Below are 113,915 nucleotides of genomic sequence, written 5' to 3'. Positions count from 1 at the left end.
GTAGTTGGCAAGGCCGACGAATTCAGATCCGCCACCGGGCAGGCGTTCGCTGACAGAAAGGCGCAGCGTCTCGACCACCGGATAGGCCAGATAAAGCCCCAGCGCCAGCAAGGCGGGCAACAGGAACAGCCAGGGTCGGATCATGTTGGCGCGGCGGATATTGCGGGCGATATGCGCACCGCGTGCCGGAAAGATCACCCGGTCCAGCACCAGATTGGAGAAGTAGAAATAGCCGACACACCCTCCGACGCCAAAGGCGATTGTGAGCAGGCCCTGAATGGCTGGGTGCATGAGAAACTCCCTTCGCGGTGGGGTGGAGTGGGCAGATCAGCCCCCGGCAGCAACGCAGGCGGGCAGATCGGCGCGGATCTTCGATGGGAAAACTGCAAATGGTGCGGGCCGACCGGGTAGAGGCAGCCCGCACCTGTGACTTATTTCAAAGCATCCCAGGAGGACTGGATCTCGGCCGCGACCTCTTCTGCCGGGGTGCCGCCAGCGTAGCCGACCATGCCTGTCCAGAAGGAACCCGCGCCGACCGCGCCGGGCATCAGATCCGATGCGTCAAAGCGGAAGGTGTCTGCGGACAACAGGATATCGCCCATCTTTTTCAGCGTATCAGTGGCATAAAGGTCGGTGTTGACGCCCTTGTGCGGGGTCAGGAAGCCCTGCTGCGCCATCCAGACCTCATGTCCGATAGGGGATTTCAGGAATTCCATCAAGGCGCGCGCGCCCTTGCTGTCGTTGGTGATCGACCACAGGGTGCCTGCCCCCAGAACCGGGCTGCCCAGATCCTTTTCCTCATAGGCCGGGAAGTAGAAGAAATCCGCATCCAGCCCCACCTCGGTGCCTTCGGGGAAGAAGGCAGGGATGAAGGACGCCTGACGGTGCATCAGACATTGCGGCGGGCTGGCGAAAAGGCCCTTGGGGCTGTCGCGGAAATCTGTGGAGGCCACCGCCCCTGCCCCGCCCGAAACATAGGCGTCATTGCGGGCGAAATGCCCAAATTCCTCAATCGCACCGATGACGCGGGGATCGGTGAAGGGGATTTCGTTGCTGACCCATTGGTCATAGACGGACGGGTCCTGGGTGCGCAGCATCATATCCTCGACCCAGTCAGTCGCAGGCCAGCCCGTGGCGCCACCGGACCCCAGACCAATACACCAGGGCGTATTGCCATCCTCGACCATCTGATCGGTCAGCGCCTTCAGCTCTTCCATCGACTGCGGCACGTCGTAGCCGAAATCCTCAAAGGTCTCAGGCACGTACCAGACAAGGGATTTCACATCGACCTTGTAGAACAGGCCAAAGAGATCCTCGTTGCCATCCGGCCCCTTGAAGGTGCTGAGATCGACCCAGGAGTCGCCAGCGGCGTAGTTTTCACGCACCCAGTCGGCGGTGTCGCTGCCCAGAGGCGAGATAAAGCCGCGCCGCGCCATGTCCGCCACCAGTCCCGGCTGCGGGAAGACGGCGATGTTGGGTGCGGAGCCGGCCTCGGCGTCCACGACGATCTGCTGTTCGAAACTGTCGGAGCCGGTGTAACGCACATCGGCGCCGGTAGCCTCGGCAAAATAGGCCAGCACTTTCTCGACCAGTGCCTGATCGGGGCCAAGCCAGGGTCCGAAGACGGTGACCTGTTCACCGGCAAGATCGGTCGCCTTTAGCGCCTCGAAGCTGTCCCAGTTGAACTCTCCCTCACCGACCGGAAAGGTCAGCGCCCCGTCGGCCTGCGCAAGTCCGGCTGTCAATGCCAACACGCCCGCAGCGGCAGTAAGCCTGCGTTTCATGATATTTCCTCCCGATAATCACAACGCCCTGCCAGATCCTGTTTGATCCGGTTATCCAAAGCGCTTTGGATTTCGCTACACTTCTAGATTCGCGCGGCGCTGTCAACAAATTACCAAGAAACACCTCTTATCTCTTAATTCAAACGGCCCTTGCCAGCCTCACCTCACCCCTGCCATAACTACCTGAGCATGAGCACTGCGTTGCGATATGCGCCCGAAATATCAAAGCGCTTTGGAGACTTTCCGTATGAATCTGAAGGAACTGGCCGCCCATCTGAACCTGTCACAGACAACGGTCAGCCGTGCGTTGAATGGGTTTCCCGAAGTAAGCGAAGCCACCCGCAGGCGGGTTGCGGCGGCGGCGGAGCAGCACAACTACCGCCCCAACACCCGCGCCAAGGCGCTGGCAACCGGGCGGGCAATGGCCATCGGCCATGTGATTCCGCTGTCATCGCAGCATGAGATGGTGAACCCGATCTTTGGCGATTTCATCGCCGGAGCGGGCGAGAGCTACGCCAAGGCCGGCTATGACATGGTGCTGTCGCTGGTCGAGGACAGCAAACAGGAAAAGGCCTATCGCGAGATGGCGGCGAAGCGGAACGTCGATGGCATCGTGCTGCATGCGCCGCGCATGTCGGACCCGCGGATTGCACTGTTGCGCGATATTGGCCTGCCTTTTGCGGTGCATGGCCGGGCCTCCGATCTGGAGGGGCCGTACAGCTGGCTGGATGTGAACAACAAAAGCGCCTTTGAACGGGCGACACAATTCCTGCTCGATCTCGGGCATCGGCGGATCTGTCTGGTCAATGGTCTGGAGAGCATGGATTTCGCATGGCGCCGTCGCGCAGGCTACGAATGCGCGCTGACCGCAGCGGGCATCCCCCTGGATCCCGCGCTGATGTTTGCCGAGGAAATGACCGAGAGCTACGGTCACCGCACCGTCGTACACACTCAGGCCATGGCCGATCCGCCCACCGCCTATCTGGTGTCGTCGATCATCCCGGCGATGGGTGTGCGCCGCGCAATCGAGGATTCGGGGCGCCAGATGGGGCGCGATATTTCGGTGATCACCCATGACGATGATCTCTCCTATCTGCGCAATGGCGATGAGCTGCCGCAATTCACCGCGACGCTTTCTTCTGTGCAGGAGGCCGGCCGACAGCTGGCCGACCTGCTGCTGGCGCAGATCCGCGATCCGGGTGACGCCCCTTTGACACGCCTGCTGGAAGCGCAGCTGACGGTTGGCCGCTCCACCGGGCCTGCGCCGTCGCGCTAGACTCACCGCTGCCCGCACCATCCAATCAGGAGAGCCGCCATGTTACGCAACAGCCGCCAGGACTTCCCCGAGGGTTTTCTCTTTGGCGCGGCAACCTCAGCCTATCAGATCGAAGGACACGGGTTTGGCGGCGCCGGGGCGACCCATTGGGACAGTTTCGCCGCCACCCCCGGCAATGTAGTGCGAGCCGAGCACGGCCAGCGCGCCTGCGATCATTACCACCGCTACGCTGAGGATCTGGATCTGGCGGCGGCTGCCGGGTTTGACTGCTACCGGTTCTCCACCAGCTGGGCGCGGGTTCTGCCCGAGGGGCGTGGCACACCCAACCCCGACGGGCTGGATTTCTACGACCGGCTGACGGATGCGATGCTGGAGCGGGGGCTGAAACCCTGCGTGACGCTCTACCACTGGGAATTGCCTCAGGCGCTGGCCGATATGGGAGGCTGGCGCAACGCCGATATCGCCAAATGGTTTGGCGACTTTACCGCGGTCATCATGGGCCGCATTGGCGACCGGATGTATTCCGCGGCGCCGATCAATGAACCATGGTGCGTAGGCTGGCTGTCGCATTTCCTTGGCCATCATGCGCCCGGCCTGCGTGATATCCGGGCAACGGCGCGGGCGATGCACCATGTGATGGTAGCCCATGGCACCGCCATCGAAACGATGCGCGGCCTTGGCATGGAGAACCTTGGCGCCGTGTTCAATCTGGAATGGGCAGCCCCCGCCGACAACAGCGAGGCCGCCCGGCAGGCCGCTGCGCGCTATGATGCGATCTACAATGGCTTTTTCCTTGGCGGTGCCTTTCACGGGCGCTACCCGGATCTGGCGCTGGAAGGGCTGGAACCGCATCTGCCGCACGGCTGGCAGGATGATTTTGCAACCATCTCAGCCCCCGTCGACTGGTGCGGCCTCAACTACTATACCCGCAAGCTGATTGCGCCGGGCAGCGGCGCCTGGCCCCATTACGCCGAGGTCGATGGCCCGCTGCCCAAGACCCAGATGGGATGGGAGATCTATCCGCAGGGGCTTTATGATTTTTTGACCCGGACGGCGCGCGACTATACAGGCGATCTGCCGCTGATCGTGACCGAAAACGGCATGGCCAACGCGGATATGGTGACAGATGGCACCGTGCCGGACGACGCCCGGATTGCCTTTGTCGATGACCATCTGGACGCGGTGCGCCGTGCCATTGCGGATGGCGTGCCGGTGCAGGGCTATTTCCTGTGGTCGCTTCTGGACAATTACGAATGGGCGCTGGGGTATGAGAAACGGTTCGGGCTGATACATGTGGATTTCGACACGCTGACCCGCACCCCCAAGGCATCATACCGCGCGCTGCAATCGGCGTTGGCACCCCGGCCATGATGCCGGTGCTTCGATCGCGGGCTAGCGTCAGTCCGCCAGCCGCGCTGCCAGCTGGTCCAGCACGCTGAGGCATTGCCCGAGCTGGTCAATGGCGAGGTATTCATCCGCCTTATGCGCCTGCGCGATGGACCCTGGCCCGCAGACGACCACATCCATACCCAGCGCCTGAAACAAGCCCGCCTCGGTGCCGAAGGGCACCAGATCCGCGCTCTTGCTGCCCAGCAGCTCCGCCATGATGTCGCGGGCCTCATTCCGCGTGGTGGGGACCAGCCCTGCCACCTCTCCCACCACCTCGGTGTCGATGCTGGCCTCGGGGTAGACCGCGCGCATGGCAGGCAGCAGAACATCGTGGCAATAGCGTGCCATCGTGTCCTTCACATGGTCGGCGTCGGCCTGCTGGACCGGACGCATCTCCCAATCGACCTGCGCCTTTGATGCGATGACATTATGCGCGCTGCCACCGTTGAGCGCACCGATGTTCAGCGTGGTCCAGGGCGGATCAAATCGACTGTCCGGCGGGGTACGCTGCTGCAAATCCAGGCGCAGATCGAGCAGGCGGCTGACATAGCGCACCGCGTATTCCACCGCATTGACCCCTCGTGACGGATCCGACCCGTGACCCTCAAGTCCCTGAAAACGTGTGGTGTATTCGTGGCAGCCTTTGTGGCCCTCAATGATGCGCATACTTGTCGGTTCACCGATCAGGGCCAGTCGTGGCCTGATCTCGCGGTCGCGCAGCGTCTGAACCAGATGACCGGCACCGACGCAGCCCACCTCCTCGTCGTAGGTAAAGGCGAAATGCAGGGGACGCTTGCCGATCTGCCCGGCGAACTGCGGCGCTATGGCGAGGGTCGCCGCGATGAAACCTTTCATGTCGCAGGTGCCGCGTCCGTAGAGCCGCCCGTCGCGCTCCACCATCGTGAAGGGGTCACTGATCCAGTCCTGATCGGTCACCGGCACCACATCGCTATGGCCTGACAGCACGATCCCGCCATCGGCGTCCGGGCCAAGCGTGGCGAAGAGATTTGCCTTCTGACCGCTGGCATCAAACAGCACATCAACACTGGCGCCGCAGTCCTCAAGCCGGTTGGCAAGATAGGCAATCATCTCCAGATTGCTGTCAGCCGAGACCGTTGGAAAGGCAATGAGATCCGACAGGATCCGGGTGGTCTCATCAATCACCGGCTCATCCTTTTATGAACAGTTTCCGCTCCACTGTGCAGAGCGGTTCGGCGGCGCCGGTGTCGCGGATCAGCAGGGTTTCGGTGGTCTCAAGCCCCCAGCTGTCCATCCAAAGCGCCGGCATAAAGTGGAACACCATGCCCGGTTGCAGCACGGTGGTGTCTTCGCTGCGGATCGACGCCGTTCGTTCGCCCCAGTCCGGCGGGTAGGACAGGCCAACCGGGTAGCCCATGCGGCCAGAACGTTCGATGCCGTGTCTGGCCATCACCGCCATAAAGGCATCGGCAATGTCGCAGGTGCGATTGCCTGCGCGCGCCGCCTCGATACCGGCGGCGATGCCTTCGATCTGGGCAGCCTCGGTTCGCAGCATCTCCGCCGGAGGAGTGCCGAGGAAGACCGTGCGCGACAGTGGCGCATGATAGCGGCGATAGCAGCCGGAGAGTTCAAAGAACGTTGCCTCGCCCGCGCGCATCGGGGTGCCGTCCCATGTCAGATGCGCCGCGGTGGCATCCAGCCCCGAAGGGGTCAGCGGCACGATGGCGGGATAATCCCCCCAGTCGTCGCCCACGCCGGTGATGCCCGCATAAATAATATCCGCGACCAGATCATTTTTGCGCACCCCGGGTTCGGCGCGGTCGATGGCGGTCTGGATCACCCGATCGGTGATCCGCGCGGCCTTGCGCATGAAGGTCAGCTCAGCCTCGGTTTTGATCAGCCGTTGCCAGTTGACCACTCCGGTTGCGTCCTGAAGGTCGGCCTGAGGCAGCTCTGCCGCCAGTACCGCATGTGCCTTGGCTGAATAGTAGTAATTCTCCATCTCGACACCGATGCGGGCGCCCTCAAGCCCCTGCGCGCGCAGCCGCTCGGCCAGATCCTGCATCGGATGGCGGTCGATTGATTGAACATAGTGATCGCCGTAGCCGAGAAGCCTGTCCTGAGCCATCCAGCAGGTGCGGCGGGCCCCCATCATGTCCATATGCCGCCCCCACCAGATCGGGTCATCGTCATGGGTGACGATCACCCCCTGATGGACATAGAAGGACCAGCCGTCATAGCCGGTGAGCCAGGCCTGATTGGAGGGATCGGTGACAAAGAGCGCATCCAGACCGGCGGCAGCCATGGCGGCCCGGGTCTTGGCCAGCCGCTGCTGGTATTCGGATTGCTCAAACGGGGTATTTGGCTTGACCATTTTGTATCTCCCTTCCTGCCCTCAGCCCAGAACCGCAGTGACGGCCCGGTGCGTTGCCGCGACCACCTGATCTGCCTCCTGCCGGGTCAGGCAGAACGGCGGCGCAAAGCCGAGGATATCCCCCTGCGGCATCGCCCGCGCAATCACGCTGTCCTGCTCTAACAGTTTGGCCGCGATCTGCGGTCCGATCTTGTCACTGGCGTCGAAGAAACGGAGATCATCGCGGTCGGCCACGAATTCCACCGCGCAGAGCATCCCCTCGCCGCGCACGTCGCCCACATTGGGATGGTCTCCCAGCGCCTTGCGCATCTCATCATTGAGGTAGGCGCCGATGGCACCGGCGTTTTCGACAAGTCCGAGCTGGTCGATCAGATTGAGGTTGGCCACGCCAGCGGCGGCGCCGATGGGATGCGCCGAATACGTCCAGCCATGACCAATCGGGCCGTTCTCATCTGTGCCGCGCTCCAGAACCTGCCACATCTTGTCTGACACGATAGAGCCCGACAGCGGCGCATAGGCTGAGGTCAACCCCTTGGCGATGGTGATAAGATCGGGTCGCATGCCGTAGTGATCAGAGCCGAACATCGTGCCCAACCGGCCAAAACCGGTCACCACCTCATCCGCGACCAACAGGATATCGTGGCGCTCCAGTACCGCCTGAATGGCGGGCCAGTACCCGGCAGGCGGCGGCACGATGCCCCCGGTGCCCAGCACCGGCTCACCGATAAAGGCCGCGATGGTGTCGGCCCCCTCCCGCTCGATCAGCGCCTCAAGCTCAGCTACGCAATGGGCGACAAAATCGGCCTCGCTCTGGCTGCGATCCGCACGGCGGAAGTAATATGGCGCCTCGGTATGCACCACCTGCGCCAGCGGCAGATCGAATTTGTTGTGAAACAGCTCCAACCCGGTCAGCGACCCCGTCATCAGCCCGGATCCGTGATAGCCCCGCCAGCGGGAGACGATCTTTTTCTTTTCCGGGCGGCCGAGGATGTTGTTGTAATACCAGATCAGCTTGATGTTGGTTTCATTCGCGTCGGACCCGGAAAGGCCGAAATAGACTTTCGACATGTGATTGGGCGCCCGGTCCATGATCATCTTGGCGAGGGTGATCGAGGCCTCGGTGCCATGGCCGACATAGGAGTGGTAATAGGCCAGATCGCGGGCCTGGGTGGCGATGGCCTCGGCAATCTCAGGGCGACCATAACCGACGTTGACGCAGTAAAGCCCGGCAAAGGCGTCCAGCATCCGATTGCCGCCGCGATCCTCAATATGGCAGCCACTGCCGCCGATCACCACCCGCTGCGGCAGGTTTCCACGGGCAAATTCGGCAAGATGCGTGGAAGGGTGGAAAAAACTGTCGCGGTCCCATTGGTCCAGTTGATCGTTGTGCAGCATGGCTCTGTCCTTGGCTATGGCGGCGCGCCGCCTTTGGTCACATGAAGGGAGCCAGTTGCACGCGACAGGCCAGCGGGGCGGCCTGTTTTTGAGCAGAAGAAGGCTCCGCTCACCCGGACAGCAGCGCGCAATGCCTTTATTGCCAGGGTCGTGCAGCAGTTGGACCATGAGAGACCGGCCGATGGCAACAGATTTTTTTTGCGCCGTGGCTAGGACCGGTGGTCGCCGGCCCCTGCCCCGATGGTCGACGCCGCAGATCTGTTTCCAAACCGCGCGGTATCACAGATTCGACGGCAGCCCTATCCGGCAGGCGGCGGCGCCAGGGAGTTCCGTCTGACAACAGCTGTGTTGATGCAGATCGACTGACCGTCGGAGCGGCCTTCAACCATGGCGATCAGCTGTTGAGCCGCCTTGCGCCCCATTTCACGGTGCGGAACATGCACCGTCGTCAGCGGTGGGCTGACGATCTCCGCCAGTTCAATATCATCAAAGCCGGTTATCGAGACATCCTGCGGCACCGCGATGCCAAGGCGATGCGCCTCGCCCAGCGCACCGGCTGCAAGGACGTCATTGCCACACATGATCACGGTCGGACGAGGATCACGGGCCATCAACTCAGCAAATGCCCTGGCGCCTTTTTCAATTTCGTAGGGGGTTTCGATCAATGTCAGCGCCTGCGGATCGCAGCCCTGCGCCTGGAGGGCATCGCGGACCCCGCTGACGCGGTTCTGTGCCCGGTCATTGCCTTGCCGGATACCCGAGATCATGGCGATGCGACGGTGACCCGCCGTTAGCACCGCCTGCGCCAGCTCATACATGGCCCCGGTATTGCTGAAGCCGACGGAGATCTGAGGCAGGTCGGGCGCATATGACCAGGCCACCAGAACCGGCACCTGATGTTTCGCAAGATACTGGTAGATCTTCTCGTCCCGTTCATGGCCAATCAGCAGCAGACCGTCGGCCCCGCGCGCAACCAAAGCCCGGATCTGCTCCTCCTCCACGTCTGGGCTGTAGGCGGAGCTGGAGACGAGAAGCGTATAGCCATCCTCGCGCAGCTGGTCCTGAAAGGCCTGCAGGCCGCGGGCAAAGATCGCGTTGTCCATGGTGGGAATGATCGCCCCGATGGTGAAGCTGCGTTTGGCAGCCATCACCCGCGCGGCGAAATTTGGCGTGTACCCCAGCGATTCGACCGCTTCCATCACCCGGTCGCGGGTTGCCTTGATCACCCGATCAGGTGAATTCAGGCAGCGCGACACCGTCGCGGTGGAAACGCCCGCCGCCTTGGCAACATCGTTAAGTGTTGGAGCTGAGGGGATTTTTCCCATGTCTTACCTGCCATGTCTTTGGCGTATGTTAGCATAAATCGGGGCAGCTGCCAGCTACCAATGTAAGCGCTTGCATTATTGATGTAAGCGCTTACAAATGATGTTGAGATACAAACCGGGATCTTGCGATGTTTTTGATGGCGTCTGTTTGCGTATTTGTCGTGTTCTTTGCCAATGTTGCCCTCGGCGCGTTTGGCGGCGGCGGCTTCCTGGGCGATGTCGGCGAAATGGTGGTCCTGTTTGCTGCTTCCATTCTGTTTGTGGCGGCAATTCTCAAACGAGAGGCTGACCAGAAAAATCAAAACGGCAGCTGACGGATTTCCAAGGGAGGAAGACAATGACCAATGGCAAGGATGGCCTCAAATCTGCGGAGCGCCGCAATTTTCTGAAACTGGCCTCGACCGGTTCTTTTACTGCGGCGATGGTCGCAGGGGCTGGCGGTGTGCTCTGGTCCACTGAGGCGGTTGCGCAAACCGCCAAGGAGGAAAAGGAACGTGAGGGTGCTGCCGAGCATATCATGACCGTGGCAACCGCCTATGTGCTGGGCGCTTCGCGCAGCTATCCGATCATGCAGCTGGATCTGAAGGAAAACATCCAGAACGCCACCAACGGCAAGGTCTACGTGAAGCTAGCCCCCGGTGGCCAGCTCGGCGCGGGCGGCGCATTGGTGCAGAAGGTACAGGGCGGCACCATCCAGGCAGCGCAGCATTCGCTGTCAAATTTCGCGCCCTTTGCCTCTACCGTAGACCTGATCAACATGCCCTATCTCTGCGGTTCCAACCAGCGGTTCACCAATCTGGTGACCTCAGATTTCTGGAACTCGGAGGTGCATCCGAAAGTGGAGGCCGCAGGGTTCAAGGCGCTGTTCTATGTGAACATCGACCCCCGTGTGGTGGCGGTGCGCAAGGGTGGCAACGCGGTAATGTCACCCGGTGACATGGCCGGGGTGAAATTCCGGGTGCCAGGCTCGAAGATGCTTCAGCAGTATTACCGCATGGTCGGCGCCAATCCGACGCCGGTGGCCTGGGGCGAGACGCCATCGGCCATCAAACAGGGTGTGGCGGATGCGCTCGATCCATCGGTCGGGGCGCTCTATGTCTTTGGCTTCAAGGATATTCTCAGCCATGTGACCTTTACCCAGGCGGTGCCGGACAGCCAAGTTTATTCCTGTAATCTGGAATGGTTCAATTCACTGTCCGCCGATGTGCAGGAGGGCGTGATGTGGGGGTCTGAAATGACCGCGCATCAGAACCTGTCCAAAGTGCCCTCCGCCCGCGCCTATGCGATGGCGGAACTGACCAAGGCAGGCGTTGAATTCCATAGCCTCAGCGACGATCAGCTGGGCGAATGGCAAGAGGCCGGCGGCTATCAGCGCAGCGAATGGGATTCCTTCAAGACCGAGCTGGCAGGCTCAATGGACAATTTCGCCAAGCTGGAGGAGGCCGCAGGCACCCAGGGCAAATACTTCGTCCACGACGCCTGAGCCGGACCGGGCGGGCATCGCGAAGCCCCCCGCCCGTCCTTATTCCAACAGCCGCCGCCGCAACAGTCTCCCGGGCTGGTTGCGGGGGTGCGCCTGAACCACGGGAACGGCAATGCAGATCCTGCGAACGATCGACAAGAACGCGGAGCGCTGGCTGCTTCTGGTGTTCTACGTGATGCTGGTCATCACCATGGCAATCGAGGTGATCCGGCGCGAGCTGTTTGCCTTCTCCTCGATCTGGGGCGAGGAGATCGTCCGCTATTCCTTCATCTATCTGGCCTGGATCGGTGCCGCCGCCGCGGTCAAGGAACGTGCGCATATCCGCATTGATGTGCTGATGCACTACCTCGGCCCACGGCCCAAGGCGCTGCTCTATATCTTTGGCGATCTGGTGATGTTCATCGTGGCGCTGGTGGCGCTCTACTGGTCATTCGAGACGGTTCTGGTCTCCGCCAAATTCGGATCGGTCAGCCACGGGCTGCGGATTTCGATGGTCTGGTTCCTGATGGCGGTGCCTGTGGGCTTTGCGCTGATGGTCTGGCGGCTCTTGCAATCCTTCCTGCGCGACTGGCGCAGCCTTCGCGACGGCACCCCCGTCTTCGAAGGCGACAAGCTGTTTGATTGAGGGGCGTTAAGCGATGCTGTGGAATTCACTCAATCAAACGGTCGAACTGGGATGGGACTTCTACCTGCCGGTGATCATGTTCGTGGCGCTGATTGCGCTGGCGGTACCGGTCTGGGCCGCCATCGGCGCGGCGGCGATCACCATGCTGGTGATGTCGGGCGACCTGCCGCTGAGCGCCATCGGCGAAAGCCTGTTCACCGGCATTGATGCCTTTGCGCTGACCGCGGTGCCTTTGTTCATCCTGACCGGCGACGTGCTGGTGCGCACCGGCCTCAGCAAGAAATTTCTGGATGTGGCAGAGGCGCTGACCTGCTGGACGCGGGGCGGCTTTGGTTCTGCCACGGTGTTGGTCTGCGGCATGTTCGCGGCGATCTCCGGCTCTGACGCTGCCGGTGCTGCCGCCGTTGGACGGATGACCATCAACCGGCTGGTCGAAAGCGGCTACCCCCGCCCCTATGCCTGCGCGCTGGTGGCTGCGGGCGCCTGTACCGGCATCCTGATCCCGCCCTCCATCGCCTATATCATCATCGGTCTGGTGCTGGGCATTTCCGCCTCGACCCTATTCTTGGCGGCGCTGATCCCGGGGATTGCCATTCTGGTGTCGATCCTGGTCACCAATATCATCATGAACCGGCTTTACACTTATGAGACCGGCGGCAACATGGGGTTCGGTGAATGGCTGGGCAATCTGGGCCAGTCGCTGAAATCCGGCTGGTATGCCTTCATCGTGCCGGGGATCATCTTCTATGGCATCTTCTCAGGCCGCCTGACCCCGACAGAGGCCGGCGCCACGGCAGTGGTCGTCACCATCCTGATGGGCTTTGTCCTCGGCACCCTGAAACTGGCGGATTTCCCCGCGATGCTGGTCAGCTCAGCCAAGGTGAACGGGGTGATCCTGCCGATCATCGCCTTCTCCGCGCCGCTGGCAGAGGCGCTGGCGATCATGGGTGTGCCGCAGGGGTTTGTGACGGCTGTGACCGGGCTGACCGATGACCCCTCTGTGCTGATCCTGCTGATGATCTGCATCCTGATTGCGGCCGGCTGCGTGATGGAAACGACGCCCAACATCGTGATCCTGGCGCCGATCCTGAAGCCGCTCGCCGACAACATCGGCATGAACGAAATCCAGTTCTGCATCATGATGATCACCGCGCTGGGGGTCGGCTTTATCACCCCGCCCCTGGGCCTGAACCTCTTTGTCGTCTCCGGCATCACCGGCGAGTCCATCCTCAAGATCGCCGCCCGTGCCATCCCCTTTGTGCTGACCATGCTGATCGTGGTGCTGCTGATCGCCTATATCCCCGCGATTTCGACCACGCTGCTTCCTGATATTTACAAGTAGGACCCTCTGAAAATGACCCGTGAATACCTGAAAAAGGCGGCCCTGACCCCCAAGTCGGACGCGTCCGAGACCCATAAGATCGTGCAAGGCATCCTGGACGACATTGAGGCCGGCGGCGATGCCAAGGCGCTGGAGTATGCCGCGAAGTTCGACAAATACGAGGGTAACGTCCTGCTGACGGCAGAGGAGATCGAAGCCGCCTGCGCGCAGGTACCGGAGAAGCTCAAGGCCGACATCCGGTTTTCCCACGACAACGTGCGCCGCTTTGCCGAGCTGCAGAAAAGCACGATGCAGAACGTGGAGACCGAAATCTCCCCCGGCTTCGTCACCGGGCAAAAGGTGATCCCGGTGGATGCGGCGGGCTGCTATGTGCCGGGCGGGCGCTACAGCCATATCGCCAGCGCCATCATGACCGTGACCACCGCCAAGGTGGCGGGCTGCAAGCACATCACCGCCTGCTCGCCGCCGCGCCCGGGCGTCGGCGTGGCCCCCGCCATCGTCTATGCCGCCTATATCTGCGGCGCCGACAAGATCATGGCGATGGGCGGCGTGCAGGGGGTTGCGGCGATGACCTTTGGCCTCTTTGGCCTGCCCAAGGCGAATATCCTGGTCGGTCCCGGCAACCAGTTCGTCGCGGAGGCCAAGCGCATCCTGTTCGGCCGCGTCGGCATCGACATGATCGCAGGCCCCACCGACAGCCTGATCCTGGCCGACCGCACCGCCGACGCCCATATCGTCGCCACCGATCTGGTGAGTCAGGCCGAGCATGGCTACAACTCTCCGGTCTGGCTGGTGACCGACGATCGCGCCCTGGCCGAGGACGTCATGCGGCTGGTGCCGGGGCTGATCGACGACCTGCCGGAGGTGAACCGCGAGAACGCCGCCGCCGCCTGGCGCGACTATGCCGAGGTGATCCTGTGCAAAGACCGCGAGGATATGGCGGCCTGCTCCGACGAATACGCGCCCGAGCATCTGACCGTGCAGGCAGAGGATCTGGACTGGTGGCTGGAGCAGCTGACCTGCTACGGCTCGCTGTTTCTGGGCGAGGAGACCACGGTCTCTTACGGGGACAAGGCGGCGGGCACCAACCACGTGCTGCCGACCTCGCGCGCGGCCAGCTATACCGGCGGCCTCAGCGTTCACAAATACATGAAGATCGTCACCTGGCAGCGCGCCACCCGCGAAGGCTCGAAACCGGTGGCGGAGGCCACAGCGCGCATTGCCCGGCTGGAAGGGATGGAAGGCCACGCCCGCGCTGCTGATGTGCGGCTGGCCAAGTATTTCCCGGACGAAACCTTTGACCTGACCGCCAATGGCTGACCCGCGCGCCCTGTTCGATCTGACGGGCCGGACCGCCTGCATCACCGGCGCCAGCTCCGGGCTGGGGCGGCGCGCGGCCATCGCGCTGGCCGCCGCCGGAGCGCAGGTGGTGGCGGTGGCGCGCCGGGCGGAGGCGCTGGCAAGCCTTTGTGCAGAGATCGGACCAAGCGCGGCTTACGCGGTCGCGGATGTGGCGGACCGCAGCGCAATGGAGGCGCTGCGGGACACCGTCACCGACCCTTTTGGCGCGCCGGACATCCTGATCCACGCGGCCGGCGTCAACACGCGGCAGCCTGCGGATGAGGTGACCACGGAAGGCTGGGACCGCACCCTGGCGCTGAACCTCTCGGCGCCCTTCTTCCTTAGCCAAACGTTTGTGCCTGCGATGAAGGACCGGGGCTGGGGGCGGATCGTCAATTTCGCCTCGCTCCAGACAACCCGCGCCTTTCCCGGCGGCATCGCCTATGGCGCCAGCAAGGGCGGGATCGGCCAGCTGACCCGCGCCATGGCAGAGGCCTGGTCGCCCCATGGCATCACCGCCAACGCGATCGGCCCGGGCTTCTTCCCGACGGAGCTGACCCAGGCGGTGTTCGAGGATGACGCCCGCGCCGCCCGCAACGCCGCGCAGACCTGCATCGGCCGCAACGGGCGGCTGGACGATCTCGACGGGCCGCTCTTGTTCCTGTGCTCGGAGGCTTCGGCCTATGTCACCGGGCAAATCCTGATGGTTGACGGGGGGTTCACCGCGAAATGAAAGCCTTGGTTTATGAAGGGGTTGAGACGCTTGCCGTCCGCGATATGCCGATGGCCGCGGGCCAGCCGGGCGAGCATCTGATCCGCATCCATGCCTCCGGCATCTGCGGGTCGGACATGCACGCCTATCTAGGCCACGACAGCCGCCGGCCCGCACCGCTGATCCTCGGGCACGAAGCCGCCGGGGTGATCGAGGACGGGGCGGATGCGGGCAGACGGGTGACAATCAACCCGCTGGTGACCTGCGGCAGTTGTGCGGCCTGCGCATCGGGGCGCGAAAACCTCTGCGCCAGCCGCCAGATCATCTCCATGCCCCCGCGCGAGGGCGCCTTTGCCCAGTTCGTGGCGATGCCGGAACGCAATCTGGTGACCGTGCCGGACGCGGTCCCGCTCGCAAAGGCCGCGCTGGCGGAGCCGCTGGCAGTGAGCTGGCACGCCGCCCGGCTGGCGCTGGAGGCGCTGCACCCGGACACCGAACGCCGCGCGCTGGTGATCGGCGGCGGTGCCATCGGGCTGGCGGCGGCGCTGGCGCTCAGCGCGATGGGGGTGGAGGACGTCACGATCCAGGAACCAAACGAAGCGCGACGTGCCTTTCTGACAGATCGCTGCGGCCAACAGGCGGTGGCGGAGTTTCAGGGCATGGTGCCGCTGGTGGTGGACGCGGTGGGCTATGCCGCCACCCGCGCCGCCGCCTCTGCCACTGCCGCGCCCGGCGGGGTGATAGCCCATGTCGGCCTCGGCGAAGACACCGGCGGCTTGGATATCCGCCGCATGACCCTGCAGGAAATCACCTTCATCGGCACCTACACCTATACCGCGCAAGACTTCCGCGACACCGCGCAGGCGATCTTTGACGGCCGCCTCGGGCCGCTGGACTGGTCTGAGCTGCGTCCGCTGTCAGAGGGCGCCGCCGCCTTCCGCGACCTGCGCAGCGGCGCGGTGGCGGCGCCCAAGATCATCCTCGACCCCTGGGCCTGAGCCCGCGCCCCTAACAAACGGAGAGCAACGATGTATGACAAAATCCTGGTTCCCATGGCTCTGGATCACGGGGTGTCGGGGACAACGCTGAAGGCCGCCGCCACCCTATGTAATCCCGGCGGGCAGATCACGGCGCTGCATGTCTATGAGGCACCACAGGGATCCGTCAGCACCTACCTCGACGAGGACACCCTGCGCGAAGGCCTGGCCAACGCCCGTCTGCAGCTGACAAAGAAAACCGCAGATCATGGCGATGTATCGACAGAAATCGTCAAGGGCCGGTCCTACCGCGCCATTGTCGAATACGCGCAGCAGCACGGCATGGACTGCATCGTCGTCGGCTCCCACAAACCGGGTCTCAGCGATTTTTTCCTCGGCTCGACGGCTGCCCGCGTGGTCCGCCACGCGCCCTGCGCCGTGCATGTCTGCCGCACCACCTGACCCCGAGAAACAAGACACCCGAAGCAAAGGCAACCAACCATGACCATAGACAAGAGGATCGCTGACGATCTGGCGGCCAACGGCGTCTCCTTCGTCACCACCGTGCCCTGCAAGCAGCTGGCCGGTGTGATCGAGGAGATCGACCAGCGCGACGACATCTTCCATATCCCCTCCAACAAGGAGGATGAGGGCATGGGGCTGTGCGCCGGCGCCTGGATGGGCGGCAAGCGCCCAGCCATCATCATGCAGAACACTGCCATCGGGGTGACCATCAATACGCTGGCGACGCTGATCCAGTACTACCGGATGCCGCTGCCGATGCTGATCTCCTACCGCGGCGAGCTGCGCGAGCCGGTGGCCTGCCAGGTCGAAATGGCGGTGCATACCAAGGCGCTCCTGGCGCAGCTCAACATCCCCGCCTACCACTTTCACTGGCAGAAAGATGTCGAGGAGCTGGACAACATCCTGAAATACACCTTCATGTGCAACAAACCCGTTGCCATCCTGACCGACGCCAACTTCTGGGGAGGCTATGGCGACCAATGATCCGTTCCGAAATCCTGAAAGAGATCGCGCCGATCCTGCGCAACGAACTGGTGGTCTGCAATATCGGCATTCCGTCGCAAGAGCTGCACGCCATCGACGACCAGCCCAGCAATTTCTACATGCTGGGCACCATGGGGCTTGCCTCCTCCATCGGGCTGGGGCTGGCGCTGGCGCAGCCGAAGCCGGTCATCGTGATCGACGGGGACGGCTCGATCCTGACCAACCTCGGCACCCTGCCCACCATCGGCAACAATGCGCCCGGCAACTACATCCTGATGATCATCGACAACGGCTCCTATGGCTCCACCGGCGATCAGCCGACCTACACCAGCCAGCGCACCGATCTGGCCGGCATGGCCCGCGCCGCCGGCTGCGCCCGGGTTGTGGAGGTGCAGGACAAGGACACCGGCCCTGCGCTGGAGGAGGCTTTGGCCAGCGGCGAGGCGACGGTTCTGGTGGTCAAATGCGACAGCGGCAACGCCAAGATGCCGGTGATCACGATGGACCCGGTGGTGATCCGCGACCGCTTCATGAAGGCCGTGGCCGGCTGATGGGTGCAGGCGCCATCCATTCGGCCGAGGACGCCCGCCGCCTGGCCCGGCGGCGGCTGCCCTGGATGGTGTTTGACTATATCGACGGTGCCGCCGGACAGGAGACCGGGGCGGCTCGCAACCGCGCTGCCCTGGACGCCATCACCCTGCGGCCCCGTATCCTGCGCGATGTCAGCCAGCGGTCGCTGGCGGTTCGGATTTTTGGTGCCGAGGCGGACCGGCCCTTCGGGATTGCCCCCATGGGCATGTGCAACCTCGCCGCCCCCGGCGCCGACCTGATGCTAGCCCGGCTGGCGGCGCGCTACCGGGTACCGCATGGGGTTTCCACCGTTGCCTCGACACCGCTGGAAACCATCCTGGAAGCGGCAGAAGGCTATGCCTGGTTCCAGCTCTATTTCAGCGGCGACGGCACTGGCACCTTCAAGCTGGCTGAACGGGCCCGTGCAGCCGGGTACCAGACGCTGGTGCTGACGGTGGATGTGCCCGAGGTGGGCCGCCGCCCGCGCGAGTTGCGCCATGGCTTCAAAATGCCGTTCCGCATCGGCCCGCGGCAGTTCGTCGATTTTGCCCTGCACCCGCGCTGGTCGCTGACCACCCTGCTGAAGGGCAAGCCGGTGATGGCGAATTTCCAGATGGAGGGCTATGACTTCGACCGCACCGAAAGCCGGGCGCGCGCCACTTGGGACACGCTGGCACGGCTGCGCGACCTCTGGCCCGGTAAGCTGGTGATCAAGGGCGTGCTGGACGTTGAAGACGCCCGCGCGCTGGTGGCGGCGGGCGTCGATGCCATTCAAGTCTCCAGCCACGGCGCCCGGCAGCTTGAGGCAGCCCCTACCCCGATCGAGATGCTCGCGAAGATCCGGGCCGCGCTGGGGCCGGAATTCCCGGTGTTCTACGACAGCGGCCTCCGGTCGGGTGAAGACATCCTTAAAGCCTTGTCCATGGGGGCTGATTTTGTATTTCTGGGCCGCATTTTGCAGTTTGCGATTGCTGCAAAAGGAGAATCCGGGCTGACCCAGCTTTGGCAGGCAATCAGCGACGAGTTGAGTATTGCCATGGCACAGACCGGGCGCCACTCACTGGATCGCCATAACCATCAGATCTGCTAAGATAACGAAATACCCGCGCGTGCCGCCCTGCGCATTCACGCCGCATCGCTGCGCTGGCTTTTTGCAACGACGCTAAGGTGGTAGGCTTGGCAGATTTCTCCACCCGCTTCGAACCGGGGGCCTGCCGAGCTTATCGAGAGGCTGGCCCTGCGCATGAGCAGCGCCGCCGTCACCGAGGTGATACACAAGAACGTATCAATATTCCAATCCCGGGCGAAACGGGCAAACCCCTGTTCCAGCAGCCGCCGCACCCGCATTCTGTCACGGGCTCCCAGAGTGTCTTCGACAAAGAACCGGCTGACCTCCCAGATCCCCGGATCCTGTGGCGCGGCGTCATCCAGCACATTGGAGGGCAGCCCCGGCAGCAGGCCCAGCTGCGCATCCCGCAACATATAGCTGGTGTTCATACATTGCGCTGTTGTGGGGGTCAGCCTAAAGCCGCCGAGAACAGCCATCCCGTCGTGAACTGCACAGTAGATACTCTCGGGCGTGTCATATTGGTCGAACTCCAATCCACGCACATTGGGCAGATCCCAGCGCCGTAGCTTGACGAAATGACGGTAGCGCGCGCGCAAAAGTTCGGTAAAGAGCGCGCCGGTCTCCCCAAAATTATCAAATGTAATATCTGTCGACTGCATCCGCGATCCGGCCAGCTGTTCCTGCCGCCCGCGGGCGTGCATTCTGCAAATTTATCGAAAATTTGACTCAACCTATCCGGCAATCGTAAATTTTGAATTAATTCCTGTGGGTTGAACTTCTTTTTACGAACGGTTCTTGTCGGTGTGAGAGCCGATCAGACCGTGCGAGTTAACGACGGCATCGCTATCTTGCGAATTTCCGACAGTAGAACCGATTTCTTGACAGGTTTGGCAAGGTAACTGGCCGCACCCAGCTGCAAAAACAGCTCCTGCTCCTCAGGGGCTGCATTCGCTGTCAGCATGATCACCGGAGTGGCCCCGATCCGTCCACCACGCCGCAGCATTTCGGTCAGTGTTTCGCGACCGTCCATGACCGGCATCTTCATGTCCAACAGCACAAGATCAACCGGGTTCTGCTCAAGCCAGGCAAGCGCCTCGACGCCATTTTCGGCATCTGTGATCTGGACGTTGCTGTTTTTGAGGAAGGCGCGAACGACCATTCTATTGGAGGCAGTATCATCCACCACGAGGATCGACAGCCCCCCGAGATCGCTGATCTCGCTACCGGCTGCCGGCTGTTGAAGGGTCTCAACCTCCGCAGGGTCGAGGCTTTTTATCGGACAGACAAAGGTAAAGCAGCTGCCCCAGTCGGGGCTGGTCCGAACGGTGATATCGCCCCCCATGATGCGTGCCAGATGGCGGGCGATCGCCAGGCCCAGACCGGTGCCCGGCACATTTGGTGCAGCCTTGTCGATGGCACGATAGAAATCCGTGAACAGCTTGGCGCTCTGTTCGGGTGTCATGCCACGTCCGGTATCCGACACCGCGACACGCAGCATCGCACGCCCCTCGAACTCTTCGATATCGGCGACGACCTCGACATGGCCGACCTCGGTGTATTTCACGGCATTCGAAACAAGGTTTCCGATCACCTGACGCAGGCGCAGCGCATCACATTCGGCATAGTCGGGAATACCCGGCTCCAATCTGATATGAAGCCTGAGCCCCTTCTCATCCGCCCGTGCGCGATACATTTCAACGGCACTGGAGATTTCTTCGCTCGGGACCACTGTCGCGAGGTTCAGATCGAACTGACCGGACTCGATCTTGGCGTGATCCAATACGTCATCAAGAATGCCGGTCAGCGCCTGAGACGATTTGCGCAGAAGCTGCGTCTGCTCCCTCAGCGTTTCAGAGCCGGAGTTTTCCTCCTCGATCAGCTCGGACATGCCGCAGATCGCATTCAAAGGTGTGCGGATCTCATGGCTCATCGCTGCGAGGAAACGGCTCTTCGCGCGGCTTGCAGCTTCTGCCGCACGCAGGGCCTCTTGCAGGCGGGCGGTCAGCCGGTGCTGCACCCACATGGCATGAAGCATGTAGGCGGCCCCCAGCAGGGCGACCACCGCTGCTATGACCATCTCTCCCGCACTGGCAAACCGGGACAGCGTCGCGCTGATCATATAACCGACCGTGCAGATGATCGGCACCGCCGTGATGATACCGAAATGAAGCCAGGCTGACCGCGCAACAACACAGTGGTTGAGCGCGATGATCAGCAGCATTGCACCCATCAGTTTCGGAAAGGGTTCCGGGTGCAGAAACAACAGCAATGACAGCGAGTTAAAGACGCAGACGCCGACGAATGCGGAGCCGGCAAACAGCAGCGTGTTGCGGACGGTCACCTCAGATATCAGCCTGCGATAGACCCGCAGCCCAACAACTTCGACAAGGACATAGGCGCCATAAACCACCGCGACGGCCTGAAACGACAGGAAGTAGAGCGACAACAGCGAGACCAGGCTGATGGAGGCAAACCGCGACGGAAGATCCGAGCGCACAAGCTGGTTTTGACTGGACACGGAGTTCACGAGGTCTGGCGATAAAGAAAACAAACGCATCCTCCTTCCCGTGTTTCTTTGGCGCTGTCCCTTCGGTTACGCCCAAGCGTGAAAACAAGCCTCACCTGACTGCATCACTGCTAACCGATTCGTCCCTACCGTTAAATTGCAGTCAAATAATGACGGATGACTTAATACAGTCACGCTGGCCTCTTGACACAGTCAGGTCGATTACCCTGCGCGGTGGCGGTGGATCGGATAGGTCCTGTACCAAAAAGGCCAGCCCGCAGTGCAAGGGCCGGAAAGACCCACGTCATGACCGAAGGTCGCCTGAGAGCACCCCATCAGCTGATTGCGACTGCAAAGAGCGCAAATCAATCGATCATACCAGCGATGTCAGGTAAATGGTGCCCCCACACGGCATTGAACAGTCGTTCCGCGTAGATCCCGGACATTCCGCCACAATATGTATATATTTTATTTTCAGTACCTTACATGATTTTCATAGTTCCCACTTGTTCCGCAACATTCCCGCATATACAAGATATAGAGATGGGGCTGGAAATGGGGCTGTAAAAAGGGCGTTCAGGACCAATGAGGGAAACGAACAAACTCAGCGCGGCCAAGGTCAAGGCTGCCGAAGCCGGGAAGCATGGCGACGGCGGCAATCTCTGGCTTCACAAGCGTAGCCCTGAGCACGGCAAGTGGCTATTGCTTGTCACCGTGCATGGACGCCGCCGGGAAATGGGGCTGGGCACCTATCCTGAGGTATCGCTAAAAGAGGCCCGCGAGGAAGCCGGGAAATGGCGCGCTGTGGTCCGGCAAGGGCTGGACCCTATCAAGGAACGCCAGAGGGAGCGCAGGCAGGCAGAACGCAACATGCACCTTCTGCGGGACATTGCTGCTGATGCCTTCGAGGCACGCAAGGCCGAATTGAAAGGCGACGGCAAGGCAGGCCGCTGGTTTTCCCCTTTGGAAATTCACGTCCTGCCCCGACTGGGCGCTGTGCCCGTGGCCGATATTGACCAGATCGACATTCGGGACACGCTGGCCCCCATCTGGCATGACAAAGCCGAAACCGCCCGCAAGGCGATGAACCGGCTGGGCATCTGCCTGAAACACGCCGCTGCGCTTGGCTTAGATGCAGATCTGCAAGCGGTAGAAAAGGCCCGCGCACTGCTGGGAAAGCAGCGCCACAGGTCGAAGCACATTCCAGCGCTGGCCTGGGCCGATGTGCCGACCTTCTACGCCAGCCTAGATGAAGGCACCGTAACCCACCTTGCCCTGCGCCTGCTTATTTTAACGGCAGTCCGATCCGCTCCGCTGCGCTTCATGCGCGTGGATCAGATCGACGGCGACGTTTGGACGATACCAGCGGAGACCGTGAAAGGCCGCAAGGATGCCACATCGGATTTCCGCGTGCCCCTCAGCTCGGAGGCGCTGGCGGTCATTGAGGCTGCAAGAGAGCATCAGCGCGACGGCTTCCTTTTCCCCAGCGTACGCAAAGGGGTCATCAGCGATGCGACGATGGCGCGGCTGATGGAACGCAGAGAAATGGAAGCCCGCCCGCACGGGTTCCGGTCCAGCTTCCGGGATTGGGTGGCAGAGACCACAAACACGCCCTTTGAGGTTTCCGAAACCGCCCTGGGCCACATTGTTGGCGGCAGCGTTGAACGCGCCTACCGCCGCACGGACCACCTGGAACAGCGCGGGATTCTCATGGCGCGCTGGGCGGATTTCGTGACCAAGAAGCAAGCAGAGATTGTGAGGATTGGCTGATGTATTCCCCCGTTGGCTTCGTGCCTTTCTCGATGGTTCTGGACGCGGCGGCCGACGTTGCACGCCAGCATGTGGGTGAATCCTACTCCGGGCACCAGATCGAGTTGGGAAAGGCGATACCATGGAAGGCTACGAAAGAACGCTTTGAGCGCAGAGAGGCTGAGGAGAGTCTTTTGACTGCCTGGCTCATCAGTAAAGCCATGACTGAAGTCGGAGCTTATGTTTGCAGCCCCTCAGGGACGATCCTCCGTAGCGCTCACTTGCTCCACTTCCACAACGATATGCTGGATTGGTACGAATGGCCATCTGACGTGAGCAGCCATGATGAGTTGAGCGGTCCATTCAATCGGGCCATTGGTGACGGTAGCAACCATCCGCTATGTCGGTTTAGGTTTATCAATGCGCTTACTGGCACAATTTCCGTTGCAGAGCGGGAGGCTGAAATATTGGCGAATTTCTATCAGCAAGACGAATATGGCCTAACTCAAATAGCAGTAGCCAAGCAGTTCGAGCTTTGGGCTGTTTGCTTTCAGGCAGAAGACATGCAGCCCAACGCGATCGAAACCTTGCAGGCATTGCTCGAAAGGAACACCGAGCAAGAGTATTCTTCGTCGGTCGCAGGTAAGCCGCTCAGAGGGCGACGCCGAAAAGTAGACAAAGCGATGCTTGCCTATGACACTATCTACCCCCATGGGCATGGGGCGAAGACCTGGCCGGAGGTTGCTGGGGAGGTCTCAGAAATGACTGAAGAGACCATTCACCACGAAACCCTTATGAAGGCATTAAACAAGAGAAAACGCCTGTTGGCGCAGGATTAAAGGCTGTCTAAATTCAGAAAAAAAGCCGCTTCGGTTTCTAGCCTTTTTGACTTAGTGATGTTCCCCCTGTGCTCCCCCATCATTCCTGCATCGTCCACCCGATGCAGGAGTAAGCCCAAATGGCTGAGAAGCATTACCGCCGCCCCGAAGTTGAAGCACTCACCGGCCTAAGCCGCACGACGATTTACGCGATGATGAGCCGGGGGGAATTTCCCCGCCCCGTGCGTAGACACGCAAGGCCGTGGCGTGGCCGGAGAGCGCAATCACCGAATGGCTAAGCAGCCGCGAGGCCGCATAAGAATACCCGCCCCCGGAGGCATCGGGGCGCGGGCTGTAGTGGTCATCGTTGCAGATTGGCTATCACAGATTACGCCCTTTGCCGCCGAGTTTCAACGAAACAAGAGGCAGAGCATGGCAACGAATAGATGGGCAAAGGCCCCTTACGAAATCACGACATCGACCGGCAGCAAACACATCGTCCATATTGGCGGGCGTGTACGCTGGGCAATCGAAGAACTGCGCAAGGCAGGCGGAGCTGGTCGCACGGGGCGTGAAGCCCTAGGCCCACGTTGGGCGGCCTACATGTTCGACGCGAAAGAGGGTCATGGCATCCCAATCCGCGACGAATGGGAAGCCCACGGCGGCGAACACCCTGGGCGTCACAAGCGCTGGTTTCTGGATTGCCAGATCCGACCAATCCCCCCGCAAGAGGGAGGGCGTGCGACTTGAACCGGCTCCGTGTCCTCTACCTCCGCCGCCTTCACGGCCTTTCTGAAAGCAGCGCGCAGGCGATGGCCTCGCTTATCTGGGGAGGCCATTGATGGACGCAGAAACCCTAACCCGCAATCTCGGTGGGTACTGGCGCAACGGTCGTGGCCTAGCGCCCTGCCCCGTGTGCCAACCCGAACGCCGCCGCGACCAGAATGCACTATCGGTCACGACTGGCAGCGGCAAACTGCTGTTGCATTGCTTCAAATCCCACTGCTCTTTCGTGGAGATTGCCGAGGCCGCAGGCGCTCCGCTCAGCCATGTGCAGATTGATTTTGATGCCCAACGGGAACACGAACGCAAGCAGGCAGAATATCGGGCGGCAAAGTTGACCAAGGCGCGCAGCCTTTGGGACCACGCAAAACCAATCGAAGGGACCAAGGCAGAGGCATATCTTCGCGAGCGCGGTATCATTATACCTCTGCCTGAGACGCTGCGTTTCGTGCCCGACCTCTACCATGCTCCTAGCGCGTCATGGGCTTGCGCCATGGTTGCCGATGTGCAGCCCACTGGTGGCATCCACAGAACGTTTTTCACAAAGAAAGGGGAGCGGGTCACCAGATCCGCAAAGATGATGCTGGGGCCGTGCTGTGGTGGCGCTGTGCCGCTCTCTGCTGGTGCTGGCCCCCTCTACATCACAGAAGGCATAGAGACCGGCCTAAGCGTGGCACAAATGACGACTGGCTACGCGACTTCCGTTTGGGCTGCCCTGTCCACCAGCGGCATCAAGGGGCTGCGCCTACCGGATCGACCGGGAAAGCTGGTCATCGCGTCCGATGGCGATGATGCCGGCACAGAGGCCGCGCAGGTTCTCGCAAACCGCGCTGCAAGCCTTGGCTGGAATGTCGGCCTTATGACCGCGCCCGATGGCAAGGACTGGAACGACGCACTTCAGGAAGGCGGTTCGATATGAACACAATCGTTCCCTTCGACGCAAAGGCAGACTGGCCCGAACCTGATATGGCCATCGGCCAACCTGTAAGGCCACCGGCACCCATCATGGGGGGCTATGAGTTTGCGCAGGTATTCGGCCCCTGGGCTGACTGGATGAGGCGCGGGCGATTGGTGCCATCAAGGCACTTAGGGGGCTTTCGTATGCAACTGATGAGCAAGGCAACCGCCGCCCGTTCTTTGTCCATTTCACGGATGAGGCCGCTATCGCACTTCAAGCGTTCCGTGAGCAGTGCAGGACATGGGAAGCCGATGCCTCTGGCCTGTTCAAAACCCACATCAGCAAGATGCCGGGACTGGTGGTGCGCGTGGCGAACGTTCTGGCCCACCTTGACTGGGCAGCTAATCCAGATGGGGAACCCGTGACCAGCATCAATGCCGACCACGTTGGGCGCGCCTGCCACTTTGTCGGGGAGCATCTGCGCCCACACGCGCACCGGGCATATGGGGCGGCAAAGACGCCGCCAGAGGTGCGCGGCGCAAAGGTGATTGCAGAGATAATTCAGCGCGAAGGCCTGCGGCTTTTCAAGGTGCGTGACATTCAGCACCGAGAGCGAGGCGGATTGGCTACGGCTGGCGAAGTAAAGGCCGCCCTCAATGTGCTTATGGATGCCGACTGGCTGCGCGAAATCAAAGACGGGACCGGTGGTCGGCCATCGGTTTCCTACACGGTCAATCCACGTTTGGAGGGTCAATCATGAGCCGTTGGTTGGAGATAGCTGCAAGGGCTGGCGGAGACTTAACCTCTCTACCGGCAAACCGGCAAGAACCGGCAAAAAGGTCTGGGAAGGCTCAAGGTGAGGACTTTCTGCCGGTTTCTGCCGGTTTGCCGGTTACGAAACAAGAACAAGAGGCCCGACCCGTGATAGCCGCTCAAAGCAACGTCATCAGCCTTGATGAATGGCGGTCCCGGCCCTCATTCGATGAGCCTCAATCGGACGGGGGTGCAGCATGACTATAGGCGCGTCCAAATTGGACACAGGCAAGCTGCGCAAGGTTCGGGAACTGATGGACCGAGGCGCAACCGATGGCGAACAGGCGGCGGCACGGGCCAAGGCCGAACGGCTGGCCTCAGATGCGGGAATGACATTGGCGCAAGCCCTGTCCACATTGGACACTGCGCCCAGTGGGCCGACTGTCCGGGATTTGTTCGCCGGTTTCGATGACTGGATGGAGAGCCGGGAACCGGGCTACAAGGCCCGCGCAGCCGCAGAGCGCGCCGAGAAAGAGCGAAAGCGGCTGACCCGATGCCAGGAACTGCTGCGCCAATATGGCAGCGAGGACGCCGTTTTCGCGCCCACCGCGATTGAGGAAGCCCTCCGGGTGGCCTTGGAGCCTCTGAGCGACCCTGCAAACAACCTGTGGGGCTATCAAGGGTATTCCCGTGGCAAACTCACCCCGGATATGTGGGAGGCCGTGCGCGGCGCTGTGCGCGTCCCTGAGACCGTGCAAGAGGCATGGGCGGCATATCAGACGTGGGAGACCTTGCAGGATGACCGCTGCGCCTTCTGCCCCGACTTCACGCCTGAACAATGGGCTGAGGTCTGGCACGATGCCCTAGAACACCTTCTAGACAACCTGCGCACGCCCAGCACCGAAGGCATCAAAGCCCGACTTGCATGGATGAGAGAGGTGGCAAATCTGGGACATGCCCGCGACATGGAGCGAGATATCCAATTGATCGACGCCCTAGAGGGTGATTTCTCCGCGCTGATGGCATCCGTCCAAACTGGACATCGCAGCACCAGCGATAAGTCCGCACGTGTACGCACACTTCTACAAAGCGAGCCAGACCTTTCGGACCGAGAGATTGCGCGGCGCGCCGAGGTCAGCCCGCAAACGGTTGGCAATTGGCGCAGGCGGTTGGCCGCCAAAGGATGGGGAAGCTTAGAAGAGTAACGAAACATGACCCCCATACATCGCCTGCGATAAGCACGCTTGAGGCGTTCACAGCGTAGGCCAAAGGGCGGAGATAAACTGGCATGCGCCGGCGATGTCCTTCGTTCTCTGGGTCATTGCCTTGGGTGCAGGAAAGGCTTCACCGTGTTGAACGTCTATAGACATACAAAGGCGGCTGGCGGGGGTGTAGTTGCCTGAAAGGTTTTGATCTACATGAAGGCGCAGCAGCGTTGCAACGTACAACCCCATATTCTTGCGCTTTTGCTTTGCTGCGTCTGTAGAGGCATCGTCTTGGGTCATTCTCAGCATTGATGCACCGATTTGCTCAACGCCCTTATCCTGCCCTCTGGCGATGAAGTCGGCGTAAACTGAGATGTGCACTCCCTCAACGATTAGCTTCTCCTGCTTCTTCGGAGCTGGCTCAAAGTTGAAACCGGATAATTGGTTGCTCATGTCTTGTATTGCTCGAATAACCTCAATGGACTTGGTTGCATCATCCTGGCGCAATGGTCCTTCAGCTGGGTCAACGGAACGTTGAAGCAGCATTTGCTCCGCGGCAACAAGCGGCGAAATTGAGCGCGACATGTCGGTTAAATACTCGACAGTTGCCCGTCGCGCATCGCTATATCTGATGATAGGAGCTTTCTGCGGGTACTTTGCGTTCTTGACGATGCTAACCTGTGTGGTCGGCTTCGACACCAAAAAGCGAGCCAACTCGTTTGCTGAAATCTTGGGAGGATTAGGCATGGATGACTTCCTGTCTACAAAGGTGCTGGGTGAAGGAAAATCTCTGCACATCGCAAGCCTTTCCAGAGAGGCTATAATAGAGTGCGAGGCAGAGCATCTGGGGTTCGACGGATTCTTTGTCTTTGAGACGTTCGACCTTCCGGATATCAAGGGAATCAATATTCTTGGTAAGGTTGCGTCATTTGATGCTGGCATTCAATTGGCAAACCTGCTGTCGGGAATGACCTCCGATCAGGACTGCCTTAAACAGAGGGTGCCAGCGGTGCCATAAACGATATCACTTATGCAGCACCTCGACCTTCGGGTAACCTTAGGGTCGCGCGCACGCAGTGACCGGAGTTTTATCTTCCTGCCGACGCGCCCTCGAACTTCTGCTGCCGAATGATCTGCTCTACGCGCGAACAGACTTCCGAAAAACCTTCCCGCCCTGGGTAATCATCCCATGCAGACCCTGCGCGCGCCAAGCGTAGCGACTTACTGCGCGCAGGGGAACGCTTGGCTCATCGCGTTTAGGATCAGCCCTCGGGCCGGGAAATGCCTCTTTTCGGGAGTGTTTCTGAGATAGTTTCCGACCACATCGACAACCTGAGAATTGCTGACCATCTCATCACCACACACCCCGAAAATACTGGATCGATACTGGTTCACCGCTGCGGTGGATGTGCCTTGGTTAGCCATCATGAACGGGATAGAAACCCCATAGTTTAAGCCCTCCCAAGCGCCAATGATGTAGAAGCTGCACGCGGAATTTCCTACCGCACCACCATCTGTGCAGATTTCATGCAAATCGTTTCCGGTGATTGCCCCAGCGCTGCCCTGCGAAGCTACAAAAAGCGCCGCGAGGATGACAAACTTTCTCAAATCTATTCCTCCCAAAAACATGTTCTCAACCTTAAAAAACCTTAATATCTGACCACCTCAAACGCCGGTATCGATTTCAACATTTTTCGACAGGTCAGACGGTCAAAACGGCGAATGCCGCCTCACAGAGTGCGCAAGTGAATATTGGGTTTTTTCAAGTGCTCTCAGCCTCTACTTCTCAACACATAGATGGGTTATGATCCTGTATGCCAAGCAGATTTTGATTTAACTTGCCGCAGGAGGGTCAAGTGCCAGGACCGACGCCCGGAAGCGTATGGATTGAGGTCGTAGATGGTCGCGCCTGTGCCACGTTTGAGCGATACCTTTGGTCGGATAACTTCATGCACCGTTTGCAGCGGGCAACCACACTGGCCCGCCGGGTATCAACCGGCTCTTGGGTGTGCCGTTGGTGCGGAAATGAGCTACCAGATTTCCGCCGTACCGATGCCCTATATTGCGGTGAGAGTTGCCGGAAAAAGGCCGCGCGACAGCGCCGCAGAGACCGGGTAAGTTGATTTACTTTTATAAACTTGTTTCTCAGTCAACTATCTGGCTTTCTATAACCTCATACAGCGCCATAGTTCTGGATACGCAGATCAGTCCATCTATTCGATGATAGCAAGGCAAACTAGACAAGCCACTAAGTCTCATCGGCGGTTGACAGATGCCCTAATTCCCTATCGGAGTAACAATGACGACATGTCTGGGCGTGTCGTCGCGTACAATTACAAGTATACGATAGGGGACTAATATGGCTCGTTTTCTTGGTACTGCTGGTGGGGACAGGATAACCGGAACCGCAGGTGACGATGAAATACGTGGCCTAAGCGGGAACGATACGCTTGATGGTGGATTTGCCTCGATTGCTGGCCAAACCGAAGATAGCTTGTATGGCGGTGCCGGGGACGACTGGCTCTCTATTGGAACAGGAGGCGGATTTGCTTCGGGGGGCGATGGAAGCGATACCATCGTCGGAGGTTGGGGGGCTTCCGAAGTTGACGGGGGCCAAGGCGACGACCACATCACTTTTTCACTCCTGACGCGGTTTAGCACTGGAAATACCATTAATGGCGGTATGGGCGATGATACGCTCGTAGGCACCTTTGCTAATTCGGATGCTTTCGGCGGCGATGGAAATGACCGATTTGAACTAAGATCCGGGTCTTTTCTAGGAAGAGATAATCTGCTTTCGGGGGGCGATGGCTTTGACACGCTCACCTACACTCAGACGGGCGTCACAATATCGGTCTTTTCAGCTGCCCGAGCCTCGATTGAAGCGATTGAAGGTGCACGTATCTCCGGGGATCAAGGAAACGATTGGATCGACCTTCGAGACATTCAACAAATGGATCAGGAGGAATATCGCTATTTTGCAAATAAACCTCTCGTCGATGTAGACTTGGTGATTGCTCTGGGAAGTGGAGACGACCGCTTCTGGGGATCAGACTTCGCAGAAGTCATCTATGCAAATGCTGGCTCGGACACAATTATAGCAGGTGGTGGCAATGACTTCTTAAATGCCCGATCCGCTGATTCAGGATCGTTGTCTGGCGGTGATGGGGACGATTTTCTGGATCTGGGTATCAATAAGGATGCTACTCTGTTCCAGCTGGCAGGTGGCCAAGGAACTGATACGCTGCATGCTGCTGCCGCTCACGGACAACTTATCCTGGATAACACAATATCGATTGAAGTGTTGCGCGCTGACGCACTGCATGGATCATTAGGCGACGACTACTTTGACCTTAGTGGTGTAGTTGCCTTGGAAATTGAACGCGAAGATCTTTTTGATCGTTTCCGGTTCAACCTAAAGGACGGGAACGACGTCTTCATTGGAACGCAAACCGGTGATTATGTCCATACCATCGGCGGGGTCTCCGGTGATAAGCACTACAAGGGACGGCGTGGTCATGATGAACTGATATCCGGTAACGGCGATGACACGCTTATTGGTGGGTGGGGGCAAGATACGCTTATTGCTGGAGCAGGATCTGACCGGTTGCTTGGTGGGCGCGGCTCTGACTATCTAGCTGGTGGCTCATGGAATGATCGGCTGTTTGGTCAAACCGGCGCTGACTATCTGCAAGGAGGTGGAAACAACGACATACTAAAAGGTGGGCGGGGCCGAGATACACTGGATGGCGGTTCAGGTAACGATAAGCTTTTTGGCGGCGGAGGTAGCGACACCTTTGTCTTCAGTGGAAACTTTGGACATGACACAATTGTAGGGTTCGATCCTCTTCTGAACGGTGATCTGATTGATCTTTCGGCGCTCGGATCTCGATTAACAGAGCAGCTACTATTTAGCGAAATTGTGTCTCAGAATGGCAGCGATGTTCTCGTTACTTGGAGCAGCTACCAGAGCATTACACTTAGAGGTGTTGACCTTGGAGCAATGGACGCCGGGGATTTTATATTCGGGGGAAACTAGAGGACGCCCATCCGCAAGGATTGGATCGTTACCGGATACCGTCAGCCCTCGGTATGGTGCGAGTAGCAGGGCATCACTGCCCCGCTGCTGCGATGCCGCCCACCAGATAGGGCAGCAGCTTGGGGATGGCCCGTTCGGTAGCCTGGGCGGACCCTTCGTGCGTCAAGAGCGCCTTGAACAGGTCAGGGTCGGTCACAGCATCCGCAATCATCTGAGATGCCTTGTCCTGTGCTAGGTGATTGAGCAGATCTTTCATGCGGCCGGAGGCCATCTGTGCTGTCTGAAGGCTGGCACCGCCACCCCCGCCCAAACTGGCACCGTGGCGGGCCGCGCCGATCCGGGCCACTATCTCAATCAGGCGATTGGCCTTTGCCCCCGACAGCTCATTACCGATGGTCGCGTTTGTTGTGGCCTGAGATTTCGCAAGCTCTCGCGCCACAAAGCGCAGACGGGACATTTCGGCCTGAGTGAACACCTGCCCGATTGCGCGGGCTGTCTTGGGGTCTGACAGCACCCGGTTCAATGAAGTCGCATCAAGGCATGGTCTGCGCGCCGCGCGTTGTGCGGGCAGATCCAATCAAGTGAGAAGCAATAGCACCCTTAACACCGTCCAGAGCCGCCCCAGACGGGTCTTTGCGGGCCTCGTTTGCAATCCGCCGCGCTGCCTGGATTGGGTTCTTCGCGTCGATGATCGACTTGATGGCACTTTCCGCCGTCTCCCCGGTAAACCGCGCAACTGCGCTCCGCTTCTGGTCTTCCAAAGCCGCCATCCGGCGGGTGATACGCTGGGAAAGCTGCTCCGCTGTCTCGCGCTGTTGAACCGCACCCTCAATTTCAGAACGCAATTCCGGGTATCGCGCAAGCAATTCCTTGTTTCGAGCCATGTAATGACGCGCACCCGATAACGTGACAGCACCATCCCGGCTGGACACAGCAGACCCCTTGAACTGCCCGGAGATGTAATCCTCAATGACGGGCCTTGCCCCGCCTGCGGCTTCAATCTGGCGCGATGAGACTGCGGCCTCTGTACCGCCCCGCCCCACTGTCCGCTTCAAGGCCAATTCAGGGTCAATCGCGGCATCGCCATCAAGTGTGCGCTTAAGCAACCGTCCGGGCGCGCCCCGGTCAAAGGTTTCATGCAGCGCCGCCGAGAACGCGCGGGCCTCGTTGATCTGTCGGCCAATTGCGGTGGTGCCAGCCTTCGCCCCCAAGTCATCAAGGATTGCGTCCGCTACGTCATTTGCCATGCGGGCGGTATTCTTGTTCTGGTCATTCCCTGCCATGGCAGACCGGGCCACACGTCGAAGCTCTGAGTAAAGCCCGTGCATCTCGCGCACGGTCGCGGTGTCGCCATAGACCTCCGGGCTTTCCAGAAGGTCACGAATGGCGCGTGGGACATCGTTGCGCTGAGCATAGGCCACCTCGGCCACCAACGCCTCTGCCTTGGCGCGGGCAGCACCGGTGCCAACTGCCGCATCGCGCGGGATTGCGGCCCATAGCTCCCTCTCCTGCAACAAGGCATCTTCAAGCGCACGCTTGATATTCCGGGTGATTTGAACACCATTTTCGCCATCAGGGTTCTGGCTCTGAATGCCTCGCAGACGGCTTTCCGATGTCGCCATTGCACCGTCTGCCTGGGCCTGTAGCTGTTCCTTGAAGCTCTGACGCCGCTGCCGGAAAAAGGTCTGCGCGTCAGCCGCATCGCCGCCCATACCTTGAACCGCAGCCTGTGCCGCGCCCGAACTATCAGCACGCCGGGTTTCAAGAGCAGCGCGCAAGTTGGGGTTTTGATCAGCGGCCAGACGTTCGACGGCAAGCATATTGGCGTCTCCGGTCTGTTGTGCCGGCGTCAGGCTCAGCGGGTTGTCTGAGGTGATGCCTTGGGCCAGCTCTTCTGCACGGTCTCGCCCCCCGGCCAAGCTTTGAAGCCGATCCGAGGCTACAGCGCGCGCGCCTGAGTTTGTATAGGGGGCAAGTTCAGCCGCCGCCCGCCGGGTGAGTGCCGCCGCTGGCGAAATTCGTGCGGCTCCCTTGACCAGTGCCGCGCCCGCCGGGATCGACATAGGGGCGGCAATGGCCGCAGTGTTCTGGACCCACTCAGGTGCTCCGGCCTCATCGGCCACTTCCTCAGCGGCACCACTCAGACCTCCCGCGAAGACCTCAGCCGCCGGGGCCGCTTGCGTTGTGAGCGCACGATAGGCGTCATCCGCGAAGCGCCCAACCGCGCCACCTGCCCCCCGCAGAGCTTGCAGGCCCTTGGCCACTGGCAACAAACTGCCCGCCGCCTGTCCTGCCCCGCGTGCAAAGCCCTCAGCGGCTCCCTTGGGGTCTTGCTGTGCGACCTCAACACCTGTGCCCTGCATCAGGCGTTCCAGCCCTGCCGTGGCGCTGCCTGTGCCCTCAGAGAATGGGTTTAAGGCGTGCGGTTCATCGAATGGGTTCACGAAATCAGCAAGCCCACCGACTGCCTCAGCAATGCCCTTGTTAACCTGCGACATGATGGGGTGCCTTGGCCCGCTCTGACCGGCGGGGGCAATTCTCAGGCTGGACGCGATTTCTTCGACAGTCTTTTCTTGCTCCGCCGGAGATAGGCTTAGAAAATCGTCGGAGACCTGAACCTTGCGACCTTCAATGTTGAGTGTCGTCATTCTACCACGCTCCACGAAATGCCGCTCTGTGTGGTCGATCCCGCACCGCCAGTCTCACGCTTGCCGAAACTGTCAATCACAACGTCATAGTCTGAAAGCAGACGCGACAAACGGGCGATGTTGGCGCGCGCTTTGCTTCGCATCGTCGCGGTTTCGGATGTATTGGCAACGTCCTGGTTCATCATGATTGCCTGTTCCAGCATGGACCGGGTTTGGTTCAGCCGCTCACGTGTGCGCCCCTCTCCCTGCCAGACACTGTTTGGCGTGCTGGATAGCTTCTGGAACTCTTGCAGTAGGAAGTTTGACGGCTTCCCGGCCACGCCATCCGCCAATGTAACCATGGTATTGGTGGACAGGTTTTCCATTGCCTGCGTGGCACGCTCATTGTTGGGCGCGATAAGGCCAGTACCAAGCGCATCGCTGATTGTATTGCCCAGCTGAGAAATGAACCCCGGTGCACCCGTGGCATCCGAGAAATCGCCCCCCTCAGGCATGGACTGGTATTCAGGGTTTGATACCAGCCCACCATCACCGTCCACGGTCACCCCTGCCCCCTGTGGGCTGGTCGCACCGCCCATTGAGAATACGCTTCCATCTGGTGCCGTGAAGGAAAACCCGCTACCCCTCTTGGCTTGCGCATACTGGATCCGGTCGAGAGGTTGGCGACCTGCGGCCCGCTCCTCTGCGGCATAGCGCCCGTATTCGTCGGCGGGCTTCGGCGGGGCGGTCAGTTCCTGAACCGCTTTCAGCTGCCCTAGGAGGCCCTCATATTGAGCGGCAACAACGGGGAATTCATCAAGGCTTTCAATCGGCGGCTCGCCAACAGTCTCAAAAAGCTGGTTGATCCCGTTCAGATCCCCTCGCTTGTATAGAAGCATCCCCTGCTGCAAGCCTTGCTCCACCCGCGCAGCCTCTGCGGCCCGTGTCCGGGCATCCAGCGAAGCCGCATAAGCCTCGCCCTCTCTCTTGAAGGCAATCCGGCGCTGCTCCATCATCTGCGCGCGTGACTGCATGTTCTGCCGTGCGCTCTGCATCTGGACCGCCTGCATCGGGTCCAGCTGGGCCAGTGCATTCAGCGCCTGCGGCTGACCGGCGGCGATATCCGCGCCCTGCGTCTGGAACAGGTTGCGCAGCGCGTTCTGGCCCCGCACTTGGTTGGTCTGCTGTGCCGCCATCGAAGACTGAGACAGCGCATTCACGATATCCGGCTGTTGGGCCATCAGGGGCAAGCGGGTGTCGAGTGTCATTGCATCGCTCCGGGTTCTGGATGTGTTGCTTTCAAAAGGGCAAGTTGCCAGCGGACTGACGCGCGAAGGGCCAGCCTAAACGCTTTGACGTTCTCGGTTATTCCTACTTCGTTTGGGTCCAACATCGGGCAATTCTCCTGTGTGTAACGGTATCATAATACCCCATCTCAAACAACGAATATGCCATATTTTATTGACGAAAACACTTGATCTGATGGTTTCGCTTCGGTTCCGTGCTTAGTCGTATAAGTCCGATGCTCCTCACTGCTAACGTTTGCAGTGAGCGGGTCACGCAGCTTGGCGCGTTCACTCAAATAGTGCCGGTCACCGCCCGCACTGGCGGATCAATGCAGCGCTTTTCTTGAGGCACTCTGTAGGATGCTCAATTTTGCGCACCCTCTACCGGCAGGAAGTATCTGACATCATCAGCCACTAACCTTTTTGCCGGTTCTTGCCGGTTTGCCGGTAGGGGTAGATCAGCTTGCGCCCACCACCAGCCTAACCGGTCTTCGTCGGCCAAACACATGCAGCCTCAGAACCAACCTGCGATTGGCCGCGACACTCCCCCCGGTCGGGAACTTATCATCATCACGAAACCGCAGCGCGAAACTATCACGCCCTAGGACTTTGAACCGAAATGCTGGGATCTATTTCGCGGGAGTTTCTAACCACTCTTTGGCGATACTATTGTTCCGCCGCGCAAGGATATTCCTTTTCAATTGCATCCAATAAGATAGCTGAAGGGAAGCCCGATACATTACCGTCAGGGCGGGAAAGTTCAGATACAACTAGAAGTGCAAGATCGGCATCTGTTACTTCATCTGGAATACACAGCCCTATTGCGGCCTCCAGCTCTTTTCTTGTTTGCGGCCCGCCTTCAGTGGCGGAAGTGGCGCCCCGTATGCGCTCTGCCGTGGCGCTATCGATAGCACCTTGGATATAGCCAAAACAGTAAGCCTTAATTTCGCTTCCATCCTCCCAGGCGCAAGCTCTCAGGATCTGTTCTAGTGTAACTGCGGCAACTGGAGTTGCACAAACTCCAAGTAATGCGGGCGCAATCAGCGCCCGTACGGAAAACCTCATCTGTTGCCCCTTCGAAAATCTGACATTTAAGGAAATGAGCTTCGCAAGTTATCGAGGCGTATCACAGAGCAAAAGGCTGCGGTTGAAAAATCACGAGCAACCCTCAAGTCTCACCAGCAGGAACAAGAGCCACCCCTAGACCAGAGGCGACCTGTCCACTTTCCAAAAACTGGACACCTTGGGCCTGAAGGGACAATCGCAAGTGCTGGATAGTGGACTCCTTCCCCTCGCCCTTGTCCACTTTATTCAAAGTGTTGCGATGCAAGCCGGTTGCTTCCGCAAGCTCTGGATTACTCAAACCCAGTGCGGCCTTTGCCATTTTGAACTGCTCAGGTGTCATATTGCCCTCTTATTGTGCCGTTAGCACATTTTAAGTGTTTACAGCACATGCTGCCAGTAGTATAAATATGCTATCAGCACAAAAAATGTAACACAATGACCACCGACCACAAACACTCAATCAGCGGCGCGCGGTCACTCGCCCCGGCCTACACCGGATAACCCTAGGGCGTCAGGAAGCACGACGCCTGTCAGATAATGACAGCACAAAGCGAAAGGATTTCGCCAATGTCCGAGAACAACAAAGATCTGCACCCCGAATGGCTCACACAATGGCGTGAGAACACCGCGCGCTGGAACAAAACGGTAGAGGGCAGCGCCGAAGAAAAGCAGCTCACCGAAGAACAAGACGCCATCGAGCGCCGTTTGATGGCGACACCGGCCACGACGCCCGCCGGGATGGCCGCTCAGATTGAATTTGCGCTTGAAAACAACCTTGTCGGTGAAGATTTGAAAGGCGGGATGTTCGATGGGCTGGACAGCAACATGTTCGCCAGCATCACGGCAGGCCTCAAAAAGATGGCAGACGCGAGCAAGGCAGAGGTCGATATCTGCGAACTGTATGGAACATGGCAGAGCATCACCGAGAAATACAAAACCCTTGAAAGCCGCCTGTTCAGCAGCGACGTTTCCCATGGTGAGTTTGAAGACTTGTCCGACCCAATACTGGCCGAGCGCGACAAGGTGGAGAGTGCAATTTTCGCCACCGGATGCACCACCGCCAAGGGACAAGCGATCCGCGTGAAAATAGCGGCGTACTTCGACTGGGCCGTTCCAGACTACAACAGCGCAGTCCTAGAACACGCCGAGCAAGTTCTGGGCTGAACCGACTGCGCGCGAGACCTTCCCCGATACCCCAAGATACGCCCCGCCCAGCGCGGGGCTTTCTCATTCATGGGACTGTGATTCTGTATGAAGCAATCAACAGACGGCACATCTCAGACCACTGCGGAAGGCAGAGGTATCAGAAACTCAAAGTGGGGCGTTTAGTGGGGCTGAAAACAACCATCAACCGGTAAGGTGCTGATTATTATCATTTTTATTACAAATTATGGTGCCCCCACACGGACTCGAACCGCGGACCTACTGATTACAAATGCCTAGGGCTAGACGCTAACCGCTTGTTGCCAAAGCATTAGTCTTCGAAGGCATTTGGCGTTACAAGGATGTAACAAGTTTTCAGAAACATCGCTTGCTTTGCTGGACCAAAGGCAATCATGGGACGCCGTTACAAAAAACCTAATTTTCGAACCGTCATGTCGGGCAACGTTACCGAAGAGGACGGGCGCGTCTACCTCTATGGTTCAGAGGAAGTTGGCCCGGTGCAACTAGAAGGCCGTTTTCACTTCTTCAAGTCCGAGTTGCCCCCAGACGCGTGGGAACGTGTCCGAAAGCGGCACAAGCTGTCAAAGAAGGTGAGACACACCTGCTATTCTCATGGCGTGCGAAAAGGAGAAGGGCGCGGCATTGGCCCGTGGGTATCACCAACGTTTCAAATTCAGTGGGCCTATCCGCCCGAAAACTTCTAGGCAGTGCGGGCACGCCTCGATTAATAACTGCGACCCTGATAGTTGAGTGAGTGCGGTTTCACATTAGGATCGGCTGATTGAAAGGACTTTTCTTGTTCAGTGACCGGCATCTAAGTAGTGCTTTTTGGACCCAAAGACGGAAACAAGAACCGATACAAAGCAAGAACATAGTAAGAAAGTATTTACTTAGCTGAGCGACATTGGCCGGGCTTTGATGATCGAATGAGAACGCAAAATATGTGATCCAGACACAGCGATCCGGCGCGTCGACGCCTTTCTTCGGCACTAGGATTTGCTGGTCAAATCGCCAAGACGTCGATATGTTGCGCAAAAACGGCAGGGAGCAAGGCATGGCACGACCGATTGGAGTCGATCTGTTTTCAGGCGCAGGCGGTATGAGTCTCGGCTTTGAACAAGCCGGGTTCGACGTGGTCGCGGCGGTCGAACTCGATCCTGTTCATGCAGCCGTCCACAAGTTCAACTTTCCGCAGTGTGCCGTTATCCCTCGTTCCGTCACCGACGTGACCGCCGCCGACGTGCGCGAGGCCGCAGGCATCGGCGACCGCAAGGTCGACGTAGTGTTCGGAGGTGCGCCCTGCCAAGGATTCTCGCTGATCGGTCAACGCGCCCTCGACGATCCTCGCAACTCGCTTGTGAAGGACTTCGTTCGGCTCGTTAGGGACCTAGACGCGACCTACTTCGTGTTCGAGAACGTCAAGGGTCTGACGGTCGGCAAGCATCGGAAATTCCTGTTCGAGTTGATCGAAGAATTCGAAGCGTTGGGTTACGATGTGCAGAAGGACTGGCGGGTGCTGAACGCCGCCGACTATGGCGTGCCGCAGGACCGTCAGCGTCTGATCCTGATGGGGGCCAAGAAGGACGCGACCGTTCCCGTCTATCCGACCGTCGTATCGAAGCGCCCAACCTGCGAGGATGCGCTAGGCGACCTGCCCGATGCCGAGGGGTTCGAGGAACTTCGTTCGTCCGACTGCGTCGAAACCGCCGCTTTCGGTGAACCGAGCAAATATGCGGAACCCTTGCGCGGTGTCGGAAACGACGCGTGGGGCTATGGACATCCTCGCATCTGGGACAACGGCATCCTGACTTCGAGCGCCCGCACAGAGCACACCGACATTTCCCGGCGGCGCTTCCGCGAAACCGATCAAGGGCGAGTGGAACCGATCTCCCGCTTTTTCAAGTTGCCTGCGGATGGGGTGTCGAACACGCTTCGCGCAGGCACGGACTCCGCCCGAGGGGCATTCACCAGCCCGCGCCCGATACACTACGCCTATGCGCGCTGTATCACCGTGCGCGAGATGGCACGCCTTCATGGCTTCCCAGATTGGTTCCGCTTCAACGCCACCAAGTGGCACGGGGCGCGGCAGATCGGCAATGCCGTCCCGCCGCCCCTCGCACGCGCCGTAGCAACGTCAGTGATCAAGGCTCTTGGTGTCAGACGGACCCGCCCCACGGAGGCGCTTGAACTCGGCGACGAGTGCCTATTGACGATGGGCAACACCGAGGCTGCGGCGCACTTCAATGTCACAAATCCCATTGGAAGGCGCGACAAGAAAAGCGGTGCCAAGAAGCGCAAGCAAGCCGAGATAGAAGAACTAAATGCCGTTCACCGCGGGACAGAGTTCGTAGATGGCGTCACTTGCAACTCGTAGTTCCTTGAGGTGCTCTGCTTGTGGACGCCTAACGGCCTCGAATTCTAACAAGTAGAAACCGACACCTTTGACAGCACGGAGACCTATAGGAACGACTGTATCGACGTCCGCAGTCGCGAACGCAGCTTGCACTTGGTTAATAACCTGGCTTTCGATAAAGCGGTCCTTAGCTTGTTTTGCTTCGCAAGTGATCAATACTGAGGTCGGGTTTTTCCAGTCTCCAACTTTCCCAAGAAAAAGAGCATCGATTTCAGTTGATCGAAGCTTAATTCCCATTTGCAGATGACTGACTTCCAAAAGCGGAAATGCCGGCGAAACAGAAAAGTGTGTCTCAACAACTCTGAGATTGACGGCAGTTTGAATTAGCCAAGTCTCATCGGAACGCCCTAACGTTTTGGTTGCCAACGGTAGACTAAGAGACTGCACCGCAAAATGTTTCGCCCCACTACGTACAGGGAATTTGTCCGGAAATGGTTCTCGCTGCCCGGGCTCATACGGCACAAATTCAAAGCATTCCCCGTCACCGGTTCGTTGAACGCCCATGAAGCGACGAGCAGCCACTGACGTGGGCCAGTTCTTTGACGCATTGGCCCCTCGAAGGAGATCCTTCATAAAGTTCGCAGGGTTGTTCGCCTTCAACTTCTTCGGGCGCCCAACATTTGTCTGTCGAATTGCTTCCGCCACTTCATCTAAGCTCATCAGCGTCTTGCGAAGCGTGCCGCTATTTTCATCCCAGTATTTATTGAAGAGAAACTCTACAACTTCAGTCTTTAGTGACGCCACCGATTTTCACTCCCAATTCAGCTTCCCAACCACGAGGCAGCGGTGTGCGCTCAAGTTTCCAATACTGAAAAATTCGGTAAGTATCGATAGATGGAGACGAATTTCTTCACATCCGAAGTAGGAACATAACCCGCATCAAGTGCATCAATATTATCAGTCGGGAGCTGCTCTTCGATTTCACGAATTTCCTTCAAAGTCATGACTGGCATCTGAATTTTCACTTCATGATCCATGTTTGGCAAGAAGTCGACTGTATCAAAGCTGCACTCGTCGAACTTGCCTTGGTCACCTCGAGTATAGAAAACGTACAGCACGGTTAGCATCGGCGTTGCATCCGAGTAACTAAACCTGCAGATCCTTCTAAACTCGAAAACGTCATCCCCTTCTTTTTCTGTGTTTCTAAGGGCAATTTTCTGTTCAACAGCAGCATCGACGATTTCTTCACAGACCTGCCGGAACGGATTGCCTCTCAAGTCATCCGAGAACACCTTTCCACCGTAGTAGTCCTTGAAACGGGACGTAAATTGAGCAATTGCATGCTCGATTTCCTCTTGTGCCTTGGCTGCTTCAAGAATTTCCGCCGCTTCGTCCACCTTGAGAGTGATCGCCAAGCACGATCCCGACTTGCAACTTGCTGAGATCAACTGAACATCGCGCAACGTCTCCAGCGAAAGAGGAGAATCAAAATCCAACCAAACTATCGATTCTTTAGCCCAGTCGATCTCCGGCAGCTTGGCTCCGCTGTCACCAAAGAGTAGATTGATCGCCTTGAAAGGTTTGTTGTGCAGAAACCGGTCTTTTGCTTCCGATCTTTCAATCGACACCATCTTCTTGAAGCCAAGAAGTTTATGAAAGAGGCGAAAATCCTCAAACCACAATGAGCCAAATCCAATGTACTGGTAGTCTCGCACCGCCTTAAACGGATACAAGCAACCAAGCAGTTCCGACACCATTCTACGCTGCGCATGTTTCGCTGGTCGCAGCGAGTAGTTTACTTTCCTAAAGCTAGACATCTCAGCCCCTGTTCCGCTCAAGGACAATCTCGAATGTCCGCTCACCAACGGCACGAGCTGAGTCGACACCCAAGGCACTTTTTAAAAATTCAATTTCCTCAATCGGCCGGGAGTATTGGATTTTGATCGTAGGCGGAGCTTGCTCAACAGATGATTTATCAGGCGCTTTGAATGCTTGATCCGTTTTCAGCACGTCAACCGAAGACTTTGGCGCGTTTCGGATGAGGCGCATAAGAGGGCTCTTGTCTCGTCCATAGTCCTCAATTTCGGAATCAAGCTTGTTGATGAAGTCGAGGACATGCCTAGCCAAGACTATCATCCTCTCGTAGGCGCGCTGCCAAACGAGGCTGTCCTCATCGATGTCCGTTTTCATTGTGTTCCACGGAACCCTAGAGGAGTCATCACTGTCGAAGTACACTATGCCACGAAATCGGGAATATTGGTTGTGGAAACTGGGAAGCGAAGGGCGATCAGCGTTGTCTTCAATCACGCCCCACCCTGTTTCTTCTCTTCTATCAGCGTCCAAGATTACGCGACCGTTGCACACTACATACCAACCTGCGCTCTTCGGGATTGAATCGGAAATACCAACAACAATGCGGATGCGCACTGGCTCTAGACCGTCTTCATCAAATACAAAGTTCTCTACAACTGGCTTGAGGGTTGCCGTGGAAAAGAACCTAAGGTCGGCGGCGTCCACCCTGTTACCATTTACGAAAATTTCCATTCCAAACGAAATGAACTGCCGGTGCTTAGATTTAATCGACGAGATAATTTTGTTTTCAAAAACCTTTGTCCCAAAGCTGGTCGCCGTGCCCTTTCTAAGTTTGGTAACTTCTATATAGGTGCCTGGAGAATCAGAAATCTCATGTCCGCCCTCATATTCGGACCACGGGAAAACCCAATCGTTCTCTTCCGCTTCCCACTCTGGCACATCGACTCTGACTGCCCAACTTTCTTCCGGTGTTCGAGATTGAACCAAGAACTCATGGCCAAACTTGAAGAGCGCTCGTTTCATTCCAACACCGAATTGACCAATAGAGTGCTTCGTTGAATTGAAACCCTTTGGCCGACCAAAGCGAAACGCATACATTTGCGCCGTTTGCCTGTCAAAACCACCACAGTTGTCTTTTATTGAGAATTTCTCTTTGGAAAACTGAATCTCCACCCTTAGGCCACTCAGATCGTTGCTATCCTCGCCTCTTAGGCGCTTTGCCCCGTCAATGCAGTTATCCACCAAGTCAAGCACAGCTTGCTCCAATGGAATGTCCCGAACCAACATGTCCACAAAGAAACTCTTAGTTGGAAAAGCGCTAATTTGATCTACATTTTCGTTCACTTCAAATCCTCAACTAACTGCTCGCCGCTTTGCGGTGCTATTCCAAAGCATCTTGTGTCCAACCTTTAGGGTCAACAACAAAACGTTTCGCAAACATCATGCCCAGCAGCGCGCGTCTAAAGCGGTTTGCAGGCTGGAGGGTATCTCGATGCCCGAAACAAAGGGATGTCCACGAGCGCCTGCGCTTTCCTTGCGCGCTCATTCAGTTCAACAGGCAATGACGGGCGCGGCTTGCAAGAGCTTGACGAGAGACGCGTCAGAACGGCGGCTTCGAGATGTCTTCGGGCGGCGTGGGGTGATTGTCCGGTTCAGGCCTAGAGGTGTAGCCGTAGTACTGCGCCAGTTCCTCTGGGATGTATTCGTGAAGGTCGAGCGCAAGGGCTTTCATGATCGTTTCTCGATCTTTCTTCCACTGCGACGTTCGCTTGGATTTCGTTTTGTCAGGCTTAACGCCGCCGCCCAAGTCCCCGAGTAGATCAATCTGGACATGGTGACTGGCCTCGAACGCCTCGCGCAGTTTGTTGACGCGATTGAGCATTGCGATTTTGCGTCGCCTGTCTTCCTCAGGGTCGCCTGTCAGGCCCCATTTGTTAAAGCGTTTGCTGTCTGGTTCCATGCGAACAGCGTCGCACACAACCTAAGCGACAGCAAGGATTTAGGCCCAGCCGTGCAACCGATAAGAGCCGCTGAGGGTCGTTTCGAGATGAGTTGCAGACAGGTATGCGAGGGCTGTTGCGATGGCCCGGTCGGCGTGGTGGCCTTTTCCACCACCCTGCAACACGAGATTGCCCGACGACGTGCTGGCGAGTTCAAAGCTGGCGATCTCATTCAGCAAGTCTTGCTTGCCTTCAAGGTCGTGGGCGACGGTCAGTGCCCCTGTTTCAAGGCCGACGGCCATGTTCTCCAAGAGAAGCGTTTTGGCGCAAGAAACCTGATTGCCTTTGCGGGTCAGGTTCGCGCCTGCGGTCATGACAACGGCATGATGCTCGATCCCTGCATTGTCCAAGGTCGAGGAGAAAGGCGTGCCCAAGCCCGACGCATCGATGGCAAGGGACCAATGCGGAATTTGGTTCAGACGCCGCGCGAGGAAATCGGCAAGGTCGGTGTAGGAGTAAAGCTGGATCGTCTCTTGAAAGACGACGGTGCATTTGCGCGGGCCAAGTTTTTGCTCGAACCCTCGACCTGTGAATTGCGGATAGCACTCGTCGCGGATTACCACGATTGCCGACGGATCGTTGCGCCCCAAATCCATGCCAACGTGATGTTTCAGCCAACCGTGAACGACCGTGCCATGGGCCGCAGGGTCTGCGTTCGATGGCAGGACAACACGCCCGTCTTTCAGGAATTCATACTTAGGCGGGTTGTCGGGGGTCATGACAGCTCCAATGCGTTGACGTTCGGGTTGCTTGAGTTTTCGAGCGTGTCCCAAGACAGGAGGGGCGTTCCAGAACCGACAAACTCGCACAGGTGTTCGCGCCGGAACGTGGTGTCGGACATGGTTGCTCTGTCGAAAGCGACTTGGGCCGCGCGTCGGGGAATGTCGATGGAGCGCGCCATGATGCGGCGCACCTGTTTGTCGCCTGTCCATGTCTCGTAGAAATAGCCGGTGCGCAGGTTCGGAGTGGACAGAAGGAAAATGCGCCCGGTCTCTTTGCGCATGGGAAAGAAGGCCGTCAGAGCATCGTCGTCGAGGAAGCACGCCTCGTCAGCAATGATCGTGTCCGCCGTCATCCCGCGTGCCTGATCGGTTGCAGGCACAACGATGATGCGACCGCCGTGCGATGGGTGTGCCTCAAGTTCCGTTTGCGTCTGGCGCACGATGGGCGGGCAGAACGGATCGGTGTTCTTGAATTCCAGAATCCGGCGGAACAATTCTGTCGATTGCCGCAAGCTGGGGGCCGTCAGGATCACTGTCTTGCCGACTGAGAAATCGTCATACCCAAGACCGCCCGCAGAGGTCGATTTGCCTGACTGCCGCCCGCACAAAGCGAGGACCATGCGATCCGCCTCGTTTAAACGCGGATCGGTGGACAGAAGCGTTCGCTGCCAAGGATCCGGCTCACCGATAGCGAGGCGGAACCGCTCGACTGGATCGAGGCTGACGGTCAAGCCTTGCAGGAAGGACAGAAGGTGCTGGTCGTGGATCATCGGTTTTGCCCCGGCCACCGTGTCGCTGGTTTCAGCATCCGGCGCGCGGCCAATTCGGACAGGATTTTGACGACGATGGGCGGCGCAGACTCGAACTGTTCGCGCATATCGCTGGGGCTTTCGAGATCGACCTTTTCGAGTTGGTTCACGATCCCAACGGCGGCTTTTGCGACTTGGGAAGGCATTAGGCGGGTCTCCGATCATCGACAAGGACAGGTTCCTGAATGACCCCCATAGCGTCCATCTCGTTCAGAAATTCGTGCTTCGCGGCTGGGTGGTTGTTGAGCACTTTCAGGATGATCGAACGCAACTGGATGAATTGAGGGCTTTCGTTCAGGTTCAGGTGAATATCCATCTTCTTGTTCAGCTTGCCGTGCAGGTCGGCCAGCGACATGAGGCTCTGACGAAGCTCTTTCAGCGCGCCCAACTGCATCATGCGGTCTTCGTCGCCCTTCGCGGATTCCAGAAGGGCTTTTAGCTCACGCAGAACCCATTTGAGGTCTTTGTCGGTGTCCTCGCCAAACTCGTTGACGATGGCCGCGTGCTGCATCGCCGTTTTGACTTTGGCGTCATGCATTGCGGTTGCGAGGATCGCCAGTTTTTCCTCTTCGGGAAGTTGGGTGATATACCGCGCAACCGACGTATCAGAAATTCCAAGCTCTTTGCCCGCCTGAAACATCGACATGCGCCCAAGAACGATCTCCCGCGTGTAATGCTCCCGTTTTGCATCCGGGAGCACCGCCATTTTGTGCGGCTGGGTTTTCTTTCGCGGCGTGCCTTTCGGCGGTCCGGGCTTCTTGCGCGGGGCCTCCACCGGCCCCTTTCCCGGCACCAGAGTGACCTTATTCATTGGCCACGATCTCGAGCGGCACGCCCTGTTTTTCGGCCAGAGCCTTGGCGTCGCGGTACGCCTTCACGTTCCGCGCATCGGACTTCTTGATCTTGATCGAGTCGCCGGGCTTGCGCCCCTGATACACGCCGTTGCCGTCAAGGCGGGCTTGGTATTGACTTTCAGCGGCGGCGAGCAGTTTGCTGTGGTTATCGTCCGCTTTTTGTTTCGCGAGCTTGTCCAGAAGCTCGTCGTTCTTGGTGACAACGCCCTTGATCTGGGTTTCAACGGATTCCGTGATTTGGGGAAGGATCGCCTCTGCGATTTTCGGTGCGAGTGCGGCAATCAGGGCTTCTGCTTGCTGGTCGTTTTCTGCCATTTCTGGTTCCTCGTGATTGGGGCGGGTCATGCCCAACCCGCCCCGTTTCCATCACAAGACCAGAAAGTTGAGCCTAACTCGCGTTCTGTAGATCGAATATCGGTGCTACGCCGCTGCTGCCGCAACCGAAGTATCAGGTAGTCCTCGGTATTCAGGGCCATTCTTCTCGACGGTGCCTTTCTCAATCGCCTTGTTCAGGACAGTGCGGATCACGCCGTCGGAGAACCCGGTTTCGTCAGACAGTTCCTTCACGGTGCGCGGTCGATCCAGAAGCGCCATGACCTTGGGGCGTGCCTCCATGTATCGAACGGCTTTCCGTTTCGGTTCCTTGCGTCGTTTGGCAGGGGGTCGCGCCCGCGCGTCCTTTTCACGCTCCCACAGTTCGCGGGCCGCTTCGACATGGTTCAAAGAACCGCGCCCCTCGTAGTGGTCGAGAGCCTTTGTGTCGCCTTCGAGAACGCGGACCACGCGCGCCCGAACGTCATCACCGTTGAAACCGATGGCGTCGCAAAGCTCGGTTCGCCGCTTCGCCCACGCACCCGAATGGTCAGTCAGAAACCGCATGGCTTCGTACCGCGACTTTTTTCCCTCAGCTTGATTGGACGCCAGAGTGGTGGGGCCAAACAGGTCCAAGATCGCGCGAGACAGAACAGCAAAGATCAGGAGTTCTTCGGGCGGCGTTCGCGAATTGTGCTGGCCAAAATCGGGGTCGGTGAGCATCACGCAACCCCAGGCATGGGCAGCACGTTATCGTCCTCCTCGATCAGGTCGCGTTCATCGTCGAGTGCGCGGTTCACGTCCATCAGTTCGCCCTTCTTGAGATTCATCAGGAAGGTATCGTGGGAGATCGCGCCAGCGGTGTATGCCTTGAGCAGGGCCGTGAGAATGGCCGGGTCCATCTGGGCGGTCACGAAGTCACGGTGCAGTTTGAAGACTACATCGTCTGCGGTGCCGGGACGCGTCCACTCAGCGGCAAGGCGCAGGAGCTTCGTCAGGCCCGCTTCGACCATGTTGACGCTGCTGTGAAGCAGGGACAGTTCGGAACGGTGGCGCAGACGGGCCGTGTCGGTGGTCTCGTTGCGGCCTTTGCCGTCATAGACCATCCGTGCGCCGAGGGTTGCCATTTGAGCCGTGAGATCGTCGAGAGCGGTCTTTTGCGCGGCGATGCCTGCACCCGTGAACTCGAGCATTCCCGCTTGTGCGCCTTGCGGCAGAACCCAAAACGCGCCGCTGCCGATTTGCCGCGGCATGTTCTTCTCATTGAGCGACCCGGCGACCCAAGGCGTCGGCTGAGACGTCAGGTAGAGCGACCAGTAGTAGTCAGCGGACACGCGCCAGTGCGCGAGGTTGACGTTCACAAGGTCAAGGAAGGGCGGCTTTTCAACGTCGGCTTTCAGGTTGTAGGGCGACACGATCACCGCCGGAATGTCGAACAATGGCGAGCCGTCGATTGTCGGCGTGATGTCTTCGCCGATTTGTACTTCTTCAACGGTCTGAATGTCAGGGCCGTTGCGCTGCGATTTTACGTGGTAGCGTTTGACAGTATAGGCCGGGTCGAGGGTCAGGACGAGGTGCTGCTCGACCCCTGTGTCTTCGAGATCATGGTTGGTCTCGTGCAGCCGCAGGTAGGTCAGCTTTTGACGCCCTCCGACAAGCTCTTCTTTCCAGTCCAAGATCGACTCTGCGTCGAAGGTGGAAATGAACGGAGCAGAGCCGGGTGCTGCGCCGTCGGTCGGGTAGTCGAGCAGTATCGCATACCGGCCAAGGGACAGGACTTCGCGCAGGGCGCTTTCCAGAAGCACGTCGAGCGAATGCCCCTCGAAGGTTGCCGCGTCACGCATCCCTGCAATCCGTTCGGGCAATTCAAGGACTGGGGCATTGCGCGTCACCGCACCGACCATACCGCGCAGAGTGCGCTCGGCGACCGCATAGAAGGACGACCCCTGCACATAGCGGGTGTATTGGGCCGTCGTCATGCCCTCGGGTTCGGGCAAATATCGTGCGCCAGCGTTTTTCAGCCGGTCTTCGCCCGCGATCACATCGCGGATTTTGTCATAGGCTTGGCGCTGCTCTTGGTAGGTGCGATGCTTGATCTTGGTCACTTGATGCCTCGCACGATCAGGGGCCAAGGAATGTCGAAATGGGCCGCATTGGCGACAACGCGGATGCGGACGCCTTCGGGCGTTCGATCAGCGATCACGCCCATGAGTTCGGCGCGCGGATGCAGGTCGTCGGATTTTGCGGCAGCGATGATCAGTTGGTGGAGGTCATCAGGAGGCAGCGGCACGTCCATGTGGAAGGCCGTGTGAATGTCTTCGCCCAAGAGGCGGGAACCGTGAGGCGTCGGCTGGATTGTGACGTGCAGGGGCATTCGAATATCTTTCTCTGTTTGGATGTCGGCGGGCCGGTGCGGGCGACCTTCCGACTTGCGAGCATAGAGAGAACATATCAGGAACGATCAGTGGGCGTTCCCGGAGTTTCAGGTAGCGAACCGCGAAAAGCAGGTGGCGCGAATGGGCGGTTTACGCAGGCTCGCAGAGCGCGTCAGAGACGGGCGGTTGTGGGGTGGCGGGCATGATGGTGGGGCGCATGTGCAGGAACGCGTTGCTTGGACGGTTTCGCTGCGGCTTTGATGCGGTGGCAGGGCATGGGCGATATGTGCCGTGCGGGCGCGGCGGGAAAATCGTGGATTTGTGATCTTCTAAACGCGCCCGGGTCCGGGGATCGACGGCAGAGAAAGGGGGTGGTCGAGGCCAAATCGACGAAAACCTTGTAACATGCGGTGCGTTACAAGTCGCGAATGCAGAAAGATGCTTACAGTTCAATGAGTTGGCGCACTGGACCCACTGATAGCCTATCAGTTGGGCTTGAGATACGCCTCAAGGGGACGTCTTTCTCACGGGAGTCAGGGACGATATTGACCAAGAAGATCACCGCTTTACGCGTATGTGATGATCAGGATTGCAAAGCAAAACACCGAGTAGATCATACAGCCTTGGACATGATGCACGCGAAAACTCTGTATTCTCAACGCGTTACTGCATTCTTGCGCCACGATCCTGCACGCCCTGATGCACGCCAATTCACCACTAACCTATTGTAATCATTACAACTGATGCACGTGCTGCACGCCCTGCACGAGATTTGCTCGTCAACGTGAGTTGCAACAACAGCGGTCGACAATGTTGACTGCCGTTGTCGTTTTACGCGCGCACGCGCACGCGCGCACAAATGCAAACCGCCTGTGCAGTACGCGCATCATACTTGGACCTATAACCGAGTTATTCCCACCTTGTTCCGTGGTCGGATACCGCTGCACGCTGCCTGTATGATGCCAAGCATCAACCCCAACGGAAAAGGATGACCCGAATGCCTTTTGACTTCCCGCCCACAGTCCACCCCCGCCTTCTGAACCGCATGGCACGCGCAGGCGCGCTCAACGACCCCGCAACCTGTTCCCAATGGCTGCGGGATCGTGTTAATCGCGACAAACGGCGTCAGATCATGGGTGAATTGTTCGCCGCCGCAATCCCCGCCTAAAGGCATTCCTGCGGCGAGCAATTTCCCGTTGCTCGTCGCATGCCTTTTCGTCGTCGATACCATCCAATCGGCTCTGGAAATCGGCTTCAATCTCAGACCTTGGAATGCCGTCAGGTTTCATGACGCGCTCCATGGACGTCATGTTTGCGTTCCGAGCCTTCCAAGCTCTGTCGATCCATTCATTCCGCTGCGCTTCGAATTGCGCCTTGGTCATACTCGTGACCTGCATTCCGGTTTCCAGTAGATCGCGTTCATCCTGCGACGGCGCGCGCCACCCGTCGTCCCAGATTTCTGCAAAGGGTTCGACGTCTTCGACGTGATAGCGATCCCCATACCAATAGAAGCAAACGCGATGCTTCACCTGTTGCCCACCGACTTCTGCAATCTCGATCCCCGAGAACTCCTGACCGTTCCAAGGCTCGACCGGCTCTGAATAGTGATCGGCAACTGGGACGCCCTGCGGACGCGAATAGGTCAACTCGGCGCGCGCAACGTCGGGCAGTGTCAACGTCGCATCTGCGAGCACCCAAGCCATGCCGATCTCGTCGTCCGACCGACCGTGTAGCCCCGGATTGCCGACACGGCGACGGAATGCGCCATCGCCTCGCCCAAGACGAATTCCGTCACCATCGCGCACCCACCACTGATACTCGGGTTCTTCATCTGACTCTAACGCACGCACGAGGGCCTGATCGCGATTGAACTGATCGCACACCCGGCGAAGCCGTTCACGCCATTCGCTGAGGCGCTGCTGCACGTCTTCGCGTTGGTTTTCCGAGAACGGTCGCGTGCGCATCGCCTCAAATCGGGACCACGACATAACCTTGCTGAGTTCAAGGGTTTTGAACCACCAGTTCATCGGTGCGTAGGGTGCCAGGTCGTCAATCGACTCAGGCGGTTCACACCATGCCCAAGGGTCAGCCCGGATTTCGTCGAACATGACGTCCAATGCGTTCACTACGGGTTCAACGACAGGCGTACCGCTCAATGCTTTTGACACGGTGCTTTTGTGGATCGGCCCCGTCATGTCGTCGAGACGTTCCCAGTTTTCGGCGAACCATGCCTCGACACGCTTGTTCTGCCCAAGGAGGAATTGCTTGATGGCGTCGGCTTCTTGAAAAACGACACTGTCTATTTTCTGAGCCATCACCGATTCTCCTCGAGCCATGCGACCACGTCGTCGCGAAGGTATCGCACAATTCGGCAATTGGGCTGCGAATATGACGGTCCAAAACCGTCTTTGCGCCAGCGAAGCATTGTTTCATCTGACACGCCAAGAAACTCGGCGGCTTCGGCGCTGGTCATTACCAGAGGTGGATTTGAACGGATCAAGTCCGCCCGGAGAGAGTCAATTTGTGACGCGATTTGGTCAATGGTCATGATTATAGGTCCTGTGATGGGAACCCACATGACCGAACCGCGTCTCCCGCTTCCTGAGTGGCAATGCCACTACTCTCACGCGTCGGCCTCACACCTATCCGGGTCACCACCTATAGGCATGGAGGTATTGGTGGCTTCAATTTAGGCGGTGTTTCGGCGCAATTCAACAACGGAAGAAGGTGCTGCCTGAATCCGCTTGCTGATCGCCGCCGCAATCGCATTTGCCGCCGCCTTCTGTTCTTCATACGTCGGTTCGCCATAGTGGCCGAGCATCCGCAGGTCATTGTCGGTCATGGTCTGCTGTGCCAGCCACCTGTGAACGTGACGCGGGGCTACCTCCCGCGCAACCGTCATCCAAAAGTGGCGCATGTCACCCGGCTTCGTCAGAGGCAGTTTGTCCAGCACGTCCAGGTGGCCGCGCGTTTCCCGGCGCACGACACGCGACGGGAACACCCATTCACAGTCATCAAAGCGAATTTCGTGAAGGCGTTTAAACAACCTGACCACATCGTCCGCGAGAACGATGGTGCGCTCAACCTCCTGACGCTTGAGCCTGTCGAAGGTCACAACACCGTCTTCGAGATCAACTTGGTCCCACGTCAAAGCGCGCAGCCCACGGCCTCGGAAGCCCGTATACCAAGTGATCTTCCAACACAGGCGGATATGCTCATTCGGGATTTCTTCGATCTCATCCCAGCGGTCCTCCCAAGGGACTTGCATATCGAGTTTGCCCGTCTCGACGCGCGACCGCATCTTGGTGCCTTCCAGCAGCGACGGGATCGGCAGAGCAAGGGCGCAGAGCTTATTGATGAAACGTACCGTCGCCCCGGCGACCGTAGCCGCGACATGGGCGGCATTCGGGCGCGTGATCTGCACGGCATTCAGGTATTGATTGATCTCAAGAATCGGCAACTTGTCCACATGCACGTCCGCCCATTGCGCCAGATGCTTGTTAAACGTCGCGCGGTAGTCCTTGGCCGTTGTCGCCAGCATCCGCGCCTTGCCCGATTGCCTGCTGGTAGTGCGGTGTTCGATGAACTGTTCAAGAGCCTCGCGAAACGTCGGCAGCGCGTTGGCCTTCTCGTCCGCCTCCTTCGCCCGTGTCTCGGCCTTGTTCAAGACGTCGCCCGACACGATGCCATGCGCGACAAGGCCGCGCTGATCCTTCGCCCATTTGCAGTGCGTCACCTTCGACGCCCATTGGGCGAGCTTGACCGAGCGCACTTTGTTCGCTGTCGGATCCCACTTGTTAACGTACCAAGTCTTAACGCCGGTCTTTGTCACACAAAGGCGCAAGCCTTTCTGCTCAGGGTCTGTGTACCAGACGGTCTTGTCCGGCGTCGGAATCGCACCGACACTGGTGTCTGTGAATTTGATATGGGGCATTTTTGAATTCCTTGTAATGGCCTTTGCGTTACAAGGTTCATGTTATGTTCTAACCGCACTCAAACCCAACCACGGATTGCGCAAGCACCTCATTTCATTGAGGTAATCGCTTTGAAACTCGGTGTTTAGCTGGTGTTTGAGTGGTGCCCCCACACGGACTCGAACCGCGGACCTACTGATTACAAATCAGTTGCTCTACCAGCTGAGCTATAGGGGCCTTGGGCAGCGAAATAGCGTCTCTGGATGGAGGGTGCAAGACGAAAAATTCGTCACCCACCCGAGAATTTCGCGGCGTCAATTTCGCAGCAGAGCCCGTGCCCTCTCGTAGCGATCGGCGCAGTGTTCGTCGTGGTCAGACAGGAGGCCGCTGAAGCCCTGCCTTGCAGGCGCATTGACGAAATAGTAGCGCTCAGGCGAAACCTGCGCCTGCTGGTTCGACAGGCAGGCGGTCAGGCAGCAAATGCCAATCTCTCCAGAGACCTACTGGCAGCGGTGGTGGAAATATATGATCATGGCCGCAACCGCATTGCAGGGGATGTCGCATACGTGTCGAAAGTATATGAACACCGCATCGCCAGAAAACCGGACGCCACAACATGACCGATCCCCATTTCAACATCATGATCATCGGACAGGCCGGACGGTTGCAATATGAGGCGGTGCTGTTTGCCGCCTCTCTGCGACACTATGCTCCCGATTTTGCCGGGCGGCTCTATGTGGCGGTTCCGCAGCCTGGACCCAAGTGGCACAAGGACCCGAGCATCCGCAGCCAGCCGGTCTTGCAGGCGCTGGATATGCTTGGGGCGCACCTCCTGCCATTTCAGTCCGACGTCTTTGGTCAGGCCTACCCCTATGGGAACAAGATCGAGGCGCTTCTGGCGCTTCCTGAGGGGCAGCCTTTTGTCTTCTTTGACAGTGATACGCTGATCACCGGTCCGATTGATCAGCTGCCGTTTGATTTTGGTCGGCCCTCGGCATCGCTGCGGCGCGAAGGCACCTGGCCGAAGCCCACGCTCTATGGGCCCGATATGACAGGAATCTGGCGGGCGCTCTATGACCGTTTCGATCTGGATTTTGACAGCAGCCTCGATCTCAGCCAGCCCGAAAATTTCTGGCGCCGCTATCTCTACTTCAATGCCGGCTATTTCTATGGTGCCTGTCCGCAGGTCTTTGGGCGCCGGTTTCTCGACTATGCGACATCAATCCGCGACGACCTGCCCATGGCGCTGATCGGGCAGTCACTGGACCCCTGGCTGGACCAGATCGCCCTGCCCCTTGTCATCCACAGCCTGGGCGGTGGCCGCGACACGCTGCCGGAGGGATATCTCGACGGGGTGACCAGCTGCCACTACCGCAGCTTCCCGCTGCTATATGCGCGCGAGAGCGACGCCGTTGTCGACGCGCTGGAGACCGTGGCAAGCCCGAACAAAATCAAGAAAGTTCTGAAGCAATATGAGCCGATGAAACGGATGATCTACCAGGGGCGCGGTGCCAAGCTGCGCGCGATGTTTGACCGCGACAACCTGCCTCGCAAGGAGCAGGCCCTGCGCAATCGGATCAAATCCGCAGGCTTCTGGATGCGATAACCGGCGCCGCCGCTGGCAGCCCCGGATCAGGACCAAGGGCCAGGCAGCGCTGTTTCAATCGGCCCCGGCGTCACCGATCAAGAGGCGCGTCCAAATTGCGCCTTGCCTTACGCGCCGTGGCGGAGTGTTCTTACGCGCGAGACGTATTCGACCATCCAAGGGGAGCACATCCATGTCTGAAGCGCCAAGCTACGGGTTCGACACATTGCAGATTCACGCGGGCGCCAAGCCCGATCCGGCCACCGGTGCGCGGCAGACACCGATCTACCAGACCACGGCCTATGTGTTCCGCGATGCAGATCACGCCGCCGCCCTGTTCAATCTGCAGGAAGTTGGCTTTATCTATTCGCGCCTGACCAACCCCACGGTCGCCGTACTTCAGGAGCGCATTGCGACCCTGGAAGGCGGCGTCGGCGCGGTCTGCTGCTCTTCCGGCCACGCCGCACAGATCATGGCGCTGTTCCCGCTGATGGGCCCGGGCCGTAACGTCGTTGCATCGACGCGCCTTTATGGAGGCACCGTCACCCAGTTCAGCCAGACCATCAAACGCTTTGGCTGGTCAGCGAAATTTGTCGATTTTGACGATCCGGATGCGGTTGCGGCCGCAATTGATGACGATACACGGGCCGTATTTGGGGAATCGGTCGCCAACCCCGGCGGCTATGTGACCGATATCCGCTCGATTGCGGATGTTGCAGATGCGGCGGGCGTGCCGCTGATCATCGACAACACATCTGCCACGCCATACCTCTGCAATCCAATTGCCCATGGTGCGACGCTGGTGGTGCATTCCACCACGAAATACCTGACCGGCAATGGTACCGTCACCGGCGGCGTGATTGTCGATTCCGGCAAATTCGACTGGTCGGCAGATGACAAATTCCCGTCGCTGTCGCAGCCCGAACCGGCCTATCACGGGCTGAAGTTCCACGAGACCTTTGGCGGGCTGGCCTTTACCTTCCACGGGATTGCCATCGGTCTGCGTGACCTCGGCATGACGATGAACCCACAGGCCGCGCATTACACCTTGATGGGGGTCGAAACCCTTAGCCTGCGGATGGAACGCCACTGCGAGAACGCCAAAACCGTTGCGTCCTGGCTCGAACAGGATCCGCGGGTTGATTATGTGACCTATGCGGGGCTGCCCTCGTCGCCATATCACGCCCGTGCCAAGGAGCACTATCCCAAGGGCACCGGCGGGCTGTTCACCTTTGCGGTCAAGGGCGGCTATGACGCCTGTGTCAAACTGGTGAACTCTCTCGAAATTTTCAGCCATGTCGCGAACCTTGGCGATACCCGGTCGCTGATCATCCACTCGGCCTCCACCACCCACCGTCAGCTGACGCCGGAACAGCAGGAAGCCGCCGGCGCCGGGGCCAATGTCGTGCGTGTCTCGATCGGGATCGAAAATGCTGAAGACCTGATCGCCGATCTGGATCAGGCGCTGACCGCCGCCACCAGCTAGGGAAACGGCACTGCCAAAACATGAAAAAGGCCGGGGTAACCCGGCCTTTTTGTTATGTGGTTAGTCGGCGTCGGTGGATTTGATATCGTAGACAACCGACACGCTGTGACTAAAGCTCAGTTCGCCCGCCTCGATCGGCATAGGGGCGCTACGAGCCATCTCCATCGCCATCATCGGCTGGCCACCGCCGGTCTCGCGGTCATGGATCGACCGTACCGGCCCCAGTTCGACCCCAGCGGCTTCGGCGAGCTGGGTCGCCTTGCGCAGGGCATCCTTTACCGCTGCCCCCCGGATCTGGTCCTGCACCTTGGCCGGATCGGCCACACCAAAGCTAAGCCCGCGGAAATCATTGGCGCCGACCCTCAGCACCTGATCGAGCACCTCGCCCAGGCGATCCAGATCGCGGATCCTGAGGGCCAGGGTATTTGACGCCGAGAACCCGGTAATCTTGCGGCGCCCGTCGTCATAGCTGCGATCCTGCGACCAGACCGGGTTGAGCGAGATCTGCTGGGTCTGCATATCCTCAGCCGCGATGCCGGCCGCTCTCAACTCATCGACGACCTCCACCATCTTGGTCGAGACGGCCGACATGGCCAGCGCGGCCTCATCAGCTTCTTCGGTCACGCCAAGCGTGATTGTTGCCAGCGTGGGCGTGACCGCGATACGTGCGTCCCCGGTGACGGCAATCTGCCGGTCGATGCGGGTTTCATCGGCACTTGCCAGACCTGTTGCCAGCACGACGGCCAGGGCCGAGGCCAAAATATGTGTCGCTTTCATAGAACTGCTCCCTTTCTGAGGTGTTACATGGGGATGGCAATTGACCGCCTGCAAGGGGGAAATGGTGTCTTTTCCTTTCCCTTGCGCCCGCTCTGCCGTATGGTCTGCGCCAAGATCGCCTTGCCACACTGGGGTATGGGCACATTAGAGCTGAAGGCGTGTTTGCATCATGAAACCGGGGTTTGCACTCTCTCTGTCCTCCACCGGCGTTTGCCTGTTGCAGCGAGCCGCTGGTGGCTGGCGTCAGATTGGCACGGTTGCGCTGGATGTGGAGGATCTGGGTGAGGCATTGGCAGACCTGCGCCGACTGGGCGAACGGTACGCCCAGGGGCCGATCGCCTGCAAGCTCATCATTCCCAATGATCAGATCCGTTATCTGACCCTTCAGACCGGCGTCACTGACACTGCGGATCGTCGTGCCGCCGCCGAACGGGGACTGGACGGGGCGACCCCGTATCGGGTCGATGAACTGGCCTTTGACCTCAGCGAGGATGGATCGCAGACGCATGTGGCCGCAGTGGCCCGGGAGACACTGCAGGAAGCCGAAGATTTTGCTCTGATGCACGGGTTTCTGCCGGTTGGTTTCGTGGCGGTACCGGGCGATATGGATTTTCTGGGAGAGCCCTACTTTGGCGCCTCGCAGACGTTGCTGCAATCAGGGGAAGAACCAGCTGAGCCTGATGGAATTGCGGTCGTCAACATAGGCCCCGCCGCGCCGCCTGAGCCTGAGCCTGAGCCTGAGCCTGTGGAAAGCACGTCTGACGGCACCGAGGCCAGACCCGACGAGCAGCCGGATGCCCTGCCGACCGATGCCGCTGCTGCCGCCAAGGACGCAACGGCGGACGAAGCGGTTGTGAACACGGCTGCAACCGCGCCTGAAGCGAGCAACACTGTCGAAGCCTCTGCGGTGGAGACCGCACCATCAGCGACAGCCGACACCCCAAGCGACCCCGCCGAACCCGCTGCCGCGACCGGGTTTTCCACGCGCAGGCGCAAGGAGGGCGCAGTCCGGAGCGAACCAACGCTGCGCGCCACGACCGCCGCTGCGGATGTGGCGTCGATCCCGGCTGGAACTTCCACGGACGCGGCGCAACCGTCAGATAAACCGTCGGACAAGGTCGCTGCTACAACACCAGGGCTGACTGCGAATGGCAAATCCCCTGATGCTGGTCGCGTGGTCCCGCATGCGGCGTTTGGCACGATCGCCCTGGCAGATAGCCCTGTCGGGTCTGGTGGTGGTCTGGGCAAGGCCCCGGCCATAGTTTCGCCGCCCGCAGCCGCCAAGGCCATCATCCCCCCGGCGCCAAAACCATCGGGTCCAGCGCCTGTCCTGCCCCGCGATGAAATGGTTGAGATTTCCCTGACGGACACCCCGAAGGATAAGAAATCCCTGCATGAAGCAGGCAAGGCTGCTCTGCTGGCCGGCGTCAGAAAGAAAAAAATCGGCGGCAAACCACGTTTCCTGGGGCTTGCTCTAGTGACGGCTCTGCTCCTATTCATGGCAATCGTGGCCGCCTGGGCCATACTTGCGGAAAAGCAGACGCGCAACGCCGTGACTGATGGCACCGCGGTCCCTCTGGACACGCCCGAGACCGCTGAGGCTGGCGACATTGCCCCACAGGTAAGCGCCATTCCCGATCAGCCGGACGATGGTTCCCTGCTACCGCTGGACAACATCTCCGATGACGCCGCCGCCGTGCCCTCCGACCCGGCAGAGAGCGACGTGGATGGGCTTTCCAGTACCGATACGGCGGTTCTGGATGCCCTGCGGCTTGAACAGGAGGGAGCCGAAGCGGCGGAGCAGACGCTGACCGAAGACCTCGATCTGGCAGAGCTGGCACCTGAGGCGGACCCAGAAATGGGCGACGCCGAACAGGATACACCGCTGACCCGCGCCGCCCAATATGCGGCCACAGGTATCTGGCAGCACGCCCCCGAAACGCCGGAGGCACCGGGGGCGGAGAACCTCGAGACGCTTTACGTGGCCTCGATTGACCCGACAGACATTTCCGAAGATGCCATAGCGCTGCCGGATCCGGATCTCTACGCGACCGACCTGCAACTTGGTTCGGTCAGCACGCCAACAGCCGCCGGGCAGCAGTTTGAACTGGATGAGCGCGGCTTGGTCAAAGCGACTCCGGAAGGCAGCCTGAACCCGGATGGGGTCATGGTGTTCCTCGGTCGCCCGGAGAAAGTCCCGCCGCCGACACCGGCCCGCCCCGACCCCGAAGTTGCAGCGGCAGCAGAGGAAGCCGCGCGACAGGCGATCCTGTCGGAACTCCGGCCGAAGCAACGCCCAAGGGATCTGGTTGAGCAGAACGAACGGGCCCAGCTCGGCGGGTTGAGCCGCGCCGAGCTGGGCGCCTTACGTCCCCGCCCGCGCCCGCCCGGACTGAAGCCCGCTGAAGAGAACAGCCTGCCTGCAACCGCACAGGCCATTGCGCGCTCCGTGGTTCCGCGCGCGCGGCCGGCCAATTTTGCCAATCTGGTCGATCGTGCCCAACGCAACCCGCAGCGCAACGCGGAGCCGAGCATTGCCGAAGCCGTTGCCAGCAGCCCGCCGCAGACCGTGACGCCCCGGATCCCGTCCAGTGCGTCCGTGGCCCGTCAGGCCACGATCGACAACGCGATCAACCTGCGGCGCGTGAACCTGATTGGTGTCTATGGCACCCCTTCAAATCGCCGGGCGCTGATCCTGATGCCCAATGGGCGGTACAAGAAGGTGAAGGTCGGAGACCGGATCGACGGTGGCCGCGTTGTCGCTATCGGCGACAGCCAACTGCAATACCAGAAAGGCAATCGAAATCTGACGCTGAAAATTCCGAGTGGCTAATTCCGAGTGGCTAGGGGCCGCATCTTAACTGAAGACGCTCATTCGAAGCTGACTTGTCAAAGCCGGACCTGCATAGGCCCGGCTTCTTTGGTTCAGTGGGGTAAGGGGCAGTTATTCTACCCCTGTAAGCTCTCCATTGGCGATCTGCTCGCGCTCGATCGACTCAAACAGAGCCTTGAAGTTCCCCTCGCCAAAACCATCGTCGCCCTTGCGCTGAATGAACTCAAAGAAGATCGGCCCGATCACGGTCTTGGAGAAGATCTGTAGCAGGATCTTGGTTTCGCCCCCGTCAACGACCCCTTCGCCGTCGATCAGGATGCCGTGTTTCTGCATCCGGTCCAGAGGCTCGTCATGACCGACGACACGATCATGGCTCATCTCATAATAGCTCGCGGGCGGCGCCGGCATGAAGGTGATCCCGCGTTCGGAGATTTCGTCGGTCGCCCCATAGATGTCCTCGGTCCCGACAGCAATGTGCTGGATACCTTCACCGTTGTATTTCTTCAGATAGGACACGATCTGCCCGGTTTCGCCACGATCTTCGTTGATCGGAATGCGGATCCGGCCACAGGGGGAGGTCAGCGCGCGGCTCAACAGGCCGGTGAACTTGCCCTCGATATCAAAGAAGCGGATTTCCTTGAAGTTGAACAGTTCACCGTAGAACTTGAACCACTTGTCCATATTGCCCTTGTAGACATTGTGGGTCAGGTGATCGAGGTAGTAGAAGCCGACGCCGCGTGGTTTGGACTGCTTCAGCCACTCGAACTCTTCGTTATAGGGCGAGGTGTCATAGTACTGGTCGATGAAGTAGATCAGAGAGCCGCCGATCCCCTTGATCGCGGGCACATCCATGGTCTTGTCGTCGCCCTCATAGGCTTCGGCGCCTTTGGACAGGGCATGTTCGAACGCTTTTTGCGCGTCAACCACCCGCCAGCCCATCGAAGGTGCGCAGGGACCATGCTCGGCCACGAATTTCTCGGCAAAACTACCGGCCTCGGCATTCAGGATATAGGTGATATCGCCCTGCTGCCACAGCTCCACGCCGGGCTTTGCCTTATGATGACCAACCAGCTCATAGCCCATGCGCGTAAACAGATCGCGCAGCTCCTGAGGCTCGGGGTGAGCGAATTCGACAAATTCAAAACCATCGGTGCCGGCCGGGTTTTCGGCGCTGATGACGGACTTCGGGGCATTATGCGGGAACGGACCCATGCGGCTTCCTCCAGATCGGGAATGGTGTAGCTGCATCCAGAATACCGCAATTCCGATGCTTGTTTTGCGCATAGTTTAGGTTACACCTAGGACCAGATGCGCAGAACGCGCATTCATCGAGTGATTTACGTGAAAGTTCCGCACATGTTGGACGCAACCGATCAGAAACTGCTGGCAGCCTTGCAGAAGGATGCCCATCTTACCGCGCAGCAGCTGGGAGAATTGCTGAATCTCTCTGCCAGTCAGGCGGGGCGACGCAGGCAGCGACTGGAGGCCGATGGCTATATCCGCAGCTACGAGGCGCGGCTTGATCCTGACAAGTTGGGGTTGAGCGTACAGGGGTTTGTTCAGGTTCATCTGGAGAGCCACGGACCCGAACAATCTGAGCGATTTTCCCGGTTGGTCAGATCGCGCCCGGAAATCACCTCCGCCTGGACGATGACGGGCGAAGCGGACTATTTACTTAGGGTATTTTGCACTGATCTGGCCGCCCTGAATCGACTTTTGCATGAAATTTTACTGCCACATCCCACTGTTGCGCGGGTCCAAAGTCAGATCGTCATGGCACAATTAAAAAGCGATGGCCCCCTGCCAACTTAAGGTTCCGTGAACACTCGTGCGATATACAAACACGGTACAGACTCAGAGATTGGATAGAGACCGTGTCCTTTGTAGATCGTCGCATTGAAAGCCGCCCCTCCCGCGGAGAAGCCCCATTTGGGCTGAACGAAGTATTTTTCTCGCGCACTGATAGCCGCGGGGTTATTCTTGCCGGTAACTATGTATTTCAAAGGGTGTCCAATTACGACTGGGAAGAGCTGCTGGGCGCGCCGCATCGCACCATTCGCCACCCGGACATGCCCAAGGGCGTGTTTCAACTGTTCTGGGACACGATCAAAAGCGGCCAGACCATGGGCGCCTACGTCAAAAACAAATCGAAGGATGGCCTGTATTACTGGGTCTATGCGGTTGTCGTGCCCTGCGGCGATGGTTACCTGTCGGCCCGCCTCAAACCCAGCAGCAAGATCTTTGACAACGTGCGCGCGCTATATACCAAGCTGTTGGCTGCTGAAAAAGACGAAGGGCTGTCGCCAGAGGAAAGCGCCGAACGGCTGAAGAGCTGGATCGTCGAACACGGTTACGAAAACTACCGCCAATTCGCCACAAAAGCGATGAGCGAAGAACTGATCGCACGAGACATCGGGCTGGAGAACGAGCCGGATCAGATGATCGTCGATCTGTGCAAGATGCTGGCCAACGCCAAGACGCTTGTTGCGGAAACCGAAGGTCTGATCAAAGATTTCGACGCCATGCACACGATCCCGCATAACCTGCGGGTCATCGCGTCGCGCATTGAGCCATCAGGCGGTCCGGTCACCGTGCTCTCGCAGAACTACGGTGCTATGTCGCGCGAGATGTCGGATTGGTTCGCGGCCCATGTAATGGGGAAAGACAGCAATTTTGCGGTGATTGAAACCGCCGTCGATGATTCACTGTTTGTCGAATGTATGGTTCGCGTTCTGAAGGAATGCGACATCCAGCTTCAGAAAGAGCGGCGCAGCCTTGGCGATGTCGACATGCAGGGCGAGCGTGAGGTACTGGCCGAACTGGTGGCTGCGCAGCTTGAGCGCGCGGGCAAAGGACTGGATCAGGTGGACCGCGAGGCGTCGCGCATCATGCATGCCTGTCAGGTCATGCACCGACATTTTCTTGGCCTCAGCTCAACCCGTGTCCTGTGTAAGATTGAAAGCGCCCGCCTGCCGGAATCGGGCGAGACACTTGCCGATATCATCGACCAGCTCGGCGTGTTTCAGGAACGTATTTCCCATCGCCTGGAACGTATCGCCAAATTGAGCAATGAAATCCGCTCGCTGGAACGCTGAGACTGACCAAGCTGTTATGCGGCTCATTCTTTCGCATGGCGCTTTCGCGCGCCTGACCGGGGGCACTCCTTGCTGTGGAGCGCCTCCGGGGTTCGTTGATCCCTCCGTATTTTGACATCCACGGCTGTGTCCCTGCCCGGTCTCATGATCGGTGGTGTGAAAGGCCGACCGGCGGCAACGCTCCGCTATCGGGACGGCGGCATGTTAGACGTTGCCAACACGCCCTACGCTTGCGATATCAAAGCCTATGGACGCATTTCTTTATCAGGCGACAATTTACCTAGCAGCCGCTGTAATTGCGGTGCCCATCGCGGCGCGGTTGGGCCTCGGTTCCGTGCTTGGCTATCTGGCGGCCGGGATCATCATCGGACCGGTTTTTGGCTTCGTCGGAAGCGAAGCAGAAGACCTGCGGCATTTCGCCGAATTCGGCGTCGTCATGATGCTGTTCCTGATCGGATTGGAGCTTGAGCCGCGCGCGCTTTGGGCAATGCGGAACAAACTGCTTGGCCTTGGGGGGTTACAGATCCTTCTCAGCACCGTGGCCCTTATGGGCGCGGCCATGCTGGCGGGGGAGACCTGGCAGGTCAGCCTGGCCGTTGGTCTGGCGCTCTCGCTCTCGTCAACTGCGATCGTCTTGCAGACCCTCTCGGAGAAAGGCCTGATGCGTACCGGCGGCGGGCGGGCGACATTCTCGGTGCTGCTGACACAGGATATCGCGGTCATCCCGATTCTTGCACTGCTGCCCCTGCTCGCTGCCCAGCATGGCGCTCAGATCATTGGCGATGGATCCATTGCGCGCAGCGCCGAGGAAGCCCATGCGGCCTCCGGCCACGCAACGCTTTCTCTGGTCGAAGGGCTGCCCGGCTGGGCCGTGACACTGGTCACCATTGGCGCGATTGCGTCCATTGTGCTGGCCGGTGTCTATCTTGCCCGCCCGGTCTTCCGCTTCATCCACGCATCGAATCTACGGGAGATGTACACCGCCCTGGCGCTGATGATCGTCGTCGGCATTTCCTTCCTGATGACGCTGGTTGGTCTCTCGCCTGCGCTTGGCGCCTTTCTGGCCGGGGTTGTTCTGGCCAACAGCGAATTTCGCCATGAACTCGAAAGCGATCTCAACCCTTTCAAGGGGCTGCTGCTGGGGCTGTTCTTCATCACGGTCGGGGCTGGCATCAACTACCGCCTGTTCCTGGCCGAGCCGGGCGATCTGATCGGCCTTGCGCTTCTCGTCATCCTTGCAAAAGGCATAGTGCTTTATTTTGTCGGCAAGGCCTTCGGCCTGAAGAAACGAAATCACTGGCTGTTTACGCTGGGCCTTGCACAGGCGGGGGAGTTTGGCTTTGTCCTGCTGGCATTTTCGCGGCAGCTCAATGTCGTGCCGCCCGAGCTGTCGGAAAAGCTGCTTCTGGTGATTGCATTGTCGATGCTGATCACCCCGCTTCTGTTCATCCTCTATGACGTGCTGTCGAAATACAGCAAGGACAACCCCAAGGAACAGGCCGCCGACGAAATCGACGAAGAAGGTCCCGTCATCATAGCCGGGATTGGCCGCTTTGGTCAGATTGTCAATCGTCTGGTGCGCGCCAGCGGGTTCAACACGGTTGTGCTCGATAGCAATATGGCCTCGGTACAGCTGATGCGCCGGTTCGGGGTGAAGAGCTTCCTCGGCGATCCGACCCGGCCAGAGCTGCTAAAAGCCGCGGGGATTGCCAAGGCCAAGGTTCTGGTTGTCGCACTGGATGATCGCGAGGCTGCGCTGAGGCTGGTCGCCCATGCCCGTCGCGGCCATCCGGAGCTGCACATCGTTGCGCGCGCCTTCGACCGCAACCACGTGTTTGAGCTCTATAAGGCGGGGGCGAATGATATCGTCCGCGAGATGTTCGACAGCTCGCTTCGCGCGGGGCGCTACGTTCTGGAGCAGATCGGCCTAAGCGAATATGAGGCCGCACAGGCTGAACAGACCTTTTATGCGCATGACCGCCATACTGTGCGGGAACTGGCGAGCCTCTGGATCCCGGGCACGCCGGCCAGTGAAAACCCAGCCTACATCGCCCGCGCCCGCGAGTTGGAAAAAGATCTGGAAACAGCCCTGCTGGAGCTTGCCGAAGCCAAGAAGTCCACTGACCAGAAGTCAGCCTGAGCGCCGATCCTGCCCGGTCGCGCCCCGGCCTAGCTGACCGAGACCCCCGCCTCTTCAAATGTCGCCATACCGCTGTGGCAGGCAACGGCGGCCCGCAGGACCTGGATCGCCAAAGCCGCACCCGATCCCTCGCCAAGGCGCAGGTCAAGCGAGAGAAACGGCGGCTTGCCCAGGTGGGTCAACAGCGCGGCATGGGCGCTTTCGGCGCTCTGGTGACCCGCGACAGCATGATCCAGCGCCGCCGGATGGGTCCGCATCAGGCAGGCCGCGGCGGCACAGCAGATAAAGCCATCAAGAATAACCGGGATACGCATCATGCGGGCCGCAGTCATCGCCCCGGCCATGGCTGCAATCTCACGCCCGCCCAAACGGCGCAGCGCCTCGACACCGTCGGTGATGGCTGGGCCATGCAAGGCCACCCCTTCGGCCACGACCCGAGTTTTGTTGGCAAGCCCGGTATCATCAATACCGGTCCCCCGGCCGGTCCAATCCGCAGCGTCGCCGCCAAACAGCGCGCAGGCCAGCGCTGCGGCGGGAGTCGTATTGCCGATGCCCATTTCGCCGACAACAAGCAAATCCGCAGCCGGATCCACCGACTTCCACCCGGTCTGAAGCGCGCTGAGCAGCTCGACGCTGTCCATGGCGGCGCCTTTGGTAAAATCCTGAGTCGGTTTTTCAAGATCAAGGCTGTGAACATCCAGCCGGGCGCCTGCCAGCTTGGCCAGCTGATTGATCGCCGCGCCGCCGTGTTTGAAGTTCGCGACCATCTGCGCTGTCACTTCACTGGGAAAGGCAGACACCCCCTGCTCCACAATCCCGTGGTTGCCGGCAAAGACGATCACCTGCGGCGCGCGGATCACCGGACGCTCGCTTCCGCGCCAGCTGCCGTACCAGATTGCCAGATCTTCAAGCCGCCCCAGCGAACCGGGCGGTTTGGTCAGTTGACTGTTGCGCTCGGCGGCAGCGGTCTCAGCCTGTTCGTCCACCCCCGGGGCCTGCGCAAGCTGCGCACGAAAGTGATCAAGCGAAAAGAGCGGTGACAGCATTGAAAGCCTCATTGCATCGAAGGGGTCGTCGCAGGTAAAGCGGATCATCCGTATGTACCCGTTCATCTTGACACCGCAAGCCCTCTGTGAGGCCCGCAAATGCGAAAAAACGACATATCTGGCATAGATTTTCTACTCGTGTTGATCTTGTTGACACGTTTGCCGATGCCAAAGTTGCAAAAACAACAGTTTGCGCGCCATGCGCACGCGGTCTGGGCCTTCCCCTTTGCCGGGGTTGCCGTTGCGTTACCTGCCTGCATTCTGTCGATGATGGCGCTGGCCTTCGGGCTCAGCCCGATGGTCGCGGCGGGGATTGCGCTGCTGACGCAGACGGTGCTGACCGGGGCGATGCATGAGGACGGGCTGGCCGATACAGCTGATGGGTTCTGGGGTGGCTTCACGCGGGAGCGGCGGCTGGAGATCATGAAGGACAGCCATATCGGCACCTATGGCGTTCTGGCCCTGATCCTGAGCGTTGGCCTGCGCTGGATGGCGTACGCCAGCATTCTGGCGGCGGCCGCCCCCTGGGCCCTACTGCCTGTTGCAATGCTGAGCCGGGCCATGATGCCACTGGTGATGGCCGCGCTTGCGAATGCGCGCGGCTCGGGTCTGTCATCCTCCGTCGGCCGACCGCCTTGGCGTGCCTGCGGGCTGGGGCTGGCGATTGCGGGTCTGGTGGCGCTGCTGATACTGGGCTGGTCAGGCTGGGGCGTATTGCTGGCCATGCTTGCCGCGACAGGTGTGATCGCGGCAACCGCGCGTACCAAGATTCGCGGACAAACCGGGGATGTGCTGGGGGCGACGCAACAGCTGAGCGAGCTTTCCGGGTTGCTGGTCCTTGCGGCGGCGTTTGGCTGAACAGCCACGCCTGGTTCCGGTCACTCCACCCCGCTGGTGCGGATTTTCAGCTGCCCGCCGCAATGTTTACAATGCACCGCGTCGATATCGTGGCGCGTCAATCCGCATTGGCTGCAGGTGTAGCGCACCCGCTGGGGGTTAAAGATCGCCTGCGCCAGCCGCACGAACAAAGTCACCCCCACAACCATGACAAAAACCGAAAATGTCTTGCCAGCTGGTGTGGCCATGGTGATGTCGCCGAAGCCGGTCGTGGTCAGTGTCGCCACGGTAAAATACAGCGCGTCAATGTAAGGATAATCGCTGCCGGATGTATCCATGAAGAACACCAGAGCCGTCATCGAGGTTGCGAAGACAAAGATGAAGAGGTTGATCCCCGCGATGATTGCATCTTCATGGCGGCGGAAAAACCGGCTGTCGCGCCGCAGGTCCTGTAGCAGATGATAGGAGTGGATCAGCCGTAGCCCTCGCAGGATACGTAGGAAAGCCAGCCCTCCCGGCAGGATCGTCTCCAGCAGCAGTGAGATCAGCACCACAATGTCGGCCAGCGTATAGATGCGCCAGAGCAGTTTGCGGCGGTTGCCGCTGATCCAGAACCGCGCCGCCAGATCCAAAGCGATGACGACACCGGCCATCCAGCTCAGCCCGATCAGCCAGGGACCATGGGGAATATGGGCCGTCGACATGAAGAATAGAATTGTAACCGCATCAAATCCGATCAGCCCGTAGCGAAACCGGACCGACGCACTGTCGGTCCCGCGATAGAGATCGGTCAGGCGAGTCTTTAGGTCCGTCATGGTGTTCTCTGCTCGTTTTTTGGGTCTTGGCTCGATGTGTCACACACGAACGCCGTCACGATCCACATGTCAGCGCCTAAAGCATAGCGCAAAAACGAAAAAGGCCACGCCCTGGAGCGCGGCCTAGGTTTCTTTGTTCGTATATCCGATGGATCGGACCCTGCGGCGATCAGATCTGGATCAGGCCGCGCGGGAGGTCAGCACCTCGTCCACCTGCTTGGCGGCGGAGATTTCGTCACCACCTGAAACCGCCGCAACCTCGCGCGTCAGACGCTCAAGTGCCGCTTCATAGAGCTGACGCTCGGAATAGCTTTGTTCACGCTGGTCATCGGTGCGGTGCAGGTCACGGACCACTTCAGCAATGGAGATCAGGTCACCGGAATTGATCTTCTGCTCATACTCCTGGGCGCGACGCGACCACATGGCGCGTTTGACTTTCGCCTTGCCTTTGAGCGTGGTCATGGCTTTGGCGATCACATCGGGGGAGCTGAGCGACCGCATGCCGATTTCGGTGGCTTTATTGGTCGGCACCCGCAGTGTCATCTTGTCCTTCTCAAAGGTGATCACAAACAGTTCCAGCGTGAAGCCGGCCACTTCCTGCTCTTCGATCGAGATGATCTGGCCAACGCCATGGGCAGGGTACACAACATAGTCGTCAGGGCGGAATTCAGGCTTCTTCGATTTAGTCATACAGGTCTTTCCTCGCTCTGTGCCGACCTTCGGGTCGGCTGGGCTGCCACACATCCACGCGCGCGGTGATCCGAATACCCGCACCCACAGAAATGCCGCAGAAAAACCGCCATAGGACCCGTGCGTCGCAGGGCGCACAGTCAAGGCGGACATCCGTGGTTGGTCATTTACTGAAAGAGTATATCATATTTTCTGCACCACAAAAAGGCAGCGCTCCGTGAAACATCATGGTCCCAATGGATCCAGACCCGAAAAATGCCATAAAACGGCGGGTCTCCGGTGCGGCCCGTTCCCGGACCGCGCAGTCTTGCAAAGGTGAGTCGCGAAGCAACCAGCCAGCTGGAGCCGCAGACACCTGCTGTTATCAGCCGCCTTCGCCGGGAGCTTCGGAGAAGTACTTCTCCAACTTGCCTTCTTCTCCGTCGCGTTCCTCTGCATCTGGCAGTGGATCTTTCTTGGAGACGATGACTGGCCACATTTCGGAGTATTTCCGATTGAACTCAACCCATTTGTCCATATCCGGCTCGGTATCCGGGCGGATCGCATCGGCGGGGCATTCCGGTTCGCAGACGCCGCAGTCGATACATTCATCCGGGTGAATCACCAGGGTATTCTCGCCCTCGTAGAAACAATCGACCGGACAGACTTCGACGCAGTCGGTGTATTTGCAGGCGATGCAGTTATCCGTAACGACATAAGTCATGGTGGCCGAGTCCCGTAGCTGTTTGGCTTGTAGCTAATTCACCCGAGCGCCGGCTTCAAGATGTCAAAACGCGCCATCCCGGCGACTAAGATCAAGCGCCCTGCGCTCTTTCTTATCCGGGCGACCTTTTCCTTCGTAGCGCGGATTACGCGGCACGGGGTCCTGTTTTTCGGTCAAATCAAAGTACAGCGCCTGTGCCTCTGGAGCAGGTCCGCGCCGTGTTCCAAGTGCTTCGACCCGGACGGTCCGGATGATGCGCCCTTGAGGGAAGGTCAGAACGTCCCCAAGAGAGACGTTCTGAGCCGGTTTTGCAATCTTGTTGCCATTGAGACGGAGATGGCCCGCGCTAACCATCTTGGCGGACAGGCTACGGGTCTTGAAGAACCGCGCCTGCCACAACCATTTGTCGATCCTGATCTTTTCAGAGACCTGCGTCATCCATGGCACCAGCAGCCGATCAATCGGATTGTTTCAGTCCCATCAGCGCCGCTGCAAAGGGATTGTCGGGATCAATCTGCTTTTCCTTCTTCGGCGGGCGGGCCGAATAGGTTTTGCTGCCCTGATCCTGACGGCCACCCTTCTTGCCGGGCTTGCCATCGCGGCCAGGCTTGCCGCCACGTGGTTTGCCCTTGCCGCGCGCAGCGTCGCCGCCACGCTTTGCGCCGCTCTCGCCAGCGTCCTGACCGCGACGGCCACCGCCGCGGTGGCCGCCCGTCTTCCGGGCGCGCCCCCAGGTGAAGGTGTAGAACACCTCCATCTCAAGCTCGTCTACATTGGCATCGGCAGCTTCGCCAACCGGGGTCTCGATCTCGGCGGTCTCGGGGATCGGATCAACAGCTGCCGGGTCGGCCATGGTTTCTGCAACCGGTGCCACCCCTGCGTCCTCGATCGCCGCAACATCACCCGGAACATCGGCTGGCGCGTCGGCATCAGCGGTAACTGTTTCCGTGACGGCAGCGGTATCGGTCTCATCCGGGGCGGCGGCAGGCGTGTTTTCAACCTGTTGCGCCGCGTCCATCACCGGGATATCCGCATCAGGCGTGCTGGTTTCGGTGACCACGGTGTCAACCGCCTTGGCCTTGATCCGCTCGCCCTTGTCGGCCTGATAGCCAAGCCCCTGCATCAAATCTGCAAACTGCTCCAGCGTCATGCCGGTGATCGACAGCATGTCGGCCTTGGCCTCGAACCCGCCACGGCTGTCTTCGGCGCGCAGCATGTCTGCAAGACGTTCGAGCATGTCGATACGGATCATGCGTTCGCCCGCGTTGCGATACCCGCACATGGTATCATAGCCCTGCGGAGCATCCTTGATCACAGGAACGGTCACCAGACCGGCAGGCGGTGCATCGGGGAATTCGCCAAGACCCTCGGACAGAGCCCAGAGCACCAGCCGCAGGCGGGTCGGCGCCGGCTTCAGAAGCAGCGGCATGAAGATGGTGAACTGGCCAAAGCGGATGCCATGTTTGCGCAACGCGCCACGTGCATCCTGGTCCAGATCTTTCACTTCCTGCGCGACACTGCCGCGCGGCAGCAGACCCAGACCCTCGACCATGCGGAAGGCAAAGCCACGGGCCAGGCCGGTCAGCTCCTCGTCGCGCTGCAGGTTGAGCAGCGGCTCAAACAGCGCGTTGATCTTGCGTGAGATGAAATGTTGCAGGCGGCGTTCGACCTTCTGGGCCACATCTGGGCCCGCAGTATCGTCGACAAACACCTCGATGCGCGGATTCAGCGGGTCAGCGCCGGCCACCAATTTGCCGACAGCATATTCACCCCACATCAGGCCGCCCTGATCGGTAAAATCAATTTCGGTATCCGGCGCGTTGTAAAAACGGTCAGCCCGGAGATGGAAATGCGGTGCGAGTGCTTGCAGGGAGGCGGATTTCAACGCCTTTGCCTCAGCGCCTTGTGCGCCCTTGTCCGGAGAGAACCGGAACCCTTCAAGACGACCAACGAATTCACCTTCGACGGTCACTTCACCCTTATCATTCACTTCGGCCAAAAGGGCCTCCTTCTGTTTGAGCCGGCGCAAAAGCACGGATGTGCGCCGGTCCACAAATCGCTGAGTCAGACGTTCGTGCAAGGCGTCCGACAATCTGTCTTCTACAGCGCGCGTCTCCCCGCGCCAATGACTTTCATCACGTACCCAGCCGTTCCTTTGTGCGACATAGGTCCATGTTCGTATAAAGGCCAAACGTTTCGACAATGCGTCAATGTCGCCATCAACCCGATCAATCCGTTTGACCTGCCGCGCCAGCCAGTCGTCCGGGACAACGCCTGAGTCGTGCAAATACTGGAACAAAACGCCCAAGAGCCCCGAATGTTCCGATTGCGAGATACCGCGAAAATCCGGGATGCGACAGATATCCCAGAGCAATCGTACCGAGGGCGCGTTGGTTGTGCGCGCCAGAATTTCATCCTGCTGGGACAACGATTTCAAGGCGATAAGATCGTCCGCTTCGCGGGCGCGGATCAGGTTCTGATCGTCAGGCGCTGATTCGAGAGAGCGGATCAGTGCCTCTACCGTGCCGAATTGCAGCGCCGAGGAACGCCAGTTCAATTTCTTCAACGGCGTGAACCTGTGTTCCATGATCGCCTGCGCGACGCCATCCTCCAGCGGCGGGGCATCGCCGGTAACCCCAAAGCTGCCGTGACTCATCCCGCGCCCTGCCCGCCCTGCGATCTGGGCCAGTTCATTCGGGGCCAATTGCCGCATCCGGCGACCGTCAAATTTGCTGAGCGAAGAAAAGGCGACGTGATCGATATCCAGATTGAGACCCATGCCGATGGCATCGGTCGCGACCAGATAGTCCACCTCGCCATTCTGGTAGAGCTCGACCTGGGCGTTGCGGGTCCGGGGGCTGAGCGCGCCCATCACAACGGCTGCCCCGCCCTTCTGTCGGCGCAACAGTTCGGCGATGGCATAGACATTGTCGATGGAGAACCCGACGATAGCGGTGCGCGCAGGCATCCGGCTGAGCTTCTTGGATCCGGCATAGACCAGATCCGAAAGCCGTTCGCGGCGCATAAACTGCACGCCCGGAACCAACGCAGCAATCGGCCCGCGCATGGTGTCAGCGCCAAGAAACAGCGTCTCATGAGTACCACGCGCCCTTAGCAGACGGTCGGTAAAGACATGGCCCCGTTCCGGGTCGGCGCAGAGCTGGATTTCATCCACCGCAAGGAAATCGCAGCCCATCCCCTCGGGCATCGCCTCAACTGTGCAGATCCAATATTGTGCGCGCGGCGGCACGATACGCTCTTCACCGGTAATCAGTGCCACCACCGACGGGCCACGGGCGGCGACGACCTTGTCATAGACCTCGCGCGCCAGAAGCCGCAACGGGAATCCCATGACACCCGTGCGATGCCCCAGCATACGTTCAATCGCATAGTGCGTCTTGCCGGTATTGGTCGGCCCCAAAACCGCCAGGACCCGGTCGCTCCCGGAACTCTGCGTGCCTGTCATGATATTGCCCTCAACGCCCGAACCGAGCTCAACTGTCAGCCCTAAAGCTCTTTGCCCTCGACTTCGGTCTTCAGCCGGTCGAGCGCGCTGGTTATCGCCTCGTGGTGCGGATGTATAGCCTGCGCCCTTTTATAGGCCTCATAGGCGTTTTGCGGGTCATTGAACTGTTCGAACATCGCCCCCAGCGCAAAAATCGCATTGTAGTCGTTGGGGTTCAGCATCAGCGTCTGCTCCAGATCGGCCACGGCAGGGCCATAGAGGCCCGCGGTGAAATACGCCCGTGCCCGCTCGTACCAGCCCATGGAAAATCCTGGCGCATGATCGGTCAGCGCAGTCAGATGCTCGATGGCAATCCGGGTATCGCCGCGGTCCAGCGCGTCCTTGCCACGTTTCAAAAGCAGGTCCATCGCAGGCGAGCCGCTACTGTTCCAGAGCGCCTGCAGGGATCTGTCCAGACCGATGGCTTCCTGCGGGTCGGCATCGGACAAAGCGGCCAGCAGGTCCGCCTCGCCCTGAACCTCCTGAGCGTGACCTTGCAAAGGCACGGAAAACAGGACTGTCAAAGACGTTGCCGCCACGATAGCTTTGAGATTGGAGAATTTTGCAACCATGATGGGTTAAGTGTAACCGCGCAGCCTGCGTTTTCCAGAGTGGGAAGGACATCCTTCACATAAATTTGCAGGCTGCGGACCAAAATGAGGACTGAACATGAGCGAAACGCTGACCCAAGCAGCAGAAACGCTGAACGCAAAGATGGATGGTGGCTTTGACGGCTCCGCCAAATTCGACATCACCGGCATGGGCACCATCATGCTGGATCAGAACGGGGCCCGCGTCGCCGACGAAGAGGCAGAGGTCACCATGACCGCCGACGCAGAGACGTTTCAGTCCATCATCGAGGGTGAACTGAACCCGACCACGGCATTCATGAGCGGCAAGCTGACCATCGACGGTGACATGGGCACCGCGATGAAACTGGCATCGGCGATGGCCTGATGGACGCGCGCCCGATGGATCTGACCCCCGCTCCCTTCTTTGCCGATATCGCGCGAGGACCAGACGGCGGGCAGGCCCATTGGGTGAGCACCAGCGATGGCCTGCGCATCCGCGTGGGCCATTGGCGCCCTGCGGGCGCTGAGAAGGGCACGTTACTGCTGTTTCCCGGGCGCACCGAATATATCGAAAAATACGGAGGAGCTGCCCAGGATCTGGCAAGCCGAGGCTATGCAACGCTGGCAATCGACTGGCGCGGCCAGGGGCTGGCGGACAGGATGCTGCCGGAGCGGCTTCTGGGTCACGTCGTCGCCTTTCGCGATTTTCAGAAAGACGTCCAGGCGGCGGTTGAGCTGGCCGATCGGCTCGCTCTGCCGAAACCATGGTTCGTCCTCGGCCATTCTATGGGCGGCGCCATCGGTCTGCGCGCAGTCATGGAAGGGCTTCCGGTCAAAGCCTGCATTTTTTCCGCGCCGATGTGGGGAATTCAGATCCCGCCCGCGCTGCGGCCCGTGGCGCGGCTGCTCAGTTCTATGGGTGACCGGTTCGGCATCGGCGCAATGCGGACCCCGACGACAACCCTAGCCCCATATGTGCAGGCCAGCCCGTTCGAGGGCAATTCGCTCACCAATGATCCTGAGATGTACCGCCTGATGCAGGATCAGCTTGCGGCACAGCCCGATCTGTCGCTTGGCGGGCCGACCGTCCGATGGCTGGGCGAAAGCCTGCGAGAATGTGCAGCCCTTGCGAAAATGCCCTCACCCGCACTGCCCTGCATCACCTTCCTCGGCACACAGGAACAGATCGTCAATACGGCAGCCATTCATGACCGGATGGCGCGCTGGCCGGGGGGCGAACTGGATCTGGTCGAGGGCGCGCAGCATGAGGTGATGATGGAAGGGGCTGAAACCCGCCGCGCCATTTTTGACAAGATCACCCGTTTGTTCGATCAATACGCAGACTAGGTTCACCCCGGACAGGCTGACGCGATCAGAGTTCTTAAAATATCGCGCGCAGTGTGCCCCCCTGCCCGGCCAATAAATCGCCGCCCGACGCGGGCCGCTTGCTTGTGATCCCCAGCCCTCGCGCTTAGATGTCGGAGAAGACACACAACAGCCCGAGGTGCCCTGATGTTCAACGCTCCCTTCCTTGACCGCGACCTGATGCGAGACGCCAACGCCAATGATGCGGGCGGTGCCGGGCCGGATGGGCTGGGCAATCTGCCTGAATGGGATCTGAGCGACCTCTACACCTCTGAGGATGCGGCAGAGCTGGATCGCGACCTCAACTGGCTGGAGAAAGAATGCGCCAGTTTCGCCAGTGACTACGAAGGCAAACTGGCCGATCTGGATGCCGACGGTCTGCTGGCCTGCGTCGTGCGCAACGAGAAGATCAACGCCATCGCCGGGCGGATCATGTCCTTTGCTGGTCTGCGCTATTATCAGCTGACCACCGATGCCGACCGCGCCAAATTCATGTCCGACATGCAGGAGAAGGTAACGATCTTCACCACGCCGCTGGTGTTCTTCTCGCTTGAAATCAACCGGATTGAAGACGCGGCACTGGAGGCCCATTTCGCCGCCAACAGCGATCTCGCCCGCTACAAACCGATTTTTGACCGTATTCGCGCGATGAAGCCTTATCAGCTGTCTGACGAGCTGGAGAAATTCCTGCATGATCTGGGCGTTGTAGGCGACGCCTGGGAGCGGCTTTTTGACGAAACGATTGCCGGCCTCACCTTCACCGTTGACGGCGAAGAGTTGAACATCGAAGGCACGCTGAACCTGTTGACCGAACAAGACCGCACCAAGCGGGAAGCCGCGGCGCGCGAACTTGCCCGGGTTTTCTCCGACAACATCAAGATCTTTGCCCGTGTCCACAACACCCAGGCCAAGGAAAAGGAAATCCTGGACCGCTGGCGCGGGATGCCCTCTCCGCAGATGGGACGCCATCTCTCCAACCACGTCGAGCCGGAGGTCGTCGAGGCCCTGCGCGAAGCTGTGGTGGCCGCCTACCCCAAGCTGTCGCATCGCTATTACGAGCTGAAGCGCAAATGGCTGGGGCTGGACCGGATGCAGGTCTGGGACCGCAATGCGCCGCTGCCAATGGAGACCTCCCGCACCGTCAAATGGGAGGAGGCACGCAAGATGGTGATGGATGCCTATAGCGCTTTTGATCCGCGCATGGGCGATCTGGCAGAGCCGTTCTTTGACAAGGGCTGGATCGACGCCGCCGTGAAACCGGGCAAGGCGCCGGGGGCATTTGCTCACCCGACCGTCACCGATGTGCACCCCTATGTGATGCTGAACTACCTCGGCAAACCGCGCGATGTGATGACGCTCGCGCATGAGCTGGGCCACGGCGTGCATCAGGTACTTGCAGCCGAGCAGGGCGAAATGCTGTCGTCAACGCCGCTGACGCTGGCGGAAACCGCATCTGTATTCGGCGAGATGCTGACCTTCCGCAAGATGCTGGAAAACGCCAAGGACAAGAACGAGCGCAAGATCCTCTTGGCAGGCAAGGTCGAGGACATGATCAACACGGTCGTGCGCCAGATCGCGTTCTATGACTTTGAATGCAAATTGCATGCCGCCCGCGCCGAAGGCGAGCTGACCCCTGATGACATCAACGCGCTGTGGATGTCGGTACAGGCCGAGAGCCTTGGTGAAGCCTTTGATTTCATGGAAGGCTACGAGACCTTCTGGACCTATGTACCGCATTTTGTCCACTCCCCCTTCTACGTCTACGCCTATGCTTTTGGCGACGGGCTGGTGAACGCGCTCTACTCCGTCTACGCCGAGGGGGCCGAAGGGTTCGAGGACAAGTATTTCGACATGCTGAAGGCAGGCGGCTCCAAACACCACAAGGAACTTTTGGCGCCCTTTGGCCTGGATGCCTCTGATCCCACCTTCTGGGACAAGGGCCTAAGCATGATCTCCGAGATGATCGATGAGCTGGAAGCGATGGAGGGGTGAAGCCCATTACCCTGCGCTCGGCGGCGCGCAGCGAGCTTGATTTGGTCGCCCATACAAGTGTGGAACCGGATCAGGTCCGCTTCTCTGGCACCTTGTCGCAGGCCTTTGAAGAAGACGAGGACGGCGTGGATTTTTACGCCATCCTCGACGGGCCCCGCGCGCTGGGGTTCTTGAAGATCGACCGCCTTTATCACGAAACCTATGATTTCGCCTCGGCAGATGAGCTGGGCCTGCGCGCGTTGATGATCGACCGCGGCGCGCAGGGTAAAGGTTATGCCCCCACAGCCGTCTCTGCTTTACAGAGCAATCTGCCGACCCAGTAACCGGCCCGCCATGCGGTGGTGCTGACGGTGAATTTGCAAAACTCTCCGGCGGTTCGCTACTATCTGAAAGGCGGGTTTCAGGACACCGGCGGCATCTATCCCCATCGCCTTGCCGGCCCCCGGCACATCCTGCGGATGGCCCTACCGCGCGAATAAACCATCATCAATCGCCGCCAGGTGGCGGTCACCCCAGGCAGCAAAAGCCTTTACACTCCTGGAACCGCACTGTCGGATTTTCGGACAATTTATGGTATAGTTTCGCCGTTCACCAGTTTGAGGGGATGAGTAATGTTTATTTTCAAAAAAATTTGTGTTTTGGCGATTGTGTCAGCCCTGGCAGCGACGCCGGTTTTCGCAGCGGGCCCTGACCGGAAAAACCGCGTAAGCGGACAAACGGTTGTCGAGCTTTATTCCGGCAAGACATGGATCTGGAGCAAAGGGGGCTCGTATTGGGCGCCTGACGGGAGCTTCCAAGCCGTTTGGGAAGACAGCGTTGGCTTGGGGAAATGGTACGCAACCTCAAAGGGCCAGCTGTGCTATGAGGCGCTCTGGTACAGCAGCGAAGGCGGGTCCGGGGATCAGAACAAAGAATGCTTCCGCCATGTAGCAGACAGCAAGGGCCAGCTGTGGAAGTACAGCGACAAGGACCAATCATGGTACAAGCCGACGAAGGAGTTCGCCGAACGCGTGAAGCCCGGGAACAAGATCTCGTCACAGGTCCGCAAGCTGCGCAAGAAATACGGCATCTGACAGCCTCAGACAGCGAGCCGGACCGACTGAGTAGCGACGGTTAGCAACGTATGCGAAACTGGTCCGCAGGATACCTGCACTGGAGACCTGCTCCCGGTAGACAAGTACGGTCAAGATTAACCGTCGAAGAGTGGCGCGCCGTAGCTGACGGCGCGCCACTGCTCACTGATGCGGGAAGTAATCTTCGCAGTCGCCGTCGCGGTAGACATCTGCCGTACAGCAGTGCAACCCGCCGCCAAAGGCATAGGCGTCGCGCAACTCGACCTCGACCACCTCCATGCCCAGCTTGTCCATCTGCTCGGCCTGATAGACCTCGGATTTCTCGACGCAGACGGTTTTCGGATCCAGCACCAGCACGTTCATCGACAGCCAGGTGGAGGAGTAGCACAGCGGCGGCGGGGTGTTGTGGGCAGGCTGTGCTGCGTCAACGATTTCCCAGCCGTTCTTGTTGAACATCTCGCGCTGCTCTTCCGGCAGACGGCGCTGCGGGTTGTTCAGGATCAGCCCCGGGCGCAGCGGTGTGAACGTTGCGTCGATGTGGATCGGGTACGGGTCACCCGGGAAGTTAACCGTATGCACCCTGTGGTCGGGGAAGTGGCGGCGCAGCCACTCAATGCCCTTGAGGTTCGTTGTGAAGCCGTGCTGCACCACCAGATCCTTGCCAAAGCGCAACACGTCGGCGGCGTCAAACAGCGGCTCTTCCTCAGTGGTGACAAAGAATTTCTCCGCCGCCCATTCCAGCCGCTTGGCCACGCCGATCTTGTCGCTGAGGTAATCCGGGTGGTAATCTGCGTCCGTGAGGCGCGGCTTGGGGGCGGCTTCGTGGCGAAACCTGGGGTCTTCTTCCCAGTACTTCTGCAATAGCGGGCGGTAGTTCAGGTATTCGAACCAGCGACAGCGGTAGGACATCGTCGCTTCCAGCATCTCATGGCCGACGGTCAGCAGCACATCGCGCGGCGGCATGCAGCCGAACTGGCTGTCGGTGTGGAAGTCCGGGGTCGTGACGGGCTGGGAATGATCGATGGAAACCGGGCGGTCCACCCGGATGCCGCGGCCGCGCAGCTGGCTGGCAAAATTGTCCAGCAGTTCGTTGGCGCGATCGATGGTCTCCTGCGGGCGGCGGCCCCACTGGCCGCGCATGTCGCTGTCTTCCGGCACCTTGGCATCCAGCGCGGGTTCTTCCGGCGGGATGTGGCAATCATCGGCACGGCCCACGATCACATGGCGCAGCGTGTCCCATTCATTCCAGCTTTTGACTTCGGTTTTTTCCGGCGACCAGGCCATGGATGCCTCCCTTGATCTCGGGAGGTAAAGGCGGGGCCTTCAATCTCCCGATTGAAAGTCCCGGCGTACAGGAGCGTTGTTTTGGGCCAGAGCAGTCTGCCTGCGGCGACGCCATCGCCTGTGAGCCCGGCTCGGGATATAGCATCCGCAGATGGCGCGGGGAAGATACTTCGGCGCGATCAAGCCGACGAAAGGACCATGTTACTTCAGCTGGCTGTCCTTGGAGCCGCGCCGATTGATTCCGCCACGCGCCTGCTGGGCGCCGTCGCGTTCCTGCTGACACTCGATACAGAGTTTGACGCCAGGGATCGCCTTACGCCGCGGTTCGGGGATCGGCTCCTCGCAATCGGCGCAATGTGTCAGGCTTTCACCGACCGGAGCGCGCCTCGACCTGAGACGCGCCAGCTCGTCACTGATTGACGCTTCGATCTGTTCACTCACCGCACCATCGCGGGTCCATCCTCCGGCCATGCTGTTTCTCCTCCTGTCCTGCGATTTACTGGTTTCGACCTGCTGCACCCCTGGCTGCGAAACGCCCTCCTCACCGCTCGGGTTCCGGTATCCGCCGGATCGCAGTCTACAATGCGGGCGCTTTATCGGGAACGAAATCGCGATCCGGGCTGTTGAGTATTCGACGACGGCACCGATGCCGTCTTTCTTTTGTGACCGCGCATCACTGGCATGACAAGTATCTGAGCCGAGCGCGGAATTGACCGACTCTGAAGGAGACGCCGCTCATGCTGAAGATCCACTGCCTCGCCTACTCCCGCGCAATTCGCCTGATCTGGCTGATGGAAGACCTCGGGCAACCCTATGATGTCACAACCTACGACCGCACGGATAACTTCAGGGCGCCTGAAAGCCTTGCCAAGATTCATCCGCTCGGCAAATCGCCTGTTATTGAGGACGCCGACATGAAGATAGCGGAATCGGCGACCTGCCTGCGGTATCTTTCTGATCGCTATGGTGACAGCCGCCATCAACCAGCTCCGGGGACAGCAGACGCATTGCGCCACGACGAGCTGCTCGACTACGTCGAGAGCTCCTTTGCCGAGGTTGCGATGGGCGTGCTCCTACCGGCCCTGAAGGGAGAGGATTCTGGAGATGAGGCCAAGAAAGCTCTGGACCTGCATCTGGACTACATCGCCCAGCAGCTTCCTGAAACGGGTTTGCTGTTTGGCGATCAGGCCGCGCTCGCCGATATCCAGTTCTCGTACATCCTCGCCAATCTGGCGGCGATTGGCGCGCTGAAGGATGCGCCGCGCGTCGCGCGCTACTGGACCGATCTGCAGGCACAGGATGGCTACAAGGCCGCAGTGGCGAAGGTGGGACCGATGGCCCCGTCGTTCTGACCCGTGGCCCCGCTGTGTCCCCCCAATTGTCCCAATCCCATTATCGAAATGAGGAGACCGTTATGAAAGTTCTTGTCGCAGGTGCTACTGGCAATACAGGCCGCCGGGTGGTGGAAAAACTTCAGCGCCTGGGCCATCAGCCCATCGCATTGATCCGGGAGGGGTCGGATACCAGCACGCTTCCACCCGGGACTGGCACGCGGCGCGGCGACCTTACCGACCTGCCTACGGATGTCTGCGAGGGGTGCGACGGTGTGATCTTTGCAGCAGGATCTGGCGGCGACACCTCTCGCGAAATGACGGACAAGGTTGATCGTGATGGCGCGAAGGCGCTTGTGGATCTTGCAAAATCATCGGGCGTGGCCCGGTTTGTCATGCTTAGTTCGATAGGAGCCGGCGATCCCGATCCCAAAAGCGAACTTGCCCATTACCTGCAGGCCAAACACGACGCGGATGTTTATCTGGAACAGTCGGGACTGGACTACGCGATCCTGCGCCCAGTACGTCTGACTGATGGCGACGGCAGCGGAGACCTGCTGTTCGGCGAGCAGGTCGATCCCGAAGGCGTCGCCGCACGAGGCGATGTCGCCGCAACCCTCGCAGATGCCGTCAGCAACCCGGCATGGTCGGGAAAAACAAAGCGGATGCAGTCACTGTAGCCGCGGACCATCGCTGACAGCCCTCCTGCTTCTAGCGCAGACGCAGCTCTGTCGTCCCGTCAAAGAAATAGGCGTCAGCATCGTCAAAATCCAAGGCGACGGCGCTTCCTTCGGGCAGCGCCTCGTCCCCCCGTGTTTCGACAATGATCTTCTCGCCTGTTGGGGTGCGTAGATAGTCGTAGGACACACCGCCCAGCCGCTCGCGCAGATCAAGGATCAGATCGCTGTCACGGGCGACGACAGAGAGATGCTGCGGGCGCAATCCCACAAGGACCGATGCACCCTCTTCAGGCAGCGTGACAGAGGCCGCGATCCGGCGGCCGCCAAGAGCGGGTACTGTGACCGCGCCGCCGGAAACGGTCGCTTGAAGGAAATTCATGCTCGGCGAGCCGATAAACCCCGCGACGAAGCGGTTGTCGGGATCGGCGTATAGCTTCATCGGGCTGCCGACCTGTTCGACGCGACCGGCCCGAAGCACGACGATCTTGTCTGCCAGCGTCATCGCCTCCACCTGATCATGGGTCACATAGATCATGGTGGCGCCAATTTCCTTGTGCAGCCGAGCGATCTCGACCCGCATATCCACGCGCAGCTCGGCATCGAGATTTGACAGCGGCTCATCGAAGAGAAAGACATCCGGCCCGCGCACGATCGCACGTCCGATGGCGACGCGCTGGCGCTGCCCGCCCGACAGCGCCTTGGGTTTGCGTTTAAGGTATTGATCCAGCTTCAGGATCCGGCTGGCCTCTGCCACCTTTTCCCGGATCGCATCCTTGGGATGACCGGTCATCTTAAGCCCGAACCCCATATTATCCTCAACCGTCATATGCGGATATAGCGCGTAGGACTGGAAAACCATCGCAACCCCACGGTCAGCCGCATCCAGTCGTGTGACATCCCGCTCACCGATATGGATGCTGCCGCTGCTGGTCTCCTCCAACCCGGCGATCATCCGCAGCAGCGTCGACTTTCCGCACCCGGACGGGCCGACAAAGACGCAGAACTCACCGTCCTCAATGGTGAGGTCCACGTCGTGGATCACCTGAACGTCACCATATTTCTTGACGGCCTTGGCCAGAGTGACCCCTGTCATGTGTTCTCTCCCTCGGGTTAATTTGGAAATTGCCAGGTCTCGGCCGCTGCCGCGATTTCCTTGGCGGTTGTCATCAGGGCTGGTCGAAGCGTCTCCAGCTCCTCCAGCGAGCGACGCTGCACGGAGGAGGTGATCGACAGCCCGCCCATCACTTTGCCCGCCTCCGACAGGATCGGAACGGCAATGCAGATGATGCCCGGTTCATGCTCTTCACGGTCGAAGGCAACGCCGTCTTTGCGGATCTGCTGCAACTCGTCCATCAGCGCCTCTGGCGTGGCCAACGTGTTGGGCGTATGGGCAAAAAACGCCTGCCTGCGGATCGCATCCTGCTGCGCCTCCCGCGACAGATACGCGATCATCGCCTTACCCACCCCGGTACAGTAGCCCGGCCCTATTTTGCCCGCCTGGCTGAACATCTCAATCGGTGTGGCCGCATTACGCTTGTCGACGTAGAGTACCTGCCCCCGATCCAGCTGCGCCAGATGTATGGTCTCGCCGATATCCTGTGACAGCTTGTCCAGATAGGGCCGCGCCACCGGAGCCAGCGCGCTTTGCCGCCAGGCAGCATGAGCCAATCGCACCAGGCGCAAACCCGGAGCATAGGTCTGATGGGTCTCATCATAGGACAGCATCCCCTGATTGGTCAGCGTCTGCACCAACCGGTACAGCGTCGCCTTGGGGTGATCCGAGGCCGCCAGCACCTCGCCGAACCGCATTGGGCGGCCCGCTTCAGCGATCTGATCCAACACGGCCAGAGCCTTGCCAACGGTGCCATCTGTCTCTCGCGATTGGGGCGCAGCTTTCGCCATCACTGTCCTTTCTCTGATCGGGCGGGGCCGATGTAACTGTTGACATCCTTAGCCGAGCGCGGTCATAGTTTCAATAGTTGGAATTTGGTTCCAATATATGAAACCAAACGACACACGTCAACAGGGAGGACGTCATGAAGACTTTGAAAGGAACAGTTGCGGGCCTGGCTCTCAGCCTCGGCCTGGCCACTGCGGCACAGGCTGAATTGAGCGGCACGCTCAAGATTTTCTCAGATATGTCCAATCCTGCGCCGCGCGCAGTAATGGAGGGGATGGCGGCTGAATTCGACGCGATGCACCCGAACCTGACCGTTGAGCTGACGGTGATCGACCGCGAGGCCTACAAGACGCAGATTCGCAACTTCCTATCTGCCAACCCACCGGACGTGGCCAACTGGTATGCGGCAAACCGGATGCGGCCCTACGTCTCTGCCGGGTTGTTCGAAGACATCTCCGACCTTTGGGCAGAGCCGGAAATCGCTGATGCGCTGGCCTCCACCAAGGGCGCAATGACATTGGACGGCAAGCAATGGGGCGTACCCTACACCTACTACCAGTGGGGCGTCTACTACCGCGAGGACATCTACAACGAGCTTGGCCTCGAAGAGCCCGAGGACTGGGAGATCTTCAAAGCGAACTGCCAGAAGATTCTCGATTCAGGTCGCAAGTGTTTCACCATCGGCACCAAGTTCCTGTGGACGGCCGGCGGCTGGTTTGACTACCTGAACATGCGCACCAACGGCTATGATTTCCATATGGCGCTGACCAATGGTGAAGTCGCCTGGACCGATGACCGTGTAAAGCAGACCTTTGCCAACTGGCGGGAACTGATCGACATGGGGGCCTTTATCGACAACCATCAGTCCTACAGCTGGCAGGAGGCCCTGCCCTTCATGGTCAAAGGTGAAGCCGCCGCCTATCTGATGGGCAACTTTGCCGTGGCACCGCTGCGCGAAGCCGGTCTTGGGACCGATCAGCTGGATTTCTACCAGTTCCCGACCATCAATCCCGATGTCGAGCTGGCTGAGGACGCACCAACCGACACCTTCCACATTCCATCCGGCGCCCAGAACAAAGAAGCCGCGCGCGAGTTCCTGCGTTTCGTCGTCTCGGCGGACAATCAGACCAAGATCAACGGCGGCGCAGCACTCGGCCAGCTGCCTGTGAACTCAAAGTCCTCCGTCGATGATGACGAAATGCTCAATCAGGGCTTCGAGATGCTGTCCGCCAACTCGCCCGGTGGTATCGCGCAGTTCTTTGACCGCGATGCACCAGCGGAAATGGCCTCCGTTGCCATGGAGGGCTTCCAGGAGTTCATGGTCTTCCCGGACAATCTGGATGATATCCTGAACCGTTTGGAAAAGACCCGCGAGCGCGTCTACTGATCACTGCTGCTGGCCAATACAACGCGCAAGGCCGATCTGCCTATCGGCCCTGCGCAGCCCGGTCACGGACCGGAGCGCGCAATATGCTGAACCGTATCGGCCCTTCCCAGTCGACAGGCTGATATCAATCGACAAACAAGGGAGAATTCCCGTGGCTGAGATGAACCTTGCTCCAGAAACCAGATCGTCTGCCAGCGCATCAGGCAGCCGTGACAGCTGGCTAAGGCGCAATCGTCAGACCCTCGCGCCCTGGCTCTTTCTGGCGCCCGGCGTGATTTTCTTTCTCTTCTACGTGATTTTCCCGATCGTACAGAGCTTCAACCTGTCGTTCTACCGCTGGGACGGGCTCGGTGATCCACAGTTCGTCGGCATGGAAAACTACCGGGAGCTGATGGATGATCGCGCGTTTGAGGTCTCGCTCTGGAATAACCTGAAATGGCTTCTGCTGTATTTGCTGGCAATCCCGGCAGGCCTGTTCATCGCGCTGTTCCTCAATCAGACCGTAACCGGCATTCGCCTATACAAGTCTCTGTTCTTCTTTCCATTTGTGATCAGTCAAGTTGTTGTCGGCCTGGTGTTCAGCTGGTTCTATGACCCGACCTTTGGCCTGCTCAATCAAGTGCTGGGCTGGGTTGGTCTTGGGCCGTTGAATGTGCTGGGGGATCCGACGCTGGTGACCTATGGCATCATCGCGGCTGGCCTGTGGCCGCAGACGGCCTATTGCATGATCCTCTACCTCACGGGCCTCAATGCGGTTGATCCCGAACAGGTCGAGGCGGCGCGGCTGGACGGTGCCAAAGGCGCCAAGATGCTGTGGTATGTGATCATCCCGCAACTGCGGCCGGCGACCTTTGTCGCCTTTGTCGTGACAATCATCGGCGCACTGCGCAGCTTTGATCTGATCTCCATCATGACCAACGGCGGCCCGTTCGGCTCCAGCCGGGTGCTGTCGTTCTACATGTTTGAAAAGGCCCTGTCGGAATATGGCTTCCGCATGGGTTATGGCGCAGCAATTGCAGTGGTGCTGTTCCTGATCATGCTGTGCTTCATCGCCTACTTCCTGTGGTCCATGTACCAAGACGACAAAGGGGGCCGCTGATGTTTCCGAAACCCATTCAGAACAGTTCTCGCGGATGGCAGGCCACCTATCAGGCCCTGGTTCCGACTGCGCTCGTCCTTTGGCTGTTGCCGCTGATCGCGGTGGCCATCTTCTCGATCAAACCGGATGTGGACTTTACCACCGGCAACTACTGGGGAATGCCGAGCTCGTTTGAAGGCGCCAGCAATTACGGCAAGGTATTCTTTGGCTCCGACATGCCGCGCTACCTACTGAACTCCGTCCTGATCACGGTGCCGACGGTGATCGGTGCCGTAGCACTCTCCTGCATGACCGGCTTTGCACTTGGCGTATATAAATTCCGTGGCAACCTGCTGCTGTTTTTCATGTTCGTGGCAGGCAACTTCGTGCCGTTTCAGATCCTGATGGTTCCGGTACGCGATCTGACGCTGGACATGGGGCTCTACAACACCAAAACTGGCCTCGTGCTGTTTCATATCGCCTTTCAGACCGGGTTTTGCACGCTCTTTATGCGCAACTTCATCCGCGCCCTGCCTTTTGAGCTGATCGAAGCCGCCCGCGTCGAAGGGGTCGCGGAATGGCGGATCTTCTGGTTCGTGGTATTGCCGCTGATGAAACCCGCAATTGCGGCGCTCAGCGTGCTGATCTTTACCTTCATCTGGAATGATTATTTCTGGGCAGTTGTTCTGACCCAGGGCGCCGAGAGCCAGCCGGTGACCGCAGGCATCACTTCCTTCAACGCGCAATACCGGGCAGCGTACCATCTGATGAGCGCGGGCAGCATCGTCGCGGCCCTGCCGCCGGTTGCGATGTTCTTCCTGATGCAGCGCCACTTTATCGCCGGTCTGACGCTGGGAGCCGTGAAGTGAGCACGGTGAGAGACATCCGCTGCTGGGCGCTTCAGGATCAGTGCCAAAGCCTGATCCTCGCCGCCCGTGGCACCGATCTGGCAGAGGTCATCTACTGGGGACCGCGGCTGCCCGATGGAACCGATCTGGACATGCTCGCCGCCGCCTCGCGCATGGATGTGACGGGGGGGATGCTGGATCAGGTGCCGCCGCTGTCGATCTGCCCCGAGGCACGCCGCACCTTCCCCGGCCAGCCCGGTCTGTCGCTGACGGATGGCGCGGGCAAGGCACTGCTGCCACGCTTCACCTTCGAGCGGGCGGAGGAAGGCACTCGGACCCTCACACTCCACTATCGCGATGCCAATAATGGCCTGCACTATCAGGCACAGTTTGAGCTGACGCCCGCAACCAGCATGATCACTGCGCAGGCCGCTCTCACCTCGGAGCAGCCCGTCAGCGTGAACTGGCTCTCCGCTCCGGTCTTTCCGGCACCTCAGAACAGTCATGAGATGATCGACTTCCATGGCCGCTGGATCGGTGAATTTCAGACCAGCCGCACCGCCTGGAGCGCAGGCGCGCGGCTAAGGGACAACCCCACAGGGCGCACCGGGCATGAGCATTTCCCCGGTCTGATTGTGCCCTGCAGTGGTGCCACGAACAGCCAAGGATCCGCCTATGCCTTCCACTACGGCTGGTCGGGGGGCCATAGAATGCTGGCAGAGGAACTCCCCGACGGGCGTCGCCAAATCCAGTGGGGACACGCCACCGGCAGCCGCCGCACATCCGGCACGCGTTTTGAGACCGCGCCACTCTATGCGGTGTTCTCGGATCGGGGGATCAATGGCTGCGCTGTCACCTTCCAACGCCACCTGCGCGATGAGATCCTGCGACCACCTGAGCCTGTGAGCGCGCGTCCGGTGCATTACAACTGCTGGGAAGCGGTCTATTTCGAGCACGATCACGCCATGCTCTGCGAGATCGCAACCCGTGCGGCCGACCTTGGCGCGGAACGTTTCGTGCTGGACGATGGATGGTTCGGCAAACGTGATGACGATACCACATCCCTCGGCGACTGGACGATCGACAGGCGCAAATACCCCGATGGGCTGATGCCACTGATCGACCATGTCCACGCCGAAGGCATGGCATTTGGCATCTGGTTTGAACCGGAAATGATCAATCCTGAAAGCGATCTGTTCCGCGCCCATCCCGACTGGGTTCTGGGCGACTTGGATCAGGTGCTTGGTCGCCAGCAAATGGTACTGAATATCGCCCTGCCGGAGGTACAGGCCTATCTCTACGACCGCATTGCAGCGGTTCTGGCAGATCACCCGATCGACTATGTGAAATGGGACCACAACCGTGTCCTGCCCGAGCCGGACAGCGCCCAGGCCGAGGCAGCCTATGCGCTCTTTGACCGCCTGCGGGCAGACTTCCCCAAGGTGGAATTCGAGAGCTGCTCCTCGGGTGGCGGGCGTATAGACTTTGGGATCCTATCGCGCACCCATCGCGTCTGGCTTTCGGACAGCAACGATCCGCTGGAACGGCTGCGGATCCAGCATGAAGCGGCGCTTTTCCTGCCGATGGTGGTCACCGGCAGCCACGTAGGTCCCCGAAAATGCCACACCTCTGGCCGGGTGACAGACATCCGCCTGCGCGCCTGGGTCGCGGCGCAGCGCCACATGGGGTTTGAAATGGACCCGTGCGAGCTGACCGAGGAAGAGGCAGACATCCTCCGCAAGGTAACTTCCTGGTGGAAAGACAACCGCCACTGGATGCAGCGGGCCGATATTCTGCGGCTCGACAGTGACGATCCGGCGGTAATCGCAGAGCTACAGCGCGCAGAGGATGGCAGTAGGTTTGTCGTCTTTGCCGGGGTTTGTGAGGCCAGCGCACAGATCCTGCCCCGCCCGCTTCGCCTGACCGGGCTAGAGCCGGATACACTATATGAAATCAGCCTGCTGAACCGCGAGGATGCCCCCGGCCTGTCACGCGGTTCACCTCTTTTGAAAACCGGCACTGCCCCCCTTAGCGGCCAATATCTGATGCACCAAGGGATCACCCTGCCCTGGACATTCCCACAGTCGATCTGGGTGATTGAAGGAACACGCCTATGACCAAAGACAGACGAAATCGCGCCTGGTACGGCAAACTGGACAAAGACGGATTTATCCACCGCAGCTGGATGAAAAATCAGGGCTTTCCCGATCATGCCTTTGACGGCCGACCAATCATCGGGATCTGCAATACCTGGTCCGAACTGACGCCCTGCAACTCCGGTCTTCGCGATCTCGCCGAGGGGGTGAAGCGCGGGGTCTGGGAGGCTGGCGGCTTCCCGGTTGAGTTCCCGGTCATGTCGCTGGGCGAGACCCAGATGAAGCCGACGGCGATGCTGTTCCGCAACCTTCTGGCCATGGATGTGGAAGAGTCGATCCGGGCCTATGGGATTGACGGCGTTGTCCTGCTTGGCGGTTGTGACAAGACCACACCGGGCCAGCTGATGGGAGCGGCCTCGGTCGATCTGCCTGCCATCGTGGTCAGCTCGGGCCCAATGCTGAACGGCAAATGGCAGGGAAAGGATATCGGTTCCGGCACAGACGTCTGGAAATTCTCCGAAGCGGTGCGCGCGGGTGAGATGACCTTGCAGGACTTCATGGCGGCTGAATCCGGGATGAGCCGATCCAAGGGCGTGTGCATGACCATGGGTACGGCCTCCACTATGGCGTCCCTCGTCGAAGCGATGGGGATGAGCCTGCCGACGAATGCCGCCCTGCCAGCAGTGGACGCCCGCCGCATGGCGCTGGCGCATCTCACCGGAAAGCGGATTGTCGAAATGGTGGAGGAAGATCTCAAACCCTCCGACATTCTGACCCGCGATGCGTTCATCAACGCGATCATGGCCAATGCAGCGGTTGGCGGCTCGACCAATGCGGTTGTCCATCTTCTGGCACTGGCTGGCCGTGTCGGGGTAGAGCTGACCCTGGATGATTTTGGTCTGGGGAGCGACATCCCGCTCTTGGTGAACTGCATGCCCTCTGGCAAATACCTGATGGAAGATTTCTGCTATGCGGGCGGCATGCCTGTTGTGCTGAAGCAACTTGCCGATAATGGGCACCTGCGCAGCAACACCACCGTTCTGGGAGGCGACATCACAGCCTATGCCGAGGGCGCCGCATGTTTCAACGATGATGTCATCAAGACCTTTGACACCCCAGTCAAACCGGCCGCGGGCCTGCGTGTCCTGCGCGGCAACCTCGCCCCCAATGGCGCCATCGTCAAACCCTCAGCCGCGACCGACCATTTGCTGGAGCACGAAGGTGTCGCCCATGTTTTCGAGACCATCGAAGAGATGAAGGCCAACATCGACCGGGACGATCTGCCGGTGACCAAGGACAGTATCCTGGTGCTGAAAGGCGTCGGTCCCAAGGGCTATCCGGGTATGCCGGAGGTCGGCAACATGCCGATCCCGCGCAAACTGGTGCGCGACGGGGTACGCGATATGATCCGCATTTCCGATGGTCGCATGTCCGGCACGGCATTTGGCACCGTGATCCTGCATGTCTCGCCAGAATCGCAGGCTGGTGGTCCCCTTGGTCTGGTCCAGACCGGCGACCGGATCCGGGTCAGTGCAAAGAACGGCACGCTTGACCTTCTGGTTTCGGAGGAAGAGCTGACCGCGCGCCGGGAAGCCTGGCGACCAGAGCCGCCGCATTACACGCGCGGCTATGCAAAACTCTATGTCGACAGCGTCCTTCAGGCTGAAAAAGGCGCTGATCTTGATTTTCTCGTGGGCAAAGACACCCGCCCCGTCACACGGGAGAGCCACTGATGAGCGATACTGCAATCTTTCCGGACCTGAAGGGCACATCGGTTTTCATCACCGGCGGCGGTTCCGGCATTGGGGCCGCGCTGAGCGAGGGGTTTCTGCGTCAGGGAGCCAAGGTCGCCTTTGTCGGACGCTCCGATGCCTCCGCATTTGTTCAACGGATGGAAGCCGAGACCGGCAACCGCCCCTTGTTCATCCAATGCGACATCACCGATATCCCGGCGCTGAAATCCGCGATTGAGCAGGCGGCAGAGGCACATGGCCCGATCACCACGCTGGTGAACAACGCCGCCAACGATCAGCGCCACGCCACGCTGGATGTGGACGAAGAGTTTTGGGACTGGGCACAGGCGATCAATCTCAAGGCCTATTTCTTTGCCTGTCAGGCTGTGCTGCCAAGGATGCAGGCCGCCGGTGGCGGGTCAATCGTGAACTTCACCTCCATCAGCTATATGATGGGCAACAGCGGCTACCCCGCCTATACGACTGCAAATGCAGGCATCAATGGCATGACCCGCAGCCTTGCCCGCGAGTTCGGGCCGGATCACGTGCGGGTGAATGCGCTGGCGCCCGGGTGGGTGCTGACCGACAAGCAGCTTGATAAATGGGCCACCCCCGAGGCGCTTGCCGCCCATCTCGATCGCCAATGCCTGAAGGATCATCTCGCCCCTCAGGATATCGTCGGCTCCACGCTTTTTCTGGCCTCGGCAACAAGCCGCATGATCACAGGACAGACGCTGGTGGTGGATGGCGGGGTTGTGGTGACAGGATGACGGCCGATCCCAACCGTTCCTTTGACATGATGCCAGCTGGCCCGACGCCTGCATGGATTGCGGCTGACTGGGGGACGAGCCAGCTGCGGCTGTGGGTGATGGACAACAGTAATCAGGTCCTCGACCGCATCACCTCTGACCGCGGCATGTCGCGGCTTGGCCCGCAGGACTATGAACCGACACTGCTGGGCCTGCTTGGCGATCGTCTGGCGCCCGGCAGCAACAGCGATGTCCGGGCGGTCCCGGTCATCTGTTGCGGAATGGCAGGTTCGCGTCAGGGCTGGGCCGAGGCCCCTTATGCCACCGCGCCCTGCCCCCCGCCGGGAATAGCCGAGGCGACCCGACCGCTGATACAGGACAAACGCCTGACCGTTTACCTGCTGCCCGGGATCAAGACAACCGATCCGGCGGATGTGATGCGCGGGGAAGAAACCCAGATTGCGGGGTACCTCGCACAAGACAGCAATCAGACCGGGCCTCAGGTCATTTGCCTGCCCGGCACCCATAGCAAATGGGTCAAACTGGATCGGGGCCAGGTCACCAGCTTCTCGACCTTCATGACCGGCGAGATGTTCGCACTGCTGCAAGGCCAATCCGTACTTCGACACTGCGTCTCTGAGGATGGCTGGGACGAAAAGGCGTTCAAACAGGCCGTGGCCAAGGCGCTCTCCTCGCCGGCTGCGATCTCGGCACAGCTGTTTCGTATCCGTGCGGATGCGCTGTTGTCCGGGCAGAACGCGGAGACCGGAAGAGCGCGCCTGTCAGGGCTTTTGATCGGTGCGGAGCTTGCCGCGACCCGGGGCTACTGGTCTCACCAATCCGTCACCATACTCGGCACAGATGCGCTGGCCCGCTGCTATGAAACAGCCCTGTCCGCGCTGGGGTGCAAGCCCCGTCGCGTTGACGCCGAATCCCTGACACTCGCGGGCCTATGCGCCGCATATGACCAACTGCAAAAAGGTCAAACCGAATGAGCCGTAACATCATCGCCATCCTGCGCGGTCTGCGTCCCAAAGAGGCGCGCGCCATGACCGATGCCCTGATGGATGCAGGTATCACCAAGATCGAAGTGCCGCTGAACTCTCCCCAGCCTTATGACAGCATCGCCGTCATGCTGGATCAGGCAAAGGGGCGCGCCACAGTCGGCGCTGGAACGGTGCTCAACACCGGCGCAGTGGCTCAACTCGCGGCCATTGGGGCGCAGATGGTGGTTTCGCCAGACTGCAACCCGGATGTGATCCGTGCAACCAAAGCCGCAGGCATGTTGTCCTATCCGGGTGTCTTCACCGCGTCAGAGTGTTTTTCGGCTCTCCGAGCCGGTGCTGATGGTCTGAAGTTCTTCCCTGCCTTCAAACTGGGACTGGACGGTTTTTCGGCGCTGAAAGCGGTCCTGCCCGCTGATGCTGAAACCTACGCGGTAGGCGGTGTCGGGCCTGCGGAATTTGCCGATTGGCACAGGGCAGGCATCACCGGTTTTGGCATGGGGTCCTCTCTCTACAAACCCGGCCGCTCTGTCGAAGATGTCGCCCTCCTCGCTGCAGAAACCGTCGCGGCCTACGACGAGGCCTTCGATGGCACGTGATCCGGCGCTCCATCCCATGACAGCTCAGGTCTTCAGCGAAACGCGCTGCACGCTGGGGGAAGGTCCGCTGTGGCATCCGACGCGCAAACAGTTGTTCTGGTTCGATATCCTTGAAAAACAACTGCTGAGCGTTGCCGGAGAAACGGAGATTCACTGGCAGTTTGACGACTGCGTTTCCGCCGCGGGCTGGGTCGATGATCAGACCCTGATCATGGCCAGCGCCCGTGCGCTATGGCGGTTTGACATCGAAACCGGCACTCGCACGCATCTGATTGATCTGGAGGCCGATCAGCCGCTAACCCGCTCCAACGATGGGCGCGCAGATCCCTGGGGCGGGTTCTGGATTGGCACGATGGGCTACAAAGCGGAACCCGGCCTTGGCGCCATCTACCGCTACTATCGGGGCGAATTGCGCCAGCTGGTCGCACAGCAAACCATCACCAATGCCATCTGTTTTGCCCCTGACAAATCCTGCGCGTATTTCACCGATACAACGACCGGCAAGATCATGCGCCAGCCTCTGGCGAACAGAGACGGCTGGCCGGTTGGCGCGGCATCGGTTTTCCTCGACCTCAGCAACCAGAATTTTGGCCCTGACGGCGCGATTGTCGACGCCGAAGGCCGCTTTTGGAATGCCCAATGGGGGGCCGGCCGTGTCGCTGTCTATACCTCGACCGGCGCGCTGTCAGAGATCTATCCGATCCCAACCTCCCAGGCCTCCTGCCCTTCGCTTGGCGGGGACACCTTGTCAGAGCTGTTCGTTACCACCGCCGCAGACGGGCTGAATGATGCGGCTGCAGGTAGGACCTATCGCATTCAAACAACGGCCAAAGGCCAGCGCGAACACCGCGTCATTCTCTGAGGATCTCCATGCAGCGCACACTTGGCACCTGCTACTATCCCGAACATTGGCCCGAAGACATCTGGCAGGAGGACGCCGCGCGCATGGTTGCGGCCGGGCTCACCTGGGTTCGCATTGGCGAGTTTTCATGGTCGCGCATTGAACCCAGCCCCGGCGATCTGCAGTTGTGCTGGCTTGATCGCGCCATTGATGTGCTGGTGTCGGCCGGACTGAAGGTGGTGCTGGGCACCCCCACCGCTACGCCACCCCGCTGGATGGTGGACCGCCACCCCGATATGTTTGCGCTGGACGTCGACGGCAAACCGCGCGGTTTTGGCTCGCGCCGCCACTATTGTTTCAGTCACGAGGGCTACCGCGCCGAAGCCCGGCGGATCGTCTCCCTGATGGCGGAACGTTATGGCCCAGGTGACCGTATCGCCGCCTGGCAGACCGACAATGAATACGGTTGCCACGACACAACAATCAGCTATTCCCCGGCGGCACAGATCGCCTTTGTCCGCTGGCTAGAGGCGCGTTATGACGGCGATATTCATGCGTTGAACAGTGCCTGGGGCAATGTTTTCTGGTCGATGAACTATGATCGCTTTGATCAGATCGGCCTGCCCAACCTGACCGTGACCGAACCGAACCCGGCGCATGTGCAGGCCTTCCGGCGGTTTTCTTCGGATCAGGTGGTGAGCTTCAACCGCGATCAGGTCGATATTCTGCGTGCCCATTCCGATGCGCCGATTGCCCATAACTACATGGGGCGGGTGACCGATTTCGATCACTACAAGGTTGGCGAGGATCTCGACATTGCCAGTTGGGACAGCTACCCTTTGGGCTTTCTCGAAGATCGAGTGGGCGCCAACCCCGAGGACCAGCGCCGCTACGCGCGTCAGGGCGACCCTGATTTTCAGGCCTTCCATCATGATCTCTATCGCGCCGTCGGGCGCGGACGCTGGTGGGTGATGGAACAGCAACCCGGACCGGTGAACTGGGCACCCTACAATCCCGCACCGCTGCCCGGCATGGTCAGGTTCTGGACCTGGGAGGCCTTTGCCCATGGTGCGGAGGCGGTCTGCTATTTCCGCTGGCGCCAGGCGCCGTTTGCGCAGGAACAGCTTCACGCCGGTCTGCTGCGTCCCGATAGGCAAGATGCCCCTGCCATCGCCGAGGCGCGTCTGGTTGCCGATGAACTGGCCGCAGCGGGCGCGGTGGCACCGGCTCAAGCTCCCGTGGCGCTGATCTTCGACTATGACGCCGAATGGGCCTGGCAGGTGCAGCCACATGGCCTGGGTCTGAGCTATTTCGACCTTGTGCTGGCGCATTACCGTGCACTGCGACGGGCTGGCCTGTCTGTGGACATTGTTCCCTCGACACAGACCGATTTTGCAGGATACGCCCTGATCCTTGCACCCGGTCTGATGCACCTCCCCGACCATTTGCGCGCAGCCTTGGCAACAGCGGCGGCTCAGGTGCTCTATGGGCCGCGAACAGGCGCGCGGGATGCGGACTTCAACATCCCGACCAGCCCCCTGCCCCCAGCATTGGACGGGCTAGATATTGTCGTTGCCGCAGTCGAGAGCCTGCGACCGGATATGCCGCTGCCGCTGGCGCAGGTCGACGGGGCCGTCACCGGTTATCTGGAAACACTGGATGGTCAGGGAGAGACTCTGATCGAGACGGCCAACGGTCAGCCCGTGGCTGTTGCCGCAGGAAACAAAGTCTACTGCGCGGGCTGGCTGGACGCGGCGGGTCTGGATCACCTTGTCGCAATGCTTTGCAAACGTGCGAAGCTGCGCATCTGCAAGATGCCGCTGGGCGTGCGTCGGCGCCAGACCGCGACCGAAGAGTTCTGGTTCAATCATCTGGCTGAAGCGGTAGAGACCGAGGTCGGCACTCTGCCACCTGCGGGCGTTCTGCGCAGAGCAAGAGGCAACTGACCGTACAACCACCCGCCCGGGCAGAAGCCCCGGCGGGTGGTTATCTTCTGAGCCGACATTGGTTCAGACCGTACCGCCGAGGCTCCCCTCCAGTGTCGCCAGCTCTTGCCCGCCGGCCATCATATCCTGCAATTCCTCTGGCGTGATTTCGCCGCGTTTTGCAGTACCGAGAGTCTGCCCGCGATTGAGAACGGTAAACCGATCACCAACGGCCATAGCGTGGCGGACGTTATGGGTGATGAAGACAACCGCAACACCTTGCTTGCGGACTTTGTCGATGGTGGCCAGAACATTCGCTGTCTGGCGCACCCCAAGTGCCGAGGTCGGTTCATCCAGGATCAGCACTTTGGCCCCGAAATGCACCGCACGGGCGATGGCAACCGTCTGACGCTCCCCTCCCGACAGGGTTCCAACCGCCTGATCCGGGCCGCGCAGGTTGATGCCCATCTTGCGCATTTCTTCCATGGTGACCCGGTTGGCATATTCATGGTCAAACAGTTTCAGCGGGCCGATCTTGCGGATCGGCTCATTGCCCATGAAGAAGTTGCGACTGACCGACATCAGCGGGATCATCGCCAGATGCTGGTGTACTGTGGCGATTCCAGCGGCAATCGCGTCACGAGGATCCGCGAAATGAAGTGGCTGACCCTCAAACAGGATCTCGCCTCTGGTCGGTTTATGCACACCGGACATGGTCTTGATAAAGGTCGATTTCCCGGCGCCATTGTCGCCAAGCAGGCAGTGACATTCGCCCGGAAAGACATCGACCGAAACCCCGGCAAGCGCAATGACGCTGCCAAAATGCTTCTCGATGCCCTGCATCCGGATCAAGGGTTGAGACATGGACATATCAGCGCTCCCCCGTGATGACGCGACGAATGTAGGTGTTGAGGATCACGGCAAACAGCAGGATCAGCCCCAGGAAAACGCGGAACAGCGAACTTTCGACGCCAGCAAAGAACAGCCCCTGCTGCACGACGCCAAAGATCAGCGCACCCAGGGCGGCGCCAAGCACAGACCCGTAACCGCCAGTCAGAAGGGCACCGCCAATCACCACCGCAATAATCGCTTCGAACTCTTTCAGCAGGCCCCGGTCCGATCCCGCGCCACCAAATTCCATAACCTGACAGGTCGCAAAGACCGTCGCGCAGAAGGCGGTGAACATGAACATCAGGATCTTCACGCGGTTCACTGGCACGCCGGAATTGCGCGCGGCCTCGGCATCGCCGCCGGCCGCGAAAATCCAGTTCCCGAACCGTGTCTTGGTCAGGATGATATGTCCGACGATAACCAGCAGAATGGCCCAGACGATCAACATCGGCAGCCCGTCGACCACCGGCTGTCCCTTGCGGGTGCCGCGTTCAAAAACGGCGATCCAACCATTGTCACCCAGCCACTGGAACAATCCCGTCAGGATCTTGCCACCAAACAGAGCGGCCAGCCAATCACCCTCAGCTGCGTCTGCCACGCCACCGATAATGGTTTTGCGTTCAATGGTTTGCGGCAGGTAGATCGCAAACCCACGCAGAATGAACAGAAACGCCAGCGTGACGATGAAACTGGGCAACCCCGTCCGCACTACGATAAAGCCGTTCAATGCCCCGATCGCCATCGCCAGCACAAAAGTCACCAGGATCGCAAGCCAGACCGGCCAACCCAGCGTCACGCTGAAGATTGCGATCAACATGCCGGTAAAACCGATCATGGAGCCGACAGACAGGTCAAACTCGCCTGCGATCATCAGCAGGCAGGCACCAACCGCAATGATCATGAATTGGGCAGAGATCTGGCTCCAGTTCAGCACGCCCTGACTGTTGAACATGCCGCTGTCACCGGCAAAAATAATAAACATCGTAAAGACGGCGATGGTGCCGATAATGCCGCCGAGTTCTGGACGGATCATGGCTTCGCGGAACTTCGAACGGCTCTTGATCCGTTCGTCCTCCGCAAATTGGGTATGTGCGTCAGACATTGTACTCTCTCTAAAAAAAGGGCGGCCAAATTGCTTCGGCCGCCCGCACCTGGGGGAGATTGTCAGCGGTACTCGCCCGCGAACTCCTCGACCTTTTCCAGGCCGTCCTTGGTGACAAAACCAGGGCCAGAGTTGATGTTGTTGCCCGGCAGAACGCCGTAGCGGTGGTAATTGGTCAGAACCACCACGGGCAGATAGGCCTGCAGGAAGGGCTGCTGATCAATACCCCAGTTGATAACACCGGATTTCAGACCTTTGACGATTTCCTCGCCCAGATCAAAGGTGCCGAAATAGATGTCACCGGCCATACCGTTTTCTTCCAGTGCCAGCATTGTCGGATCAGCCGATGTCGGCCCCAATGTCAGGATCGCGTCAGTTTCCGGGTTGGTGTTCAGATAGGCAAGAACCCGGTTCTTGATCTCAGCCGGATCCTGACCGCTGTCGATCATCTGGTCGCCCAGTTCGATCCCAAGACCATCTGCAAACCCCTGGCAGCGCTCTGTCGAAGAGGGCGAGCTGATATAATGGTTCACACAGAGGAAACTGCCAACACCGTCGGATTTGGCGCGCAGGCCGGCCGCGTGACCGGCGTCATATTCTGGCTGACCAACATACATCAGAGCCCCCACCTCGCGGGCCTGTTCTGGGGTGCCGGAGTTCATGATGATCACATCCACACCACTGTCGACAGCTGCTCTGATAGGACCGGACAGGACGTCGTAATCGGACAGGGTGGTGATGATGCCATTGGGCCCGGAAGCCGCCGCCTGTTCGATGATCCGCGCCATATCGGCAAGGTCACCGGTCGGCGGGTTGCGATATTCCACCTCCACATTCATCTGCTCACCCGCAAGGGCGATGCCGTTCTTGATGGTGTTCCACCAGCTGTCGCTATCGGGTGCGTGGCTGACAAGGATGTATTTTTCGCCTTCTGCCGAGGCGATGGTTGCCAGCATCATCGGCGCCGCTGCAACCGTTGTCGCCAGCAGGAATGTCTTGAAAATTGACGTCATTCTTTCCTCCCAAAGTTTTACCGTCACGATCGCGTCCGGGCGGTCCCATCCGCGTCGGGGATCAGCATAACCACGAATCGATTTTTTTTGCAACCGGTTGCAAATTGTGGCAGCATTTTTTCTGCTGAACTTGAATTCGATCCGCGATAGATAGTCTGATCCGGTGCGCAGCCGGTTGCACAGGCGGATGGGCCCGGCCGGGCCCTGACAAAGGGAAGACCAAGAATGGCTGTTACGTTAAAAGATGTGGCTGAACGGGCGCAGGTCTCGCGTTCGGCGGTCTCGCGCACGTTCACCGATGGCGCATCGGTATCGGAGAAGATGCGCCGCAAGGTTGAGAAAGCCGCCCAGGAGCTCGGCTATAGTCCGAACGCGCTGGCCTCGTCCCTGACAACCGGGCGGACCAAATTGATTGGCCTGGTGTCCAACAACTTTCACAACCCGATTTTTCTCGAAGTCTTCGACCGGTTTACGCGACGGCTTCAGGACAAGGGGTTGCGCCCGCTGCTGGTCAACCTCTCTGACGAAACCGACCCCGAGAACTCGGTTCGTATGTTGCGGCAATATTCCGTTGACGGCGTTGTTGTCGCCTCGTCGACCCTGCCGCCTGGGTTTGCCAAGGCCTTTCGAGATGCAGGCGTGCCTGTAGTTCACAGTTTCGGCCGCTCCTCCTCCACGCCGCAGGTGCATGTGGTTGGGATCGACAACGTCGAATGCGGACGAATGGCGGCGCGAACGCTGATTGATCGCGGCTATGGCAAACTGGCCTTCATGGGCGGCCCCCAGAGCGCGACCTCGACTCAGGATCGCTGGAAGGGATTCACCCTGGAAATGGAAGCTCATCCGGATATCGTCTTCTCCTACAGTTTTGCGGATGATTACTCCTTTGAGGCCGGTCGCCGGGAAATGCTGCGCCTGTTGCAGGACGACCCGGCCGAAGCCTATTTCTGTGGGGATGACGTGTTGTCAATCGGGGCGCTCAGCGCGATCCGCGAACAGGGGCTAAAGGTGCCAGGTGACATCGGGGTCATCGGTCTCAACGATATGGAAATGGCCCGTTGGGAGAACATAGACCTGACCACCATCCACCAGCCGATTGAACAGATCGTCAATTCATCAATCGAGCTGGTTGTTGCCATGCTGGACGAGCCGGATCGCTATCCTGAAGCCCGCATCTTTCCTTGCCATGTGGTGGATCGCGGCACATTGCGACAGCTGACATCCTGAAGCGATCCTAGGCATGAAAAGGACACCCGCTGCCGGGTGCCCTGCGATTGCTTAGACCACGGTGTCAGCGAAACATCGGCGGCCGGGCATCAACCCAGGCGCCATCTGTTGCGCCGCTTTCGGCGACGGCAAAAACAGCCGCCATGGACCGCAGCCCATCTTCGGCCCGTGGATAAAGATCCGCCGCCGGGTCCATGGATCGCCCGGCTTTCCGCGCGCCGATGGCTTCGGCCAAATCGCTGTATATATTGGCAAAAGCCAGAGGCATCCCCTCGGCATGGCCGATTGTCACGCGGCTGGTGCGATCCGCTTCGGGGCTGAGGTTGGCTTCACCACGTTCGATTACCTGCAAGCGGCCGCCCAGCGGCATCCAATAGAGCTGGTTCGGCTGCTCCTGCGACCAGCGCAGACCGCCCTTTTCACCAAACACCTGCAAGGTCAGCCCATGCTGGCGTCCGATTGCCACAGACGAGGTCCAGAGCCGCCCGACGGTGCCGCCATCAAAGCGCATATTGACCATGGCGTCGTCTTCCAGAACCCGGCTCTCAATACAGCTGACCGTATCCGCAGAAAGGCGTTCCAGTTCCTGCCCGATCACAAAACTGGCCATATGCAGCGCGTGGATGCCGCAATCGGCAAACTGCGCAGAAACCCCGGCCTGAGCCGGATCATAGCGCCAGCGCACCCGCGGATTGTCCGCATCAGCCGCATCAGCATGATGCCCATGGGCAAACTCGGCCTTCACAAGGCGGATCTTTCCAAGATCACCACGCGCCACCATCGCCTTCATGTGGCGGACCAGCGAATAGCCGGAATAGCCATAGTTCACCGCGCAGATCTTGCTCTGCGCCTTGGCGATTTTGACGATTTCCTCGCCTTCCTCCACGGTCATTGTCATCGGTTTTTCGCACAGCACATGAAAACCGGCTTCAAGGAAGCTCTTGGTGATTTCAAAATGGGTGGCATTGGGTGTGGCAACGGTGACAAGATCAACGCGGTCGTCGCGATGACGTTCCCCCTCCAGCATCTCCTGCCAGTCGCCATAGGCGCGGTCTGCGGCCAGCCTCAGCCGCTGACCGTAGGCGCGCCCTTCGTCGGGACGGTGATCCAATGCCGCTGCGGCGAATTCAAACGCCCCGTCAAGCCCTGCTCCCAGACGATGGGCCGGTCCGATCTGGCTGCCTTCACCACCGCCGATCATGCCCCACTTCAGCTTTGCCATGGTGTTACCCCCTAGTTGAAACCAATGGATTCAAGATATTCACGGTTGGCCCGCGCATCCCCCACCGGGTCGGGATCCAGCGTTGGATCGCAATCCTGCTCCACCGTACACCAGCCGGAAAATCCAGCGTCTAAAAGCAGTTGCCTCACCGCCGGAAAATCCACATCACCCTCGCCGAGATTGCAGAAAATCCCCTGCCCGCAGGCATCATAGAAGTTCGTCCGCTTGGCGATCACATCGGCTTTCACCTTCGGGTCGATATCCTTGAAATGCATATAGCTGATACGATCCATGTGCCGTTTCATGAAAGCGACGGGATCAAAACCGGCGTAGGAATGGTGGCCGGTGTCAAAACAGATCTTCAGGATCCTGTCGTCGACCTCATCCAGCAGCCGCTCCAGCTCCGGCTCGAAATCCATGAACCCCGCCGCATGGGCGTGGATGCCGACGGTGAGACCGTAGTCCTCGGTGCCAATCCGCGCGACGGTGGCGAGCCGGTCACGGAATGCCGACCATTCGTCGCGATCCATCTGCTCGGCTTCATCAGCGCGGCCAGCAGTCGGAGCACGGCGCGGCGAGATCGAATCGATCAGCACCAGATGCTCGGCTCCATGGGCTTTCAACGCCTTGCAGGTGCGGTGCGCCCCGTCCAGCACATCCTCCCATTGGGCCGGATCGTGGAAGGCACGGAAGACGACGCCACCGATCAGTTCCAGATCATGCTCGGCGAGCGCGTCCCTCAGGATCGCAGGGTCCTCAGGCATATACCCAACTGGTCCTAATTCGATCCCCTTGTAGCCAGCATCGGCGCAGTCCTTCAGAACGCTGCGCCATTCCGGATTGCGGGGATCCTGTGCAAATTCCACCCCCCAGGAGCATGGGGCATTGCCAATTCTGATCGTCATTTTGCAGTGCTTTCTTAGATGCTTAGAACTTTGATACGGTTTGCCACGACCGGGCCTTGGACGACGCCATGGCAGCGGCAATCACCTGATTTACGGCCACGCCATCCTCGAATGTCGGCCAAATCGGTGTCTGTGTCTCAATCGCGCGCAGGAAGTCGCGCGCCTCGATCAGGATCTGATCCTGATAGCCAGTGCCATGTCCAGGGCCCTGGCAGAACGGCAGATAGTCGGGATGCGCGGGACCGGTCAGGATCTTGCGGAAGCCACGGGTAGCGTCCTCGCCCTCGCTGAGGTAGAGCCAAAGTGCGTTCTGATCCTCCTGGTCAAACCTGATCGCACCCTTTGTTCCCGTAATTTCATAGGCATAGCCCATCTTGCGGCCCGTCGCGATCCGGCTGAAAAACATCTGCCCCATTGCCCCGCTGGCAAAGCGGCACATCATCTGGCCCTGATCGTCATTGGTGACAAGGCCACCGGGGCGGTCGCTATGGACGGTCTCAACCTCAGCAATCAGCTCTGCTATCGGCCCGATCAGCGCTATCGCTGCATTGATCATATGCGGGGCAAGATCCCCCATCGTGCCATTCGCCTCTCCTTTGGTCCGCCAGCTCGCCGGGGTATGGGGATCGGCATAGAAATCCTCGGTATGTTCGCCACGAAACCAGGTGACCTCGCCGATCACGCCATCTACAATCAACTGGCGGGCAAATTGGCTAGCCGGTGTACGGATGTAATTAAAGCCTACCATGTTGGGACAGCCCGAAACCCGGGCCGCCTCGACCATCGCACGGCTGTCCGCCAGCGAAGCGCCGAGAGGTTTTTCACAGAAAACCGGTTTACCCAGCGCAAAGGCCGCCTCTGCCACCGCACGATGTGTCTGCTGCGGGGTCGCAATCACAATCGCCTCAACCTTTGGGTCATTGACCAATACCTGCCAGTCATCCGTCGCACGACGAAAACCATAGGCCCGCCGATATCGCTCTGCACTGGTGGGGGTGGAGGCACAGACCATCTCCAGCCGTGGGCGCAAAGACGTATCGAACACCGCCCCCACTGCGGCCATCGCGACGGCATGAGCCTTGCCCATGTACCCACCGCCTAGAATTCCGATACCGATTTCGGTCATTCAGGCCTCCCAATCCATGAAATTCGATTTGCAACCGGTTGCAAAACTTGTATCTTGGGATTCGATATCTCGCAAGATCAAATCGACCCGACCACCGACAATCCCAGGGACCCCTGCCTATGACGACGCCGCCGAAAACGATAAGATTGACCACCGCCCAGGCCATCATCCGATGGCTCTCCAATCAGTTCATTGTGATCGACGGGGAGGAAATGCGCCTCTGCGGCGGCGGCTTCGGGATCTTCGGCCATGGCAACGTAACCTGCCTCGGAGAAGCCCTTTATGAAGCGCGCGAGGCGCTGCCGCTCTATCGCGGTCAGAATGAACAGAGCATGGGATTTGCGGCCGCGGGATATGCCAAACAATGGCTGCGCCAACGCTTTATGTTCTGCACGGCAAGTGCCGGTCCCGGCACATCGAATCTGGTGACCTCGGCAGCGCTGGCGCACGCCAACCGGCTGCCGATGTTGATGCTCTGCGGCGATACCTTCCTGACCCGCCTGCCCGATCCGGTGTTGCAGCAGATGGAGAACTTCGACGATCCGACCTTTGGCGTGAATGATGCGTTCAAGCCCGTATCGCGCTACTGGGACCGCATCACCCATCCGGCGCAGATCATCCAGTCCCTGCCCGCCGCGATTGCCACGATGCTGGATCCCGGCGACTGTGGCCCGGCCTTCCTCGGCCTGCCACAGGACGTCCAGGGCTGGACCTATGATTACCCGGAGGTTTTCTTTGAAAAGAAGACCCATCGCATTCGCCGTGTCACACCGGACACCGCCGAGATTGCCGAAGCCGCAGCAGCGCTGCGCGGTGCCAAACGCCCGATGATCATCGCAGGCGGTGGCGTGCAATACAGCCGCGCGGTGGCTGAGCTGACCGCCTTTGCCGAGGCCCATCAGATCCCCGTCGTAGAAACCATCGCAGGCCGCGCCAACCTGCGCGACACCCATCCGCTGAACATCGGCCCGATTGGCGTGACCGGGTCGGACAGCGCCAATGCCATCGCGGCAGAGGCGGATGTGATCCTCGCAGTGGGCACAAGGTTGCAGGACTTCACCACCGGTTCCTGGACCGCATTTGCGCAGGATGCCCAGTTCATCTCGATCAATGCGGCACGCCATGATGCAGGCAAGCACTGTGCATTGCCGGTTGTCGGTGACGGCCAGCGCGCCCTGCTCGACCTCGGCTCCGCCTGCCAAGGCTACAGCGCCCCGCAGGACTGGGTGGCCCGCGCACAGGAGGAACGACGCAGCTGGGTCGCCTATGTGGCTGACAATATATCCTATGGCGACAACCGGCCCAATTCCTATGCCCAGGCCATCGGCGTGGTGAACGCGCTCTGCGACCCGCGCGACCGCGTCGTGGCAGCGGCGGGCGGCCTACCCGCCGAGGTCACCGCCAACTGGCGCACGCTGGAACCTGGCACGGTCGATGTCGAGTTCGGATTTTCCTGCATGGGCTATGAAATCTCCGGTGCCTGGGGAGCTCGCATCGCCCAAACCGAGCGTGAGCCGGAGCGTGACACCATCGTCTTTGTCGGCGATGGCTCATATATGATGCTGAACTCTGATATCTACTCCAGCGTACTGAGCCGAAAGAAACTGATCATCCTCGTGCTCGACAATGGCGGTTTCGCCGTCATCAACAAGCTGCAGAACAATACGGGCAACACCAGTTTCAACAACCTTCTCGCCGATTGCCCGACCATCCCTGAGGCCTTTGGCGTGGACTTCGCCGCGCATTCAGCCGCTATGGGCGCGATTGCGGAAACGGTCGCCAATCCGGGCGAGCTGGCAGAGGCCTTCAAGCGTGCTCAGGGCAACGACCGAACCACCGTCATCGTGATGAACGTCGATGCCTACGAGGGCTGGACGACGGAAGGTCACGCCTGGTGGGAAGTCGGCACGCCGCATATCACCAACAATCCCGATGTGCAGGAGGCCCATGTCGAATGGGAATCCAGCCGCAGCAAACAACGGCGGGGGGTCTGATGAACACCCCATCCAAAGCCCATGGCGATCTGTCAGGGCGCAACTTCCTGGTCATCGGGCGGGTGGGCATGGATCTTTGTCCAACCCCGGCAGGCACCGCAACAAAAGATGCCCAAGACATGATGGTGGCGATGGGCGGCAGCAGCGCAAATATCGCCGCTGGACTGGTCAAAATGGGATGCCGTGCCGCGCTGGTCACCAGCGTCTCAGACGATGCCGTGGGTTGGTATTGCCTGAACCAGCTGGATCACTACGGGATCGGCCGGACTCACGTGAAACGCATCACCGGCGAATATCGGACATCGCTTGCGATCTACGAAAGCCGTGTGGAAGACCACCAGAGCGTTATCTACCGCAACAACGCTGCCGACTTTCAGATGACCATCGCTGATGTCGAGGCGGTGGATTACAGCCAATACAGCGCGCTGATCACCGCAGGCACGGTCTTTGCTGCCGAACCATCGCGCAGCGCGACCTTCCGCGCCTTTGAACTGGCGCGCGCTGCGGGCTTACCAATCATTTTTGACGTCGATTACCGGCCCTACAGCTGGCCCTCGGCCGAGGTGGCCGCTGATGTTCTGTCGCGTGCTGGTGAGTTGTCCGACATCATCGTCGGCAACGACGAAGAATTCGGGTTCATGGCCGGTGGCGTTGACATGGGGCTCGCCAAGGCGCGCAGCCTTGCGCAAACCACCGCCTCCGTCGTGGTTTATAAGATGGGTCCAGAGGGCGCCATCACCTTTGCCGACGGGCAGGAAATCCGCACCGGCATCTACCCTGTTGATGCGCTGAAGCCAACCGGCGCGGGCGACAGCTTCATGGCCGGCTTCCTCGCCGCGCTTTCCGAAGGACGCCATACGAAAGAGGCCATTCTACGCGGCTCCGCCTGTGCCTCCGTTGTTGTAGCCAAACCCGGCTGCGCCCCGGCGATGCCCGATCTTGCTGCACTGGAGGCGTTCCTCGCAACGCACCCCGGCGCCACCGAAATCTGAAAGGACCCCCCATGCATATCGCCCCCCATGACAACCAGAACAAAGCCATCGTCGATGCCGACAACGATCTGGTGCCGCTCAACTATTTCAACATCGTCAAGCTGACCAAGGGCCAGACATTCGAATATCAGGTCCCCGGATATGAGACCTGCATCGTTCCCGCCACCGGTACCGTGGATATCGAAGTGGAAGGTCTGAGCTATGCCGGGATCGGCAACCGAACCGCGGACGTCTGGGATGGCGAACCAGAAGGCGTCTATATCCCGGTCGGCGCAAAGGTCACGATAACCTGCACCACCGACGCAACGGAAACCTTCGTTGCCGGTGCAAAATACGACAAGGTTCTGGAGCCGTTCGACGTCCGTGCGGATGGCATCGACCTCGTGCAATACGGATCTGATGACACCAAGACTCACCGGAAGATCAAACATATTCTCGGACAGAAGCAGCATGACAAGGTCGGACGCCTGCTCGTTTCGGAGTTGTTCACTGTGGGTCAAGGCGGCTGGTCCGGCTTTCCGGCGCACAAGCACGACACCGATCGCAAGGACGCCGATGGCAATATCATCGAAACGCGTCATGACGAGACCTATAACTTCCGCTTCCGCCCCAACCATGGTTCCGGCGTCCAGATCCTGCAACGCGAAGAAGGCAAGCCGGGGGATGCTTACCAACTGATGGACGGCTCCACCATCATGATCGACAGGGGCTATCACCCCTGCGCCGTGATGCCGGGATATGAGATGTATTATTTCACCATCCTTGGCGGTCTGAGCCAGCGCAGCCTGATCCAGTATTTCCAGCCAACTCATGCCTATCAGGTCGAAACGATCCCCGGCATCAAGGATATGGTGGCCAAGTTCAAATGACCGTTGCAACTCTGGCTGAGGTCCTGCAACCGGCCCTGCGCGATGGCTATGCCGTCGCCGGGCTGGTGACGCTGGGCTGGGAAGACATGCGCGCCTATGTGGCAGCGGCAGAGGCCGAAGGCGTGCCTGTGATCTTGCAGGCGGGGCCATCCTGTCGCGCCCATACGCCGCTGCCAATCCTGGGCAAGATGTTCCACCATCTGGCCGAGGCCGCATCGGTTCCGGTGGTTGCACATCTCGATCATGGCTACACCCCAGAGGATTGCCGTATTGCCATCGACAGCGGCTTTACCTCCGTGATGTTCGACGGCTCGCGCAAACCTCTTGAGGACAATATCGCCGAAACCGCTGCCATCGCCGAAATGGCCCATGCCGCAGGTGTCTCATGCGAGGGTGAAATCGGATTTGTCGGCTACTCGGGCGGCGAAGGGTCGGCAGGAACTGATCCTGAAGAGGCCCGCCGCTTTGCACTGGAAACCGGCGTGGACGCAATGGCAATCTCGGTCGGCAATGTACATCTGCAACAGGACAAGGACGGCGGGCTGGATATTGACCGGATCCGCGCCATCGAGGCCCTCACCGAGGTGCCGCTGGTCATCCATGGCGGCTCCGGCGTACCGGTCGCACAGCGCAGAATGCTGGCCCGCGAGTCGCGTATCTGCAAATTCAATATCGGCACCGAATTGCGCATGGCTTTCGGCGCCGCCATGCGCGATGCGGTCAACCGGGACCCGGACCGCTTTGACAGGGTCAGCATCCTGTCGGAAACCCACGATCCGGTCGTTGCCGCGGCGCGCGGCGTTCTTCGCGCCTTCAAGGGAGAAACACAATGTTGAATATCGGCCTTCTGGGCTGCGGGCGCATCGGTCAGGTCCACGCCCGTTCTGTTGGACAATTGGACGGCGTGCGCGTGACAGCCGTCGCCGATGCCGTGCCGGAAGCCGCCAGCGCGCTGGCCAGCAAGATCGGCGCGGATGTGCGCGACGCCTCGGCGCTGATCACCAGCGCGGACGTAGACGCGGTGGTGATTGGCACACCCACCGATACCCACTACGACCTGATCCATCAGGCAGCAGCGGCGGGCAAGGCAATTTTCTGCGAAAAACCGGTCGATATGTCCGCCGACCGCATCTGTGATTGCCAGAAGGTGGTGGCGGAGGCAGGGGTTGCGTTCCTGACCGCGTTCAACCGACGGTTTGACCCCAACTTTGCCAATCTGCAGCAGCGTCTGCGCGCGGGCGCGATTGGTGACGTAGAGATCGTCTCGATCCTGTCGCGCGATCCCTCTCCGCCCCCGGTCAGCTACATCAAGACCTCTGGCGGGTTGTTCCGGGATATGATGATCCATGATTTCGACATGGCGCGTTTTCTGCTGGGCGAAGAGCCAATTCAGGTCTTCGCCGTCGGCTCGGCCCTGGTCGACCCGGCTATTGGCGCGGCAGGTGACGTGGACACTGCCGCCGTCACCCTGACCACGGCCAGCGGAAAGATCTGCCAGATCTCGAACTCGCGCCGGGCTACCTATGGCTACGATCAGCGGGTTGAGGTACATGGCTCCAAAGGGATGCTGCGTGCTGCCAACATGCTGGAGAACACGGTCGAGGTTGCCGGGGCCAATGGCTTCCAGACAGCGCCCGCGCAGCATTTCTTCCTTGAGCGCTACGAGGCTGCCTATCGCAACGAAATGGCCCGCTTCGTCGAGGCTGTTCAGGCAGGCACCACCCCGTCGCCCAGTATCGACGACGGGCTTCGCGCTCAGATGTTGGCCGATGCCGCCGCCAAATCGCTTGAGACTGGGACACCGGTCAAACTGTAGTAGGTCAGATTGTCATGCCCGGCGGCGCGCGTCTTGCGCCGCCAGCGCTTCGTTGAAACGCTCGGGCGGCCAGCCCTCAGCCAGCGCCTGATGCAGCAAATCCGCCTGCGTCTGCGGGGCCAGCCCTCCCGTCGGCGGATCTCTATCCAGATTGGTCGGAAAGGAATAGCCCTCGGCGCAGGCTGCGATTGCCGCGGCCCGCTCCGCCTCTGGCATCGCGCCCTCAGCCTCCAATTGCACCAGCGCCGGATAAAGCCGCTCGGACATGCCGCGCCGATCCACGGTTTCCATCGCGCGACCAAAGGCAGACGAGACCTGCAACAAATTCGCCATGCGCTGGACATCCTGCGACCGGTTGGCGCCTGCGGCATGAAACAAAGCCGGGTTGAAAAACACCGCATCGCCCTTAGCCAGTGGCAGCTGGACATAGCGCTCCTCGAAATAGGCGCGGAAATCCGGCCGCCGCCAAGCCACATAGCCCTCCCGGTATCTCTGCGAGAACGGCAGCAGCTTGGTTGGGCCACTTTCAACCGGCATGTCCCCATGGGCGACCGCCCCCTGCAAGGTCAGAACCGGCGACAGATCATGCACATGGGCTGGATACTGCGAGGATGTTTCCGCCGTTTGAAAGCCCAGATGATAGTCGCGATGCGCCTGCTGGGCCTCACCGCCCGGCCGAACCAGATTGATCTGCGCCGTCATCTGGTAGTTCGGCCCCAGCCAAGCCTCGCAAACTGCGGCCAACGCCACATTACCAAAGTAACGCGCGAAGACCTCCGGCGCGGCCTCGCAGAGTTTCTGAAGAGAGTTCCAGATCCGGTCATTCGAGCCTGCCGCCGCGAAGTGATCCGCACCGCCACCATTGGCCAGCTTCTCCTGTGCGATGATCTGTTCATATATCGCGCTCGCGCTGTCGATAGCAGCCGTGTCCTGATAGGCCTGTTTCAGCACCAATACGCCGGCCCCTTCGCGCAAACCTTGCGCCCATTCCGCCATCAGCCGCCGCCGGTCATCACTGTTGCCGAGCATCCCGCTGAGGGCCGTCATGTCGTAGATCGGGATATTCTTCACGATGGCACCCGCGAGCGGCACCTGATCCGCCGTCAAATCCTGTTCAACCAGCTTCCGAAAATCACTCAAGTCACATCCGGCAGGGTCGAAGTAGGTATCTCCTCTCCTTGCTGCTCTGTCCGCCATCCCTGTTCTCCTTTGCGCGGTTTCAAATCTCCTGCCATCAGACTGCCGGTGTAATCACTTGTGGTCAGCCGCATGATCCATCAAAAATACATCAATGAGCCATCGCTTCCCGATTAAGGATATCGCTCGGCAGTCCGGGCTGAGCACGGCAACCGTGGACCGCGTCCTGAACGGGCGCGCCAATGTCAGCGCCCGCAGTCGCGCCAGGGTCGCGGCGGCCATTGCCGAGCTGGAGGGCCAGGAACAGCAGCTCTCAGCCCGTGGGCGACGCCTCTATTTCGACGTTGTTGTCGAGGCTCCCGAACGGTTCAGCCGGGAAATCCGTCTCGCGACCGAGGCCGTCCTTCCAACCATCGGTCCGGCGGTGATCCATACCCGCTACAGTTTCCGACAAATTATGTCCGCCGATGACTGCGTTGAAATCCTCGGGCAGATCGCCCGGCGCGGCAGCCATGGGGTTGTGCTGAAGGCACGGGATCTGCCCCAGATTATTGCAACGGTGGCCGAACTGGACAGCAAAGGCATTCCTGTTGTCTGTGTCTTTACCGACCTGCCAAACAGCCCCCGCAGGCTCTATTGCGGACCCAACAATTATGCGGCGGGCCAGTCTGCCGCCTACATGATCGACAAATGCCTTCCCGGCATCCCTGGCCCGGGCGCAACCATCCTGACCACCCTTAGCCAGATGGCATTCCACGGTGAGGAACAACGTCGGCGCGGCTTCTTGCGCGTCTTGCAGGAACGCCGCCCGGATCTGAGACTGGTCACCCTCAGTGCCGGTGCAGGCCTTGCGCTGGAAACCACGGAGCTGCTGCGTCAACGGCTGGCCGAACCGAATCTCGGCCGGATAGTGGCGGTCTATTCAATGGGCGGCGCCAATCGCGCCATCATCGAACAGCTGAGCGCCTTTGGCCACCAGCCCCGCGCCTATATCGCCCATGATCTGGATGCGGAAAATCGAACCCTGATGCGTCAGGGCAAGATCACCGTGGTCCTGCAACACGACATCGCCAGCGATATGCGCAATGCCTTTCTCAGCCTGCTCCATGCCAACCACATCCTGAAGGCAACTCTCCCCGCGACTCAGAGCAGGATCTCCATGGTTACGCCCTTCGACGCCAGCGAAAGCTGACCAAAGCGTGCCTTTATCGGCTTCTTCCGGAACACAGGAATATTTCTGCGCTGGCGCTTTCAACATAGCCTGCGACGCAAATGCCCTTTTGATTGCAAGCGCCAGTCCTGGCGCTGAAAGGCCGTCTCGCCAAAGGCCGATTTTTCAGCCTCGAAGATGCAATTCTTGTTTCTCTTTGCGCTCATTCTTGGAATGCTTTCGACAATAGCCAGCAGGGAGAGCGGCATGAAAGTAGGATTTATTGGCCTTGGCAACGTCGGCGGCAAACTGAGCGGCAGCCTGCTGCGCAACGGTATCGACCTCAGCGTCTATGACCTGAACGACACGCTGGTCGCAAAGGCGGCCGAGGCGGGAGCGACGGCAGCGAAGAACCCCGCCGAGTTGATGTGCAGCTGTGACGCGGTGATCACCTGCCTGCCGTCGCCTGCGGCCTCGGATCAGGTTATGCAGCAGATGCTGCCGGAGATTGGCCCCGGCAAGATCTGGATGGAGATGTCCACCACCGATGAGGCAGAGGTCAAACGCCTCGGCGAGCTGGTGGCGCAGGCGGGCGGCACAGCCGTAGACTGCCCGGTGTCGGGCGGATGCCACCGGGCCGATACCGGAAACATCTCGATCTTCGCCGGATGTGACCGCGAAACCTTCGAACGGATCGTCCCCCTGCTGAAAACCATGGGGCGGCGCATTCTGCACACTGGGCCGATCGGCTCGGCGTCGGTGCTGAAAGTCATCACCAATTATCTGGCCACCGCCAACCTGCTGACCTGCTGCGAGGCGCTGGTCACGGCCAAGGCTGCAGGCATGGATCTCAACACCGCCTATGAGGCGATCAAGATCTCCTCCGGCACCTCATTCGTGCATGAAACGGAAAGCCAGGTGATCCTGAATGGATCCCGCGATATTTCCTTCACCATGGATCTGGTTTCAAAGGATATCGGCCTGTTTCAGGCTGTGGCGGATCGGCATAACGTCCCCCTCGAAATCAACCCGTTGATGATCAAGATCTTCAAGGACGGCGAAGCCCGTTTCGGCAGCCGCGAATTGTCGCCAAACATCATCCGGCGGCTGGAAGAGGCAACAGGGCTAGACATCAGAGCGCCCGGGTTTCCGGCTGAGATGGTCGACGACGAGCCGGAGGAACCGGGCTACGAGGTGATCCCCACGGGCCGCAACGCAGCTACCGGCAGCTAAACCTCCGATACGGAAAATGGTAGTGGGGGCGTCTGGCGATGCCCCCCTTTAGGCACCTGTGCCCGGGGCGTTGGCTCACGGGCTAGTTGCGCATAGTTCCGCCGACACATCCTATAGAGTCTTGCCAGACTCATTTTTCCCGAATTACGGTACTATTGTCCGTATTATGGGATTCACATGCAGGACCGTCAGATCCTCCTTCTGGAAGCGGTAGCGTCGTCCGCGACGCCAGTGAGCGCAAGCGAGCTGGCCAGAATGACGGCGACCCCTCGGGCCAGCCTCTATCGCCATATTGCCACCCTGCTGGCCTGCGGGTTCCTGGAAGAGATCGACACCGGCAACCGTTACGTACTGGGCATGCGGTTCATCAAGATTGCGCTGACCGGAAAATCGGACACTCATGTGATCAACGCGGTCTCCGCCGTGCTGCTACGGGTGGTCAAAGACCTGGGAGAAACCGCATTTCTGGCGCGCTACCGAGCTGGGCGCGTTGACCTCATCCATACGCAGGTCCCGACAGATCCTTCTGTTCCCCATATCTACCCCGGGTTGGGCGCGCGTCCGGTTCATGCCTGCTCCTCGGCCAAGGTAATTGCCGCCTTTTTGGCACCGGAGCTCCAGTGTGATCTGATTGAAACGCAACCCACGCGCTTTACCGACAAGACCCGCACCGACCCCGAGCAGATCACCCGCGAATTGCAGCAGGTGCGCCGCCACGGCTATGCAACCTGCGACGGCGAGATCGACGTCGGTGTCACCAGCATCGCCGTACCAATCATTATTGATCGTCTCGGCGCGGTTTTTTCCATGGGCGTGGTCGGGCCATCTGCCCGCATCACTCCGGCCATTCACCCCCGCATTCTGCCAATTTTGTCGAAAGAAGCCATTCACGCCGCTGCGGCCATTCAGCATTGCTCGGTCGTTGAGGCGGAAACCACAAATGCCATGTCACTGGCTGCAGCAAAGGAAAGGTCGAACCAACAACACTGAATTTATTGAAGGGAGAAATAACATGAACAGAAGAGAATTCGGCGGGCTGACCGCTGCTGCAGCACTGGCCATGGCCGGCCCGTTTCGCGCCTTTGCAGACGAAACCTGCCAATCCCCCTATATGCCCAAGATTACGGGCCAAGAAGAATTTGTGTACGTCTGGACCCTCGGTGTCGAGGGGATGGGCGACGAGCAGGACAAGATGGTAACCGTCGACCTCCGCCCTGGCTCATCCACGCGCGGAGAGGTCATCCACAGCCTCTCTGTAGGGGGCCGAAACGAGGCTCATCATGGCGGCTTCTCCGCAGATCGTCGGTATTTCTGGACCGGCGGGCTTGATACCAATCGCATCTTCATCTTTGACATTCACAGCAACCCGGCGGCCCCCAAGCTGCACAAGGTGATTGAAACCTTCGTCACCGATTCCGGCGGTGTGGTTGGTCCCCACACGTTTTTTGCCCTGCCCGGCAGCATGATGATCACCGGGCTCAGCAATCAGGACGATCACGGCGGTCGCACGGCGCTGGTCGAATATAACGATGATGGAGATTACGTCGCCACCTACTGGATGCCCACCGCAGATGACATGCAGGGTGCCGTTGCGGTGGATGGCGCGGTTGCCGATGGCTACGGCTACGATATCCGCGCGCTGATCCGCAAGAATGTCATGCTCACCTCCTCCTTCACGGGCTGGTCCAACTACATGATGGATTTTGGCCAGATGTTGCAGGATCCCGAAGCCATGAAACGCTTTGGAAACACGATGGTGCTGTGGGATCTGCACACCCGCCAGCCCCGCAAGGTGTTCAATGTGCCCGGCGCACCGTTGGAAGTGCGCTTTCCCTGGGGTCCGAATGCCAATTATGCCTTCTCCACCACCGCGCTCACCTCGCAGCTGTGGCTGATCTACGAAGACGATGGTGGCGAATGGCAGGCCAAATCGGTCGCGGAGATCGGCAACCCGGAGGACATCCCCCTGCCCGTCGATATCTCCATCGCTGCGGATGATCAGACGCTCTGGGTCAATTCCTTCATGGATGGCAAAACCCGCCTATTTGACATCTCGGACCCGCATAACCCGTCGCAAATCTACGAGAAGACCATCGACCGGCAGGTCAATATGGTCAGCCAGAGCTGGGATGGCAAACGGGTCTATTTCTCGTCGTCGCTGCTCGCCAACTGGGACAAGAAGGGCGAGGATGATGTGCAGTATCTGCGCGCCTATACATGGGACGGCACAGATCTGGTCGAAGATTTCAATATCGACTTCTATGCCGCTGGATTGGGCCGCGCTCACATCATGCGCTTTGGCAGCTCGGCGCTTTACTCAGCCTGACTGCCAGTTCCCGGGGCGGCCAGCTGCCGCTCCGGTCTCCCCTTGCGGACCTAAACTTGCCGGAGGATCTCCATGCGCAAGACAACACTCGCTGTTTCCATTACCGCCGCTGCGGCCTTGCTGACGGGCGTTGTCGCCCTGGCCGACACCTGGCGTCCCTCAGATCTGCTCGCACGGTTGACACCTGCTGCGCTGCGGACCGCCACCACTCCCTTTTCCGATATCTTCCCGAGCGATCCCGCCTTCCAGT

Annotated in this window: 109 protein-coding genes and 1 tRNA gene (2 of these 110 only partly in view); 59 read left to right on the top strand and 51 right to left on the bottom strand. The window is 59.6% G+C overall.

Annotated features, from left to right (window positions below):
• Both WLQ66_RS02890 and WLQ66_RS02885 read right to left on the bottom strand, forming a co-directional pair.
• On the bottom strand, positions 1–291 hold the 5' portion of the coding sequence (locus WLQ66_RS02890; RefSeq protein WP_260102984.1) for a carbohydrate ABC transporter permease. It extends 717 nt beyond the left edge of the window; only the first 291 of its 1,008 coding nucleotides appear in the window; the start codon lies at positions 289–291; the stop codon falls past the left edge of the window.
• Between the two features lie 140 nt (positions 292–431).
• Positions 432–1,784: an ABC transporter substrate-binding protein gene (locus WLQ66_RS02885; RefSeq protein WP_340544856.1), complete on the bottom strand. Its 1,353-nt coding sequence runs from the start codon at positions 1,782–1,784 to the stop codon at positions 432–434.
• A gap of 247 nt (positions 1,785–2,031) precedes the next feature.
• On the opposite strand from WLQ66_RS02885, the gene WLQ66_RS02880 reads away from it, so the two are divergent.
• Together WLQ66_RS02880 and WLQ66_RS02875 are read left to right on the top strand one after the other, a co-directional pair.
• Entirely contained in the window at positions 2,032–3,060 is a 1,029-nt protein-coding gene (locus tag WLQ66_RS02880) for a substrate-binding domain-containing protein (RefSeq protein ID WP_340544854.1), read from the top strand.
• 39 nt (positions 3,061–3,099) lie between these two features.
• Positions 3,100–4,431 carry a GH1 family beta-glucosidase gene (locus WLQ66_RS02875; RefSeq protein ID WP_340544853.1) on the top strand — a complete coding sequence of 444 codons (1,332 nt, stop codon included), beginning with the start codon at positions 3,100–3,102 and terminating at the stop codon, positions 4,429–4,431.
• Between the two features lie 27 nt (positions 4,432–4,458).
• On the opposite strand, the gene argE is transcribed toward WLQ66_RS02875, so the two are convergent.
• The 4 genes from argE to WLQ66_RS02855 form a co-directional block, all read right to left on the bottom strand.
• On the bottom strand, positions 4,459–5,613 hold the full coding sequence (argE, locus tag WLQ66_RS02870) for an acetylornithine deacetylase (protein WP_340544852.1): 1,155 nt from the start codon (positions 5,611–5,613) through the stop codon (positions 4,459–4,461).
• A gap of 4 nt (positions 5,614–5,617) precedes the next feature.
• Positions 5,618–6,802: a M24 family metallopeptidase gene (locus tag WLQ66_RS02865; RefSeq protein WP_340544851.1), complete on the bottom strand. Its 1,185-nt coding sequence runs from the start codon at positions 6,800–6,802 to the stop codon at positions 5,618–5,620.
• Positions 6,803–6,823: 21 nt separating this feature from the next.
• Entirely contained in the window at positions 6,824–8,197 is a 1,374-nt protein-coding gene (locus tag WLQ66_RS02860; RefSeq protein ID WP_340544849.1) for an aspartate aminotransferase family protein, read from the bottom strand.
• A 299-nt stretch (positions 8,198–8,496) separates the two neighbouring features.
• The gene (locus WLQ66_RS02855) at positions 8,497–9,522 is read right to left on the bottom strand and encodes a LacI family DNA-binding transcriptional regulator (RefSeq protein WP_340544848.1); all 1,026 of its coding nucleotides are present in this window, start codon (positions 9,520–9,522) and stop codon (positions 8,497–8,499) included.
• A gap of 128 nt (positions 9,523–9,650) precedes the next feature.
• Here WLQ66_RS02855 and WLQ66_RS02850 point away from each other — a divergent pair, with 128 nt between their 5' ends.
• From WLQ66_RS02850 to WLQ66_RS02800, 11 genes are all read left to right on the top strand, one after another.
• Positions 9,651–9,836, top strand: coding sequence for a hypothetical protein (locus tag WLQ66_RS02850; RefSeq protein WP_340544846.1), 186 nt, complete (start codon positions 9,651–9,653; stop codon positions 9,834–9,836).
• 23 nt (positions 9,837–9,859) lie between these two features.
• Positions 9,860–11,005 (top strand): TRAP transporter substrate-binding protein, encoded by a 1,146-nt coding sequence (locus WLQ66_RS02845; protein WP_340544845.1) that lies wholly within the window; start codon positions 9,860–9,862, stop codon positions 11,003–11,005.
• Positions 11,006–11,117: 112 nt separating this feature from the next.
• Positions 11,118–11,630 carry a TRAP transporter small permease gene (locus WLQ66_RS02840; protein ID WP_340544843.1) on the top strand — a complete coding sequence of 171 codons (513 nt, stop codon included), beginning with the start codon at positions 11,118–11,120 and terminating at the stop codon, positions 11,628–11,630.
• 13 nt (positions 11,631–11,643) lie between these two features.
• Positions 11,644–12,972 carry a TRAP transporter large permease gene (locus tag WLQ66_RS02835; RefSeq protein ID WP_340544842.1) on the top strand — a complete coding sequence of 443 codons (1,329 nt, stop codon included), beginning with the start codon at positions 11,644–11,646 and terminating at the stop codon, positions 12,970–12,972.
• Positions 12,973–12,984: 12 nt separating this feature from the next.
• Positions 12,985–14,292, top strand: a complete 1,308-nt coding sequence (gene hisD / locus WLQ66_RS02830) for a histidinol dehydrogenase (RefSeq protein WP_340544841.1) — start codon at positions 12,985–12,987, stop codon at positions 14,290–14,292.
• Positions 14,285–15,046, top strand: a complete 762-nt coding sequence (locus tag WLQ66_RS02825) for an SDR family NAD(P)-dependent oxidoreductase (protein ID WP_340544839.1) — start codon at positions 14,285–14,287, stop codon at positions 15,044–15,046. The genes hisD and WLQ66_RS02825 overlap by 8 nt, the downstream gene beginning before the upstream one ends.
• Complete coding sequence (locus WLQ66_RS02820; protein WP_340544838.1) at positions 15,043–16,023, top strand: alcohol dehydrogenase catalytic domain-containing protein; 981 nt, start codon at positions 15,043–15,045, stop codon at positions 16,021–16,023. Before WLQ66_RS02825 ends, WLQ66_RS02820 begins: the two co-directional genes overlap by 4 nt.
• Positions 16,024–16,053: 30 nt before the next feature.
• Entirely contained in the window at positions 16,054–16,464 is a 411-nt protein-coding gene (locus tag WLQ66_RS02815) for a universal stress protein (protein ID WP_340544836.1), read from the top strand.
• 39 nt (positions 16,465–16,503) lie between these two features.
• Complete coding sequence (gene comD / locus WLQ66_RS02810; RefSeq protein WP_340544835.1) at positions 16,504–17,010, top strand: sulfopyruvate decarboxylase subunit alpha; 507 nt, start codon at positions 16,504–16,506, stop codon at positions 17,008–17,010.
• Complete coding sequence (gene comE / locus WLQ66_RS02805; protein ID WP_058286650.1) at positions 17,007–17,561, top strand: sulfopyruvate decarboxylase subunit beta; 555 nt, start codon at positions 17,007–17,009, stop codon at positions 17,559–17,561. The genes comD and comE overlap by 4 nt, the downstream gene beginning before the upstream one ends.
• On the top strand, positions 17,561–18,670 hold the full coding sequence (locus WLQ66_RS02800; protein ID WP_340544831.1) for an alpha-hydroxy acid oxidase: 1,110 nt from the start codon (positions 17,561–17,563) through the stop codon (positions 18,668–18,670). Before comE ends, WLQ66_RS02800 begins: the two co-directional genes overlap by 1 nt.
• Before the next feature lie 35 nt (positions 18,671–18,705).
• Here the strand turns inward: WLQ66_RS02800 and WLQ66_RS02795 are convergent, their stop codons facing one another.
• Both WLQ66_RS02795 and WLQ66_RS02790 read right to left on the bottom strand, forming a co-directional pair.
• On the bottom strand, positions 18,706–19,308 hold the full coding sequence (locus tag WLQ66_RS02795) for an acyl-homoserine-lactone synthase (protein WP_340544829.1): 603 nt from the start codon (positions 19,306–19,308) through the stop codon (positions 18,706–18,708).
• 155 nt (positions 19,309–19,463) lie between these two features.
• Complete coding sequence (locus tag WLQ66_RS02790) at positions 19,464–21,206, bottom strand: ATP-binding protein (RefSeq protein WP_340544828.1); 1,743 nt, start codon at positions 21,204–21,206, stop codon at positions 19,464–19,466.
• 534 nt (positions 21,207–21,740) lie between these two features.
• On the opposite strand from WLQ66_RS02790, the gene WLQ66_RS02785 reads away from it, so the two are divergent.
• The 7 genes from WLQ66_RS02785 to WLQ66_RS02760 all read left to right on the top strand — a co-directional run bounded on the left by WLQ66_RS02785 (position 21,741) and on the right by WLQ66_RS02760 (position 27,361).
• Positions 21,741–22,925, top strand: a complete 1,185-nt coding sequence (locus tag WLQ66_RS02785) for a tyrosine-type recombinase/integrase (RefSeq protein ID WP_340544826.1) — start codon at positions 21,741–21,743, stop codon at positions 22,923–22,925.
• Positions 22,925–23,743 carry a hypothetical protein gene (locus tag WLQ66_RS02780; protein WP_340544825.1) on the top strand — a complete coding sequence of 273 codons (819 nt, stop codon included), beginning with the start codon at positions 22,925–22,927 and terminating at the stop codon, positions 23,741–23,743. The genes WLQ66_RS02785 and WLQ66_RS02780 overlap by 1 nt, the downstream gene beginning before the upstream one ends.
• 119 nt (positions 23,744–23,862) lie before the next feature.
• Positions 23,863–24,021, top strand: a complete 159-nt coding sequence (locus WLQ66_RS18800; RefSeq protein WP_374015346.1) for a helix-turn-helix transcriptional regulator — start codon at positions 23,863–23,865, stop codon at positions 24,019–24,021.
• Positions 24,022–24,154: 133 nt separating this feature from the next.
• A complete protein-coding gene (locus WLQ66_RS02775) occupies positions 24,155–24,472 on the top strand; it encodes a winged helix domain-containing protein (RefSeq protein ID WP_014873865.1) in 318 nt (105 codons plus the stop codon).
• Positions 24,473–24,563: 91 nt separating this feature from the next.
• Positions 24,564–25,424 carry a DUF7146 domain-containing protein gene (locus WLQ66_RS02770; RefSeq protein WP_340544823.1) on the top strand — a complete coding sequence of 287 codons (861 nt, stop codon included), beginning with the start codon at positions 24,564–24,566 and terminating at the stop codon, positions 25,422–25,424.
• Between the two features lie 130 nt (positions 25,425–25,554).
• Positions 25,555–26,163: a DUF3987 domain-containing protein gene (locus WLQ66_RS02765; RefSeq protein WP_340546290.1), complete on the top strand. Its 609-nt coding sequence runs from the start codon at positions 25,555–25,557 to the stop codon at positions 26,161–26,163.
• A 382-nt stretch (positions 26,164–26,545) separates the two neighbouring features.
• On the top strand, positions 26,546–27,361 hold the full coding sequence (locus WLQ66_RS02760) for a hypothetical protein (RefSeq protein WP_340544822.1): 816 nt from the start codon (positions 26,546–26,548) through the stop codon (positions 27,359–27,361).
• 48 nt (positions 27,362–27,409) lie between these two features.
• Here the strand turns inward: WLQ66_RS02760 and WLQ66_RS02755 are convergent, their stop codons facing one another.
• Positions 27,410–28,108 (bottom strand): hypothetical protein, encoded by a 699-nt coding sequence (locus tag WLQ66_RS02755; RefSeq protein ID WP_044040487.1) that lies wholly within the window; start codon positions 28,106–28,108, stop codon positions 27,410–27,412.
• Here WLQ66_RS02755 and WLQ66_RS02750 point away from each other — a divergent pair.
• Positions 28,107–28,379, top strand: a complete 273-nt coding sequence (locus tag WLQ66_RS02750; RefSeq protein WP_340544818.1) for a hypothetical protein — start codon at positions 28,107–28,109, stop codon at positions 28,377–28,379. The genes WLQ66_RS02755 and WLQ66_RS02750 overlap by 2 nt on opposite strands.
• A 203-nt stretch (positions 28,380–28,582) precedes the next feature.
• Here WLQ66_RS02750 and WLQ66_RS02745 read toward each other — a convergent pair whose 3' ends face one another.
• Complete coding sequence (locus WLQ66_RS02745) at positions 28,583–28,990, bottom strand: Rap1a/Tai family immunity protein (RefSeq protein WP_102883011.1); 408 nt, start codon at positions 28,988–28,990, stop codon at positions 28,583–28,585.
• Between the two features lie 730 nt (positions 28,991–29,720).
• Here WLQ66_RS02745 and WLQ66_RS02740 point away from each other — a divergent pair.
• Positions 29,721–31,400 (top strand): calcium-binding protein, encoded by a 1,680-nt coding sequence (locus WLQ66_RS02740; RefSeq protein ID WP_340544817.1) that lies wholly within the window; start codon positions 29,721–29,723, stop codon positions 31,398–31,400.
• A 73-nt stretch (positions 31,401–31,473) separates the two neighbouring features.
• Here WLQ66_RS02740 and WLQ66_RS02735 read toward each other — a convergent pair whose 3' ends face one another.
• The 5 genes from WLQ66_RS02735 to WLQ66_RS02715 all read right to left on the bottom strand — a co-directional run bounded on the left by WLQ66_RS02735 (position 31,474) and on the right by WLQ66_RS02715 (position 36,718).
• On the bottom strand, positions 31,474–31,914 hold the full coding sequence (locus tag WLQ66_RS02735) for a hypothetical protein (RefSeq protein WP_340544816.1): 441 nt from the start codon (positions 31,912–31,914) through the stop codon (positions 31,474–31,476).
• Positions 31,915–31,933: 19 nt separating this feature from the next.
• Positions 31,934–33,898 (bottom strand): hypothetical protein, encoded by a 1,965-nt coding sequence (locus WLQ66_RS02730; RefSeq protein ID WP_340544815.1) that lies wholly within the window; start codon positions 33,896–33,898, stop codon positions 31,934–31,936.
• A gap of 146 nt (positions 33,899–34,044) precedes the next feature.
• Positions 34,045–35,295 (bottom strand): hypothetical protein, encoded by a 1,251-nt coding sequence (locus WLQ66_RS02725; RefSeq protein WP_340544814.1) that lies wholly within the window; start codon positions 35,293–35,295, stop codon positions 34,045–34,047.
• Between the two features lie 684 nt (positions 35,296–35,979).
• The gene (locus WLQ66_RS02720) at positions 35,980–36,378 is read right to left on the bottom strand and encodes a Rap1a/Tai family immunity protein (RefSeq protein ID WP_340544813.1); all 399 of its coding nucleotides are present in this window, start codon (positions 36,376–36,378) and stop codon (positions 35,980–35,982) included.
• 103 nt (positions 36,379–36,481) lie between these two features.
• Complete coding sequence (locus tag WLQ66_RS02715; RefSeq protein WP_061049099.1) at positions 36,482–36,718, bottom strand: helix-turn-helix domain-containing protein; 237 nt, start codon at positions 36,716–36,718, stop codon at positions 36,482–36,484.
• A gap of 227 nt (positions 36,719–36,945) precedes the next feature.
• Between WLQ66_RS02715 and WLQ66_RS02710 the strand changes: the two genes are divergently transcribed.
• Both WLQ66_RS02710 and WLQ66_RS02705 read left to right on the top strand, forming a co-directional pair.
• Positions 36,946–37,542 carry a hypothetical protein gene (locus WLQ66_RS02710; RefSeq protein WP_340544812.1) on the top strand — a complete coding sequence of 199 codons (597 nt, stop codon included), beginning with the start codon at positions 36,946–36,948 and terminating at the stop codon, positions 37,540–37,542.
• 1,054 nt (positions 37,543–38,596) lie between these two features.
• On the top strand, positions 38,597–39,916 hold the full coding sequence (locus WLQ66_RS02705) for a DNA cytosine methyltransferase (RefSeq protein ID WP_340544811.1): 1,320 nt from the start codon (positions 38,597–38,599) through the stop codon (positions 39,914–39,916).
• Here WLQ66_RS02705 and WLQ66_RS02700 read toward each other — a convergent pair.
• From WLQ66_RS02700 to WLQ66_RS02625, 16 genes are all read right to left on the bottom strand, one after another.
• Complete coding sequence (locus WLQ66_RS02700; protein WP_340544809.1) at positions 39,860–40,699, bottom strand: hypothetical protein; 840 nt, start codon at positions 40,697–40,699, stop codon at positions 39,860–39,862. The genes WLQ66_RS02705 and WLQ66_RS02700 overlap by 57 nt on opposite strands.
• A 50-nt stretch (positions 40,700–40,749) precedes the next feature.
• Positions 40,750–41,712 carry an O-methyltransferase gene (locus WLQ66_RS02695; protein WP_340546289.1) on the bottom strand — a complete coding sequence of 321 codons (963 nt, stop codon included), beginning with the start codon at positions 41,710–41,712 and terminating at the stop codon, positions 40,750–40,752.
• Between the two features lies 1 nt (position 41,713).
• The gene (locus WLQ66_RS02690) at positions 41,714–43,051 is read right to left on the bottom strand and encodes an ATP-binding protein (protein WP_340544808.1); all 1,338 of its coding nucleotides are present in this window, start codon (positions 43,049–43,051) and stop codon (positions 41,714–41,716) included.
• A gap of 256 nt (positions 43,052–43,307) precedes the next feature.
• A complete protein-coding gene (locus tag WLQ66_RS02685; RefSeq protein ID WP_340544807.1) occupies positions 43,308–43,667 on the bottom strand; it encodes a hypothetical protein in 360 nt (119 codons plus the stop codon).
• Positions 43,668–43,706: 39 nt separating this feature from the next.
• A complete protein-coding gene (locus WLQ66_RS02680; RefSeq protein ID WP_340544806.1) occupies positions 43,707–44,426 on the bottom strand; it encodes a hypothetical protein in 720 nt (239 codons plus the stop codon).
• Positions 44,423–45,199, bottom strand: coding sequence for a terminase large subunit domain-containing protein (locus WLQ66_RS02675; RefSeq protein ID WP_340544804.1), 777 nt, complete (start codon positions 45,197–45,199; stop codon positions 44,423–44,425). The genes WLQ66_RS02680 and WLQ66_RS02675 overlap by 4 nt, the downstream gene beginning before the upstream one ends.
• A complete protein-coding gene (locus WLQ66_RS02670) occupies positions 45,196–45,384 on the bottom strand; it encodes a hypothetical protein (RefSeq protein WP_340544803.1) in 189 nt (62 codons plus the stop codon). The genes WLQ66_RS02675 and WLQ66_RS02670 overlap by 4 nt, the downstream gene beginning before the upstream one ends.
• Positions 45,384–46,013: a hypothetical protein gene (locus WLQ66_RS02665; protein ID WP_340544802.1), complete on the bottom strand. Its 630-nt coding sequence runs from the start codon at positions 46,011–46,013 to the stop codon at positions 45,384–45,386. Before WLQ66_RS02665 ends, WLQ66_RS02670 begins: the two co-directional genes overlap by 1 nt.
• Before the next feature lie 28 nt (positions 46,014–46,041).
• Positions 46,042–46,437 carry a hypothetical protein gene (locus tag WLQ66_RS02660; RefSeq protein ID WP_340544800.1) on the bottom strand — a complete coding sequence of 132 codons (396 nt, stop codon included), beginning with the start codon at positions 46,435–46,437 and terminating at the stop codon, positions 46,042–46,044.
• Between the two features lie 75 nt (positions 46,438–46,512).
• The gene (locus tag WLQ66_RS02655) at positions 46,513–47,127 is read right to left on the bottom strand and encodes a hypothetical protein (protein WP_340544799.1); all 615 of its coding nucleotides are present in this window, start codon (positions 47,125–47,127) and stop codon (positions 46,513–46,515) included.
• Entirely contained in the window at positions 47,127–48,509 is a 1,383-nt protein-coding gene (locus tag WLQ66_RS02650) for a DUF4055 domain-containing protein (protein WP_340544798.1), read from the bottom strand. The genes WLQ66_RS02655 and WLQ66_RS02650 overlap by 1 nt, the downstream gene beginning before the upstream one ends.
• A complete protein-coding gene (locus tag WLQ66_RS02645) occupies positions 48,506–48,778 on the bottom strand; it encodes a hypothetical protein (protein ID WP_101655390.1) in 273 nt (90 codons plus the stop codon). The genes WLQ66_RS02650 and WLQ66_RS02645 overlap by 4 nt, the downstream gene beginning before the upstream one ends.
• A 1,131-nt stretch (positions 48,779–49,909) precedes the next feature.
• On the bottom strand, positions 49,910–51,094 hold the full coding sequence (locus WLQ66_RS02640; RefSeq protein WP_340544797.1) for a hypothetical protein: 1,185 nt from the start codon (positions 51,092–51,094) through the stop codon (positions 49,910–49,912).
• Positions 51,094–51,327 carry a helix-turn-helix domain-containing protein gene (locus tag WLQ66_RS02635; protein ID WP_202807075.1) on the bottom strand — a complete coding sequence of 78 codons (234 nt, stop codon included), beginning with the start codon at positions 51,325–51,327 and terminating at the stop codon, positions 51,094–51,096. The genes WLQ66_RS02640 and WLQ66_RS02635 overlap by 1 nt, the downstream gene beginning before the upstream one ends.
• Positions 51,328–51,468: 141 nt before the next feature.
• On the bottom strand, positions 51,469–52,713 hold the full coding sequence (locus tag WLQ66_RS02630; protein ID WP_340544795.1) for a tyrosine-type recombinase/integrase: 1,245 nt from the start codon (positions 52,711–52,713) through the stop codon (positions 51,469–51,471).
• A gap of 141 nt (positions 52,714–52,854) precedes the next feature.
• Positions 52,855–52,930 (bottom strand) — tRNA-Thr (locus WLQ66_RS02625).
• Positions 52,931–53,309: 379 nt separating this feature from the next.
• Between WLQ66_RS02625 and WLQ66_RS02620 the strand changes: the two genes are divergently transcribed.
• Together WLQ66_RS02620 and WLQ66_RS02615 are read left to right on the top strand one after the other, a co-directional pair.
• Positions 53,310–54,299 carry a GT-B fold glycosyltransferase domain-containing protein gene (locus WLQ66_RS02620; protein WP_340544794.1) on the top strand — a complete coding sequence of 330 codons (990 nt, stop codon included), beginning with the start codon at positions 53,310–53,312 and terminating at the stop codon, positions 54,297–54,299.
• A gap of 172 nt (positions 54,300–54,471) precedes the next feature.
• Positions 54,472–55,764: an O-acetylhomoserine aminocarboxypropyltransferase/cysteine synthase family protein gene (locus tag WLQ66_RS02615; protein WP_340544793.1), complete on the top strand. Its 1,293-nt coding sequence runs from the start codon at positions 54,472–54,474 to the stop codon at positions 55,762–55,764.
• 60 nt (positions 55,765–55,824) lie between these two features.
• Here the strand turns inward: WLQ66_RS02615 and WLQ66_RS02610 are convergent, their stop codons facing one another.
• Positions 55,825–56,541, bottom strand: a complete 717-nt coding sequence (locus WLQ66_RS02610) for an SIMPL domain-containing protein (RefSeq protein ID WP_340544792.1) — start codon at positions 56,539–56,541, stop codon at positions 55,825–55,827.
• Between the two features lie 169 nt (positions 56,542–56,710).
• Here WLQ66_RS02610 and WLQ66_RS02605 point away from each other — a divergent pair, with 169 nt between their 5' ends.
• Complete coding sequence (locus WLQ66_RS02605; protein WP_340544791.1) at positions 56,711–59,374, top strand: hypothetical protein; 2,664 nt, start codon at positions 56,711–56,713, stop codon at positions 59,372–59,374.
• A gap of 111 nt (positions 59,375–59,485) precedes the next feature.
• On the opposite strand, the gene hppD is transcribed toward WLQ66_RS02605, so the two are convergent.
• Positions 59,486–60,586, bottom strand: coding sequence for a 4-hydroxyphenylpyruvate dioxygenase (hppD, locus tag WLQ66_RS02600; RefSeq protein WP_340544789.1), 1,101 nt, complete (start codon positions 60,584–60,586; stop codon positions 59,486–59,488).
• Between the two features lie 144 nt (positions 60,587–60,730).
• Between hppD and WLQ66_RS02595 the strand changes: the two genes are divergently transcribed.
• The 3 genes from WLQ66_RS02595 (at position 60,731) to WLQ66_RS02585 (ending at position 64,609) form a co-directional block, all read left to right on the top strand.
• Positions 60,731–61,186 carry an Lrp/AsnC family transcriptional regulator gene (locus tag WLQ66_RS02595; protein ID WP_340544788.1) on the top strand — a complete coding sequence of 152 codons (456 nt, stop codon included), beginning with the start codon at positions 60,731–60,733 and terminating at the stop codon, positions 61,184–61,186.
• A gap of 62 nt (positions 61,187–61,248) precedes the next feature.
• Entirely contained in the window at positions 61,249–62,469 is a 1,221-nt protein-coding gene (locus WLQ66_RS02590) for a PAS domain-containing protein (RefSeq protein WP_340544787.1), read from the top strand.
• A 247-nt stretch (positions 62,470–62,716) separates the two neighbouring features.
• A complete protein-coding gene (locus WLQ66_RS02585; RefSeq protein WP_340544786.1) occupies positions 62,717–64,609 on the top strand; it encodes a monovalent cation:proton antiporter-2 (CPA2) family protein in 1,893 nt (630 codons plus the stop codon).
• 29 nt (positions 64,610–64,638) lie between these two features.
• Here WLQ66_RS02585 and cobT read toward each other — a convergent pair whose 3' ends face one another.
• Entirely contained in the window at positions 64,639–65,655 is a 1,017-nt protein-coding gene (cobT, locus tag WLQ66_RS02580) for a nicotinate-nucleotide--dimethylbenzimidazole phosphoribosyltransferase (RefSeq protein WP_340544785.1), read from the bottom strand.
• Between the two features lie 99 nt (positions 65,656–65,754).
• Between cobT and WLQ66_RS02575 the strand changes: the two genes are divergently transcribed.
• Positions 65,755–66,513, top strand: coding sequence for an adenosylcobinamide-GDP ribazoletransferase (locus WLQ66_RS02575; RefSeq protein WP_340544784.1), 759 nt, complete (start codon positions 65,755–65,757; stop codon positions 66,511–66,513).
• 20 nt (positions 66,514–66,533) lie between these two features.
• Here the strand turns inward: WLQ66_RS02575 and WLQ66_RS02570 are convergent, their stop codons facing one another.
• The 6 genes from WLQ66_RS02570 to WLQ66_RS02545 all read right to left on the bottom strand — a co-directional run bounded on the left by WLQ66_RS02570 (position 66,534) and on the right by WLQ66_RS02545 (position 72,777).
• On the bottom strand, positions 66,534–67,307 hold the full coding sequence (locus WLQ66_RS02570) for an ion channel (protein WP_340544783.1): 774 nt from the start codon (positions 67,305–67,307) through the stop codon (positions 66,534–66,536).
• Between the two features lie 180 nt (positions 67,308–67,487).
• A complete protein-coding gene (locus tag WLQ66_RS02565; protein ID WP_340544782.1) occupies positions 67,488–67,997 on the bottom strand; it encodes a CarD family transcriptional regulator in 510 nt (169 codons plus the stop codon).
• A 364-nt stretch (positions 67,998–68,361) separates the two neighbouring features.
• Complete coding sequence (fdxA, locus tag WLQ66_RS02560) at positions 68,362–68,700, bottom strand: ferredoxin FdxA (protein WP_008559821.1); 339 nt, start codon at positions 68,698–68,700, stop codon at positions 68,362–68,364.
• A gap of 63 nt (positions 68,701–68,763) precedes the next feature.
• Positions 68,764–69,138 carry an RNA-binding S4 domain-containing protein gene (locus WLQ66_RS02555; protein ID WP_340544781.1) on the bottom strand — a complete coding sequence of 125 codons (375 nt, stop codon included), beginning with the start codon at positions 69,136–69,138 and terminating at the stop codon, positions 68,764–68,766.
• A 19-nt stretch (positions 69,139–69,157) separates the two neighbouring features.
• Positions 69,158–72,166 (bottom strand): helicase-related protein, encoded by a 3,009-nt coding sequence (locus WLQ66_RS02550; RefSeq protein WP_340544780.1) that lies wholly within the window; start codon positions 72,164–72,166, stop codon positions 69,158–69,160.
• A 41-nt stretch (positions 72,167–72,207) separates the two neighbouring features.
• Entirely contained in the window at positions 72,208–72,777 is a 570-nt protein-coding gene (locus WLQ66_RS02545) for a tetratricopeptide repeat protein (protein ID WP_340544778.1), read from the bottom strand.
• A gap of 97 nt (positions 72,778–72,874) precedes the next feature.
• Between WLQ66_RS02545 and WLQ66_RS02540 the strand changes: the two genes are divergently transcribed.
• The 5 genes from WLQ66_RS02540 (at position 72,875) to WLQ66_RS02520 (ending at position 77,207) form a co-directional block, all read left to right on the top strand.
• Positions 72,875–73,162 carry an SCP2 sterol-binding domain-containing protein gene (locus WLQ66_RS02540; RefSeq protein WP_340544777.1) on the top strand — a complete coding sequence of 96 codons (288 nt, stop codon included), beginning with the start codon at positions 72,875–72,877 and terminating at the stop codon, positions 73,160–73,162.
• Positions 73,162–74,124 (top strand): alpha/beta hydrolase, encoded by a 963-nt coding sequence (locus WLQ66_RS02535; protein WP_340544776.1) that lies wholly within the window; start codon positions 73,162–73,164, stop codon positions 74,122–74,124. Before WLQ66_RS02540 ends, WLQ66_RS02535 begins: the two co-directional genes overlap by 1 nt.
• A 165-nt stretch (positions 74,125–74,289) precedes the next feature.
• The gene (locus WLQ66_RS02530) at positions 74,290–76,134 is read left to right on the top strand and encodes a M3 family oligoendopeptidase (protein ID WP_340544775.1); all 1,845 of its coding nucleotides are present in this window, start codon (positions 74,290–74,292) and stop codon (positions 76,132–76,134) included.
• Complete coding sequence (locus WLQ66_RS02525; protein ID WP_340544774.1) at positions 76,131–76,457, top strand: GNAT family N-acetyltransferase; 327 nt, start codon at positions 76,131–76,133, stop codon at positions 76,455–76,457. Before WLQ66_RS02530 ends, WLQ66_RS02525 begins: the two co-directional genes overlap by 4 nt.
• Before the next feature lie 288 nt (positions 76,458–76,745).
• A complete protein-coding gene (locus WLQ66_RS02520; protein ID WP_340544773.1) occupies positions 76,746–77,207 on the top strand; it encodes a DUF995 domain-containing protein in 462 nt (153 codons plus the stop codon).
• Between the two features lie 162 nt (positions 77,208–77,369).
• Here the strand turns inward: WLQ66_RS02520 and WLQ66_RS02515 are convergent, their stop codons facing one another.
• The gene (locus tag WLQ66_RS02515) at positions 77,370–78,491 is read right to left on the bottom strand and encodes a serine/threonine protein kinase (protein WP_340544772.1); all 1,122 of its coding nucleotides are present in this window, start codon (positions 78,489–78,491) and stop codon (positions 77,370–77,372) included.
• A gap of 201 nt (positions 78,492–78,692) precedes the next feature.
• Positions 78,693–78,962 carry a DksA/TraR family C4-type zinc finger protein gene (locus tag WLQ66_RS02510; RefSeq protein ID WP_340544771.1) on the bottom strand — a complete coding sequence of 90 codons (270 nt, stop codon included), beginning with the start codon at positions 78,960–78,962 and terminating at the stop codon, positions 78,693–78,695.
• Between the two features lie 266 nt (positions 78,963–79,228).
• Between WLQ66_RS02510 and WLQ66_RS02505 the strand changes: the two genes are divergently transcribed.
• Together WLQ66_RS02505 and WLQ66_RS02500 are read left to right on the top strand one after the other, a co-directional pair.
• Entirely contained in the window at positions 79,229–79,843 is a 615-nt protein-coding gene (locus WLQ66_RS02505) for a glutathione S-transferase family protein (RefSeq protein WP_340544770.1), read from the top strand.
• Between the two features lie 62 nt (positions 79,844–79,905).
• Complete coding sequence (locus WLQ66_RS02500; RefSeq protein ID WP_340544769.1) at positions 79,906–80,502, top strand: SDR family oxidoreductase; 597 nt, start codon at positions 79,906–79,908, stop codon at positions 80,500–80,502.
• Between the two features lie 31 nt (positions 80,503–80,533).
• Here WLQ66_RS02500 and WLQ66_RS02495 read toward each other — a convergent pair whose 3' ends face one another.
• Both WLQ66_RS02495 and WLQ66_RS02490 read right to left on the bottom strand, forming a co-directional pair.
• A complete protein-coding gene (locus WLQ66_RS02495) occupies positions 80,534–81,595 on the bottom strand; it encodes an ABC transporter ATP-binding protein (protein WP_340544768.1) in 1,062 nt (353 codons plus the stop codon).
• Between the two features lie 17 nt (positions 81,596–81,612).
• A complete protein-coding gene (locus WLQ66_RS02490; protein ID WP_340544767.1) occupies positions 81,613–82,404 on the bottom strand; it encodes an IclR family transcriptional regulator in 792 nt (263 codons plus the stop codon).
• 134 nt (positions 82,405–82,538) lie between these two features.
• On the opposite strand from WLQ66_RS02490, the gene WLQ66_RS02485 reads away from it, so the two are divergent.
• The 10 genes from WLQ66_RS02485 (at position 82,539) to WLQ66_RS02440 (ending at position 94,683) form a co-directional block, all read left to right on the top strand.
• Positions 82,539–83,789, top strand: a complete 1,251-nt coding sequence (locus tag WLQ66_RS02485; protein WP_340544766.1) for an ABC transporter substrate-binding protein — start codon at positions 82,539–82,541, stop codon at positions 83,787–83,789.
• Positions 83,790–83,949: 160 nt separating this feature from the next.
• Positions 83,950–84,888, top strand: coding sequence for a carbohydrate ABC transporter permease (locus WLQ66_RS02480; protein ID WP_340546288.1), 939 nt, complete (start codon positions 83,950–83,952; stop codon positions 84,886–84,888).
• Positions 84,888–85,736 (top strand): carbohydrate ABC transporter permease, encoded by an 849-nt coding sequence (locus tag WLQ66_RS02475; RefSeq protein ID WP_340544765.1) that lies wholly within the window; start codon positions 84,888–84,890, stop codon positions 85,734–85,736. The genes WLQ66_RS02480 and WLQ66_RS02475 overlap by 1 nt, the downstream gene beginning before the upstream one ends.
• A complete protein-coding gene (locus tag WLQ66_RS02470) occupies positions 85,733–87,832 on the top strand; it encodes an alpha-galactosidase (RefSeq protein WP_340544764.1) in 2,100 nt (699 codons plus the stop codon). The genes WLQ66_RS02475 and WLQ66_RS02470 overlap by 4 nt, the downstream gene beginning before the upstream one ends.
• A complete protein-coding gene (locus WLQ66_RS02465; RefSeq protein ID WP_340544763.1) occupies positions 87,829–89,544 on the top strand; it encodes an IlvD/Edd family dehydratase in 1,716 nt (571 codons plus the stop codon). The genes WLQ66_RS02470 and WLQ66_RS02465 overlap by 4 nt, the downstream gene beginning before the upstream one ends.
• Positions 89,544–90,314: an SDR family NAD(P)-dependent oxidoreductase gene (locus WLQ66_RS02460; RefSeq protein ID WP_340544762.1), complete on the top strand. Its 771-nt coding sequence runs from the start codon at positions 89,544–89,546 to the stop codon at positions 90,312–90,314. Before WLQ66_RS02465 ends, WLQ66_RS02460 begins: the two co-directional genes overlap by 1 nt.
• On the top strand, positions 90,311–91,288 hold the full coding sequence (locus WLQ66_RS02455) for a 2-dehydro-3-deoxygalactonokinase (RefSeq protein ID WP_340544761.1): 978 nt from the start codon (positions 90,311–90,313) through the stop codon (positions 91,286–91,288). The genes WLQ66_RS02460 and WLQ66_RS02455 overlap by 4 nt, the downstream gene beginning before the upstream one ends.
• Positions 91,285–91,896, top strand: coding sequence for a 2-dehydro-3-deoxy-6-phosphogalactonate aldolase (locus WLQ66_RS02450; RefSeq protein WP_340544760.1), 612 nt, complete (start codon positions 91,285–91,287; stop codon positions 91,894–91,896). The genes WLQ66_RS02455 and WLQ66_RS02450 overlap by 4 nt, the downstream gene beginning before the upstream one ends.
• The gene (locus tag WLQ66_RS02445) at positions 91,886–92,758 is read left to right on the top strand and encodes an SMP-30/gluconolactonase/LRE family protein (protein ID WP_340544759.1); all 873 of its coding nucleotides are present in this window, start codon (positions 91,886–91,888) and stop codon (positions 92,756–92,758) included. The genes WLQ66_RS02450 and WLQ66_RS02445 overlap by 11 nt, the downstream gene beginning before the upstream one ends.
• Positions 92,759–92,766: 8 nt before the next feature.
• Positions 92,767–94,683, top strand: coding sequence for a beta-galactosidase (locus WLQ66_RS02440; RefSeq protein WP_340544758.1), 1,917 nt, complete (start codon positions 92,767–92,769; stop codon positions 94,681–94,683).
• Between the two features lie 63 nt (positions 94,684–94,746).
• Here the strand turns inward: WLQ66_RS02440 and WLQ66_RS02435 are convergent, their stop codons facing one another.
• The 3 genes from WLQ66_RS02435 to WLQ66_RS02425 all read right to left on the bottom strand — a co-directional run bounded on the left by WLQ66_RS02435 (position 94,747) and on the right by WLQ66_RS02425 (position 97,668).
• The gene (locus WLQ66_RS02435; protein ID WP_340544757.1) at positions 94,747–95,532 is read right to left on the bottom strand and encodes an ATP-binding cassette domain-containing protein; all 786 of its coding nucleotides are present in this window, start codon (positions 95,530–95,532) and stop codon (positions 94,747–94,749) included.
• 1 nt (position 95,533) lies between these two features.
• Positions 95,534–96,655: an ABC transporter permease gene (locus WLQ66_RS02430; protein ID WP_340544756.1), complete on the bottom strand. Its 1,122-nt coding sequence runs from the start codon at positions 96,653–96,655 to the stop codon at positions 95,534–95,536.
• A 62-nt stretch (positions 96,656–96,717) separates the two neighbouring features.
• Positions 96,718–97,668 (bottom strand): sugar ABC transporter substrate-binding protein, encoded by a 951-nt coding sequence (locus WLQ66_RS02425; RefSeq protein WP_340544755.1) that lies wholly within the window; start codon positions 97,666–97,668, stop codon positions 96,718–96,720.
• A gap of 225 nt (positions 97,669–97,893) precedes the next feature.
• On the opposite strand from WLQ66_RS02425, the gene WLQ66_RS02420 reads away from it, so the two are divergent.
• Complete coding sequence (locus WLQ66_RS02420) at positions 97,894–98,895, top strand: LacI family DNA-binding transcriptional regulator (RefSeq protein WP_340544754.1); 1,002 nt, start codon at positions 97,894–97,896, stop codon at positions 98,893–98,895.
• Positions 98,896–98,959: 64 nt separating this feature from the next.
• On the opposite strand, the gene WLQ66_RS02415 is transcribed toward WLQ66_RS02420, so the two are convergent.
• From WLQ66_RS02415 to WLQ66_RS02405, 3 genes are read right to left on the bottom strand one after another with little or no spacing between them, the layout of a single operon-like run.
• The gene (locus WLQ66_RS02415) at positions 98,960–100,117 is read right to left on the bottom strand and encodes a Gfo/Idh/MocA family protein (RefSeq protein ID WP_340544753.1); all 1,158 of its coding nucleotides are present in this window, start codon (positions 100,115–100,117) and stop codon (positions 98,960–98,962) included.
• A gap of 11 nt (positions 100,118–100,128) precedes the next feature.
• Positions 100,129–101,022 carry a sugar phosphate isomerase/epimerase family protein gene (locus WLQ66_RS02410; RefSeq protein WP_340544752.1) on the bottom strand — a complete coding sequence of 298 codons (894 nt, stop codon included), beginning with the start codon at positions 101,020–101,022 and terminating at the stop codon, positions 100,129–100,131.
• A gap of 22 nt (positions 101,023–101,044) precedes the next feature.
• Entirely contained in the window at positions 101,045–102,148 is a 1,104-nt protein-coding gene (locus WLQ66_RS02405) for a Gfo/Idh/MocA family protein (protein WP_340544751.1), read from the bottom strand.
• A 119-nt stretch (positions 102,149–102,267) separates the two neighbouring features.
• Between WLQ66_RS02405 and iolD the strand changes: the two genes are divergently transcribed.
• From iolD to iolG, 5 genes are read left to right on the top strand one after another with little or no spacing between them, the layout of a single operon-like run.
• Positions 102,268–104,142 carry a 3D-(3,5/4)-trihydroxycyclohexane-1,2-dione acylhydrolase (decyclizing) gene (gene iolD, locus WLQ66_RS02400; protein ID WP_340544750.1) on the top strand — a complete coding sequence of 625 codons (1,875 nt, stop codon included), beginning with the start codon at positions 102,268–102,270 and terminating at the stop codon, positions 104,140–104,142.
• On the top strand, positions 104,142–105,134 hold the full coding sequence (gene iolC, locus WLQ66_RS02395; protein ID WP_340544749.1) for a 5-dehydro-2-deoxygluconokinase: 993 nt from the start codon (positions 104,142–104,144) through the stop codon (positions 105,132–105,134). Before iolD ends, iolC begins: the two co-directional genes overlap by 1 nt.
• A gap of 11 nt (positions 105,135–105,145) precedes the next feature.
• Positions 105,146–106,003, top strand: a complete 858-nt coding sequence (locus WLQ66_RS02390) for a 5-deoxy-glucuronate isomerase (protein ID WP_340544748.1) — start codon at positions 105,146–105,148, stop codon at positions 106,001–106,003.
• The gene (locus WLQ66_RS02385) at positions 106,000–106,839 is read left to right on the top strand and encodes a class II fructose-bisphosphate aldolase (protein WP_340544747.1); all 840 of its coding nucleotides are present in this window, start codon (positions 106,000–106,002) and stop codon (positions 106,837–106,839) included. The genes WLQ66_RS02390 and WLQ66_RS02385 overlap by 4 nt, the downstream gene beginning before the upstream one ends.
• Positions 106,833–107,819 carry an inositol 2-dehydrogenase gene (iolG, locus tag WLQ66_RS02380; RefSeq protein ID WP_340544746.1) on the top strand — a complete coding sequence of 329 codons (987 nt, stop codon included), beginning with the start codon at positions 106,833–106,835 and terminating at the stop codon, positions 107,817–107,819. The genes WLQ66_RS02385 and iolG overlap by 7 nt, the downstream gene beginning before the upstream one ends.
• Positions 107,820–107,831: 12 nt before the next feature.
• Here the strand turns inward: iolG and WLQ66_RS02375 are convergent, their stop codons facing one another.
• Entirely contained in the window at positions 107,832–109,016 is a 1,185-nt protein-coding gene (locus WLQ66_RS02375; RefSeq protein WP_340544745.1) for a phytanoyl-CoA dioxygenase family protein, read from the bottom strand.
• Positions 109,017–109,110: 94 nt separating this feature from the next.
• Here WLQ66_RS02375 and WLQ66_RS02370 point away from each other — a divergent pair, with 94 nt between their 5' ends.
• From WLQ66_RS02370 to WLQ66_RS02350, 5 genes are all read left to right on the top strand, one after another.
• A complete protein-coding gene (locus WLQ66_RS02370; protein WP_340544743.1) occupies positions 109,111–110,148 on the top strand; it encodes a LacI family DNA-binding transcriptional regulator in 1,038 nt (345 codons plus the stop codon).
• 225 nt (positions 110,149–110,373) lie between these two features.
• Complete coding sequence (locus WLQ66_RS02365) at positions 110,374–111,339, top strand: NAD(P)-dependent oxidoreductase (protein WP_340544741.1); 966 nt, start codon at positions 110,374–110,376, stop codon at positions 111,337–111,339.
• 177 nt (positions 111,340–111,516) lie between these two features.
• Complete coding sequence (locus tag WLQ66_RS02360; RefSeq protein WP_340544739.1) at positions 111,517–112,329, top strand: IclR family transcriptional regulator; 813 nt, start codon at positions 111,517–111,519, stop codon at positions 112,327–112,329.
• Between the two features lie 22 nt (positions 112,330–112,351).
• Positions 112,352–113,665 carry a methanethiol oxidase gene (gene mtoX / locus WLQ66_RS02355; RefSeq protein ID WP_340544737.1) on the top strand — a complete coding sequence of 438 codons (1,314 nt, stop codon included), beginning with the start codon at positions 112,352–112,354 and terminating at the stop codon, positions 113,663–113,665.
• A 72-nt stretch (positions 113,666–113,737) separates the two neighbouring features.
• Positions 113,738–113,915: the 5' portion of an SCO family protein gene (locus WLQ66_RS02350; RefSeq protein ID WP_340544736.1), read on the top strand. Its footprint extends 572 nt past the window's final position; only the first 178 of its 750 coding nucleotides appear in the window; the start codon lies at positions 113,738–113,740; the stop codon falls past the right edge of the window.

It is taken from the genome of Phaeobacter sp. A36a-5a, assembly GCF_037911135.1.
In the GTDB taxonomy this organism is placed as follows: Bacteria; Pseudomonadota; Alphaproteobacteria; order Rhodobacterales; family Rhodobacteraceae; genus Phaeobacter; species Phaeobacter bryozoorum.
Note: the sequence above shows the minus strand (reverse complement) of the source record. Positions and strands in the feature narration are given on the sequence as shown.

Coding starts and splice junctions, on each gene's coding strand:
- WLQ66_RS02885 (WP_340544856.1), bottom strand. CDS start 1,784: ATGAAACGCAGGCTTACTGCCGCTGCGGGCGTGTTGGCATTGACAGCC.
- WLQ66_RS02880 (WP_340544854.1), top strand. CDS start 2,032: ATGAATCTGAAGGAACTGGCCGCCCATCTGAACCTGTCACAGACAACG.
- WLQ66_RS02875 (WP_340544853.1), top strand. CDS start 3,100: ATGTTACGCAACAGCCGCCAGGACTTCCCCGAGGGTTTTCTCTTTGGC.
- WLQ66_RS02865 (WP_340544851.1), bottom strand. CDS start 6,802: ATGGTCAAGCCAAATACCCCGTTTGAGCAATCCGAATACCAGCAGCGG.
- WLQ66_RS02860 (WP_340544849.1), bottom strand. CDS start 8,197: ATGCTGCACAACGATCAACTGGACCAATGGGACCGCGACAGTTTTTTC.
- WLQ66_RS02855 (WP_340544848.1), bottom strand. CDS start 9,522: ATGGGAAAAATCCCCTCAGCTCCAACACTTAACGATGTTGCCAAGGCG.
- WLQ66_RS02850 (WP_340544846.1), top strand. CDS start 9,651: ATGTTTTTGATGGCGTCTGTTTGCGTATTTGTCGTGTTCTTTGCCAAT.
- WLQ66_RS02845 (WP_340544845.1), top strand. CDS start 9,860: ATGACCAATGGCAAGGATGGCCTCAAATCTGCGGAGCGCCGCAATTTT.
- WLQ66_RS02840 (WP_340544843.1), top strand. CDS start 11,118: ATGCAGATCCTGCGAACGATCGACAAGAACGCGGAGCGCTGGCTGCTT.
- WLQ66_RS02835 (WP_340544842.1), top strand. CDS start 11,644: ATGCTGTGGAATTCACTCAATCAAACGGTCGAACTGGGATGGGACTTC.
- hisD (WP_340544841.1), top strand. CDS start 12,985: ATGACCCGTGAATACCTGAAAAAGGCGGCCCTGACCCCCAAGTCGGAC.
- WLQ66_RS02825 (WP_340544839.1), top strand. CDS start 14,285: ATGGCTGACCCGCGCGCCCTGTTCGATCTGACGGGCCGGACCGCCTGC.
- WLQ66_RS02820 (WP_340544838.1), top strand. CDS start 15,043: ATGAAAGCCTTGGTTTATGAAGGGGTTGAGACGCTTGCCGTCCGCGAT.
- WLQ66_RS02815 (WP_340544836.1), top strand. CDS start 16,054: ATGTATGACAAAATCCTGGTTCCCATGGCTCTGGATCACGGGGTGTCG.
- comD (WP_340544835.1), top strand. CDS start 16,504: ATGACCATAGACAAGAGGATCGCTGACGATCTGGCGGCCAACGGCGTC.
- comE (WP_058286650.1), top strand. CDS start 17,007: ATGATCCGTTCCGAAATCCTGAAAGAGATCGCGCCGATCCTGCGCAAC.
- WLQ66_RS02800 (WP_340544831.1), top strand. CDS start 17,561: ATGGGTGCAGGCGCCATCCATTCGGCCGAGGACGCCCGCCGCCTGGCC.
- WLQ66_RS02795 (WP_340544829.1), bottom strand. CDS start 19,308: ATGCAGTCGACAGATATTACATTTGATAATTTTGGGGAGACCGGCGCG.
- WLQ66_RS02790 (WP_340544828.1), bottom strand. CDS start 21,206: ATGCGTTTGTTTTCTTTATCGCCAGACCTCGTGAACTCCGTGTCCAGT.
- WLQ66_RS02785 (WP_340544826.1), top strand. CDS start 21,741: ATGAGGGAAACGAACAAACTCAGCGCGGCCAAGGTCAAGGCTGCCGAA.
- WLQ66_RS02780 (WP_340544825.1), top strand. CDS start 22,925: ATGTATTCCCCCGTTGGCTTCGTGCCTTTCTCGATGGTTCTGGACGCG.
- WLQ66_RS18800 (WP_374015346.1), top strand. CDS start 23,863: ATGGCTGAGAAGCATTACCGCCGCCCCGAAGTTGAAGCACTCACCGGC.
- WLQ66_RS02775 (WP_014873865.1), top strand. CDS start 24,155: ATGGCAACGAATAGATGGGCAAAGGCCCCTTACGAAATCACGACATCG.
- WLQ66_RS02770 (WP_340544823.1), top strand. CDS start 24,564: ATGGACGCAGAAACCCTAACCCGCAATCTCGGTGGGTACTGGCGCAAC.
- WLQ66_RS02760 (WP_340544822.1), top strand. CDS start 26,546: ATGACATTGGCGCAAGCCCTGTCCACATTGGACACTGCGCCCAGTGGG.
- WLQ66_RS02750 (WP_340544818.1), top strand. CDS start 28,107: ATGGATGACTTCCTGTCTACAAAGGTGCTGGGTGAAGGAAAATCTCTG.
- WLQ66_RS02755 (WP_044040487.1), bottom strand. CDS start 28,108: ATGCCTAATCCTCCCAAGATTTCAGCAAACGAGTTGGCTCGCTTTTTG.
- WLQ66_RS02745 (WP_102883011.1), bottom strand. CDS start 28,990: ATGTTTTTGGGAGGAATAGATTTGAGAAAGTTTGTCATCCTCGCGGCG.
- WLQ66_RS02740 (WP_340544817.1), top strand. CDS start 29,721: ATGGCTCGTTTTCTTGGTACTGCTGGTGGGGACAGGATAACCGGAACC.
- WLQ66_RS02730 (WP_340544815.1), bottom strand. CDS start 33,898: ATGTCGCAGGTTAACAAGGGCATTGCTGAGGCAGTCGGTGGGCTTGCT.
- WLQ66_RS02725 (WP_340544814.1), bottom strand. CDS start 35,295: ATGACACTCGACACCCGCTTGCCCCTGATGGCCCAACAGCCGGATATC.
- WLQ66_RS02720 (WP_340544813.1), bottom strand. CDS start 36,378: ATGAGGTTTTCCGTACGGGCGCTGATTGCGCCCGCATTACTTGGAGTT.
- WLQ66_RS02715 (WP_061049099.1), bottom strand. CDS start 36,718: ATGACACCTGAGCAGTTCAAAATGGCAAAGGCCGCACTGGGTTTGAGT.
- WLQ66_RS02710 (WP_340544812.1), top strand. CDS start 36,946: ATGTCCGAGAACAACAAAGATCTGCACCCCGAATGGCTCACACAATGG.
- WLQ66_RS02705 (WP_340544811.1), top strand. CDS start 38,597: ATGGCACGACCGATTGGAGTCGATCTGTTTTCAGGCGCAGGCGGTATG.
- WLQ66_RS02695 (WP_340546289.1), bottom strand. CDS start 41,712: ATGTCTAGCTTTAGGAAAGTAAACTACTCGCTGCGACCAGCGAAACAT.
- WLQ66_RS02685 (WP_340544807.1), bottom strand. CDS start 43,667: ATGGAACCAGACAGCAAACGCTTTAACAAATGGGGCCTGACAGGCGAC.
- WLQ66_RS02680 (WP_340544806.1), bottom strand. CDS start 44,426: ATGACCCCCGACAACCCGCCTAAGTATGAATTCCTGAAAGACGGGCGT.
- WLQ66_RS02675 (WP_340544804.1), bottom strand. CDS start 45,199: ATGATCCACGACCAGCACCTTCTGTCCTTCCTGCAAGGCTTGACCGTC.
- WLQ66_RS02670 (WP_340544803.1), bottom strand. CDS start 45,384: ATGCCTTCCCAAGTCGCAAAAGCCGCCGTTGGGATCGTGAACCAACTC.
- WLQ66_RS02660 (WP_340544800.1), bottom strand. CDS start 46,437: ATGACCCGCCCCAATCACGAGGAACCAGAAATGGCAGAAAACGACCAG.
- WLQ66_RS02655 (WP_340544799.1), bottom strand. CDS start 47,127: ATGCTCACCGACCCCGATTTTGGCCAGCACAATTCGCGAACGCCGCCC.
- WLQ66_RS02645 (WP_101655390.1), bottom strand. CDS start 48,778: ATGCCCCTGCACGTCACAATCCAGCCGACGCCTCACGGTTCCCGCCTC.
- WLQ66_RS02640 (WP_340544797.1), bottom strand. CDS start 51,094: ATGGCTCAGAAAATAGACAGTGTCGTTTTTCAAGAAGCCGACGCCATC.
- WLQ66_RS02635 (WP_202807075.1), bottom strand. CDS start 51,327: ATGACCATTGACCAAATCGCGTCACAAATTGACTCTCTCCGGGCGGAC.
- WLQ66_RS02630 (WP_340544795.1), bottom strand. CDS start 52,713: ATGCCCCATATCAAATTCACAGACACCAGTGTCGGTGCGATTCCGACG.
- WLQ66_RS02620 (WP_340544794.1), top strand. CDS start 53,310: ATGACCGATCCCCATTTCAACATCATGATCATCGGACAGGCCGGACGG.
- WLQ66_RS02615 (WP_340544793.1), top strand. CDS start 54,472: ATGTCTGAAGCGCCAAGCTACGGGTTCGACACATTGCAGATTCACGCG.
- WLQ66_RS02610 (WP_340544792.1), bottom strand. CDS start 56,541: ATGAAAGCGACACATATTTTGGCCTCGGCCCTGGCCGTCGTGCTGGCA.
- WLQ66_RS02605 (WP_340544791.1), top strand. CDS start 56,711: ATGAAACCGGGGTTTGCACTCTCTCTGTCCTCCACCGGCGTTTGCCTG.
- hppD (WP_340544789.1), bottom strand. CDS start 60,586: ATGGGTCCGTTCCCGCATAATGCCCCGAAGTCCGTCATCAGCGCCGAA.
- WLQ66_RS02595 (WP_340544788.1), top strand. CDS start 60,731: ATGTTGGACGCAACCGATCAGAAACTGCTGGCAGCCTTGCAGAAGGAT.
- WLQ66_RS02585 (WP_340544786.1), top strand. CDS start 62,717: ATGGACGCATTTCTTTATCAGGCGACAATTTACCTAGCAGCCGCTGTA.
- cobT (WP_340544785.1), bottom strand. CDS start 65,655: ATGCTGTCACCGCTCTTTTCGCTTGATCACTTTCGTGCGCAGCTTGCG.
- WLQ66_RS02575 (WP_340544784.1), top strand. CDS start 65,755: ATGCGAAAAAACGACATATCTGGCATAGATTTTCTACTCGTGTTGATC.
- WLQ66_RS02570 (WP_340544783.1), bottom strand. CDS start 67,307: ATGACGGACCTAAAGACTCGCCTGACCGATCTCTATCGCGGGACCGAC.
- WLQ66_RS02565 (WP_340544782.1), bottom strand. CDS start 67,997: ATGACTAAATCGAAGAAGCCTGAATTCCGCCCTGACGACTATGTTGTG.
- fdxA (WP_008559821.1), bottom strand. CDS start 68,700: ATGACTTATGTCGTTACGGATAACTGCATCGCCTGCAAATACACCGAC.
- WLQ66_RS02555 (WP_340544781.1), bottom strand. CDS start 69,138: ATGACGCAGGTCTCTGAAAAGATCAGGATCGACAAATGGTTGTGGCAG.
- WLQ66_RS02550 (WP_340544780.1), bottom strand. CDS start 72,166: ATGACAGGCACGCAGAGTTCCGGGAGCGACCGGGTCCTGGCGGTTTTG.
- WLQ66_RS02545 (WP_340544778.1), bottom strand. CDS start 72,777: ATGGTTGCAAAATTCTCCAATCTCAAAGCTATCGTGGCGGCAACGTCT.
- WLQ66_RS02540 (WP_340544777.1), top strand. CDS start 72,875: ATGAGCGAAACGCTGACCCAAGCAGCAGAAACGCTGAACGCAAAGATG.
- WLQ66_RS02535 (WP_340544776.1), top strand. CDS start 73,162: ATGGACGCGCGCCCGATGGATCTGACCCCCGCTCCCTTCTTTGCCGAT.
- WLQ66_RS02530 (WP_340544775.1), top strand. CDS start 74,290: ATGTTCAACGCTCCCTTCCTTGACCGCGACCTGATGCGAGACGCCAAC.
- WLQ66_RS02520 (WP_340544773.1), top strand. CDS start 76,746: ATGTTTATTTTCAAAAAAATTTGTGTTTTGGCGATTGTGTCAGCCCTG.
- WLQ66_RS02515 (WP_340544772.1), bottom strand. CDS start 78,491: ATGGCCTGGTCGCCGGAAAAAACCGAAGTCAAAAGCTGGAATGAATGG.
- WLQ66_RS02510 (WP_340544771.1), bottom strand. CDS start 78,962: ATGGCCGGAGGATGGACCCGCGATGGTGCGGTGAGTGAACAGATCGAA.
- WLQ66_RS02505 (WP_340544770.1), top strand. CDS start 79,229: ATGCTGAAGATCCACTGCCTCGCCTACTCCCGCGCAATTCGCCTGATC.
- WLQ66_RS02500 (WP_340544769.1), top strand. CDS start 79,906: ATGAAAGTTCTTGTCGCAGGTGCTACTGGCAATACAGGCCGCCGGGTG.
- WLQ66_RS02495 (WP_340544768.1), bottom strand. CDS start 81,595: ATGACAGGGGTCACTCTGGCCAAGGCCGTCAAGAAATATGGTGACGTT.
- WLQ66_RS02490 (WP_340544767.1), bottom strand. CDS start 82,404: ATGGCGAAAGCTGCGCCCCAATCGCGAGAGACAGATGGCACCGTTGGC.
- WLQ66_RS02485 (WP_340544766.1), top strand. CDS start 82,539: ATGAAGACTTTGAAAGGAACAGTTGCGGGCCTGGCTCTCAGCCTCGGC.
- WLQ66_RS02480 (WP_340546288.1), top strand. CDS start 83,950: ATGAACCTTGCTCCAGAAACCAGATCGTCTGCCAGCGCATCAGGCAGC.
- WLQ66_RS02475 (WP_340544765.1), top strand. CDS start 84,888: ATGTTTCCGAAACCCATTCAGAACAGTTCTCGCGGATGGCAGGCCACC.
- WLQ66_RS02465 (WP_340544763.1), top strand. CDS start 87,829: ATGACCAAAGACAGACGAAATCGCGCCTGGTACGGCAAACTGGACAAA.
- WLQ66_RS02460 (WP_340544762.1), top strand. CDS start 89,544: ATGAGCGATACTGCAATCTTTCCGGACCTGAAGGGCACATCGGTTTTC.
- WLQ66_RS02455 (WP_340544761.1), top strand. CDS start 90,311: ATGACGGCCGATCCCAACCGTTCCTTTGACATGATGCCAGCTGGCCCG.
- WLQ66_RS02450 (WP_340544760.1), top strand. CDS start 91,285: ATGAGCCGTAACATCATCGCCATCCTGCGCGGTCTGCGTCCCAAAGAG.
- WLQ66_RS02445 (WP_340544759.1), top strand. CDS start 91,886: ATGGCACGTGATCCGGCGCTCCATCCCATGACAGCTCAGGTCTTCAGC.
- WLQ66_RS02440 (WP_340544758.1), top strand. CDS start 92,767: ATGCAGCGCACACTTGGCACCTGCTACTATCCCGAACATTGGCCCGAA.
- WLQ66_RS02435 (WP_340544757.1), bottom strand. CDS start 95,532: ATGTCCATGTCTCAACCCTTGATCCGGATGCAGGGCATCGAGAAGCAT.
- WLQ66_RS02430 (WP_340544756.1), bottom strand. CDS start 96,655: ATGTCTGACGCACATACCCAATTTGCGGAGGACGAACGGATCAAGAGC.
- WLQ66_RS02425 (WP_340544755.1), bottom strand. CDS start 97,668: ATGACGTCAATTTTCAAGACATTCCTGCTGGCGACAACGGTTGCAGCG.
- WLQ66_RS02420 (WP_340544754.1), top strand. CDS start 97,894: ATGGCTGTTACGTTAAAAGATGTGGCTGAACGGGCGCAGGTCTCGCGT.
- WLQ66_RS02415 (WP_340544753.1), bottom strand. CDS start 100,117: ATGGCAAAGCTGAAGTGGGGCATGATCGGCGGTGGTGAAGGCAGCCAG.
- WLQ66_RS02410 (WP_340544752.1), bottom strand. CDS start 101,022: ATGACGATCAGAATTGGCAATGCCCCATGCTCCTGGGGGGTGGAATTT.
- WLQ66_RS02405 (WP_340544751.1), bottom strand. CDS start 102,148: ATGACCGAAATCGGTATCGGAATTCTAGGCGGTGGGTACATGGGCAAG.
- iolD (WP_340544750.1), top strand. CDS start 102,268: ATGACGACGCCGCCGAAAACGATAAGATTGACCACCGCCCAGGCCATC.
- iolC (WP_340544749.1), top strand. CDS start 104,142: ATGAACACCCCATCCAAAGCCCATGGCGATCTGTCAGGGCGCAACTTC.
- WLQ66_RS02390 (WP_340544748.1), top strand. CDS start 105,146: ATGCATATCGCCCCCCATGACAACCAGAACAAAGCCATCGTCGATGCC.
- WLQ66_RS02385 (WP_340544747.1), top strand. CDS start 106,000: ATGACCGTTGCAACTCTGGCTGAGGTCCTGCAACCGGCCCTGCGCGAT.
- iolG (WP_340544746.1), top strand. CDS start 106,833: ATGTTGAATATCGGCCTTCTGGGCTGCGGGCGCATCGGTCAGGTCCAC.
- WLQ66_RS02375 (WP_340544745.1), bottom strand. CDS start 109,016: ATGGCGGACAGAGCAGCAAGGAGAGGAGATACCTACTTCGACCCTGCC.
- WLQ66_RS02370 (WP_340544743.1), top strand. CDS start 109,111: ATGAGCCATCGCTTCCCGATTAAGGATATCGCTCGGCAGTCCGGGCTG.
- WLQ66_RS02365 (WP_340544741.1), top strand. CDS start 110,374: ATGAAAGTAGGATTTATTGGCCTTGGCAACGTCGGCGGCAAACTGAGC.
- WLQ66_RS02360 (WP_340544739.1), top strand. CDS start 111,517: ATGCAGGACCGTCAGATCCTCCTTCTGGAAGCGGTAGCGTCGTCCGCG.
- mtoX (WP_340544737.1), top strand. CDS start 112,352: ATGAACAGAAGAGAATTCGGCGGGCTGACCGCTGCTGCAGCACTGGCC.